This window comes from Micromonospora sp. DT46, assembly GCF_049841735.1.
Lineage (GTDB): Bacteria > Actinomycetota > Actinomycetes > Mycobacteriales > Micromonosporaceae > Micromonospora > Micromonospora reichwaldensis.
Genome location: NZ_JBNCKW010000003.1, coordinates 439,345 through 553,025, shown reverse-complemented (window position 1 = coordinate 553,025; position 113,681 = coordinate 439,345). Strand labels below are relative to the sequence as shown.

At 73.1% G+C, this 113,681-nt stretch carries 102 protein-coding genes, 1 pseudogene and 2 riboswitches (2 of these 105 only partly in view); of the genes and pseudogenes, 46 read left to right on the top strand and 57 right to left on the bottom strand.

Annotated features, from left to right (window positions below; all coding sequences use genetic code 11):
• From ACLQ20_RS10365 to ACLQ20_RS10350, 4 genes are all read right to left on the bottom strand, one after another.
• A protein-coding gene (locus ACLQ20_RS10365; protein WP_151455688.1) for a hypothetical protein crosses the window boundary here: on the bottom strand, window positions 1-44 show its 5' end (the start). It extends 391 nt beyond the left edge of the window; only the first 44 of its 435 coding nucleotides appear in the window; the start codon lies at window positions 42-44; its stop codon lies beyond the left edge, outside the window.
• 100 nt (window positions 45-144) lie between these two features.
• On the bottom strand, window positions 145-1,125 hold the full coding sequence (locus ACLQ20_RS10360) for a helix-turn-helix domain-containing protein (RefSeq protein ID WP_425855168.1): 981 nt from the start codon (window positions 1,123-1,125) through the stop codon (window positions 145-147).
• 137 nt (window positions 1,126-1,262) lie between these two features.
• Window positions 1,263-2,639 (bottom strand): FAD-dependent oxidoreductase, encoded by a 1,377-nt coding sequence (locus ACLQ20_RS10355; RefSeq protein ID WP_425855167.1) that lies wholly within the window; start codon window positions 2,637-2,639, stop codon window positions 1,263-1,265.
• Between the two features lie 158 nt (window positions 2,640-2,797).
• The gene (locus ACLQ20_RS10350) at window positions 2,798-4,123 is read right to left on the bottom strand and encodes a flavin monoamine oxidase family protein (protein WP_425855165.1); all 1,326 of its coding nucleotides are present in this window, start codon (window positions 4,121-4,123) and stop codon (window positions 2,798-2,800) included.
• 267 nt (window positions 4,124-4,390) lie between these two features.
• Between ACLQ20_RS10350 and ACLQ20_RS10345 the strand changes: the two genes are divergently transcribed.
• The gene (locus ACLQ20_RS10345; RefSeq protein ID WP_151454916.1) at window positions 4,391-4,921 is read left to right on the top strand and encodes an SRPBCC family protein; all 531 of its coding nucleotides are present in this window, start codon (window positions 4,391-4,393) and stop codon (window positions 4,919-4,921) included.
• 42 nt (window positions 4,922-4,963) lie between these two features.
• On the opposite strand, the gene ACLQ20_RS10340 is transcribed toward ACLQ20_RS10345, so the two are convergent.
• Together ACLQ20_RS10340 and ACLQ20_RS10335 are read right to left on the bottom strand one after the other, a co-directional pair.
• A complete protein-coding gene (locus tag ACLQ20_RS10340) occupies window positions 4,964-5,800 on the bottom strand; it encodes a TIGR02452 family protein (protein WP_425855164.1) in 837 nt (278 codons plus the stop codon).
• Between the two features lie 92 nt (window positions 5,801-5,892).
• Window positions 5,893-7,116: a multidrug effflux MFS transporter gene (locus ACLQ20_RS10335; RefSeq protein WP_425855375.1), complete on the bottom strand. Its 1,224-nt coding sequence runs from the start codon at window positions 7,114-7,116 to the stop codon at window positions 5,893-5,895.
• 324 nt (window positions 7,117-7,440) lie between these two features.
• Here ACLQ20_RS10335 and ACLQ20_RS10330 point away from each other — a divergent pair, with 324 nt between their 5' ends.
• From ACLQ20_RS10330 to ACLQ20_RS10320, 3 genes are all read left to right on the top strand, one after another.
• Complete coding sequence (locus tag ACLQ20_RS10330; protein ID WP_425855163.1) at window positions 7,441-7,821, top strand: MmcQ/YjbR family DNA-binding protein; 381 nt, start codon at window positions 7,441-7,443, stop codon at window positions 7,819-7,821.
• A gap of 274 nt (window positions 7,822-8,095) precedes the next feature.
• Entirely contained in the window at window positions 8,096-13,558 is a 5,463-nt protein-coding gene (locus tag ACLQ20_RS10325; protein WP_425855161.1) for a carboxyl transferase domain-containing protein, read from the top strand.
• 162 nt (window positions 13,559-13,720) lie between these two features.
• Complete coding sequence (locus ACLQ20_RS10320) at window positions 13,721-14,767, top strand: hypothetical protein (protein ID WP_425855159.1); 1,047 nt, start codon at window positions 13,721-13,723, stop codon at window positions 14,765-14,767.
• A 183-nt stretch (window positions 14,768-14,950) separates the two neighbouring features.
• Here the strand turns inward: ACLQ20_RS10320 and ACLQ20_RS10315 are convergent, their stop codons facing one another.
• On the bottom strand, window positions 14,951-15,595 hold the full coding sequence (locus ACLQ20_RS10315) for a response regulator (protein ID WP_425855157.1): 645 nt from the start codon (window positions 15,593-15,595) through the stop codon (window positions 14,951-14,953).
• Window positions 15,596-15,636: 41 nt separating this feature from the next.
• Complete coding sequence (locus ACLQ20_RS10310) at window positions 15,637-16,743, bottom strand: sensor histidine kinase (RefSeq protein WP_151454910.1); 1,107 nt, start codon at window positions 16,741-16,743, stop codon at window positions 15,637-15,639.
• Between the two features lie 112 nt (window positions 16,744-16,855).
• Here ACLQ20_RS10310 and ACLQ20_RS10305 point away from each other — a divergent pair, with 112 nt between their 5' ends.
• Complete coding sequence (locus ACLQ20_RS10305; protein ID WP_425855155.1) at window positions 16,856-17,587, top strand: ABC transporter ATP-binding protein; 732 nt, start codon at window positions 16,856-16,858, stop codon at window positions 17,585-17,587.
• Window positions 17,584-18,348 (top strand): ABC transporter permease, encoded by a 765-nt coding sequence (locus ACLQ20_RS10300; protein WP_425855153.1) that lies wholly within the window; start codon window positions 17,584-17,586, stop codon window positions 18,346-18,348. The genes ACLQ20_RS10305 and ACLQ20_RS10300 overlap by 4 nt, the downstream gene beginning before the upstream one ends.
• 53 nt (window positions 18,349-18,401) lie before the next feature.
• On the opposite strand, the gene ACLQ20_RS10295 is transcribed toward ACLQ20_RS10300, so the two are convergent.
• The 4 genes from ACLQ20_RS10295 to ACLQ20_RS10280 all read right to left on the bottom strand — a co-directional run bounded on the left by ACLQ20_RS10295 (window position 18,402) and on the right by ACLQ20_RS10280 (window position 23,119).
• Complete coding sequence (locus ACLQ20_RS10295; RefSeq protein ID WP_425855151.1) at window positions 18,402-19,766, bottom strand: PQQ-binding-like beta-propeller repeat protein; 1,365 nt, start codon at window positions 19,764-19,766, stop codon at window positions 18,402-18,404.
• Between the two features lie 130 nt (window positions 19,767-19,896).
• On the bottom strand, window positions 19,897-21,306 hold the full coding sequence (locus ACLQ20_RS10290; RefSeq protein ID WP_311414102.1) for an ABC transporter substrate-binding protein: 1,410 nt from the start codon (window positions 21,304-21,306) through the stop codon (window positions 19,897-19,899).
• A 20-nt stretch (window positions 21,307-21,326) separates the two neighbouring features.
• On the bottom strand, window positions 21,327-22,157 hold the full coding sequence (locus ACLQ20_RS10285; RefSeq protein WP_311414101.1) for a carbohydrate ABC transporter permease: 831 nt from the start codon (window positions 22,155-22,157) through the stop codon (window positions 21,327-21,329).
• Complete coding sequence (locus tag ACLQ20_RS10280) at window positions 22,154-23,119, bottom strand: carbohydrate ABC transporter permease (RefSeq protein ID WP_425855149.1); 966 nt, start codon at window positions 23,117-23,119, stop codon at window positions 22,154-22,156. The genes ACLQ20_RS10285 and ACLQ20_RS10280 overlap by 4 nt, the downstream gene beginning before the upstream one ends.
• Window positions 23,120-23,415: 296 nt before the next feature.
• Here ACLQ20_RS10280 and ACLQ20_RS10275 point away from each other — a divergent pair, with 296 nt between their 5' ends.
• The 3 genes from ACLQ20_RS10275 to ACLQ20_RS10265 are packed head-to-tail and all read left to right on the top strand — an operon-like array spanning window position 23,416 to window position 24,754.
• Window positions 23,416-23,646: a hypothetical protein gene (locus ACLQ20_RS10275; protein WP_425855148.1), complete on the top strand. Its 231-nt coding sequence runs from the start codon at window positions 23,416-23,418 to the stop codon at window positions 23,644-23,646.
• Window positions 23,647-23,658: 12 nt separating this feature from the next.
• A complete protein-coding gene (locus ACLQ20_RS10270) occupies window positions 23,659-24,069 on the top strand; it encodes a hypothetical protein (protein ID WP_425855146.1) in 411 nt (136 codons plus the stop codon).
• Complete coding sequence (locus ACLQ20_RS10265; RefSeq protein WP_327028237.1) at window positions 23,999-24,754, top strand: formylglycine-generating enzyme family protein; 756 nt, start codon at window positions 23,999-24,001, stop codon at window positions 24,752-24,754. The genes ACLQ20_RS10270 and ACLQ20_RS10265 overlap by 71 nt, the downstream gene beginning before the upstream one ends.
• Window positions 24,755-24,924: 170 nt before the next feature.
• Here the strand turns inward: ACLQ20_RS10265 and ACLQ20_RS10260 are convergent, their stop codons facing one another.
• The gene (locus tag ACLQ20_RS10260) at window positions 24,925-25,254 is read right to left on the bottom strand and encodes a hypothetical protein (protein ID WP_327028236.1); all 330 of its coding nucleotides are present in this window, start codon (window positions 25,252-25,254) and stop codon (window positions 24,925-24,927) included.
• A gap of 303 nt (window positions 25,255-25,557) precedes the next feature.
• On the opposite strand from ACLQ20_RS10260, the gene ACLQ20_RS10255 reads away from it, so the two are divergent.
• Genes ACLQ20_RS10255 through ACLQ20_RS10240 form a run of 4 tightly spaced genes read left to right on the top strand, consistent with a single transcriptional unit; the run spans window position 25,558 to window position 27,782 of the window.
• A complete protein-coding gene (locus tag ACLQ20_RS10255) occupies window positions 25,558-25,959 on the top strand; it encodes a YbaB/EbfC family nucleoid-associated protein (protein ID WP_425855144.1) in 402 nt (133 codons plus the stop codon).
• A complete protein-coding gene (locus ACLQ20_RS10250) occupies window positions 25,946-26,266 on the top strand; it encodes a type VII secretion target (RefSeq protein WP_425855142.1) in 321 nt (106 codons plus the stop codon). The genes ACLQ20_RS10255 and ACLQ20_RS10250 overlap by 14 nt, the downstream gene beginning before the upstream one ends.
• Window positions 26,263-27,459: a WXG100 family type VII secretion target gene (locus ACLQ20_RS10245; protein WP_425855140.1), complete on the top strand. Its 1,197-nt coding sequence runs from the start codon at window positions 26,263-26,265 to the stop codon at window positions 27,457-27,459. The genes ACLQ20_RS10250 and ACLQ20_RS10245 overlap by 4 nt, the downstream gene beginning before the upstream one ends.
• Entirely contained in the window at window positions 27,459-27,782 is a 324-nt protein-coding gene (locus ACLQ20_RS10240) for a hypothetical protein (protein WP_151454901.1), read from the top strand. The genes ACLQ20_RS10245 and ACLQ20_RS10240 overlap by 1 nt, the downstream gene beginning before the upstream one ends.
• Window positions 27,783-27,825: 43 nt before the next feature.
• Here ACLQ20_RS10240 and ACLQ20_RS10235 read toward each other — a convergent pair whose 3' ends face one another.
• Window positions 27,826-28,077: a hypothetical protein gene (locus tag ACLQ20_RS10235; RefSeq protein WP_151454900.1), complete on the bottom strand. Its 252-nt coding sequence runs from the start codon at window positions 28,075-28,077 to the stop codon at window positions 27,826-27,828.
• Complete coding sequence (locus ACLQ20_RS10230) at window positions 28,074-28,361, bottom strand: DivIVA domain-containing protein (protein ID WP_151454899.1); 288 nt, start codon at window positions 28,359-28,361, stop codon at window positions 28,074-28,076. The genes ACLQ20_RS10235 and ACLQ20_RS10230 overlap by 4 nt, the downstream gene beginning before the upstream one ends.
• 262 nt (window positions 28,362-28,623) lie before the next feature.
• On the opposite strand from ACLQ20_RS10230, the gene ACLQ20_RS10225 reads away from it, so the two are divergent.
• From ACLQ20_RS10225 to ACLQ20_RS10205, 5 genes are all read left to right on the top strand, one after another.
• Window positions 28,624-29,511, top strand: a complete 888-nt coding sequence (locus ACLQ20_RS10225) for a helix-turn-helix domain-containing protein (RefSeq protein ID WP_151456626.1) — start codon at window positions 28,624-28,626, stop codon at window positions 29,509-29,511.
• Window positions 29,504-29,716 carry a DUF397 domain-containing protein gene (locus ACLQ20_RS10220; protein WP_151456627.1) on the top strand — a complete coding sequence of 71 codons (213 nt, stop codon included), beginning with the start codon at window positions 29,504-29,506 and terminating at the stop codon, window positions 29,714-29,716. The genes ACLQ20_RS10225 and ACLQ20_RS10220 overlap by 8 nt, the downstream gene beginning before the upstream one ends.
• Before the next feature lie 259 nt (window positions 29,717-29,975).
• Window positions 29,976-30,746 carry a DUF4352 domain-containing protein gene (locus tag ACLQ20_RS10215; protein ID WP_358122436.1) on the top strand — a complete coding sequence of 257 codons (771 nt, stop codon included), beginning with the start codon at window positions 29,976-29,978 and terminating at the stop codon, window positions 30,744-30,746.
• A 137-nt stretch (window positions 30,747-30,883) separates the two neighbouring features.
• Window positions 30,884-31,225, top strand: a complete 342-nt coding sequence (locus ACLQ20_RS10210; RefSeq protein WP_151456629.1) for a nucleotide pyrophosphohydrolase — start codon at window positions 30,884-30,886, stop codon at window positions 31,223-31,225.
• Between the two features lie 394 nt (window positions 31,226-31,619).
• Window positions 31,620-33,266 (top strand): DUF2075 domain-containing protein, encoded by a 1,647-nt coding sequence (locus tag ACLQ20_RS10205; RefSeq protein ID WP_225852415.1) that lies wholly within the window; start codon window positions 31,620-31,622, stop codon window positions 33,264-33,266.
• A 47-nt stretch (window positions 33,267-33,313) separates the two neighbouring features.
• On the opposite strand, the gene ACLQ20_RS10200 is transcribed toward ACLQ20_RS10205, so the two are convergent.
• The 12 genes and pseudogenes from ACLQ20_RS10200 to ACLQ20_RS10145 all read right to left on the bottom strand — a co-directional run bounded on the left by ACLQ20_RS10200 (window position 33,314) and on the right by ACLQ20_RS10145 (window position 44,028).
• Window positions 33,314-33,727, bottom strand: a complete 414-nt coding sequence (locus tag ACLQ20_RS10200) for a RidA family protein (RefSeq protein ID WP_425855136.1) — start codon at window positions 33,725-33,727, stop codon at window positions 33,314-33,316.
• Window positions 33,724-34,497: a 2-keto-4-pentenoate hydratase gene (locus ACLQ20_RS10195; protein ID WP_425855135.1), complete on the bottom strand. Its 774-nt coding sequence runs from the start codon at window positions 34,495-34,497 to the stop codon at window positions 33,724-33,726. Before ACLQ20_RS10195 ends, ACLQ20_RS10200 begins: the two co-directional genes overlap by 4 nt.
• 55 nt (window positions 34,498-34,552) lie before the next feature.
• Window positions 34,553-35,623, bottom strand: coding sequence for a 4-hydroxy-2-oxovalerate aldolase (gene dmpG, locus ACLQ20_RS10190; RefSeq protein ID WP_425855133.1), 1,071 nt, complete (start codon window positions 35,621-35,623; stop codon window positions 34,553-34,555).
• Between the two features lie 140 nt (window positions 35,624-35,763).
• Window positions 35,764-36,678: pseudogene (locus ACLQ20_RS10185) on the bottom strand (acetaldehyde dehydrogenase (acetylating)); the annotation flags it as partial.
• A gap of 79 nt (window positions 36,679-36,757) precedes the next feature.
• A complete protein-coding gene (locus ACLQ20_RS10180) occupies window positions 36,758-37,552 on the bottom strand; it encodes a 2-keto-4-pentenoate hydratase (protein ID WP_425855132.1) in 795 nt (264 codons plus the stop codon).
• 175 nt (window positions 37,553-37,727) lie between these two features.
• Window positions 37,728-39,239, bottom strand: a complete 1,512-nt coding sequence (locus ACLQ20_RS10175; RefSeq protein ID WP_425855131.1) for a 2-hydroxymuconic semialdehyde dehydrogenase — start codon at window positions 39,237-39,239, stop codon at window positions 37,728-37,730.
• Window positions 39,240-39,259: 20 nt separating this feature from the next.
• Window positions 39,260-39,523, bottom strand: coding sequence for a EutN/CcmL family microcompartment protein (locus ACLQ20_RS10170; RefSeq protein WP_151454616.1), 264 nt, complete (start codon window positions 39,521-39,523; stop codon window positions 39,260-39,262).
• Window positions 39,510-39,848 carry a BMC domain-containing protein gene (locus ACLQ20_RS10165; RefSeq protein ID WP_089000517.1) on the bottom strand — a complete coding sequence of 113 codons (339 nt, stop codon included), beginning with the start codon at window positions 39,846-39,848 and terminating at the stop codon, window positions 39,510-39,512. The genes ACLQ20_RS10170 and ACLQ20_RS10165 overlap by 14 nt, the downstream gene beginning before the upstream one ends.
• Before the next feature lie 23 nt (window positions 39,849-39,871).
• Entirely contained in the window at window positions 39,872-40,162 is a 291-nt protein-coding gene (locus tag ACLQ20_RS10160) for a BMC domain-containing protein (RefSeq protein WP_151454615.1), read from the bottom strand.
• 35 nt (window positions 40,163-40,197) lie between these two features.
• Complete coding sequence (locus ACLQ20_RS10155; protein WP_151454614.1) at window positions 40,198-41,037, bottom strand: 2-amino-5-chlorophenol 1,6-dioxygenase subunit alpha; 840 nt, start codon at window positions 41,035-41,037, stop codon at window positions 40,198-40,200.
• Window positions 41,030-42,013, bottom strand: coding sequence for a tRNA U-34 5-methylaminomethyl-2-thiouridine biosynthesis protein (locus ACLQ20_RS10150; RefSeq protein ID WP_132239083.1), 984 nt, complete (start codon window positions 42,011-42,013; stop codon window positions 41,030-41,032). The genes ACLQ20_RS10155 and ACLQ20_RS10150 overlap by 8 nt, the downstream gene beginning before the upstream one ends.
• Complete coding sequence (locus ACLQ20_RS10145) at window positions 42,010-44,028, bottom strand: hydantoinase B/oxoprolinase family protein (protein ID WP_425855130.1); 2,019 nt, start codon at window positions 44,026-44,028, stop codon at window positions 42,010-42,012. Before ACLQ20_RS10145 ends, ACLQ20_RS10150 begins: the two co-directional genes overlap by 4 nt.
• Window positions 44,029-44,195: 167 nt before the next feature.
• Between ACLQ20_RS10145 and ACLQ20_RS10140 the strand changes: the two genes are divergently transcribed.
• Complete coding sequence (locus tag ACLQ20_RS10140) at window positions 44,196-45,020, top strand: IclR family transcriptional regulator (RefSeq protein WP_151454612.1); 825 nt, start codon at window positions 44,196-44,198, stop codon at window positions 45,018-45,020.
• A gap of 8 nt (window positions 45,021-45,028) precedes the next feature.
• Here the strand turns inward: ACLQ20_RS10140 and ACLQ20_RS10135 are convergent, their stop codons facing one another.
• Genes ACLQ20_RS10135 through ACLQ20_RS10100 form a run of 8 tightly spaced genes read right to left on the bottom strand, consistent with a single transcriptional unit; the run spans window position 45,029 to window position 55,027 of the window.
• Window positions 45,029-46,648, bottom strand: coding sequence for a thiamine pyrophosphate-binding protein (locus ACLQ20_RS10135; RefSeq protein ID WP_358119499.1), 1,620 nt, complete (start codon window positions 46,646-46,648; stop codon window positions 45,029-45,031).
• Window positions 46,645-47,406 carry an enoyl-CoA hydratase/isomerase family protein gene (locus tag ACLQ20_RS10130; RefSeq protein ID WP_225852186.1) on the bottom strand — a complete coding sequence of 254 codons (762 nt, stop codon included), beginning with the start codon at window positions 47,404-47,406 and terminating at the stop codon, window positions 46,645-46,647. The genes ACLQ20_RS10135 and ACLQ20_RS10130 overlap by 4 nt, the downstream gene beginning before the upstream one ends.
• Window positions 47,403-48,761, bottom strand: a complete 1,359-nt coding sequence (gene purB / locus ACLQ20_RS10125) for an adenylosuccinate lyase (RefSeq protein ID WP_151454610.1) — start codon at window positions 48,759-48,761, stop codon at window positions 47,403-47,405. Before purB ends, ACLQ20_RS10130 begins: the two co-directional genes overlap by 4 nt.
• Window positions 48,761-50,338: a class I adenylate-forming enzyme family protein gene (locus ACLQ20_RS10120; RefSeq protein ID WP_425855128.1), complete on the bottom strand. Its 1,578-nt coding sequence runs from the start codon at window positions 50,336-50,338 to the stop codon at window positions 48,761-48,763. Before ACLQ20_RS10120 ends, purB begins: the two co-directional genes overlap by 1 nt.
• Window positions 50,339-50,341: 3 nt before the next feature.
• Window positions 50,342-52,351, bottom strand: coding sequence for a hydantoinase/oxoprolinase family protein (locus ACLQ20_RS10115; protein WP_425855127.1), 2,010 nt, complete (start codon window positions 52,349-52,351; stop codon window positions 50,342-50,344).
• Between the two features lie 50 nt (window positions 52,352-52,401).
• Window positions 52,402-53,229: an ABC transporter permease gene (locus tag ACLQ20_RS10110; RefSeq protein WP_151454607.1), complete on the bottom strand. Its 828-nt coding sequence runs from the start codon at window positions 53,227-53,229 to the stop codon at window positions 52,402-52,404.
• Complete coding sequence (locus ACLQ20_RS10105) at window positions 53,226-54,110, bottom strand: ABC transporter ATP-binding protein (RefSeq protein ID WP_327028218.1); 885 nt, start codon at window positions 54,108-54,110, stop codon at window positions 53,226-53,228. The genes ACLQ20_RS10110 and ACLQ20_RS10105 overlap by 4 nt, the downstream gene beginning before the upstream one ends.
• Window positions 54,107-55,027, bottom strand: coding sequence for an ABC transporter substrate-binding protein (locus tag ACLQ20_RS10100; RefSeq protein ID WP_225852184.1), 921 nt, complete (start codon window positions 55,025-55,027; stop codon window positions 54,107-54,109). Before ACLQ20_RS10100 ends, ACLQ20_RS10105 begins: the two co-directional genes overlap by 4 nt.
• A 216-nt stretch (window positions 55,028-55,243) precedes the next feature.
• Here ACLQ20_RS10100 and ACLQ20_RS10095 point away from each other — a divergent pair, with 216 nt between their 5' ends.
• Window positions 55,244-56,182: a MaoC/PaaZ C-terminal domain-containing protein gene (locus ACLQ20_RS10095; protein ID WP_425855125.1), complete on the top strand. Its 939-nt coding sequence runs from the start codon at window positions 55,244-55,246 to the stop codon at window positions 56,180-56,182.
• An 87-nt stretch (window positions 56,183-56,269) separates the two neighbouring features.
• On the opposite strand, the gene ACLQ20_RS10090 is transcribed toward ACLQ20_RS10095, so the two are convergent.
• The 3 genes from ACLQ20_RS10090 to ACLQ20_RS10080 all read right to left on the bottom strand — a co-directional run bounded on the left by ACLQ20_RS10090 (window position 56,270) and on the right by ACLQ20_RS10080 (window position 60,031).
• Window positions 56,270-57,559 (bottom strand): RNA polymerase sigma factor, encoded by a 1,290-nt coding sequence (locus ACLQ20_RS10090; protein ID WP_425855122.1) that lies wholly within the window; start codon window positions 57,557-57,559, stop codon window positions 56,270-56,272.
• 5 nt (window positions 57,560-57,564) lie between these two features.
• Window positions 57,565-57,915, bottom strand: a complete 351-nt coding sequence (locus ACLQ20_RS10085; protein ID WP_425855121.1) for a YciI family protein — start codon at window positions 57,913-57,915, stop codon at window positions 57,565-57,567.
• Window positions 57,916-58,039: 124 nt separating this feature from the next.
• Window positions 58,040-60,031 carry a SpoIIE family protein phosphatase gene (locus ACLQ20_RS10080; protein WP_425855119.1) on the bottom strand — a complete coding sequence of 664 codons (1,992 nt, stop codon included), beginning with the start codon at window positions 60,029-60,031 and terminating at the stop codon, window positions 58,040-58,042.
• 309 nt (window positions 60,032-60,340) lie between these two features.
• Here ACLQ20_RS10080 and ACLQ20_RS10075 point away from each other — a divergent pair, with 309 nt between their 5' ends.
• The 4 genes from ACLQ20_RS10075 (at window position 60,341) to ACLQ20_RS10060 (ending at window position 63,953) form a co-directional block, all read left to right on the top strand.
• Window positions 60,341-61,456 carry a DUF4185 domain-containing protein gene (locus tag ACLQ20_RS10075; RefSeq protein ID WP_151454601.1) on the top strand — a complete coding sequence of 372 codons (1,116 nt, stop codon included), beginning with the start codon at window positions 60,341-60,343 and terminating at the stop codon, window positions 61,454-61,456.
• A gap of 99 nt (window positions 61,457-61,555) precedes the next feature.
• Window positions 61,556-62,683, top strand: a complete 1,128-nt coding sequence (locus ACLQ20_RS10070; RefSeq protein ID WP_425855373.1) for an FtsX-like permease family protein — start codon at window positions 61,556-61,558, stop codon at window positions 62,681-62,683.
• Window positions 62,680-63,357, top strand: a complete 678-nt coding sequence (locus tag ACLQ20_RS10065) for an ABC transporter ATP-binding protein (protein ID WP_151454600.1) — start codon at window positions 62,680-62,682, stop codon at window positions 63,355-63,357. The genes ACLQ20_RS10070 and ACLQ20_RS10065 overlap by 4 nt, the downstream gene beginning before the upstream one ends.
• A gap of 14 nt (window positions 63,358-63,371) precedes the next feature.
• Window positions 63,372-63,953, top strand: a complete 582-nt coding sequence (locus tag ACLQ20_RS10060; protein WP_393169557.1) for a TetR/AcrR family transcriptional regulator — start codon at window positions 63,372-63,374, stop codon at window positions 63,951-63,953.
• Window positions 63,954-63,956: 3 nt separating this feature from the next.
• Here ACLQ20_RS10060 and ACLQ20_RS10055 read toward each other — a convergent pair whose 3' ends face one another.
• From ACLQ20_RS10055 to ACLQ20_RS10030, 6 genes are all read right to left on the bottom strand, one after another.
• Entirely contained in the window at window positions 63,957-65,084 is a 1,128-nt protein-coding gene (locus ACLQ20_RS10055) for an FUSC family protein (RefSeq protein ID WP_151454598.1), read from the bottom strand.
• A 34-nt stretch (window positions 65,085-65,118) separates the two neighbouring features.
• A complete protein-coding gene (locus ACLQ20_RS10050) occupies window positions 65,119-65,496 on the bottom strand; it encodes a sensory rhodopsin transducer (RefSeq protein WP_151454597.1) in 378 nt (125 codons plus the stop codon).
• Window positions 65,493-66,710 (bottom strand): D-arabinono-1,4-lactone oxidase, encoded by a 1,218-nt coding sequence (locus ACLQ20_RS10045; RefSeq protein ID WP_425855116.1) that lies wholly within the window; start codon window positions 66,708-66,710, stop codon window positions 65,493-65,495. Before ACLQ20_RS10045 ends, ACLQ20_RS10050 begins: the two co-directional genes overlap by 4 nt.
• Window positions 66,711-66,740: 30 nt before the next feature.
• A complete protein-coding gene (locus ACLQ20_RS10040; protein WP_151454595.1) occupies window positions 66,741-67,007 on the bottom strand; it encodes a potassium transporter TrkA in 267 nt (88 codons plus the stop codon).
• A gap of 124 nt (window positions 67,008-67,131) precedes the next feature.
• Complete coding sequence (locus ACLQ20_RS10035; RefSeq protein WP_425855370.1) at window positions 67,132-67,896, bottom strand: rod shape-determining protein; 765 nt, start codon at window positions 67,894-67,896, stop codon at window positions 67,132-67,134.
• Window positions 67,897-68,040: 144 nt separating this feature from the next.
• Window positions 68,041-68,247: a hypothetical protein gene (locus tag ACLQ20_RS10030; RefSeq protein WP_151455249.1), complete on the bottom strand. Its 207-nt coding sequence runs from the start codon at window positions 68,245-68,247 to the stop codon at window positions 68,041-68,043.
• 555 nt (window positions 68,248-68,802) lie between these two features.
• Between ACLQ20_RS10030 and ACLQ20_RS10025 the strand changes: the two genes are divergently transcribed.
• The 3 genes from ACLQ20_RS10025 (at window position 68,803) to ACLQ20_RS10015 (ending at window position 72,735) form a co-directional block, all read left to right on the top strand.
• Complete coding sequence (locus ACLQ20_RS10025) at window positions 68,803-70,167, top strand: endo-1,4-beta-xylanase (protein WP_151455248.1); 1,365 nt, start codon at window positions 68,803-68,805, stop codon at window positions 70,165-70,167.
• A 164-nt stretch (window positions 70,168-70,331) separates the two neighbouring features.
• The gene (locus ACLQ20_RS10020; protein ID WP_151455247.1) at window positions 70,332-71,228 is read left to right on the top strand and encodes a bifunctional helix-turn-helix transcriptional regulator/GNAT family N-acetyltransferase; all 897 of its coding nucleotides are present in this window, start codon (window positions 70,332-70,334) and stop codon (window positions 71,226-71,228) included.
• Between the two features lie 163 nt (window positions 71,229-71,391).
• Window positions 71,392-72,735, top strand: coding sequence for an extracellular catalytic domain type 1 short-chain-length polyhydroxyalkanoate depolymerase (locus ACLQ20_RS10015; protein ID WP_425855114.1), 1,344 nt, complete (start codon window positions 71,392-71,394; stop codon window positions 72,733-72,735).
• A gap of 61 nt (window positions 72,736-72,796) precedes the next feature.
• On the opposite strand, the gene ACLQ20_RS10010 is transcribed toward ACLQ20_RS10015, so the two are convergent.
• A complete protein-coding gene (locus ACLQ20_RS10010; RefSeq protein WP_151455245.1) occupies window positions 72,797-74,026 on the bottom strand; it encodes an erythromycin esterase family protein in 1,230 nt (409 codons plus the stop codon).
• 58 nt (window positions 74,027-74,084) lie between these two features.
• Between ACLQ20_RS10010 and ACLQ20_RS10005 the strand changes: the two genes are divergently transcribed.
• On the top strand, window positions 74,085-74,876 hold the full coding sequence (locus ACLQ20_RS10005; protein ID WP_425855112.1) for a TioE family transcriptional regulator: 792 nt from the start codon (window positions 74,085-74,087) through the stop codon (window positions 74,874-74,876).
• A gap of 28 nt (window positions 74,877-74,904) precedes the next feature.
• On the opposite strand, the gene ACLQ20_RS10000 is transcribed toward ACLQ20_RS10005, so the two are convergent.
• A complete protein-coding gene (locus tag ACLQ20_RS10000; protein ID WP_151455243.1) occupies window positions 74,905-75,339 on the bottom strand; it encodes a hypothetical protein in 435 nt (144 codons plus the stop codon).
• Between the two features lie 112 nt (window positions 75,340-75,451).
• Here ACLQ20_RS10000 and ACLQ20_RS09995 point away from each other — a divergent pair, with 112 nt between their 5' ends.
• From ACLQ20_RS09995 to ACLQ20_RS09980, 4 genes are all read left to right on the top strand, one after another.
• Window positions 75,452-76,165, top strand: coding sequence for a hypothetical protein (locus tag ACLQ20_RS09995; protein ID WP_425855110.1), 714 nt, complete (start codon window positions 75,452-75,454; stop codon window positions 76,163-76,165).
• A gap of 244 nt (window positions 76,166-76,409) precedes the next feature.
• On the top strand, window positions 76,410-78,845 hold the full coding sequence (locus ACLQ20_RS09990) for a molybdopterin oxidoreductase family protein (protein WP_425855108.1): 2,436 nt from the start codon (window positions 76,410-76,412) through the stop codon (window positions 78,843-78,845).
• A gap of 3 nt (window positions 78,846-78,848) precedes the next feature.
• The gene (locus ACLQ20_RS09985) at window positions 78,849-79,307 is read left to right on the top strand and encodes a hypothetical protein (protein WP_151455240.1); all 459 of its coding nucleotides are present in this window, start codon (window positions 78,849-78,851) and stop codon (window positions 79,305-79,307) included.
• Between the two features lie 169 nt (window positions 79,308-79,476).
• The gene (locus ACLQ20_RS09980; protein WP_225852263.1) at window positions 79,477-79,668 is read left to right on the top strand and encodes a hypothetical protein; all 192 of its coding nucleotides are present in this window, start codon (window positions 79,477-79,479) and stop codon (window positions 79,666-79,668) included.
• 100 nt (window positions 79,669-79,768) lie between these two features.
• Here the strand turns inward: ACLQ20_RS09980 and ACLQ20_RS09975 are convergent, their stop codons facing one another.
• Window positions 79,769-80,662, bottom strand: a complete 894-nt coding sequence (locus ACLQ20_RS09975) for an SGNH/GDSL hydrolase family protein (protein WP_151455239.1) — start codon at window positions 80,660-80,662, stop codon at window positions 79,769-79,771.
• 196 nt (window positions 80,663-80,858) lie between these two features.
• Here ACLQ20_RS09975 and ACLQ20_RS09970 point away from each other — a divergent pair, with 196 nt between their 5' ends.
• The 9 genes from ACLQ20_RS09970 to ACLQ20_RS09930 all read left to right on the top strand — a co-directional run bounded on the left by ACLQ20_RS09970 (window position 80,859) and on the right by ACLQ20_RS09930 (window position 92,810).
• Window positions 80,859-81,572 (top strand): hypothetical protein, encoded by a 714-nt coding sequence (locus ACLQ20_RS09970; RefSeq protein ID WP_151455238.1) that lies wholly within the window; start codon window positions 80,859-80,861, stop codon window positions 81,570-81,572.
• Between the two features lie 213 nt (window positions 81,573-81,785).
• Window positions 81,786-84,383: a rifamycin-inactivating phosphotransferase gene (gene rph / locus ACLQ20_RS09965; RefSeq protein WP_425855106.1), complete on the top strand. Its 2,598-nt coding sequence runs from the start codon at window positions 81,786-81,788 to the stop codon at window positions 84,381-84,383.
• A gap of 83 nt (window positions 84,384-84,466) precedes the next feature.
• Window positions 84,467-84,590, top strand: a riboswitch (cobalamin riboswitch).
• A 101-nt stretch (window positions 84,591-84,691) separates the two neighbouring features.
• The gene (locus tag ACLQ20_RS09960) at window positions 84,692-85,759 is read left to right on the top strand and encodes a prenyltransferase/squalene oxidase repeat-containing protein (protein ID WP_358119545.1); all 1,068 of its coding nucleotides are present in this window, start codon (window positions 84,692-84,694) and stop codon (window positions 85,757-85,759) included.
• Window positions 85,760-85,794: 35 nt separating this feature from the next.
• Complete coding sequence (locus ACLQ20_RS09955; protein WP_151455235.1) at window positions 85,795-86,280, top strand: hypothetical protein; 486 nt, start codon at window positions 85,795-85,797, stop codon at window positions 86,278-86,280.
• Between the two features lie 112 nt (window positions 86,281-86,392).
• A riboswitch (cobalamin riboswitch) is annotated at window positions 86,393-86,509 on the top strand.
• 138 nt (window positions 86,510-86,647) lie between these two features.
• Window positions 86,648-88,114 (top strand): cell wall anchor protein, encoded by a 1,467-nt coding sequence (locus tag ACLQ20_RS09950; RefSeq protein ID WP_425855104.1) that lies wholly within the window; start codon window positions 86,648-86,650, stop codon window positions 88,112-88,114.
• The gene (locus tag ACLQ20_RS09945; RefSeq protein ID WP_425855102.1) at window positions 88,111-89,031 is read left to right on the top strand and encodes a hypothetical protein; all 921 of its coding nucleotides are present in this window, start codon (window positions 88,111-88,113) and stop codon (window positions 89,029-89,031) included. The genes ACLQ20_RS09950 and ACLQ20_RS09945 overlap by 4 nt, the downstream gene beginning before the upstream one ends.
• On the top strand, window positions 89,024-90,286 hold the full coding sequence (locus ACLQ20_RS09940) for a CbiQ family ECF transporter T component (RefSeq protein WP_425855101.1): 1,263 nt from the start codon (window positions 89,024-89,026) through the stop codon (window positions 90,284-90,286). Before ACLQ20_RS09945 ends, ACLQ20_RS09940 begins: the two co-directional genes overlap by 8 nt.
• Window positions 90,283-91,914: an ABC transporter ATP-binding protein gene (locus tag ACLQ20_RS09935; protein ID WP_425855099.1), complete on the top strand. Its 1,632-nt coding sequence runs from the start codon at window positions 90,283-90,285 to the stop codon at window positions 91,912-91,914. The genes ACLQ20_RS09940 and ACLQ20_RS09935 overlap by 4 nt, the downstream gene beginning before the upstream one ends.
• Window positions 91,911-92,810, top strand: a complete 900-nt coding sequence (locus tag ACLQ20_RS09930) for an ECF transporter S component (protein WP_327028190.1) — start codon at window positions 91,911-91,913, stop codon at window positions 92,808-92,810. Before ACLQ20_RS09935 ends, ACLQ20_RS09930 begins: the two co-directional genes overlap by 4 nt.
• 7 nt (window positions 92,811-92,817) lie before the next feature.
• Here ACLQ20_RS09930 and ACLQ20_RS09925 read toward each other — a convergent pair whose 3' ends face one another.
• From ACLQ20_RS09925 to ACLQ20_RS09890, 8 genes are all read right to left on the bottom strand, one after another.
• Window positions 92,818-93,825: a hypothetical protein gene (locus tag ACLQ20_RS09925; RefSeq protein WP_327028189.1), complete on the bottom strand. Its 1,008-nt coding sequence runs from the start codon at window positions 93,823-93,825 to the stop codon at window positions 92,818-92,820.
• A 215-nt stretch (window positions 93,826-94,040) separates the two neighbouring features.
• On the bottom strand, window positions 94,041-94,820 hold the full coding sequence (locus tag ACLQ20_RS09920; protein WP_425855098.1) for an SDR family NAD(P)-dependent oxidoreductase: 780 nt from the start codon (window positions 94,818-94,820) through the stop codon (window positions 94,041-94,043).
• A gap of 253 nt (window positions 94,821-95,073) precedes the next feature.
• A complete protein-coding gene (locus tag ACLQ20_RS09915) occupies window positions 95,074-96,975 on the bottom strand; it encodes a hypothetical protein (protein ID WP_425855097.1) in 1,902 nt (633 codons plus the stop codon).
• Window positions 96,972-100,652: a vWA domain-containing protein gene (locus tag ACLQ20_RS09910; RefSeq protein ID WP_425855096.1), complete on the bottom strand. Its 3,681-nt coding sequence runs from the start codon at window positions 100,650-100,652 to the stop codon at window positions 96,972-96,974. Before ACLQ20_RS09910 ends, ACLQ20_RS09915 begins: the two co-directional genes overlap by 4 nt.
• Window positions 100,649-101,839 (bottom strand): ATP-binding protein, encoded by a 1,191-nt coding sequence (locus ACLQ20_RS09905; RefSeq protein WP_358119571.1) that lies wholly within the window; start codon window positions 101,837-101,839, stop codon window positions 100,649-100,651. The genes ACLQ20_RS09910 and ACLQ20_RS09905 overlap by 4 nt, the downstream gene beginning before the upstream one ends.
• A 49-nt stretch (window positions 101,840-101,888) precedes the next feature.
• A complete protein-coding gene (locus ACLQ20_RS09900) occupies window positions 101,889-106,949 on the bottom strand; it encodes a hypothetical protein (RefSeq protein ID WP_425855095.1) in 5,061 nt (1,686 codons plus the stop codon).
• A gap of 5 nt (window positions 106,950-106,954) precedes the next feature.
• Entirely contained in the window at window positions 106,955-107,812 is an 858-nt protein-coding gene (locus ACLQ20_RS09895; protein WP_151455743.1) for a DUF4132 domain-containing protein, read from the bottom strand.
• 353 nt (window positions 107,813-108,165) lie between these two features.
• A complete protein-coding gene (locus ACLQ20_RS09890) occupies window positions 108,166-108,615 on the bottom strand; it encodes a MarR family winged helix-turn-helix transcriptional regulator (RefSeq protein ID WP_151455742.1) in 450 nt (149 codons plus the stop codon).
• Between the two features lie 79 nt (window positions 108,616-108,694).
• Here ACLQ20_RS09890 and ACLQ20_RS09885 point away from each other — a divergent pair, with 79 nt between their 5' ends.
• Both ACLQ20_RS09885 and ACLQ20_RS09880 read left to right on the top strand, forming a co-directional pair.
• Window positions 108,695-109,096, top strand: a complete 402-nt coding sequence (locus ACLQ20_RS09885) for a nuclear transport factor 2 family protein (RefSeq protein WP_192581466.1) — start codon at window positions 108,695-108,697, stop codon at window positions 109,094-109,096.
• A 176-nt stretch (window positions 109,097-109,272) separates the two neighbouring features.
• Window positions 109,273-109,995 carry a VOC family protein gene (locus ACLQ20_RS09880; protein ID WP_151455740.1) on the top strand — a complete coding sequence of 241 codons (723 nt, stop codon included), beginning with the start codon at window positions 109,273-109,275 and terminating at the stop codon, window positions 109,993-109,995.
• Between the two features lie 128 nt (window positions 109,996-110,123).
• Here ACLQ20_RS09880 and ACLQ20_RS09875 read toward each other — a convergent pair whose 3' ends face one another.
• Together ACLQ20_RS09875 and ACLQ20_RS09870 are read right to left on the bottom strand one after the other, a co-directional pair.
• Window positions 110,124-110,420, bottom strand: coding sequence for a hypothetical protein (locus ACLQ20_RS09875; protein WP_151455739.1), 297 nt, complete (start codon window positions 110,418-110,420; stop codon window positions 110,124-110,126).
• Between the two features lie 110 nt (window positions 110,421-110,530).
• The gene (locus ACLQ20_RS09870) at window positions 110,531-111,865 is read right to left on the bottom strand and encodes a hypothetical protein (RefSeq protein WP_425855094.1); all 1,335 of its coding nucleotides are present in this window, start codon (window positions 111,863-111,865) and stop codon (window positions 110,531-110,533) included.
• Between the two features lie 260 nt (window positions 111,866-112,125).
• Here ACLQ20_RS09870 and ACLQ20_RS09865 point away from each other — a divergent pair, with 260 nt between their 5' ends.
• The 3 genes from ACLQ20_RS09865 to ACLQ20_RS09855 form a co-directional block, all read left to right on the top strand.
• On the top strand, window positions 112,126-112,317 hold the full coding sequence (locus tag ACLQ20_RS09865; protein WP_121399264.1) for a helix-turn-helix transcriptional regulator: 192 nt from the start codon (window positions 112,126-112,128) through the stop codon (window positions 112,315-112,317).
• Window positions 112,307-112,735, top strand: coding sequence for a hypothetical protein (locus tag ACLQ20_RS09860; protein ID WP_327028180.1), 429 nt, complete (start codon window positions 112,307-112,309; stop codon window positions 112,733-112,735). Before ACLQ20_RS09865 ends, ACLQ20_RS09860 begins: the two co-directional genes overlap by 11 nt.
• 172 nt (window positions 112,736-112,907) lie before the next feature.
• A protein-coding gene (locus ACLQ20_RS09855) for a hypothetical protein (protein WP_151455736.1) crosses the window boundary here: on the top strand, window positions 112,908-113,681 show its 5' portion. 270 nt of this gene lie beyond the right edge of the window; 774 of the gene's 1,044 nt are visible here — the first part of the coding sequence; it begins with the start codon at window positions 112,908-112,910; its stop codon lies off the right edge, out of view.

The window sequence follows — 113,681 nt, the reverse complement described above, 5'->3', positions numbered from 1 at the left end:
ACCACGGCGGTGACCCGGCAAAGTTTCCTTGCCCACAAGCGCATGATTTCCCTTCTCAGTGCTGTCGCTTCGGATGAGCCGACTACCTGAGACGAGACTGCCCGCCGCATCCACTCATGTCGCTGTGGCTGGGCGCACAGGTGTTTAGTCTCCGCGCACGGTGCGGAACCGCTGGCGGAACTCGGTGGGCGATTGGCCGTAACGGGCGCGGAACGCCTGACTGAAGTGCGCGGCGCTGGTGAAACCCCACCGGGCGGCGATCGCGTTGATCGTACGGGCGGCGAGCCGGGGTTCGGCGAGGTCGCGTCGGCACCGTTCGAGGCGCTGTTCGCGGATCCAGCCGGCGACGGTGTGCTCCTCCTGCTGGAACAGCTTGTGCAGGTAGCGCACGGAGATGTGGTGCGCTGCGGCGATCATGTCCGGGGTCAGGTCCGGGTCGCCGAGATGGTCCTGGATGAAGGCGCGGATGCGGGCGGTCAGCGCCCGCCGGCGCGTGTCCGCGGGGACGATCCTCCGGGTGTCCAGCGCGTCGGCCAACGCCGCGATCAGCACGTCGAGCGTCAGGGTGGCCAGCCGCGCGGTCTCGGCCGGGGTCAGCTCGTCCATCTGGTCGGCGAGCTGTAGCAGGAAACGCGACGACAGCGCGCCGACGCCACGGGCGCCGGGAATGCGGACGGCGCTCAGTTCACGCAGTTCCCGGGGAGGAAACGGCAGCAGCGCCCGTGGGAAACGCAGGAGCAGCATCCGGCTCGTCGAATCGTCCGGCCGGAGTTCGGCCACGTACGGACGCGAGGTGTCGTAGAGCACGAGATCCCCGGCGCCGAAATCGGCGCGTCTGCCGTCCTGCGTCAGCGTGCCGCTGCCACTGACCATGCAGCTCACCTTGAACACTTCCGGGTCGGCCTGCCGGATCAGCCGGGGCGTGCGGCGCACCGAGTGCGCCATCGTCGTCATCAGGGTCGCCTGCACCGGGCCGAACTCACTGATGCCGACCCGCGCCTCGAAGCCGGTCTCCGCCTGCCGTTGCCGGGCCAGCTCGTACGGCACCCAGAGCTTCGCGCTGACCTCGCGCCAGAAGGCGAACCGGTCACCCGGCGAGACGTCGGCAGTGCTGACAACGTCCATCGACCAACCATAGTGACCGACACGGCCGAGCCCATCCGATGAACCGCCCAGCGGCCACCCCGTACTCGCCGAAGGAACCCCGGCCGGACGCGCAGCCTCGCCCCGGACGCGGGCGGTCGGGGCGGCGGACGGCGTGGTCAGCGGGCCCGTCGGTTGGCGCGCAGCGCGCCCAGGAGCACGCCGGGGGTGGCCAGCGAGCTCGGGTGCGCAAGCATGGAGACGACCTCGTTGAAGCGCCGGGCGGTCGGCACGTCGGTGACGGTCGCCGTGACGATCTGCCTGCTGGCCCAACTGGAGAGCCGGTAGCCGCGCGGGTAGGGCCCGTCGACGTGCGGCAGCGCCAGGTCGGCGGAGGTCGACATCGACCAGGCGACGTCGACCACGACCTTCTGCAGGGCGAAGAACCGGCGCGCGGGCGCGCCCAGGTCCGGGCCCGACCGCAGGTACGCCGACAGGCAGGCCGCGTGCAGCGCCGCCGCCGTCATCCCCTGCCCGTACACCGGATTGAACGACGCAACCGCGTCGCCGACGCTGACGAGCCCGGCCGGCAGGCGCCTCAGCCCGTGGAAGTCGCGTCGCCGGCTGTCGGCGTGGCGGTAGGTCTGCACCTCGCCGAGCATCTCGTTCGCGGCGACCTCGCCGAACTCCGGCGGGAACTGCTCCCGCAGCCGGCGGACGAAGTCGTCCGCCGTGCGCCCTGGGCGGTTGGCGCCGTAGCCGGCCATCATGGCCATCCACCGGCCGTCCTCCACGGCGAAGAACGCGGCGCCGGCCACGTCCGACGACATCCTCGCGGTGTGCAGTGCCAGGACGACCGTGGCCTCCGGTTCCGCCTCCGGACGCCGGAACAGCGCGGTCGCGTAGTTGAGGTCCACGGTCATCCGCCGCAGCGCGGGCCGGTCCCAGCCGGCCTGCTCCAACCACTCGGAGAGCCTGCTCGAACGTCCCATCGCGTCCACCACGAGGTCACCCGACTCGACGCCCGTCGCCCCGCCGGTCTCGCAGTGGACGCCGGTGACCACGCCGCCGTCGCACACCAGACCCGTGGCGCGGGCGGTGACCGTCTTGACGTTGGGCAGCCGCAGCACCTGCTCGCGGATCAGCCCCTCCAGGAGGGGCCGGGTACCCGCCAGGCTGTCGGCGTCGTCGGGTACGACGACCTTCAGCCGGCCGTCGAGGTAGTTCCGCCTGGCCGCCGGTGGCGCCTCGATCGCCCCCCGGGCCACGGCCCGTTCGCGGAATCCCGGAAACAGGCGTTCGAGCTGGAGGAAGCCGCCGGGCAGCAGCGCGTGCAGCTGCGATCCCTGTGGCACGCCCGGCCGACCGCCGGTCACGTGTGGATCGTCGCGGTCGACGATGACGACGCTCTCCGCGTAGTCGGACAACACGCGGGCCGCCAGCAACCCGGCGACGCTGCCGCCGACCACGACGGCCCTGCCGATGACCGGCGACGGCTGGTCGGGTGGCCGCACCGCGTTCAGCGCGGCGAGGACCCGGGCCGGGGACAAGGACATCGTGCTCTCCAAGGGGTACGAGGTGGGGGCCTTCCCGCATGCCTGCCAGAGATCGGTGTGTGGGTGGACCGGCGGGGCGGACCGGACGGCACGACGTCCGACGATCGTCGCACAGACATCGGCCACCTTCGAGCAGGTTCGCGGGGTGTCCGGGCGGGTCAGCCGCCCGTCCGCGCCAGGATCTCCGCAGCCGCCCGCTCGCCGGCCTCGATCGCCCCGTCCAGGTAACCCGCCCACCGGGTGGCGGTCTCCGTGCCGGCCCAGTGCACCCGTCCCACCGGCTGGCGCAGCTCCGGGCCGTAGCCGCACCAGGAGCCGGGGGTCGGCACCCCGCAGAAGCAACCGCGCGTCCACTCGTCGGCCGACCAGTCGTACTCGACGAACTCCTCGGGCCGCCGGGCGGCCGGGCCGGCGACGGCGGCGAGGGCGTCGAGCAGGCGCGCCCTGCGCTCCCGCGGCGGCATCCGGCGCAGCGCGTTCGCCTCCGGGCCGTAGCTGAACGCGGTGAGCACCCCGCGCGGGGAGGCCGGGGTGCTGTTGTCCACCGTCTCGGTCACCGGCCCGGCGAGGCAGAACGCGACGCCGGAACGGCCGTCGGCGCGCCAGAACGGTTCCGGGTAGACCGCGTGGACCTTGATCGCCGAGCCCATCGGCATCCGCTGGGTGAGCGCGTCGCGCAGGGGCGGTAGCGGTGGGTCGTACCGGATGCGCCCGGCCAGCGTCGGCGGCACGGCGACCACCACCGCGTCCGCCTCGAGGCGGTCGGTGCCGGTGTGCACGACCACCCCGGCACGGTCCTGCGCGATGGCCCGCACGGGCGCGGACAGCCGCACCGCGTCCGGGCCGAGGGCGGCGGCCAGCGCCTCGGCCAGCACCGGCGGTCCGCCGACGATCCGGTCCTGCTGCGCGCCGCCGACCATCGCGAGCAGCGCCCGGCTGCCGCCGCCGGAGCGCAGGTAGAACGCCAGTTGGAGCACGGAGATCTCGTCCGGGCCGGCGGCCAGCAGCCCGCCCGCGAGCAGCCGCCCGAGGTACCGGGCGGTGGCCGGGTCCGGCGCGGCCGTGCGCAGCCAGCCGGCCAGCGTCGTACGGTCCCACTCGGTGGCCTCGGCCCCCGCCCACGGCGCGACCGGGTCGACCCGTTCGGCGTACGCGTCGAGCAGATCGAGGACCCGCGCGGCGGCCTCGGGGGCACCGGCGTGCCGGCCGTCGGGGAAGATCACCGGCGACGCGCCGTGCGCGGCGGACGGGAAGGTGGCGATCCCGTAGCGGGCGAGGAGCCCGTTGACCCGGTCCTGAGTGGGGCCGACCCACTGGGCGCCCAGGTCGAGCTGGGTGCCGTCGGCCAGCCACCGGGTGAGCACCCGCCCGCCCACCCGGTCGCGCGCCTCCAGCACCCGCGTCCGCACCCCGGCGCGGGCCAGCGCGAGCGCGGCGGCCAGCCCGGAGAAGCCGGCGCCGACCACGACGACCTCGGTTCCCATGCGGCGGCATACCCGTTTACGCCGCCGCCATGACCGCGACGCCGGATCGCGGCAGCCGGCGGAGCGGCGTGCAGCCCCGGCGATCGGGCGGGTCGACCGCCGGCCGTCGCGATGCGCGTCGATCGTCGGCATCGAGACACGTGAGCGTGCGGGGCTGCGCGGTCGGCCCCGGACGGGCCATCCTTGTCCGGTGCGGTGTCGCCCGTCCTACGACGGTGGGTGCGGCGCGCGGACCGGAAGTCAGTGAAGGACACGAAGGAGGATGCCGTGCGCTACGTCGACGGCCCGGCGGTCGAGTGCGACCTGCACGTGGCAGCCGATCCCGCCCGGGTGTGGGAGCTGGTCACGGACATCGAGCTGCCCGCGCGGTTCAGTCCGGAGCTGCGCCGGGTGCGCTGGCTGGACGGCAGCCAAGGGCCGACGCTCGGCGCCCGGTTCGAGGGGCACAACCACCATCCGGCGCTGGGCGAGTGGCGCACCATCTCGCACGTCGTGCGGTTCGACGCGCCACGGGTCTTCGGCTGGGTGGTGCTCGACCCGGACGACCGCTTCGGCGGCGGCCCCACCGACCTCGACCAACCGGGTGCCACCTGGCAGTACCGCCTCACCGCCGAGGGCGGCGGGTGCCGGCTGTCCCACTCCGTGCGGATCGGCCCCGGCCGCACCGGGCTCAGCCTGGTCATCGACCGGGCCCCGGAGAACGAGGAGCAGGTCATCGCACGCCGGCTGGACGCCCTGCGGGACGCCATGACCGGCACGTTGCAGGGCATCCGGGACCTCGCCGAGCAGCCACGCTGACCACGGCGCCGGCGGGCTGGGCGGCGCCGGCGGGTGAGCCACTCAACCCCGACGGGCGTCGCCTGCCGGCCCCGGCGGGAAGGTGCTGAAGCGTTCCGCGAACGCGCCGTACACGGGTGTGCCCGACCGGTTGTCGCGGATGGCGAACACCACCCGGTCGAACCGGTCCACCATCCGCAGCGCGTCGGCGAAGGCGTCCGCCACCGTGGCGGGGTCGTTGCGGAACACCCCGCACCCCCACGCGCCCAGCACGATCGTCCGATGCCCGTGCGCGGCGGCCACCTCGAGCACCCGCCGCGCACGCCGGCGCAGCACCGCCGGCACGTCGGGGGCGTGCGCGGGCTGGTTGCGCACGATCGCGCCGAGGTTCGGCGCCGCGGCGGTGAGGAAGGACGTCTGGTACGCCACATCGAGCAGCCCGCCCTTGTCCTCGCGGAACACCGGCACGCCCGGGGAGTAGATGATTCGGTCGCTGTACCGCAGGTCGCGTTGGCCGCGGTGGAACGCGTAGAAGTCGGGCGCGGCGAGCAGGCACGGGTAGAGCGCCGACGATCGTGCGACGCTCTCCTCCTGCGCCTTCGCCCCGCCGAGGAACCCGCCGCCCGGGTTCTTGGCCGACGCGAACACCAGACACGCCGCATCCGGACCGAGCCGGCGGGCCGCCTGCAACGTCGACTCGTACGTCACCTCGACGTCGCCGGCCCCGACCCGCGTGTCGCCGATCGTGAGCGTCCCGTCGGGAAGGTGGTGGCGGGTGCCGGCGACCGCGGCCCGCACCTGCGCACCGATGACGACCTCGTCGCCGGCGCCGTTGCGGTACCGGCCCGACTCGGCGATAGCCACCGTCTGTCGGGCGATCTCACGAAGGCGGCTGCTCACCGGCGCACCCGGCGCATCCGCCGGCAGGGGGCGTGCACAGCCAGCAGGCTAGGCCGCCACCCGTTCCGCCGACAACTGCTTTCCGAGCCCGCTCAGTGCGCTGCCACGACCACCCCGTCCGGCTCCAGGCCGGCGAGCCGGGACGGTCGCACGACGACGAACAGGACCGCCGTCGCGGCCAGCATGCCCCCCGCGACGACGACGGACATGGCGACCGCGCCGGTGCCCAGGACGCCCACCAGGGGTGCGGCCAGCGCCCCGACGCCGAACTGCACGGCGCCGAGCAGGGCGGAGGCCGTGCCGGCCGCCTCGCCGTGGCGGGACAGGGCCAGGGCCGGCGCGTTCGGCATCGCGAGGCCCGCCGCCGCGAGCACCACCCACAACGACACCAGCAGGGCCGGCAGCCCGCCGAACCCGGTCACGGCGAAGGCGAGCAGTGCCAGTCCGGCCACGCTCCCCGCGGCCAGGGCGACCACGAGGATCCGCTGCGGCGGGTGGCGGCGCAGCAGCCGTACGTTGAACTGGGTCGCCGCGATCAGCCCGACCGCGCCCGCCCCGAAGGCCAACCCGAACTGCTGCTCGTCCAGGCCGTACTGGTCCTGGAAGACGAACGACGACCCGGCGACATACGCGAACAGGGCGGCCATGGCCAGCCCGGCGACCAGGACCAGGCCCACGAACGTGCGGTCGCGCAGCAGCGCGCCGTACACGCCGATGGTCGCGACCACGCCGCCGCGCCGGCGCCGCTCGGCGGGCAGCGTCTCGCGCAGGCCGAAAGCGGCGACCACCACGAGCAGCACGCCGAAGGCGGCCAGCGCCACGAAGACGCCGCGCCAGTCCGTCCAGCGCAGCAGCCCGCCGCCGAGGGTCGGCGCGAGGATCGGCGCCGCCCCCATGACCAGCAGCAGCCGGGAGAGCAGCTTCGCGAAGGCCGCACCGTCGAACAGGTCGCGGACGACGGCCATCGCGACCACCGAGGCCGCGGCGACGCCGAGGCCCTGCACCACCCGCAACGCGCCGAGAACCGCGATGCTCGGCGCGACGACGCAGAGCAGCGACGCCATGACGTGCAGCGCGATGCCGGCGATCAGCGGCGCGCGCCGGCCGACGGCGTCGGACAGCGGGCCGATCAGCAACTGGCCGAGGGCGAGGCCCGCCAGCGTGCCGGTGAGGGTCAACTGGACCGCCGCCGACGTGGTCTGGAATTCGTCGACGATCGTGGGAAGCGCGGGCAGGTACATGTCGATGGTCAGCGGACCCACCGCGATCAGCGACCCGAGGACGAGGACGAGCCGCAGGCGTTGCCGGGGGCTCATCAGGTCACCGGGCGTCAGCGGGGCTGCCGGCCCCTGCGGGGCGTCGACGGCGGCCGTCATCGGCTCGCCGCCGGCCGGTCGGTGGGCAGCCGGGCTGGGAAGAGTGCAGGAGTCACATCTGGCTCCAAATCCGGATCCGGTGATCTCATTCCCGCCGGGCGGCGAGGTAACGGAGTTCACAGTCGGGCGGCGGCGGCCGAACGGCGATCGGAGCCGCTGCGCGCGGCCGGGTCCCGCCGGTCGGGCCCTCGCGCCAGCACCATGTTGTCACCCGTGGCAGCTAATCTGCGCGGGTGTGGGAAACGATGGTGCGGAGCGACCCCGATGGCTGACGCCGACGACGTCCGGCACCTGGCGCTGGCGCTGCCGCACGTGGTCGAGATCGACAGCGAGGGCTTCGACTTCCGGGTCGCCGACAAGGGGTTCGTCTGGTCCTACCCCGAGCGCAGACCCGGCACGTCGCGCCTGATCCGGACGGACGTCGCGGTGCTCTACGTCGGCGACGAGGCGGAGAAGCAGGCGTTGCTCCTCGGCGAGCCCGAGGTCTTCTTCACCACGCCCTCGTACGAGGGGCTACCCCTGGTCATGTTGCGGCTGGCGCAGGTGGACGTCGACCGCCTGACGGAGCTCGTCACCGACGCGTGGCGGATGCGTGTCCCGGGCCCGCTCCTCGGCGACGTCGACGGTGGCACCGGTCCCGGCTGAGGCTCCGTCGCGACACCGTTCGACACGAACCCGCCAGTAACATAAGCGCGCCCCGGGCGCATCACCCTCCCACGAAGTGGACGGCCGCAACACATGCCGGGAAACGATCACGGTTGTGTCAGGCGTTTTGGCTGGTCAACGCCGCAACGTCGTCCGTTCGCCGAACGGATTCGGACCCCTGACCTTTTGATCCACAGGCACGAGGGTGGACACTGCCGAAGGTGCCGCCGCGTCGCGGCCCGCGCATCATTGGTCTAAAAGGAGGGCTCGATCGGTGTTCAGTCGTGTCGCCATCGTCAACCGTGGTGAGGCCGCCATGCGGCTCATCCACGCCGTACGGGACATCGCCGCGGAGACCGGGACACGGATCGAGACCGTCGCCCTGCACACCGACGTCGACCGTACGGCCACCTTCGTCCGCGAGGCGGACCTGTCCTACGACCTCGGTCCCGCGTCCGCGCGCCCGTACCTCGACCTGAAGGTGCTGGAGCGCGCGCTGGTGGAGAGCGGGGCCGACGCCGCGTGGGTCGGCTGGGGCTTCGTCGCCGAGGACCCGGCGTTCGCGGAGCTGTGCGAGAGGATCGGCGTCACCTTCGTCGGACCGAGCCCGGACGCCATGCGCAAGCTGGGCGACAAGATCGGTGCGAAGCTGATCGCCGAGGAGGTCGGCGTACCGGTCGCGCCGTGGAGCCGCGGCGCGGTCGAGACCCTGGACGCCGCCCTGGCGGCGGCGGCCGGGATCGGCTACCCGCTGATGCTCAAGGCGACCGCGGGCGGCGGCGGGCGCGGCATCCGCGTGATCACCAACGAGGCCGAGCTCGCCGACGCCTACGAGCGCACCAGCCAGGAGGCCGCGCGGGCGTTCGGCAGCGGCGTCGTGTTCCTGGAACGCCTGGTCACCGGCGCCCGGCACGTCGAGGTCCAGGTGATCGCCGACGGCCAGGGCACCGCGTGGGCGCTCGGTGTCCGCGACTGCTCGGTGCAGCGGCGCAACCAGAAGGTCATCGAGGAGTCGGCGTCGCCCGTGCTCGGTCCTGAGCAGACGGCCGAGCTCAAGACGTCGGCCGAACGGCTCGCCGTCGCTGTCGGCTACCGCGGCGCGGCGACCGTTGAGTTCCTCTACCACCCCGGCGACCGGCTGTTCGCGTTCCTGGAGGTCAACACCCGCCTCCAGGTCGAGCACCCGATCACCGAGTCCACCACCGGCTTCGACCTGGTCAGGGCGCAGCTGCACGTGGCGTCGGGCGGGCGGCTCGAGGGCGAGCCGCCGGTGGAGCGCGGGCACGCCATCGAGGCCCGGCTGAACGCCGAGGACCCCGACCGCGACTTCGCGCCCTCCCCCGGCCGCATCGCGCGGCTGGACCTGCCCGCCGGGCCGGGCATCCGCGTGGACACCGGCGTCAGCGAGGGCGACACCATCCCCGCCGACTTCGACTCGATGATCGCGAAGATCATCGCCTACGGCCGCGACCGCGACGAGGCGCTCGGCAGGCTGCGCCGGGCGATGGCGCAGACCACGGTGATCATCGAGGGCGGCGCGACGAACAAGAGCTTCGTGCTCGACCTGCTCGACCAGCCCGAGGTGATCGACGCCAGCGCGGACACCGGCTGGATCGACCGCGTCCGGGGCGAGGGCAGGCTGGTCACGCACCGGCACTCCGCCGTCGCGCTGGCGGCCGCCGCCATCGAGGCGTACGAGGAGGAGGAGCGCGTCGAGCGGCAGCGGCTGCTGTCGACGGCGTTCGGCGGCCGCCCGCAGGTGCAACACGAGAGCGGCCGGCCGCTGGACCTCAAGCTGCGCGGCGTCGACTACCGCGTGCGCGTCGCGCGGGTCGGCGCACACCGGTTCCGCGTCGGCGTCGAAGCGGGCGGCACCGTACGCACCGCCGACGTCGAGCTGGACCGCTTCGACCGGCACACCGGGCAGGTCGTCGTCAACGGCACCCGCTACCGCCTGCTCATCGGCACGCACGGGCCGATCCACCTGGTCGAGGTGGACGGCGTGGCGCACCGGGTCACCCGCGACGAGGGCGGTGTCCTGCGTTCGCCCAGCCCCGCGCTGGTCGTCGCCACGCCGTTGAAGGTCGGCGCCGAGGTCGAGGCGGGCGCGCCGGTGCTGGTGCTGGAGAGCATGAAGATGGAGACGGTGCTGCGGGCGCCGTTCAAGGCGCGGCTGAAGGAATGCGTCGTCTCCGTGGGCACCCAGGTGGAGACCGGCGCGCCGCTGCTGCGGCTGGAGCCGCTCGCCGACGACGCCGAGGCCGGGGAGACCGCGGCGACCGAGTCCGTCGAGCTGGACCTGCCCGAAGCGCCCGCCAGGATCCCGGCGCGGGAGCGCGCCACGCGCGGCCAGGAGGACCTGCGCAGCCTGCTGCTCGGCTTCGACGTCGACCCGCACGACGAGCGCCGGCTGCTCGACGACTACCTCGCCGCGCGCCGGGCCGCCACCGAGGACGGTCACCGGCCGCTGGCCGAGGAACTCGGCCTCATCGACGTGTTCGCCGACCTCACCGAGCTCAGCCGCAACCGGCCGACGGGCGAGGACGGCGGCGGCGCCGGCCACGTGCCGAGCGCCCGCGAGTACTTCCACACCTACCTGCAGTACCTCGACGTGGACCGGGCCGGGCTGCCGGAGACGTTCCAGGCCAAGCTCGCCAAGGCGCTCGGGCACTACGGCGTCACCGAGCTGGAGCGCTGCCCCGAGCTCGAAGCCGCCGTGTTCCGGATCTTCCTCGCCCTGCAACGCGCGTCCGCCGACGCCACGGTCGTCGCGACGCTGCTGCGCGCCTGGCTGCGGGAGCCGCCGCCGGACGAGTCGCTGCGCGAGCCCGCCGGTCTCGCGCTGGAGCGGCTGGTGGCCGCGACGCAGGTCCGCTTCCCGGTGGTCTGCGACCTCGCGCGCGGCGTGGTGTTCGCCTGGTTCGCCCAGCCGCTGCTGCGCCGCAACCGCGCCCGCGTCTACGCCGACGTGCGCCGGCACCTGCGCCACCTCGACGCGCACCCGGACGCGCCGGACCGCGCCGAGCGCGTCGCCGAGATGGTGCGCTCCACCGAGCCGCTGGTGCGGCTGCTCGGCCAGCGGCTGGTCCGCGACGACGTGGACAACGCGGTCATGCTGGAGGTGCTGACCCGGCGCTACTACGGCAACAAGGACCTCAACCGCGTACGCACCAGCGAGGTCGAGGGCTGCACGTTCGTGGTCGCCGAGCGGACGGGCTCGTGCGTGGTCTCCGCCGCCGTGGGCTTCGACGCGCTGGGCAGCGCGCTGCGCGGCCTCGCTGAGCTGGCGAGCGGCCACGACGCCATCGACGTCGACATCTATCTGGCGTGGGAGAACCAGCCGGCGGACTTCGACGCGATGGCGGCGGCGCTGCACGAGGTCGTCAGCGCGCACCCGCTGCCGAACCAGGTCCGCAGGCTCACCACCACCGTCGCGGGTCGCAGCGGCGCGGTGATGCACCACCACTTCACGTTCCGCCCGTCGACCATCGGGATGATGGAGGAGCGGCTGATCCGCGGCCTGCACCCGTACATCGCGCAGCGGATGCAGATGGAGCGGCTGAGCAAGTTCGACCTCACGCGGCTGCCGTCGTCGGACGAGGAGGTCTACCTCTTCCAGTGCGTGGCGCGGGAGAACCCGTCGGACGACCGCCTCGTCGCGTTCGCGCAGGTGCGTGACCTGACCGAGCTGCGCGAGCACGACGGGCGGCTGGTGGCGCTGCCCACCGCCGAGGACGTCCTCGCCACCTGTCTCGACTCGATCCGTCGCGCGCAGTCGCGGCGGCCGTCGAGGAAGCGCTTCAGCACCAACCGGATCGTGGTCTACGTCTGGCCGCCGAGCGACCTCACCCGCGCGGAGCTGGAGATGATCGCCCGGCGGGTGCTGCCCACGACCGCGGGCGCCGGGCTGGAGGAGATCCTGTTCATCGCGCGGCAGCGCGACCGCCGGACCGGCGAGCTGACCAAGATCGCCGTACGCGTCTCGTTCGACGCCACGGGCGGCACCGCGCTGACCGTCGGCGAGCCGTCGGACGAGCCGGTCGAGCCGCTCGACGACTACCGGCAGAAGGTGCTGCGCGCGAGCAGCCGCAACGCGGTCTACCCGTACGAGCTGACCGGCCTGCTCGGCACCTTCGTCGAGCACGACCTCGATGACGACCACGCGCTGGTCCCGGTGGAGCGGCCGAAGGGGCGCAACAGCGCGGCGATCGTGGCGGGCGTGGTGACCACGCCGACCCGGCGGCACCCGCAGGGCGTCACCCGGGTCGTGCTGCTCGGCGACCCGACGAAGGCGCTCGGCGCGCTGTCGGAGCCGGAGTGCCGCCGCGTGATCGCCGCGCTGGACCTGGCCGAGCGGATGCAGGTGCCGCTGGAGTGGTACGCGCTGTCCGCCGGCGCCCGGATCTCCATGCAGTCGGGCACGGAGAACATGGACTGGGTGGCCGCGGCGCTCAAGCGGATCGTCGAGTTCACCCAGGACGGCGGCGAGATCAACATCGTGGTCGCGGGCATCACCGTCGGGGCGCAGCCGTACTGGAACGCCGAGGCGACGATGCTGATGCACACCAAGGGCATTCTGGTGATGACGCCGGACTCGGCGATGGTGCTCACCGGCAAGCAGTCGCTCGACTTCTCCGGTGGCGTGTCGGCCGAGGACAACTTCGGCATCGGCGGCTACGACCGGGTGATGGGCCCGAACGGGCAGGCGCAGTACTGGGCGCCGAACCTGGCCGCGGCGCGGGACGTGCTGATGGCGCACTACGAGCACACGTACGTCGCGCCCGGCGAGCAGGGGCCGCGGCGGGCGCGGACGACCGACCCGGTCGACCGCGACGTCTCCGCCTTCCCGCACGTCGTGGCGGGCAGCGACTTCACCACCGTCGGCGAGATCTTCTCCGCCGAGGCCAACCCGGACCGCAAGAAGCCGTTCGACATCCGGACGGTGATGCGGGCGCTCTCCGACCAGGACCACCCGGTGCTGGAACGGTGGGCGGGCATGGCCGACGCGGAGACCGTGGCGGTGCAGGACGTACACCTCGGTGGCATGCCGGTGTGCCTGATCGGCATCGAGTCACGGTCGGTGCCGCGGCGCGGCTTCCCGCCCACCGACGGCCCGGACACCTACACCGCGGGCACGTTGTTCCCGCGGTCGTCGAAGAAGGCCGCGCGGGCGATCAACGCGGCCAGCGGCAACCGGCCGCTGGTGGTGCTGGCGAACCTGTCGGGCTTCGACGGCTCGCCCGAGTCGATGCGCAATCTCCAACTGGAGTACGGCGCCGAGATCGGCCGCGCGATCGTGAACTTCCGCGGGCCCATCGTGTTCTGCGTGATCTCGCGGTACCACGGTGGCGCGTTCGTGGTGTTCTCGAAGGCGCTGAACCCGAACATGACCGTGCTCGCGCTGGAGGGCTCGTTCGCCTCGGTCCTCGGCGGCGCCCCCGCCGCCGCGGTGGTGTTCTCCGGCGACGTCAACGCCCGTACGGCGGCCGACCCGCGCGTGCGGGAGTTGGAGGCCCGCGTCGCGGCGGCCTCCGGCACCGACCGCGCGGCGTTGACCGCGGAGCTCGACGAGCTGCGCTCGTCGGTGCGCGTGGAGAAGCTGGGCGAGGTGGCCGCCGAGTTCGACCGGGTGCACAACATCCGGCGGGCGGTCGAGGTCGGCTCCGTCGACGCCGTCATCCGCGCGGCGGAACTGCGCCCGCGCATCATCGACGCCATCGAGGGCCGCCTGCGCTGACGCGGCGACGCGCCACGGCGAGGTCCTCGCCGTGGCGCGTCACGCCGTCCGTCGCCACCCGCCCTCCGGGGCCCTGCCGACCGTCGACCGGCAGCGGATATCGAGAAAATATGGCCGACGACGTCAGCCTCACCGCGATGGACCGATCTCGCGGTGAGGCTGATGATCTTCATGATCGATCTTGATGTCGTGGACCGCCTGCTCGGAGCACCGCCGGACCTGCCCACCTGGCGGGTCGCCGACATGGCCAACCGCAAGGGGATCCTCGCCACCTGGCTCTCCTCCGCGGTGGCCCGGGGCGTCGAGCTCAACGAGGCGGAGGGCGCGTACCTGCGCCGGTGGGAGCAGCGCGTCGAGACCCTCCACGCGACCGGCGCCGAGCTGGCCGGCCGGTACGGGGCGACGGTCCTCAAGGGCCCGTGCATCGCCCGGCACTATCCCCGTGGGCTACTGCGGCAGTCGGGAGACGTCGACCTCTTCGCCCCCAACCAGGACGTCCTGTGGTCCTGCGTACGGGATCTGGTCGACCGTTGGGGGGCCGTACCTCAGGCGGTCAGCATCCTGGAGGGGCTCGACGAGCCGCACGTCGGCGTGGCGATGAAGTGGCCCGCGACCGAGCCGCACCTCGACAAGCCGATGGGCGCCGACGTCACCACGTTCACCTTCGCCGGCGACCTTCGTGGCGTCCCGGTGCGCGTCGCGCCGGTGGAACAGGACGACCTGTGCGGGCTCTTCGCCGTGGCCGAGGAGCGGTTCCAGCGCAAGTTCCGGATCAAGGACCTGCTGGACCTGCTGGTCCTGGCCGAGACCCTGGAGCAGCGGCTGGGCGACGACCTGACCGAGGTGATCTGCGAACACGCAGTGCGCCTGGCACTCGCCCCCGAGCTGCGTCAGCTCGTCGTCCGTACGGATGAGTGGGTGAGCGTGTCCGAGCGCTGGCGGCACACCGCCGACGCGCTCCGGCCGCTGGCACGCCGGGAGAAGGACATGCGCCGCCCCGGCCGGCAGGGCGTACACCGGCTCAGTTTCGGATTTCCGCTCGACGAGCGGCCCGGCGCCGCTTCCCGCGTGGACGTCCACCGCAGGGCCGGCAGCAGCCTGGTGACGACGCCGGTCGGCACCTGCCTGCTGACAGAACGGCTGGTCGTGAACGAGGACGAGTTGACGGACGCCCTCGAACACGCCCGGTCTCTGACCACCACCAGTTGAGAGGAGGTGCACAGATGCGTCACATCATCCTGGGTTCGTTCCGCGTCAAGCCGCGGCCGTCCGCCGCCGCCAAGTAGCAGGTAGTTCCGGTGTGGTCCCCGGCCGGTGCAGGCCGGGGACCACAGCGTCGGGTCCCCCGCCGCGCGACGACCGGACGCACCGGCGGACGGGTCCCGGTCGGTCCTACCGCAGGACGCCCTCGTGCAGCGCCCGCAGCACCGCGTTGGTGCGGTCCCGGGCGCCGAGCTTGAGCAGGATGGCCGACACGTGGTTCTTGACCGTGCCCTCCGCGAGGAAGAGCAGGCCGGCGATCTCCCGGTTGGTGTAGCCCTCGGCGACCAGCCGCAGCACGTCCAGCTCCCGCTCGGTGAGGTCCTGCGACGGCGGAGCGCTCACCCCGACCGGGGACGGCGCCGAGCGGATGGCGCGCAGGAGCCGATCGGTGATCGACACGGCGATGAGCGTTCCCCCCGCGGCTAGGGTCTCGACCGCCCGGGTCAGCTGCTCCAGCGTGACGTCCTTGAGCAGGTAGCCCCGCGCTCCGGCGCGCAACGCGTCGAGGACGAGGGTGTCGTCGTCGAAGGTGGTGAGCACCAGCACCGGCACGTCCGCCCCGCGCTCGCGGAGCCGTCGGAGGACCCAGATGCCGTCCCGGCGCGGCATGCGCAGGTCGAGCAGGACGACGTCGGGCCGTGTCGCGTCGATCGCGGCCAGGGCCGCCTCGCCGTCGTCGGCCTCGCCGACCACCTCGATGCCCGCCATGTCGAGCAGGGTGCGGATGCCCTGCCGGACCAGCGTCTGGTCGTCGACCACGACCACCCTGGTCATGTCGTCTCGGCCGCGCGGGCCGGCCGGATCGAGCATGCCGGTCACCGGGCCGGCATCCGAGCGGTCACCCGGAAGCCCGCACTGCCGTCGTACGCGATCTCCCCGCCGAGTGCCGCGAACCGCTCCGCGAGGCCCCGCAGCCCGTTGCCGGGGACCACGCCCCGCGCGCCCTGCCCGTCGTCGACCGCCGTCAGTCGGATCGCCGCACCGTGGCGGACGATCGTGACTCGCAGCTCGCCCGCGCAGGCGTGCCGCAGAGTGTTGGTGATGATCTCCTGTACGGCCCGCACGAGCGCCGCGGTCTGTTCCTCGTTCGGCTCGACGTCCTCGCCCACCTCGACCGTCACGTCGAGCCCGGGGATGTCGCGGCCGACGTCGCGCAGCGCCTCGGCGAGGTCGGCGGCGGACCCGGCGCGCAGCGCGCTGACGGTGTCGCGCACGTCGGCGAGCACCTCCCGGGCCACCCGGCCGGCCCGTTCGACGTGCTCCCGCGCCGGGTCGCCCGCACGGTGCCGGGCCGCCTCCAGCTCCAGGGTGAGGACGGTGAGCTGGTGACCGAGCAGGTCGTGCAGCTCACGGGAGATGCGCAGGCGTTCCGCCGTGCGGGCGGACCCGGCCAACAGCAGGCTGGCCGCCCGCAGCTCCACGTGCGCCCGGGCCAGCTCCCGACGGTGCTGCTGCTCCCGGCGGACCGCGGTCACGCTGAACGTCGTGGCGATCTGGATCAGCCCGTAGAACACCCCGGACACGAGCGGCGCGACCGGGTCGTCGTGGACCCGGCCGACGGTCAGGGCGATCACGGCCGTGTTCAGCGCCACCACCAGCAGGTTGACCGGCAGCCGGAGGGTCTCCGGCCCGAGCGCGGCGATCACCACCAGCAGGATCGGCAGCATGCCGGCGCGGGGGGCCGTCGCGACCACGCCCCAGCCGGCGACCACTGCCGTGCCGTAGGCCGCCCACCTCGTCCGGGGTGCTCCCCATTCGGCCACGGCGCCGAGCGCCGCGCCCAGGGTGACGACGAAGAGCCCCACCCACACCGGCGCCGGGATGTCCGGCTCGACCAGGCCGAGCATCACCGGCGACCCGACGCCCACGCACACGACGAGCATCACCAGGCCGGACCACTCATCGAGCCCGAGCCGCCGCATGCGGCAACCCTAGCCGCCGCGGCCGGCGAGCCACGGGTGCCGAAAGTCATGGGCGGCGGGGCTGACCTCCGGCACAGGCGGCGGGCGGGTGGCGCCGACCAGCATGGAGAGCATGAGCCAACCCGCCATCGAGGTCGAGAACCTTTACAAACGGTACGGCGACGTCGTCGCCGTCGAAGACGTCAGCCTGACGGTGGCTCCCGGCGAGGTGCTGGGCGTCCTGGGCGTCAACGGGGCCGGCAAGACCACGATGATCGAGCTGATCGCCGGCCTGCGGGTCCCCGATCGGGGACGCGTCCGGGTGCTCGGGCGGGACCCGCGCCGGGACCGCGCCGCCGTACGTCAGGTGCTCGGCGTGCAGTTGCAGCAGGCCGAGCTGCACGCGGCCCTGACCGTCGGTGAGCTGCTCGGCCTCTACCGCAGCTTCTACCCCGATCCGCGCCCCGCCGACGAACTGCTCGACCTGGTCGAGCTGCGGGGGCAGGCCCGGACGCGGTTCGAGAAGCTCTCCGGCGGCCAGCAGCAGCGCCTCTCCATAGCCCTCGCCCTGGTCGGCCGACCGCGGGTGGTGATCCTCGACGAACTCACCACCGGGCTGGATCCCCGTGCCCGCCGGCGCATCTGGGCGGGTGTGGAGGGGCTGCGCGACGAGACCGTGCTGCTGGTCAGCCACGCCATGGACGAGGTCCAACGGCTCTGCGACCGGGTCGTGCTGCTCGACGCCGGCCGGATCGTCGCCCTGGACACCCCGGCCGGGCTGGCCGCCAGGGCCGGCACCGCGAACCTGGAGGAGGCGTTCGTCCGCCTCACCGGCAAGGAACTCGTCACGGAGGAGGACGCATGAACGAGGTGACCGTACGACGACCCGGGGCAGGCTCGTGGCTGACCCTGATCGGGTGCGAGGCGAAGATGGTCGTCCGGGACACGGCCGGGCTGGTCGTACCGATAGGGCTGCCGCTGTTGATCCTGGTCATGAACGCCGCTGCCGCCGGTGACCAGGAGGTTGCCGGCGGGCGCTCGGCGCTGGACCTCTTCGTCCTTCCGCTGGTCTTCACCATCGTCCTCGCCACGATCGGCATCGTGAACATGCCGAGTTTCCTGGCCTACTACCGCCGCAGCGGGGTGCTGCGCCGGCTCGCGGTCACTCCGGCGTCGCCGGCGATGGTGCTCGTCGCCCAACTGGTGGTGAGCCTGGCGCAGGTGCTGGTGGGGATCGGGCTGGCGTACGCCGTCGCCGTCGTCGGCTTCGGCGCACGTCCGCCGGCCCACGTCGGCATGGCGCTCGCCGTGGTCGGGCTCTCGGTGGCCGCCATGTACGGGCTGGGCCTGATCGTCGCCTCGGTGGCGCCCACCCCGAACTCGGCGGTCGCCATCGGCCTGATCGCCTTCTTCGCCCTCGGGGCCGTCGGCGGGTTGTTCGGCGGCACCGCCTCCCTGCCGGAACCGGTGGCCCGGGCCGCCTCGTGGCTGCCGTTCGGCGCCACCGTCGAGGCGCTCTCCAGCGCCTGGGCGGGGACCTCGGTCGACGCATCGAACCTGGCGGGTCTGGCGATCACCGCAGTCGTCGGTGCGACCGTCGCCGCGCTCCTGTTCCGCTGGAACTAGGGCGCGGCGGCGGTGAACGCGGCGGGCGGCCCGGGACCGGCCCGCCGCGCCGGTCAGAAGACGTACAGGTCCAGTGCGATCCCGTCCGAGCCTCCGGAGTGGCTCACCGCGACCCAGTCGTCCCCGGCGCCGGCGAGCCAACCGGGGTACCGGCCGAGCTGGCGACCGGTCGACACGTCGTAGACGAGCACGACCGGTCGTTGCTCCACCGCGCCGCTGACCGCCACGAGGCGTCCGGTCACGCTCGACCGCCAGCTCGCCGAGGTGCCGGACAGTCCCGGGTCCGGCGCGCTCCACCGCGTCGCGCCGGTGGCCATGTCGAGCAGGGCCAGCTCGCCCTCGTCGGCGGTGCGCCGCACCAGCACGGACCGGTCGTCCCCGTCGATCGGTACGCCGGGGGCGACACCCTCCCACTGCGCTTTACCGGTCCGCAGGTCGATCATCTGCGGCCGGCCGGCGTCCGTGACCGCGACGAGCCGGGTGCCGGCCCCGATCAGGGTCAGCCCGCTGCGGTCGTGCGCCAGTCGCTTGGCACACTCGCCGTCCTCGCGACGCCCGCTGAAGACCTCGCCGGACCAGCCTCCGGCGCCGGTGGCCGCGTCGACGGTGGCGATGCTGACAGTGCACCGCCGGTCGTCCCGGGGCGGGTCGTGGTCGGTGGTCACCAGCAGGTTGCCGGCCACGAAGCCGTGCCAGGCCCGGCTCGGCAGGCGTCCGGCGCCGGCCTTGCCGGTGGTGGGCGCGACGCTCGTGTAGGTACGCCCGTTCAGCCGCACCGACACGTACCGCTGGGTGGGCGCGGCATACGGCGCGCGGACGCCGAGCGCCTCGTCGCTGACCCGGGCGAACCGGTCGGCGGGCAGTTTCCACAGTTGGCGACCGTCGCGGACGTCCCGGGCGACGACGACGCACTTCGCGGATTGTCCGGTGCCGACGCACTCGCGGTCGTACACGACCTGCTGCTGGACGACGACGTCCTGGGTGTCCTCGGCCCGCCAACGGGTGGCGCCGGTGGCCGCGTCGAGCACCTCCAGCAACCCTCCGTTGCTGGCGCTGACCACGATCAGATCGCCGGCGACCGCGTACTGGTAGGCCATCGGGAACGGGTGACGCCAGCGGTCCTGCCCCGTGGAGCGGTCCACCGCCCGCAGTTCCCGCGCCTCCGGCACGACGACGACCTGGCCGAGCTGCGTCAACGGCTGGTCGAGCCGCCTGGCCGTCACCGACCAGGTGGGCTCCGGGCCCTCCCCCTCCGCTCCGGTCCCGCCGCCGCGCAGGCTCTCCTGGGTCACCGCGATCCCCGGCGCCGGCCGCTCGGGCGGCTCCGCCCGTGGCGCGGTGCAGGCGGCGAGCCCGACGAGCAGGCTCAGGGCCGCCCCTGCGACGCACGAACGGGGCGGGCGGTACGACGGTGACAACGGTCTCTCCCTCGATCGGTGGCAGAGCCCACCATAGGATCCGCCCGCACCCCACGACGTGGGGGCGGCAGCGGAGAAGGGCCAGTCCCGGCGGAACTGGCCCTTCTCGACGATCAGCGCGGTGCGGTGGTCAGCTGACCGACTTGTTGTAGCTGTCGATGGCGCCCTGCACGCTCGCCGCGGCGTCCTTCATGGCCTGCTCGGCCGGCTTGCTGCCGACGATGGCCGCCTCGAGGCCGTCCTCGGAGGCCTTGCGGGCCTGCGGCATCACGCCCAGCAGGCAGCCGGCCGACGCGACCGACGGCGGCAGCGCGTGGAGCTGGTCGACGGCGGTGCGGAACTGGGGGAACTTCGCCATCCAGTCCTTGTCGATCTGCTCGTCGAGCGCCTTGGCGTTGATCGGCACGTACCCGGTGCTGGTGTGCCACTTGGCCTGCTCGACCGGGCCGGAGGCGAACTTCACGAACTCCCAGGCGGCCCGCTTCTCCTTGTCGTCGTGGCCGACGCCGTTGATCCACAGCGACGCGCCACCGATGATCGGTCCGCCCGTGGAGGAGGCGCTCACCTTCGGGTACGGGGCGGTGAGCACGGTGAACTTGCCCTTCGCGGCGTCGACGTAGCCGCGCAGCACGCTGGTGGACTCCAGATGCATGGCGACCGTGCCCGACTTGAAGGCGGCCTGGGCGTCGTCGGTCTTGCGGCCGGTGTTCGTCGCGTAGCCGCCCTTCACCAGGTCCGTCCACCACTGCGCGACGCGCACGGCCGTCTCCTGGTCGAACTGCACCTTCGTGGCCAGGCCGCTGCGCCCGTTGCCCTTGTCGCAGTACTCCTTGCCGTCGGTGGCGAGCAGCTGCTCCACCAACCAGCCGTAGATGGCGGCGTTGAAGCCGTACTGGACGGTCTTGCCGCTGGCGTCCTTGACCGTGAGCTTCTTCGCCAGCTCGCCGATCTCGTCGAGGTTCTTCGGCGGCTTCGTCGGGTCGAGCTTGGCCCGCTCGAACGCCTCCTTGTTGAGGTACAGCAGGGGCGTCGAGGAGTTGAACGGCATCGACCAGAGCTTGCCGTCGACCGAGTAGTAGCTGGCGATGTTCGGCTCGATGTCGCCGGCGTTGAAGCCGTCCTTCTCGATGAACTTGTGCATCGGCACGACCTGCTTCGAGTCGACCATGAAGCGGCTGCCGATGTCGTAGATCTGCACCAGGGCCGGCGTGCTCTTCTGCTGCACCGACGCCTTGTACTTCGCGATCGTCTCGTCGTAGCTTCCCTGGAAGACCGCCTTGACCTCGACCTTGCCGCCGCTCTGGGCGTTGAAGTCGGCCACGAGCTGGTCGACGGCGGTGGCGTTGGCCCCCTTCATCGCGTGCCAGAACTCGATGGTGGTCTTGTCCGTGGCCTTCTCCAGCACCTCGGCGCCGGGCGCGTCGAGCGCGCCGCTGCCGCCGTCGGTGCCGGACCCGGAGTCGCCGCAGGCCGTGAGCGCGGCGGCGGCCACCACGGCGACGAACGCCGCCGCGGTCCGGCGGAGCCGAGGTCTTCTCATTGGTTCTCCTTCTCGATGGTTCAACGCAGCGCCCCGGCGGTCAGCCCGCGGACGATGTAGCGCTGGCCGAAGATCACGACGGCCAGCGTGGGGATCAGGGACAACGCGACGCCGGCGAGAACGAGACCCGGCTGCGCCGCCTCGGCGTCGTTGAGCTGGGAGATGCCGATCTGCAGCGTCTGGAACTCGGTGTCGCGGATCAGGATCAGCGGCCAGAAGTACTGGTTCCACGCCGAGAGGAAGACGTAGACCCCGACCGCCGCGATGGAGGGCTTGGACAGCGGCACGATCACCCGCCACAGCAGCCGCCAGTGGCCACACCCGTCGATCACCGCGGCGTCACGCAGCTCGGTCGGGAACTGCAGGAACGCCTGCCGCAGCAGGAAGGTGCCGAACGCCGAGGCGAGGAAGGGCAGCACCAGACCGAGGTACGTCAGCCCGCCGCGCGTCAGGCCCCAGTCGGAGATGGCCAGGTAGTTGGGGATGATGATCGCTTCCCACGGCACCATGAGGGTGGCGAGGAAGAGGCTGAACGTCGCCGCCTTCGCCGGCAGGCGCAGGAACGCGAAGGCGTACGCGGCGAAGATGCTGGTGACGACCTGCGCCACGGTGATGATCCCGGCCTGCACGGCGGAGTTCGCGTAGAAGCGGCCGAGCGGCACCGAGCGGAACACGTCGGTGATGTTCTGCCAGTGCAGCGCGCTCGGCACCAGCGCGGGCGGATAGGTCGCCAGGTCGCCGGGGCCCATCACGGCGCCGACGAAGCCGTAGTAGACCGGGAACAGCACGGGGATCGCCGCCAGGCCGAGCACGACGTAGACGGCGACCCGGCCGAGGTTGAGCTTTTTCATCGGTAGTGGACCCGCCGTTCGAGGACGCCGAATTGGACGGCCGTGCAGCCGAGCATGATGACCAGCAGCACGACGGCCTGCGCGCTGGCCGCGCCGAAGTCGGAGGAGCCGAAGGCGAACGCCTTCTCGTAGATCGAGTAGACCAACGTCGTCGTGGCCTGGTCCGGCCCGCCCTTGGTCAGGATGTGGATCTGCCCGAAGCTCTGCAGGGCGTGGATCGTGGACACCACGACGAGGAAGAACAACTGCGGGGAGAGCAGCGGCACGGTGATCCGCGTCGCCAGCCGCCACCCGGTCGCGCCGTCCAGCCGCGCCGCCTCGACCACCTCCGGCGAGATCGCCGAGACCCCGGCGGAGAGCACGAGGATGTTGTAGCCGAAGTTCATCCACACCGTAGCGGCGCAGACGGCGGGCAACGCGATCGACGGGTCGGTGAGCCAGTTGACCCGGTCGAAGCCGAGAGAGCCGAGCAGGCCGTTCGCCACCCCGATCGCCGGGTTGTAGATGACGGCGAAGATGACCGACGCGGTCGCCACCGAGAACGCGAACGGCAGCGCGAACGCGGTGCGCAGCGCCCGTACGCCCCGGATGCGCGCCTCCAGCAGCAGCACCACGAAGAGCGCGCCCAGCACGGCCGGCACCACCGAGAAGAGCGTGAACAGCGCCGTCGTGGCCAGCACCTTGCCGAACTCAGCGGACAGCATGTCCCGGTAGTGCGCCGCGCCGACGTACTCCGACGCGGCGCCGAAGATGTCGTTGCCGTGCACCGACAGGTACAGGGTCCGCCCGAGCGGCCAGAACACGAACAGTGCGAAGACCCCCACCGAGGGCAGCAGCATCAGCCACGCGAGACCGGACTCGCTGAAGCGTGCGCGCCGCACCTGTCGGGCGGTGGAGGGCGTGGATTCTGAGGTCAGGGAGCGGTCGCCCGGTGGCGCGCCGACGGTGGCAGGGGGAGGCACCGCAGCACCCTACCAACGACATTGAGGGATAGACATCATTCGGGCGGGATGTGCCGTCAGCGCGGGGGCAGGAGCCGCGAATATCTCGGCTCTTGACGCAAACGGGCAGCCCGGGCGTGGTCGAGCCCCTACGGTCGGTTGTCGACACCGCGTCCCGACACCACCGGCCCGAGGAGCCAGACCATGCAGACGATCGTGACCGGTGACCCGCAACGGTGCAGTGCCCGCTGTCCTCTGGACGCGCCACAGGCGGTCCGGCCCGGTCCCACCGGTGCCGAGACCCGCTCCTGCGGTACGTGACCGTGCCGGCAGGGCATTCCGACGATCACGGCGACCGCCGCCGGACCGAAGGCGGACGTGCAAACGGGGCGCGGAAACGGCGAGAGAAGGAGTCCCGTCTCGACGACCTCACCCACCGGCTCGACAAGCCGATGGGGATCCTCGGCGTGCTGTTCCTGCTGCTGGTGCTCGTACAGTCGTTCACCCACGACGAGGCGCTCAGCAGCGTCCTCACGGTCGCCAGTTAGATCCTGTGGGCCGTGTTCGTGGCAGAGTTCGTCCTGCGTGCCTGGCTGGCCCGGCACCGTGCCCGGCAGTTCTGGAAGCAGAACTGGTGGCAGGTGATCTTCCTCGCCGTGCCCTTCCTGCGGTTCGCCCGCGCGGCCATCGCGCTTCGGGCGGCCCGGGGCGCCGGCGTGGTCGCCGCCGCCGTCCGCGGCTCCCGCTCGGCGGGCCGACTGCTCACCGACCGGCTGGCCTGGCTCGCCGTCGTGACGGTGACGGTCATCGTGACCGCAGGGCAGTTGCTGACAGTGACCGGCGCCTACCGGAACCACGGGCAGGCCCTGCACGACGCCTCGGCTGCTAGCGTTCGGCGCCATGTGGACCGAGGAGATTGTGGCCGGGCGTCCGGCCTGGCGGCACACCGCGTCGGGCGTGGTGTTCCGTGAGGTGCCCGGCGGCACGTTCCGCATGGGTCTGTCCGACGCGGAACTGGAGGCCGTACGTGCCATCGAGCGCGACGGAGGAGTCGAGGACACGCTCGAGCCCTTCTTCGCCGCCGCCAAGGACGCCCAGCCCGTGCGTGAGGTGCGGGTCGAACCGTTCCTGATCGCCCGGCACCCGCTGACGGTCGCGCAGGTCCGGCACTGGCTGCCCGACTACGAGGACGACTACGCCGACGAGGACACCACGACGGCCCGGCTCGAGGACGACCTGGACGACCTGCTCGACGCCCTGCCGTTCCGGCTGCCCAGCGAGGCCGAGTGGGAGTACGCGGCCCGCGCCGGCACCACCACGCTGACGTTCCGCGGCGACGACAAGCCCGACGAGGACCAGATCCTCGACGACTTCAGCGACGAGGAGCGCACGGCCGGCGGGGAGAACGCCTTCGGTCTGGCGGCGATGGGCTCGGCTGGCGAGATCTGCGCCGACGTGTGGATCCCCGGCTTCGTGGACGCGCCGGCGGATGCCCGGCCACGCACCGGCGACGGGCCCCGCGTCGTACGCGGCGGCGCCGCCGACCTCCACCCGTGGCAGGGCTGCGACGAGTGGCTACTGCTGCTCTCTGCCACCCGGTACGAGCACTCCCAGTTCACCGCGGTCCGCCCGGCCGCACCGCTGCCGTCCCGGTAGGCCGCGTCCTGGCTGGCCGACGGATTCGCGAAGAAGCCCACAGCCGTACGCCCGTCGACCGTGGGCCGCGACGGCACCATCCTCGTCGTCCGCGCCGCCGAACGGCGGCGCTGAGCACGCCGCCGGCAACACCCCGAGATGTACGCGGAGCCCGCGCACGCAGCCAGCCGTCACTCCTCGGCGTCGGACGATTCCTCGTCGGGCGGCAGCACCGACACATCCGGGCGCAGCGGGGCGGGCGTGGGCAGGGCACCGAGGCCGACACGTTCCAACTCCTTGTGCAGGCTGCCGCGCAGTTCCTTCACCACGTCCTCCCGGGCCTGCCGATAGGCCAGCTGCGCAGCTGCACGCGCCGCGTGACCTGCATGCCGGTAGCCACCCCACCACTCCAACCGCCGATAGGTCCCGTTCTCATTCCTGATACGTACGACCCAGAAGGTCGAGCCGTGCTTGCGCACCGTCCAGTAGCTGCCGTCGGCGGTGTAGCTCCCGTATGCCATGCCCCCAACCTATCGATCGTCCACACTTCAGGCCTCAGCCGTCTGTCTACAGTGGATTGCTCGCTACGCTGACCAGGATTGCAATTCAGCCAATTCCCGAAAGGAAAGCAAGGCGGCGGTCACCGAAAGGGGCACGGCCGGATCCGCCATGAGTCGGAAGATGCCCCGCCATTGCAGGACCGTCGAGCACCACGGCAGATGCCGCAGCAGGACAACCTCAGCGGAACACCACGCAGCGCCACCGATTGGTAGCGTGACGGCGACACCGACCGGTCGGCGTCGATGCCCTGGGGAGGGTCAGGCATGTGGGCGGACGAAGCCGCGCTGGACGCGGCAACGCGCCGGCTCGACGACTGGGAAGCGTCCATCGCGGACCGGGCGGCCCGGGCCAAGGAGCTGGCTTCGCGGGTTCAGGCAATGCGAGGCACGGCGACCAGCCCCGATCGGACGATCGAGGTCACCGTCGACTCGTCGGGCCTGCTGGTCGACCTGCGGCTGGACGAACGCACCCGGCAGCACTCCGCGGCGCACACCGCCCGGCAGATCCTGGCGACCACCCGAGCCGCTCATGCCGATCTGCTGAGCAGGATCACCGAGGCGACCACGGGCATCCTCGGTGCCGAGGATCCGACAGCGGTGGCGCTTGTCGAGTCGTACCGCCGCCGGCTGGATCCCGACCAGGGCACACCGGATGCCCGGCGCTGACGGCATCCGGGTCGACCCCGACGACCTGACCCGCCACGCCGCGCGCCTCGACCGCCGCGCCGACAGCCTCGACACCGCCCGCCAGGCCGGCCAGCACGTCCGGTTGGGTGCCGAGGCGTACGGGCGGCTCTGCGCGATCATGCCGGCGCTGCTCGACGGCCTCCAGCAGACCCTGGTCCAGGGCATCGGCACCGCGGCCGGCTCGGTGCGCGACACGGCCGACAGACTGCGGACCGGCGCCGACCGCTACCGTGCCGCCGACACTCGGGCCGAGCGGTCGCTACAGCGGACACGGCACAAGGAGTGACCACCAACCCCCTCGTCGCCACGGCCGCCGAGACCCCACCCAGCGCCTGGGCCGGCATCTGGATCTGCGAAGACATCGAGCTGATCGCCCAGGGCGTCCGCAACGGCAGCTGGATCGACGGCACCCTCGGCGTCGTGAGCGCCGGCCTGGACGCCCTCGCCTTCGTCTCCGACCCGGTCGGCGCGCTGCTCCAGTACGGCATCGCCTGGCTGATCGAGCACGTCAAGCCGCTCAGCGAGGCACTGGACTGGCTCGCCGGCGACCCGGCGCAGATCACCGCCCACGCCCGGACCTGGCGCAACGTCGCCGCGTCGCTGCGCAAGGAAGCCGCCGACCTGGGCGCCGCCGTCCGCACCGACGTCGCGAGCTGGGGTGGCGGCGCCGGCCCCGCCTACCGGGCCTGGGCCGCCGAGCAGCAGCAGGCCATCGGCGGGCTGGCCCAGGGCGCCGACACCCTCGCCGCCATCACCGAAGGAGCCGCCGGCCTGGTCGCCGCCGTCCGGCTGCTGGTCCGCGACGCCATCGCCACCTGCGTCTCCCGACTCATCGTGTACGCCGGCGAACTGGTCGTCACCGGCGGGCTCGCCGCGCCGCTGGTGGTGGAGCAGGTGACGACGTTGGTGGCGTCCTGGGCGGCGCGGATCGCGCGGCTGCTGCGAGGGCTGCTGGCGAGCCTGCGACGGCTGATGCCGGAGATCCGGCGGCTCGGTGACCTGATCGAGAAGCTGAAGCAGGCGCTGGGGCGGCTTGCCAGCAGCCGACCAGGCAGATCCGGGGACGACACCTCGACTCCCGGGACGCCTCATGAGCCCCCCGCTCGACACGCCAGCGAGGAAGAACGCGTCCATGCGCTCGGCATGGACCCGGCGACCGGGAAGTTCAGGCCAGGCGAGGCCGAAACCGCGGTACGGCTGGAACAACTCCTCGGCGTTCAACTCAGTCGCGCCCCTGCGGATTCCTCGGCCGACTGGGTCGACGACGCGGGGCGAACATATGATGCCGTCGGTAACTTCCCCGGCCAGTTCTTCGACCGGCAGTGGCCGCAGCTTCAATATCAAATCGAACGACACCTGGACAAGGCTGACCTCGTGCCCGTTGACGTCTCGAAGTTCTCGGTCGAGCAGACAGCTAAGATCGAGCAGTTCATAGCGGACCGTGATCTCGGTCCACGGGTATTCATCGTGGGGAACTGATGGCCGGCCTGATCGTGCTGAAGCCCGGGGTCGACTGGACCGCCACCGGTGGTCTCTTCGACTGGACTCTGGAGTTCTTGGTCGAACGGCTCACCGACCGGGAAGCTGCCGACCACCTACAAGAAATCATCGACAACAACCTCGGGTCTCTCTGGATCGACCAGTTACCCAGAGAGGCTCAGCACGAGATCGTCCGCCACTGGCGAAGCGGGCTCATCAAGGCCGGCGAGCAGCAACTTCCGGAGACGGACCACAAGGCCTCGGTCATCCGACACCTCCAAGAGCTCGTGGACGCGACCTACTCCGCTGGCTATCCCGAGTAGCGAACCTGCTCGACTTAAAATCACCCGGCGTTGGGTCGAATGCTCACCGGGGCAGGCGGCGGGAGCAGGCACCGTCGTGGTCGGCACGGAGCAGGCAGCGCCGGCCGCCGGGCATGCGTAGGTCACAGAAGACCCGGTGGCGTACGTGCTGGTTGTCCTCTTCCGAAACGGTGCTCTCCCCCGGATCGGTCTGCGGCAGCACCAGCAGCCAACGGCTGATCACCCGGGCCAGCCGCTGCGCGGCCGGCAGGTCGGCGGCGGCGACGGGCAGGTGAATGACGTACCGCTGGGTCATGCGTCGTGTCCCCGGTCGGCGCGGGCGCGGGCCTGCTCGGACCGCCAGCGGCGCAGCGCGTCCTTGAGGACGGCGGCCTCCCGGCGGCTGGCGGCCAGGGCGGCGTAGACGTTGGCCATGTCGCCGGCGACGCGGTCGAGGAAGTCGTAGACATCAGCCGGTTCCAGGCCGCGGCGTCCGAGCCCGACCGGCTTGAAGCGGCGCTCGCGCACCTGCCACGGCAGCAAACTGGTGTACGCCGAGGAGCGGTAGGTCGCTCCCGGTCGCTGGTTGCGGACGCTCATCTGCTGCCTGCCTCTCCCTCGTGGACTGGAAGGGGTGGCCCGTCCGCCCTCCCCGCACGCACGGGCCACCCCGCCCTGCCGCCGCAGCTTCGATCAGCGGTACGACGTCAGGACCTGTGGTCATCCTGTGACGGTGCGCAGCATCGAGGCAACGTTCCACACCAGAATTCTTTCCAGAAGTATTGACTTTCTTTGCTGCCACCGATAGCTGTTACATGGAAGGGCGACGCAGCGTTGCGCGACGGAACCAGGGAGTGACCGGGTGACCGAAGATGTCGGATCGACCGTGCCGCGCCGGCAACTCGGCCGGCTGCTACGCCAGTACCGCACCGAGGCGGGCGTGACCCTCGACGCCGCCGCCGAGGCCCTCGAATACAGCCGGCAGAAGATCTGGCGGATCGAATGCGGCATGGGCCCGGTCCGGGTGCTCGACGTTAAGGCGATGTGCGAGCTGTACGGGGTGTCCGCCGAGATGACCGAGGCGATGCGCGGGCTCGCCACCGAGACGAAGTCCAAGGGCTGGTGGCATGCGTACGGGGACGCGGTCCCAAGCTGGTTCGAGCTGTACGTCGGCCTGGAATCCGCCGCCGCGCGGCTCCGGGGATATGACGAGTCACTGATTCCCGGCATTCTGCAGACCAGGGACTATGCCCAGGCGCTCTTCCGTCTTGGGCGAATCCTCAGCGACGAAGAACGCGAGCGGGCTGTCGAAGTACGGTTACAACGGCAGGCGCTTCTCACTCGACGGCTTCCTGCAGCTCCCCGGCTTGAGTCGGTGCTTTCGGAGCCAGTGCTCCGGCGCACCGTCGGCGGGTCGGCTGTCATGACCGCTCAACTCGACCACCTGCTCAGACTCTCCGAACTGCCGAACGTGTCCGTGCGGGTACTGCCGCTGGCGGCGGGCCCACAGCCCGGGGCGGTCGCTGGCACTTTTATGATCCTCGACTTCCCGCCCGCCAAAGGCGGTCGTGCGGCACCGGAACCCTCCGTCGTCTACAGCGAATCGTTGACCGGAGCGCTGTACCTCGACAAGCCCGACGAGCTTTCGGCGTACGAGCGTGTATGGAGAGGGCTGGATGCGCTCGCTCTCGGCGAGACAGACTCAATGGACATGATCAAAACAATCATCGGGGAGATGCGGCATGACTGACCTGACCGGCGCCGTCTGGCACAAGAGCACCCGAAGCGGAGACAACGGCGGCGCCTGCGTCGAGGTGGCGACCAACCTCCGCCACCTCGTCGCCGTGCGCGACTCCAAGGACGAGCGCGGTGCTGTCCTGACGTTCGCACCGGCCGCCTGGGCGAGGTTCGTGACGGTGACGCGCATCGGCTTCGACAAGGAGCAACGAGACTGATCTGACGGAGGGCAACGCCTCCTCACTTTGGCGGCAGCCCGATGCATTCGTCGCGGCGGCCTTCCCCGATCAGAGGGTCGCTACCTCTATTCGGTAGCCGCCCGCCCACCCTGATCGGTCGCCAGTGGGCCAGTCAGCCACTTTGGACCCACGGCGTTGTCGTCGACCCGACAGTGATCGAATTCGTCACGGCTACCTCAGTACCGTTCACAGGACTCGCGCGGTGGGTGCCGCGCGGACTACCTGTGGGGACAGAAGCATGACCGATCCTGGCCACCCGAGCCAGAACCAGCCGTATGCAGGCCAGCCCGACAACGGGCCCCCGCCCTACGGCCCGCCGCCGACTGCGGCGTATCCGGCCGCGCCGGCTCGACGGAAGCGGCCGTCCTGGCTGATTCCCACGCTCATCGGCCTCGGCGCCATGGTTGCGCTGTGCTGCGGCGTCGGCATGGTCGGAGCGATCCTCGGCGACTCCGAGCCGGCAAGCGTGTCGTCGAGCGCGGAGCCGACCGCCGCAGCGGCTGACGCCTCCCCGGCCAAGTCGGCGCCCGCACCGTCGGCCGCCGCGACCCCGCCGGCCGCGGCTCCGGCGAAGCCGAGCCCGGCGAAGCCGACCGGCCCGAAGGTGTACCGCGTTGGTGACAAGGTTCGCGGCGGCGACTTCGAGTTCACCGTCAACAGCGTCAAGTGCGGCATCTCGCAGGTGGGCGACTCCTTCCTCAACCGTAAGGCCCAGGGCACGTACTGTCGCGTGAGCATTTCCGTCAAGAACGTCACCAAGTCGGCTCACCTCTTCCACGCCGACGGCACGGTGACCGTTCAAGATGCCGCTGGCCGCGAGTACGACGCCGACGGCACAGCCGGGATGTACGGCAACGACGATGCCCGCGGTTTTCTCGACGAGATCAACCCTGGCAACTCCGTACGCGCCAACGTCTTCTTCGACGTGCCCAAGGGCACGAAGTTGAAGACCATCACCTTCGATGCGGGACTCTTCACACTCGCCGAGGACGCGGTAGTCAGCCTGTGACAGATCGGTCAGGTCCCGTGGTTTACGGACCTGACCGTTCTGCGTTCGTCGTCGCCGCCGACCTGATCGACTTTCCCATGGGCTGCCCGGCGCCACGACGCATGACGAGTCACGCCTGGCATGGAAGGATCACGCGAATGGATCTCCTGACGGCACGCTTACGCGCGTTCGCGGACGAGCGCGATTGGCAACAGTTCCACACGCCCAAGAACCTGGCCATGGCGCTTGCCGGCGAGGTGGGTGAACTGCTCGCCGAGTTCCAGTGGCTGACGCCCGAGCAGGCCGCTGAGGTCATGTCCGAACCGGAGGCCGGTGCCCGGGTCAAGGCCGAGATCGGCGACGTCATGGTCTATCTGACACGACTGGCCGACGTGCTCGATATCGACCTCGTCGAAGCTGCCATGACCAAGCTCGACGAGGTGGCTGTCCGCTATCCGGTGGAGCGGGCGAAGGGCTCGGTCGCGAAGCCTCAGTCCTGATTGTGGCGATGAGTTGATCTCTTCGCTACAGTCCCCTCATACAGGCGCGTAACGACGGGCTTCCGGCTGTGGCCAGACACGCCCCCCATGCGCACGATCATTTCGTGCTGCCCGGGGGCAAGTGTTGTCAGCGTTCCGTACCTCCGCCGATGGTCTGCTCCGACTGGCCACCAACGGCACTTTGGCCGACCGGATCGCCGAGAGCCTCCGTCACCACGTGAGCCCGAGTGAACGGCGCTCCTGGTCGCGCAGCCTCCTGGTGCTCGGTCAGGATCTCGCCGACGCGGGGTTGGGGCAGGTCGAGGTCCTGGTCGAGTACCAGCTTCCGCTGACGAGCAAGCGTGTGGACGTCGTACTCGCCGGCGTCGATCCGGGGACCGCCGAGGACTCCTACGTGGTGGTGGAGCTGAAGCAGTGGTCCCAGGCCGAGTCCTACGAGGGCTCGGACCGACTCGTCCTGGTCGAGCACGCCCGAGGCCCGCGCCTACACCCGGGCGTGCAGGTCGGCGACTACTGCGAGTACCTCACGGACTTTCTCGGTGTCCTCGCCGACCGGCGCAATCCTGTGCGGGGTGCCGCGTACCTGCACAACGCCGTCGACCGCGACGTCAACGATCTGTTCGCGCGCCGTCCCACAGAGCAGAGCCGGATCTTCACCAAACAACGTCGCGGCCAGTTCCTCGACTACCTCCGCATGCACCTCGCACCCGCTCCGGGCGCGGCCGCAGCGGACCGTTTCCTCACCAGCTCCGTCCGACCCAGCAGGCACCTTCTGTCGTACGCGGCCCAGGAGCTGAAGGAACGGTCGCACTTCACGTTGTTGGACCGCCAGCGCTTGGCGTACGAGTTGGTCCTGCACGCGGTGGAGCGGGCCCGGTCGGCGGAGCGCAAGTCGGTCGTGGTCGTCGCCGGGGGGCCGGGCAGCGGCAAGAGCGTGATCGCCCTGTCGGTGCTCGGCGAACTGGCCCGACAGAACCGATCAGTCATGCACGCCACCGGCTCACGGTCGTTCACCCAGACGCTGCGCCGGTACGCCGGCAAGGGATCAACCCGAATCAAGAATCTGTTCGCCTACTTCAACAGCTTCATGACAGCGGAACGCAATGGGTTCGACGTGCTGATCTGCGACGAGGCGCACCGGATCCGGGAGACGTCGGTCAACAGGTTCACGCCCAAGGCAAAGCGCGACAAGGCCCGTCCGCAGGTCGACGAACTGATCGCCGCCGCACGGGTGCCGGTGTTCCTGCTCGATGAGCACCAGGTCGTGAAGCCAGGAGAACTCGGCAGCGTCGACGTCATCTCCCGATATGCCGAGCAACTTGGCTTGGAGGTCGAGGTGGTCTCGCTTCACGACCAGTTCCGCTGCGGCGGCAGCGAGGCGTACGAGAAGTGGGTGCTTGACCTCCTGGGCCTCGAGGGTGGCGAGCCGACGGTCTGGACCGGCGACGGCCGCTTCGACCTTCGGCTCGCTGACTCGCCGGAGGAGTTGGAGGCGTTCCTCGCCGGGAAACAGGCCGCCGGGGAAACGGCACGAATGTCGGCGGGATACTGCTGGCCGTGGAGCGATCCGCGACCGGATGACACCCTCGTTCCTGATGTGCAGGTGGGAAGTTGGGCCCGGCCGTGGAACGTCAAGAGCGACCGCAGCGTCGGCGAGGCGCCGGGCAGCGCGTTCTGGGCCACCGACCCCCATGGATTCGGCCAGGTGGGCTGCGTCTACACCGCCCAGGGCTTCGAGTACGAGTGGTCGGGCGTCATCATCGGCCCGGATTTGGTCGCCCGCGACGGAAAGTTGGTCACCCGACGCTCCGAGTCGAAGGACCCGGCGTTCCGCAGCCGCAAGACGCTCAGTGATGTCGAGGCGGACCGGCTGATCCGCAACACCTACAAGGTGCTGATGACCCGGGGCATGCGTGGCACGCTGCTCTATTCGACCGACCCGGAGACGCGGGAGTGGCTGACTTCGTTGGTCCGCGTGAAACGGGGTTTGGAGACGGTCTACGAAGCCACGTCGTCCGCCGGAGGCTTCGGATCGCACTGAAGCGCTGCTCGCGGCGGTCGCACGTGAGGCCCCTTGTCCACCCTCCGTCAGGGCAGTACGGCCACGGCCTGAATCTCGATGAGCAGGTGCGGGTGGGGTAACTGGTGGACGGCGACGGTGGTGCGGGTGGGGCCGGTGGCGTCGAAGTACTCGGCCCAGACCTGGTTGTAGCCGCCGAAGTCGTTCATGTTGACGAGGTAGGTGGTGACCTGCACGAGGTCGCTCAGGTCGGCGCCGACCGTCTTCAGCAGATCTTGGATGTTGTCGATGACGGCGCGGGTCTGCGCGCGGATGTCCAGGTTCGTGGTGCCCAGCTCGTCAACCTCGACGCCGGCGAAGGTGTTGTCGGGGCGGCGGCTGGAGGTGCCGGAGACGAACACGAACCCGCCGGCGACCTTGACGTGCGGAAACGCGCCTCGGGGTACGGCCTTGCCGGCCACGACATGCGCCTGCCCGTTCATGCTGCTGCTCTCAGGGAGGTGGTGCCGAGGTGTTCGACGACGGCGCGGACGTGGGCGCCGGGTTTCAGGGGCACGGCGGCGGTGGCGGCGCCGGCGAGGAACACCCAGCCCTCGCGCAGCCGTACGCCGTGGCGTCCGGCGAGGCGGATGCCTTCGTCGAGGGCGCGGCGGGGGTCGCCGAGGATCGCGGCGGTCGAGCCGACCTGCGCGACGCGTCCGTCGATCTCCAGCAGCACCCCGAGGTTGTCGAGGCCGTCGGGGACCGGGGACCAGGCGCCGATGGTGAAGGCGGCGGCGGAGGTGTTGTCGGCGACCACGTCCGGCAGGGAGAACGTGAAGTTGGCGTACCGCGAGTCGATGACCTCGATGGCGGGGGCGACCGCGCGTACGGCGTCGGTGAAGTCCCCGACCGGCTCGCCCGGCTCGGGCAGACGGTCGAGCAGGAACGCCACTTCGGGTTCGACGCGGGGGTGGATGAACCTGGTGGGGTCGAGGGTGCCGCCGTCGGGAATGCGCATGGTGTCGGTGAGGCGGCCCCAGATGACCTCGTCCACGCCGACCTGCGCCATCTTCGCCTTGCTGGTCAGGCCCATCTTCAACCCGATCAGACGCTCGCCCCGGTCGAGGCGACGCTGGATCAACGCGGTCTGCACCCCGTACGCCGCATCCACGTCCAAGCCCGTCTCCGCAGCCAACTGGGCGATGGCGGTGGCGGTGTCGGCCGCCTCGCCGAGGCGCTCGGCGATACCCGCGGTGTCCGGCCCGATCATGGCAGCTCCCTCGTTCGCGACTGCGCGGCTCGCACGCCCGGCTCAATCCTCGCGCTCACTGTGCCGCACCCGTCTGCGCGCGACCGTCGGCGAGGTCCAGTGCCACGTCCACGATCATGTCTTCCTGCCCGCCGACCATGCGGCGGCGGCCCAACTCGACCAGGATCGAGCGCACGTCCACCCCGTACTTGTCCGACGCCCGCTCCGCGTGCCGCAGAAAACTCGAATACACCCCCGCATAGCCCAGCGACAGGGTTTCCCGGTCGACCTGCACGGGCCGGTCCTGCAACGGGCGCACGATGTCGTCGGCGGCGTCCATCAGGGCGAACACGTCGCAGCCGTGCTCCCACCCGTGCAACTCGGCGACGGCCACGAACACCTCCAACGGCGCGTTACCCGCCCCCGCGCCCTGCCCGGCCAGCGACGCGTCGACCCGCACCGTCCGACCGTGGGCCGAACCGAGCGGCCCGTCGCCGAGAATGCGGCCGTGTTCCACGGCGACGACGCTGTTGGCGACGCCGAGGGACAGGTTGTGGTGGGCGTGGATACCGATCTGCGTATCCGGTGCCAACACCTGCCGATACGCGTCCACCCGCTCGGCGACGTCGGACATGAGGAGTCGGCCGCCGGAGTCGGTGACGTAGACGCAGTGCGCCCCGTACGACTCCATCAACTTCGCCTGCCCCGCCAGACCGGCCGCATCGTTCATGTGCGACATCATCAGGAACCCGGACACGTCCATGCCGTTCTCCCGCGCCCACGCAATGTGCTGCGCCGAAATGTCGGCCTCCGTGCAGTGCGTGGCGATGCGGACACTGGTCACCCCGAGCGCCTTCGCCGCCTTCAAATCGGCGATGGTGCCGATCCCCGGCAGCAGCAACGTCGTCAGCTTCGCGTTCGTCATCACCTCCGCCGCCGCCGAAATCCAGTCGGCGTCACTGGCCGCACCATGGCCATAGTTGACACTCGACCCGGCCAGCCCGTCACCGTGAGCGACCTCGATCGCGGCCACCCCGGCAGCGTCCAACGCCGCCGCGATCGTGCGGACCTGCTCCACCGTGTACCGATGGGCCACGGCGTGCATGCCGTCGCGCAACGTCACGTCCTGGATGTACAGATCAGTCACCGGGTCACCTCCACGACGTTCCGACCCACGCCATCGCCACCAGCGCCGTCATGGCCCGCGCTGTCGCCATCAGTGCTGCGGTGGTCCGCGCTGTCGCCATCAGCGCCGTCGCGGCCCGCGCTGTCATGGCCGGTCGCTGCCGATCGCAGCCCGACCAGCCGCTCCGCCGTACGCAGCGCCGCCGACGTCATGATGTCCAGGTTCCCCGCGTACGCCGGCAGATAATGTCCCGCGCCGGAGACCTCCAGGAACACCGACACCTGCAACCCGCGCAGATGCCGACCCAACGACGGCACATAGGTGTCGACCCGGTCGAACTGGACGTCCTGCTTCAGGCGATACCCCGGCACGTACTCCTGCACCGCCGCCACCATCTCCGCCACCGACCCGGCGATCGCCGCACGGTCGGCGTCGGCGTCCTCGCACAGGCAGTACACCGTGTCGCGCATCAACAGCGGCGGATCAGCCGGATTCAACACGATGATCGCCTTACCACGACCAGCACCACCGACCACCTCGATCGCCCGCGCCGTCGTCTCCGTGAACTCGTCGATGTTCGCCCGTGTCCCCGGCCCCGCCGACTTGGAAGCGATGGAGGCGACGATCTCCCCGTACACCACCGGCGTCACCCGACCGACGGCGGCGACGATCGGCACCGTCGCCTGCCCACCACACGTCACCATGTTCACGTTGCGCTCACCCAGGTGCTCATCCAGATTCACCGGCGGCACCACATACGGACCCACCGCCGCCGGCGTCAGATCCACTACGAGCCGACCGTGCGCGGCCAGCACCGCGTCGTTGCGCCGGTGCGCGCCCGCCGAGGTGGCATCGAACACCAGCTCCACATCCGCGAACTCCGGCATCGCCACCAGGCCGTCGACACCCTCGGCGGTCGTCGCCACACCCAGCCTGCGCGCCCGCGCCAGGCCGTCGGAATCGGGGTCGATGCCCACCATCGCCACCATCCGCAGCGACTCCGAGAGCCGCAGCACCTTGATCATCAAGTCGGTGCCGATATTGCCCGACCCGATCACCGCCACACCAACGCTCACGACGCCTCCCCCTCACCGAAGACCGCGACGGTCGCCAGGCCATTCCACGCACGCACCACCGCGAAGACCGCCATCGCGCTCACGACGCCTCCCCCGAGAAACAGGTACGCACCGAACCCAGCCCCGAGATGCGAGCCTCGTACGCCGCACCGGGCGTCACCGGCACCATCGGGCCGAGCGCCCCGGACAGCACCACATCCCCAGCACGCAGCGGATCACCCGAGCGGGCCATCGTCTGCGCCAACCACTGCACCGCATGCAACGGATTACCCAGACACGCCGCCCCCGCCCCCACCGACACCGGCTCACCGGCCTGCTCAAGCACCATCCCGCACAACCGCAGGTCCACGTCGGCCAGCCGACGCGGCGTCGTGCCCAGCACGAACAGGCCGCTGGAGGCGTTGTCCGCCACCGTGTCCACGATCGAGATGTCCCACCCCGCCACCCGCGAGTCCACGATCTCGATCGCCGGCAACACGTGGTCCACCGCCCGGATCACGTCCGCGCCGGTGATCCGCTCGTCGGGCAGGTCCGCACCCAGGACGAACGCGACCTCCGCCTCGACCCGTGGCTGGAGCAGCCGGCCCATCGGCACCTCAGCCCCGTCGGGCACCGCCATGTCGTCGGTCAGCACCCCGAAATCGGGCTGGAAGACACCGAAGCTCTCCTGCACCGCCCGCGACGTCAGCCCGATCTTCGCGCCCACCCGCCGCTGGCCGCGCTGCAACCACTGCCGCACCTGAAGCTGCTGCACCAGGTACGCCGACGTGACGTCCCCCTCCGGCAGCAGCCGCCCCCGCAGCGGCGCACACGGCTTGCCGTTCTCCCGCGCGTCGACCAGTTCCCGGGCCGCCGCCTCGAAATCCACGCTCATGTCAGCTCCCCACTCCACTCGGAGCCGCTATCGACAGCCGCGGGTCGACCGGAAGCCGGACGGACACCCCGCGACACTGATGCCGACGTCCAACCCCATACCGGCCCGGTGCGCCCGACCCACGATGTGCTCGCCACATCCACCGCACCCGCGACGCCGATGCGAACGCCGCCGCTCATGTCAGGTCCACGCAGACGTTGGTCAACTCGGAATAGAAATCAAGGGAGTGCACGCCACCCTCGCGCCCGATCCCGGACGCCTTCACCCCACCGAACGGAGTCCGCAGATCCCGCAGGAACCACGTGTTCACCCACACGATCCCCGCGTCCAACCGCATACCGGCCCGGTGCGCCCGACCCACGTCCCGGGTCCAGACCGCCGCCGCCAGCCCGTACTCCGTGCCGTTCGCCAACGCGAACGCCTCATCCTCGTCATCGAACGGCGCCACATGCACCACCGGCCCGAAGACTTCCTCGCGGTTGGTCCGCGCATCCGCACCCAACCCCGTCAACACCGTCGGCTGCACGTACGCACCACCATCACGCGCATCACCGAAGGCCGGCACGCCGCCCCCGGCCAACACCTGCGCACCCTCGCGGCGGGCAAGGTCGTAGTAGCCGAGCACCTTGTCCCGGTGCTGATGCGAAATCAGCGGCATGTTCACCGTCGCCTCGTCCGCCGGCCACCCAAACCGCAGCTCGGCGGCCCGCTCCGCGAGCCGGGCCGTGAACTCCTCGAACACCGGCCGCTGCACGTAGATCCGCTCCGTGCAGAGGCAGACCTGACCACCGTTGGTGAAACTGGACCGCACCGAACCCGCCACCGCCGCGTCCAGATCCGCGTCCGCGAACACCAACCCGGCGTTCTTGCCACCCAACTCGAACGACACCGGCCGCACCCCATCAGCAGCCGCCCGCATGATGGCGCTGCCGGTCGACGACTCGCCGGTGAAGGTGATCGCGTCGACGTCCGGATGGCGGGTCAAAAACTCCCCCGCCGAATCCGGACCGAAGCCGTGCACCAGGTTGAACACCCCATCCGGCACGCCGGCGGCGGCCATCACCTCCGCCAACAACGTCGCCGACGCCGGCGTCTCCTCACTGGGCTTGACGATCACGGCATTACCGCAGGCAAGGGCCGGAGCGACCTTCCACGTGAGCAGCAGCAGCGGCAGGTTCCACGGCACGATCACCGCCACCACACCCACCGGCTTACGCACCGCATAATTCAGCGCCCGGCCGCCGGTCGGGGTGACCGTCGTGAAGGACTCCGTCGGCGCGGTCGCCACGATCTCCGCGAAGGCGCGGAAGTTCGCCGCGCCGCGCGGGATGTCCAACGTCCGCGCCTGCGAGATCGACTTGCCGGTGTCGGCAACCTCAGCGGTCACCAGATCGTCGAAACGACGCTCCAACTCGTCGGCGACCCGGCGCAACACCTCCGCGCGCTCGCGCTCCCCCATCCGGCCCCACGGCCCCCGCAACGCCGCCCGCGCGGCGGCGACCGCGTCGTCCACGCACGCCCGATCGGCCTCGGCGACCTCGAAGACCGGCTCACCCGTCACCGGGCTGCGCTTGACGAACCGCCGCCCACCCTCGACGAACTCACCGCCCACGAAGTTGCGCAGGGTCGGCGGGTCGGCGCCCGGGTGGCCGTCACGCAGACTCACCGGCCAGGATGACTCGGCCATCGTCAGGTGTCCCTTCCGGTTCAGGTGCTGGGTTCGGTCCGCTCGCTGCCGAGGTCGGCGACGAGCGCGACCACGGCGGCGTCCACGGTGGGTTGGCCGGTCACGGCCGCCGCGGCCTCGTCGGTGACGACCAGGACGGTGGTGCCGACGCCGACGTTCAGGGGGTCGACGGCGACGAGGTCGGGCCCGTCGCCGTGCGGGCGGACCAGGACGAGCCGCCTGCCCTGCAACGCCGGCAGGATGCGGTCGGCCCACACCTTGCCGACGACGTCACCGAGCACCATCGGTTTCTCCCCGTAGGCCGGCGATGACCTCGCGGATGCGGGCCGGTTCGGGCGCGTCCAGCAGGGCCGCCGTGGTCGGGTGGGGCTTCGGGTAGACCTGGGAGCTGCGCAGCTCGCCGTGGGCGCGGATGGCGGCCTCGCCGGCGGAGACTGCCTGGCGTACGGCGGCGAGGGTGCCCCGGACGGCGACCGCGAGGTAGCCGCTGGTGACCCGTTCCACGGCCACGCACCGGACGTCGGCGGTCTTGATCATGGCTTCGATACCCGCCGAGAGCGCCACCAGGCCGCGTGTCTCGACGATTCCGATCGCGATGTCGGAGGACATGGCTGATTCTCCTTACCCGGTTGTCAGTTGCCGACGAGGTCAGGCTCGACGGCCAACGCGCTCACCGCGTCGCAGGGGCTGGCGAAGACGATCGAGCGCACCGAGCGGCTGCGCGCCCGGGCGGTCTCCTCGCCGATGTCCACCGCCTCCTCGACGGTGGCGAGGTCGCCGCGCACGGCGACCGCGACGATGCCGCCGCCGAGGCGTACGACCTTCGTCACCTCGACCTCGGTGGCCTTCACCATCGCGTCGACGGCGTCGAAGATGGGGGTGAAACCCTCGGCTTCGACGAAGCCCACGGCCACGTTTCGCATGTCTGCTCCTTGCTCTGGTTGCGGGTCGGCTTCGGTCAGGGACGCTCGGGCAGGTTCCAGGACAGGACGGCGGCGCCGGTGCCCCAGATCGGGCCGTACGAGTGCAGCTGCGCCGGGCCGCTGGCGGCGCCGGTGCCGGCGGCGAACGCGAGGGCCCGGAACTGGCTGTCCGCCTGGGCCTGCCGGGCGTAGTCCTCGCGGATCGCGAGCGCCTCGTCGACCTTGCCGGCGGTGAGCAGGTCGAGTACGCGGGTGTTCCACTGGTCGTGCGCGGGTGTGCCGATGTGGTCCTGGCCCGGTTCGATCCACTGCTGGATCAGTCCGGAGGACAGTCCGCTCACCACGACGACGGCGGCGCGTACTCCGGCGTCACGGGCGGCGGCGGCACCGGCCCGGCCGACGTCGGCGAGGGTGTCGGCGTCGGCGTACAGGTTGCAGGAGACCTGCGCCCAGCGCAGCTTGCGCTCCGGGTCGAGCAGCGCGGAGGTGACGATGGTCCCGGCGTCGATCGGGAAGCCCTCGTAGCGGGTGCGGCGCGCCTGCTTGCCGTCGGCCTGCACCCGGTCGGCCCACCGCTCGCTGAACTCCACGTCGAAGCGCAGGTCATAGCGGAGCAGGCCGTAGTCGTAGGCGTACCAGTTCTCGTCGACGTGTTCGCCGCGCGGGTTGGGGTCGCACTGGAACTGGTGGCCGAGGACGGTGAACCACTGGGTGGACAGCAGCAGGACGACGTCGGGCTCCAGCCGGCGCAGCCGCTCGCCCACGTCGCGGGCGGCCGAGGCCAGTGCCGCCCAGCTCGGTGCGGGTTCCTTCGCGAGCAGGTGGGGCATGCCGGGCACGAGTGCGCCGGCGACGATTCCGGTCCGGTCAGCCATGGGGGCTCCCCTCGGGCAGCCACTCGACGACGGCGTTTCCGGTGCCGATGATCGTGCCGTAGCCGAGCACGTCACCGGCGACCTTGGGCCAGCCCATCGCGGCGAGCAGCCAGGTGAGGCTGCCGGCCTTCGTCTCCGACGCGGTCGCCTCGATGTGTTCGGTGATGAGTTCCCGCAGCGGGGCGGTCGGTCCCCGGCGGATCGCTTCGAGCAGTTTCATGTCCCACCGGTACTGGTGGTTGTTGTACGGGTGTTCGCGTTCCATGTCCTCCGGCAGCGCCGGCTCCTCGTGCCAGTGCAGGTGCGACAGGGAGTTGGAGGCGAGCAGCACGGCTCGGCGGCCGGTGGCCTCGACGGCGCGGCGGGTGGCCTCGCCGAGCACCTCCATCTCCTCCAGCGCCGCGTCGGAGTAGAAGTACGGGTTGTTGTTCGCCGACAGGGACACCACGGGGATGTCCCAGGCGGGGTTGGCCAGGTGCAGGGCGCCGATGGTGGCGTAGTCGACGCGTACCCGGGGGTCGCGCATCGCGCGGGTGACGAGGCCGAGGCCGCTGGCCTCCTCGACGATGGCCTCGCCGAGTTCGACGTCGGTGCGGAAGTCGTAGCGGTACCGGAAGAGGTGCGGGAAGATCGGCTCCACGGAGATGCCGCGCGGGTTGGGCGCGCAGTTGACGTGGTGGCCGACCATCGTGATCCAGTGCGGGGCGTGCACGATCAGCACGTCGGGGCGGTGCACCTCCTGGATGCGCTTGCGCAGCCGCTCGTAGGCCCAGCGCAGCGTCTCCCAGCCGCCGGTGGAGCGGGGCTCGTTCTGCGGCGGGTTCTCCGCGTAGATCAGGTGGGGCGGATGTGGGCTGAGGCAGCCGGCGACGATGCCGGCGCGGGCCGGGGCGGCCTGCGGGGCCGGGGCGTTGCCGGCGCCGCCACCGGTGCGGGGCCTGGTGGTCGCCACCGGCACCCGGAAGACCCTGCTCATGACCGCCCCTCCCCGGTGAGGACGCGCACGTACGCGCGATGCTCGGCGGTGCCGCCGAGGATCTGCATCCCGTCGTCGTCGAGGGCTATCTCGTCGGCGCCGAGCGCGGCGTCGTGGCGCAGCCAGGCCCGCAGTGGTGCCGGGTGCACGCCGTGCAGTTCGACGAGGCTCTCCTCGGCGAGGCCGCTGCCGGGCGCGACGTAGGCCAGCCGGCGCTGGCCGCGCCGGCCGGTGTAGGCGGGCCGGTCGGTGGTGGTGAGGCGCAGCCAGCTCCGCTCGTCGCGCAGCCGCTGCCGCAGGTCGGCGGTGGCGGCGCGGTCGGCCTCGCCGTCGCCGTCGAGGACGACGCCGTAGCGCTGGCGGGCCTCCTCGCCGGTCAGGTAGTCCTGCCGGACGTCCTCCGCGACGGCGTCGGGCGCGCGGTCCAGCGGGTCGCCCCAGCCGCCGCCGCCGGCGGACTCCATGACCAGTACGTCCCCGGCGCGCATGGGGAAGCCGGCGATCTTGCCGGGGGTGTCGAAGTCGACCCGTCGGCCGTCGGCGCGGCGCAGGTGGGTGACCGTCGGGGCGCCCGGGCCGCCGTGGCGCAGCCCGTACGGGGGGACGGTGGTGCGGTCGGTCTGCACCGAGTACGCCCCGCCGCTGGCCAGCAGCCGGGTCTCCCGCCGGCTGCCCAGGCCGCCCCGGTGCGTACCGTCTCCGCAGGAGCCGGCGCGCAGCTCGCAGGCCTCGACCAGGATCGGGATCTCGGTCTCCAGTCGCTCGACGGACTGGATGGTGGAGATGTCGCCGAGGTCGACCGGGTTCATCGCGCTGGGACCGTCGGATTCGAGGAATCCGCCGTTGCCGCCGGCCGGGTAGTCGTAGTAGAGGTAGGGCTGGCCGGTGTGCTCGTCCACGCCGCCGATGAGGTTCTGGAAGGTGGTGCCGAACTGGTCGGCGGCGATGAGGTCGGGCGCCACCTGGCTCAACGCGGCCATCACGGCGGAGATGACCCGCTTGCGGACCTCGCTGTGGGCGTTGGCCGGGGCGGGGTAGCTGACGTGGACCACCGTGCCGGGCTCGGTGAGGACCCGCAGGGGCCGGAACGCGCCGTGGTTGACCAGCCCGCCGGGATCGAGGGCGGACTTGACGGCGATGAACACCCCGGCCACGGTCATCGCCCGCGACGAGTTGACCACGGCGGCGACCTGGGTGGAGGAACCCCGGAAGTCGGCTTCGATCTCGTCGCCGTCGACGGTCAGCCGGCAGCGGACGATCGCGGCGTCGTAGTCGCCGTCGGTGTAGAGGTCGAGGTAGTCCTCGTAGCGGTAGGTGCCGTCGGGCAGCGACCGGATCATGTCGCGCAGCCGCTGCTCGGTGCGGTCCATGTTGGCCGCGACGCAGTCGAGGATCAGCCCGGTGCCCCAGCGGTCGACGAGTTCCTTCAGCCGTCGTTGCGCGGTGTGGCAGGCGGCGATGCTGGATTCGAGGTCGCCGCGGCGTTCCTCGGCCATCCGGACGTTGGCGAAGAGGATGTCGAAGGCGGCCCGGTTGGGACGGCCCGCCTCGATCAGCTTGATCGGCGGGATCCGCAGCCCCTCCTGGAGGATCTCGGTGGCCTGGCCGGAGACGCTGCCGGGGGTCATGCCGCCGATGTCGGCCCAGTGCATCCGGACGCAGGGGAACAGGAACAGTTCCCCGTCGACGAAGACCGGGCTGATCAGGGTGACGTCGTTGAGGTGGCTGCCGCCCCGGTACGGGTCGTTGACGATGTAGAGGTCTCCGGGGCGCATCTCGGCGGCGAAGTCGGCGAAGATCTCGGCCACCGAGGCGGGCATGGCGATGACGTGTCCCGGCATGTCCCGGCCCTGGGCGACCATCTGCCCCGAGGGGTCGAAGAGTGCGCAGGAGAAGTCCTGGGCGTCGGCGATCACCGGCGAGTGCGCGGTACGGAAGATCGTCTGTCGCATCTCGCGGACGATCGAGATGAGACTTTCGGTGACGACTTCCAGGTCGATCGGATTCACAGTCATGCGGATGCCTCACTGATTTCCGGTGTCGGTCCGTATCTGCCGCCGGAGTGGACCTGGACTGGTCAGGGCGAGTGGACCACCGTGGGTTGAACCACCGTAGAGTGGACCATCATGTGGTCCTAGAGTTATATTATGAAACCTAGCAGCCGGAAAGGCAGGGAAGCAAGATGTCGTACGCCACTGACCCGACGCCCGACGAGGGCGTCGCCCCACGCGAGTCGGGCACCCAGGCGCTGGACCGCGCCCTGGGCGTCCTGCTGGCCTTCCGGGGTGACGCCGTCGAGCGCAAGGTCAGCGACGTCAGCCGCGAACTGGGCCTGCACAAGTCCACGGCCAGCCGGCTGTTCCGCGCGCTGGCCGACGCCGGCTTCCTGCAACGCAACGAGGAGAACGGCACCTACCGCCTCGGCGTCGCCGTCTTCGAGCTGGGCGCCCGCTTCCTCGCCGGCATCGACCTGCACGCGCTGGCCCGGCCCCTGCTGCACCAGCTCGCCGAGCACGAGGGCGAGAGCGTCAACCTCGCCGTCCTGGAGGGCTCCGACGCCATCTCGCTCTACGTCGTACAGGGCACCCGCAACGTGCAGCTCGTCAGCCGCCTCGGCCGGCGCATCCCGCTGTGGTGCAGCGCGGCCGGCAAGGCGCTGCTCGTCGACCACGACGACGACGCCCTGCGCGCCCTGCTCGCCACCGTGCCGCTCCGGGCGCTGACCAGCAACACCATCACCGACCTGGACACCTTCGTGGCGCACATGGCCGCCGTGCGGCAGCAGGGCTGGGCCCTGAACGACCAGGAGAGCGAGCACGGGCTGCGGGTGGTGGCCGCCCCCGTACGCGACCGGCACGACCGGGTCACCGCCGCGATCAGCATCTCCGGGCCGATCTTCCGCCTGGACGACACCCGTACCCGCGAACTCGCCGACGCCGCCTGCCGTACCGCCGCCGAGCTGTCCCGGCAGCTCGGCCACGGCTTCGGCGACCGGTGGGGCGACTGACCGCACCGTCAGAAACGCTCCTGGGTGACCTCGGGCAGGACCCGCACGTGCAGCAACCCCGGCCCGGTCACCGGCAGCACCTCGTCGAACGCCGCCTCCGCGCCGGCCTGGTCGGTGACCGTCCAGGCCGGTACGCCCAGGGAGCGCGCCACGGCGGCCAGGTCCCGGGCCGGGAACCGAGCCAGCGCCGGGTCGACCCCGCGCGGGCCGAACTTGCGCACCTCCGCGCCGTAGCCGCCGTCGTCGAGGACCACCAGCAGCACGGGCGCCCCGACCCGGGCCAGGGTGTCCAGCTCCCCAAGGCCGGTGAGCAGGCTGCCGTCGCCCTCGAAGGCGACCACCGGCCGGTCCGGTCGGCCCACGCCGGCCCCGACGGCGTACGGCAGGCCGACGCCGATGCTGCCGAACTCCCAGGGTGCGATGAACGCGCGGTCCACGGCGGACGAGTCGAGCAGCAGGTTGGGCCAGCCGCCGAACTGTCCCACCCCGACCACGGTGGTGCGCCGGGCCGGGAGCCGGCGGGCGCAGATCCGGATGAACGCCCGGGGGTCGATCCCCGCCGCCCCCTCGACGAACTCGATGCCATCGAACGGGTCGGCCGCAGCGACCTGCGCGGCCAGGGCGGGGCTGCGCCACTCCGGGCGCTCGACCGGGTCGAGCCGGGCCGTCACGGCCCGCGCGGTGACCGCCGCGTCCCCGACGATCCCCAGGTCGACGGGCCAGCGCGCCCCCAACGCCCGCGCGTCGGCGTCGACGGCGACCACCCGCGCCCCGGGGAAGAGCGCGCCGTGGTCGGCCGTCCACCGGTTGAGTCCGGCGCCGAAGGTGACCACCAGGTCCGCGTCGGCCAGCACCCGCCGGGTCAGCGGGCGGGCCAGTCCCCCGGCCACCCCCAGGTGGTACGGGTGCCCGGCGAAGAGCCCGGCGGCCAGCACGGTGGTGGCGAGCACCGCGCCGCAACGGTCGGCGAGGCGGCGTACGTCCTCCGCTGCCGCCTCGGCGCCCCGCCCGGCCAGCAGCACCGGGCGGTGGGCGGCGGCCAGCAGGCCGACCAGCTCGGCGACGGCCTCGTCGGTCGGTGCCGGCGCGGCGGGCCGGTACGCGGCGACGGCCGGCGCGGGCACGGCCTCGGCCGGCACCGGCTCGTCCTGGAGGTCGATGGGAACGTCGAGGACGACGGGGCCGGGCCGTTCGGCGGCGGCCCGGAACGCCAGGCCGACGTCGCGGGCGGCGGTGGCCGGCGCCGTCACGGGCACGAACGCCCCGGCGGTAGCCAGCGCGAACGGCTGTTGCGGGAAGCTCTGCACGTGCAGCGGGTCGCCGGGCGGGGTGTCGCCGGCGATCAGGACCAGCGGCGTGCCGGCCTGCCGGGCGATGGTCAGCGCGGCGCCGGCGACGGCCAGGCCGGGGCCCTGGGTCACGGTGACGACCCCGCACCGGCCGGTGGCGCGGGCCCAGCCGTCGGCCATCATCACCGCGGCGTTCTCGTTGCGGGCGGCCACGAACCGGACGCCGTGGCGCTGCACCAGGTCCGCGACCAGGAACATGTTGGCGTCGCCTAGCAGCCCGAAGATCGTGTCGACCCCGTGCGCCACGATGGCGTCGGCGATCGCCTCGCCGGCCCTCACCGGGGGTCCCGGGCGAGGTAGTCGCCGGCGGGGCGCAGCGCCACGCTCAGCGCGCCGAGGTAGGAGTCGTTGGCGGCCGCCTCGAAGCGGGGCCCGGCCAGGCGGGCGGCCCGCTTGGTCATTGACCGGCCGACCGCGGAGGTGGCCAGCAGCCGCTCGGCGATCCCGGTCGCGGCGTCGGCGAGCCGCCCCGGCTCCACCACCTCGGTCACCAGCCGCAGGTCGCGCAGCTCGTCGGCGGGGATCCGGTCGCCGAGCAGCAGCCACCGCTTGGCCAGGTCGGCGCCGACGAGGTCGGCGAGGATCGCCATGCCGCTCCAGGTCAGCGGGATGCCGAAGCCGACCTCCGGGAAGGTCGCGAAGCAGGTGTCGGCGGCCACCCGCAGGTCGCTGGCGAGACCGAGCACCGCGCCGGAGCCGATGGCCGGGCCGTTGAACGCCGTGACGGTGGTCTGTTCCAGCCGGTACCAGCGTTCGACCAGCTCGGCGGTGCGGCGCTGCACCGACATCGTGGCCCGGGCGTCGAGGGTGGCCAGCTCGTGCAGGTCGGTGCCGGCGCAGAACGCGGTGCCGGAGCCGGTCAGCACGACCACCTCGGTCCGGTCGTCGCGGGACAGCTCGTGCAGCACGTCCTCGAAGCGGGCGAGCATCGCCAGGTCGAAGCTGTTGCGCCGGGCGGGCCGGTTCAGCGTCACCCGGGCCAGCCGGCCGTCGCGGTGCAGCAGCACGGATTCCTCGGCACGGTGTGCGGCGGTCATGGCGACTCCGAGTTCAGTAGGGCGCGGTCGACCAGCGCGGCGGCGTGGCCGACGTACGACAGCGGGTCCAGCAGGCCGGCGAGTTCCGCCGCGGGCAGGGCGGCGGTCACCTGCGGGTCGGCGCGCAACGTCTCCGCGAACGGGCGGCCCGCATCGAGGCTGTCGCGGACGATCCGCATGACCAGGTGGTGGGCCTGCTCCCGGCCGAGCGGACCGGCCAGGCGCAGCATCACCGCCTCGGAGAGCACGAGCCCGCCGGTGAGGTCGAGGTTGGCGCGCATCCGGTCGGGGTTGACGCCGAGGTCACCGAAGACGTCGACCAGTCGCTGCATCGCGCCGCCGAGCAGGATGAAGCACTCCGGCAGCAGCTTCCACAGCGTCATCCCGACGCCCATGTCCCGGTCGTCCTGGGCGACCATGGTCTGCAACGCCAGGGGCACCTGGGCCCGCAGGGTGCCGGCGGCGGCGATCACCGCCTCGCAGCGGATCGGGTTGCGCTTGTGGGGCATCGTGCTGCTGCCAACCTGGGTGGAGCGCTGCGACTCGTACGCCTCGCCGACCTCGGTGCGGCCGAGGAAGTAGACCTCCCGGGCCAGCTTCTCGGCGCTGGCCGCGACGAGGCCGAAGACCATCAGGCACTCGGCGAAGCGGTCCTGGGTGGCGTGCCAGGGGGTGTCGGCGACGCCGAGCCCCAGGTCGGCGGCGACCGCCTGCTCCAGCGCGAACGCCTGCGCGCCGTAGCCGGCCATCGTGCCGGCCGCGCCGCCCATGCTGGTCACCAGCAGCCGCTGGCGCAGTTGCCGCAGCCGGACGCGGTGGCGTTGCAGCTCGTCCTGCCACACCGCGCAGCGCAGGCCGAACGTCGTCGGCAGCGCCTGCTGCCCGTGGGTGCGGGCGGCCATCGGGGTGGCGCGGTGGCGCAGCGCGAGCCGCCGCAGCGCGCGGACCAGCTCGTCGACCTGCCGTTGCACGATGTCCAGGCCGTCGCGGGCCCGCAGGACGAACCCGGTGTCCATCACGTCCTGGGTGGTGGCGCCGAGGTGGACGTAGCGACCGGCGTCGCCGGGGCAGGCGGCGGTGAGCGCCCGCACCAGCGGCACCAGAGGGTGCACGGTGTCGGCGGCGTCGGCGGCGAGCACCGCCGTGTCGAGCCGCTCGACGCGGGCCGCCTCGGTGATCGCCTGCGCGGCGGCGGACGGGATGATGCCCAGCTTCGCCTGGCCCCGGGCGAGGGCGGCCTCGACGTCGAGCCAGGACTGCATGAGCTGCCGGTCGTTGAAGACCCCCCGCATCTCGGCGTTGCCGAAGAAGCTGGTGACGGTCAGCGAGTCCAGGAAGCACGATCCGAGCTGCATCAGCGTTCCCCCTCCGCGACGAGCAGTTCCCGGGCGGCCCGCCGGTCGACCTTCCCGGACGGCAGCAGCGGCAGGTCGGCGACGGTACGGATCAAGGTCGGCACCTTGTGCCGGGCCAGCCGTTCGGTGGCGGTGCGGGTGAGCCGGTCGACGTCGCAGTGCCCACCGGGGACGGTCACGACCAGGGCCGCGATCTCCTCCCCCCAGCGGGCTGATGGCACGCCGAGGACGCACACCCGGGCCACGGCCGGGTCGTCGGCGAGCACCGCCTCGACCTCGGCGGGGTGGACGTTCTCGCCGCCGCGGATGATCAGTTCCTTGATCCGACCGGCCAGGGTGAGGACCCGCTCGTCGGTCAGCGCGCCCAGGTCGCCGGTGCGCAGCCAGCCGTCGCTGGTGATCGTGGCGGCGGTGGTGAACGGGTCGTCGGCGTAGCCGCGGGTGACCGAGCTGCCGCGTACCAGCAGCTCCCCGACCTGCCCGGCGGGCAGCGGGGCGCGGGTGGCGGGGTCGACCACGGTGGCCTGAAGAGCCGGCAGGACGCGGCCGACGGTGTCACCGGGCGTGCCGCAGGTCCCGTCGCCGGGGTCCAGGCTGATCGTCGGGCCGGCCTCGGTCTGGCCGTAGACGACCGCCACCCGGTCCAGGCCGAGCACCCGTCGGGTGCGGGTGAGCAGCGCCGGGGTGCACGTGGCGCCGCCGAGGAAGCCGACCCGCAGCGACGACAGGTCCCAGCGTCCGGGGTCCCGCTCGACGCGGTCGGTGAGCATCGACGCCATGGTGGGCACGGCCTGCACCACCGTGCACGCGTGCTGCTGGATCTGGTCGAGGACCGGCTCGGTGCGGAACCGGCGGGTGGAGACCCACAGCGCGCCCGTCACCAGCGCCAGCATCGCCCCGCTGCCGAGCCCCGCCGCGTGGGCCAGGGGCAGCGGCGAGGCGATCCGGTCGTCGGCGCGCAGCCCCGCGGCCTCGGCCGTCCAGGCCGCGTTGGCCAGCAGGTTGCCGGCGCTCAGCGACACCATCTTGGCCGGGCCGGTGGAGCCCGAGGTGAACTGGATGTTGCAGGCGGCGTCGGGATCACCCACGGGTGCGGGAACCGGGCCGTCCCAGCCGGGCAGCCGTGCCAGGGCGCCCGCTCCCAGGTCCGCGTCGAGGACGTGCCAGCCGTCCGGCCGCTCGCCGGGCGGCAGCGCCGCCAGGACCCGCGTGACGGTGGACGGGCCGTGCCGGTCGCGGACCCGCTCGGCGGCGTAGAGGCGTCGGGGGCGGCTGCGGGCCAGCGCCGAGGTCAGCTCGGGCCCGGTGAGGCCGGGGTGCAGGGTGGTCAGGGCGGCGCCCCGCCAGGCCGCGGCGGCCAGCAGCACCAGCCAGGCCAGCCCGTTCTCGGCCCAGACCGCGATCCGGTCGCCGCGGCCGACGCCCTGGGCCGCCAGGACGGCGGCGGCCCGGCCGGCGAGGTCGGCGAACTCCCCCGTGGTCACCGGCCGGGCCGGATCGTCGAAGACGTACAGGGCGCGGTCCGGCTGCCGCGCGGCGCGCTCCAGCACGGTGAGGTCGAGGGCTGGCGGAATCACGGATCACTCCTTGGTCAGCAGCAGGTTTCCGTGGTCGTCGACCGTGGCGGCCCATCCGCCGCCGACGACGGTGGTGCTGCCGTTCTCGCGTACGACGGCGGGACCGACGACGGCACAGCCCGGCCCCAGGTCGGCGCGCCGCCACACGGTCGCCTCGACCCAGCCGCCCGGGCGGTAGAGACGGGTCCTGCCGGACTGCGCCGGGCCGCCGGTCGGGGCGGCGAAGCGGACGGCCGGGCGGGGCCCGAACGCGGTGAGCCGACAGTTGACGATCTCGGCGGGGTGGTCGGAGCGGGTGTAGGCGTACCGCTCGGCGTAGGCGGCGTGGAAGGCCGCCACCAGCTCGTCGGCGGTGGCCGGCAGCTCGGGCAGGGCGACGGCGAGGTCGAAGCTCTGGCCCCGGAACCGCATGCCGACCGACAGGCCGAAGCTGACCTGGTCGGGCTCCACGTCGTCCTCGGCCTTGAGCTGGGCCAGGGCGGCGTCGCGCAGGTCGGCCAGGGCCGCCCGGACGGCCGCCAGGCCGTCGTCGTCGGCCGGCACCAGCACGGTACGGACGTAGTCGTGGCGGGCCTGGGCGGTGACGAAGCCGAGCGCGGAGAAGTTGCCCGGCACCGGCGGAACCAGGACCCGACGGATGCCGAGTTCGTCGGCGAGGTCGGTGGCGTGCATCGGGCCGGCGCCGCCGAAGGGCATCAGCACGAAGTCGCGCGGGTCGTGCCCGCAGGCGACGGAGATCTCCTTGATCGCGCTGGTCATCTTGACCGTGGCGAGGGTGAGGATGCCGTGCGCCAGGTCCAGTTCGTCGAGACCGAACGTGCCGGCCAGCCCGGCCAGGGCGGTGCGGGCCGCGTCGGGGTCGAGCGGCACCTCCCCGCCCAGGCTCTCCTGCGGGTCGAGGTGGCCGACGAGCAGGTGCGCGTCGGTGGTGGTCGGCTCGGTGCCGCCCCGGCCGTACGCGGCCGGGCCGGGGGTCGAGCCGGCGCTGCGCGGCCCGACCCGCAGTTCCCCGCCCCGGTCGCGCCAGGCGATCGAGCCGCCGCCGGCGCCGATCGTGTTGATCTCGACCTGGAAGGTGCGGTTCGGGTAGCCGGCGATCTTCCCGTCGTTGGTCATCAACGGCGCGCCGTTCTTGATCAGGCAGACGTCCGTGCTGGTGCCGCCGATGTCGCAGGTGATGACGTTGGGATAGCCGGCGAGCGAGGCGAGGTGCACGGTGGCCGCGACCCCGCCGGCGGGCCCCGAGAGGGCGAGGTTGATCGGCAGCCGCCCGGCCTCCTCGGTGGAGACGACACCGCCGCTGCTCGTCATGATCGACAGCGGGTGGGCGTACCCGCCGTCGGCGAGGGCGCCGCCGAGCCCGCGCAGGTAGTCGGCGACGGTCGCCCGCACGCTGGCGTTGAGCACGGTGGTGGCGAACCGCTCGTACTCGCCCTGCTCCGGCACCACGTCGGAGGAGACGGTGCAGACCAGGTCGGGGTACCGCTCGGCCAGCCGCCGCGCCGCGGCCCGCTCGTGGGCGGGATTGCGGTACGAGTGCAGCAGGCAGACCGCCACCGCCCGGGGACCGGCGGCGGCCACCCGGTCGAGGGCCTCGTCCAGTTCGTCGGTGTCCAGCGGCCGGACGACGCTGCCGTCGGCGCCGATGCGTTCGCGCAGCACGTGCCGGTGCCGGCGCGCGACGAGCGGCGGCCGGCCGCTCTCCTTGACGCTGTAGAGGCGGGGCCGGTGCCCGAGGCCCATCTCCAGCACGTCCCGGAAGCCCTCGGTGGCCAGGACCGACACCGGCTCGCCGGAGCCTTCGAGCAACGCGTTGGTCACCCGGGTGGTGCCGTGCACGAAGCGGTCGACCGTGTCCAGGCTGACACCGAGCTTGGCGAGGCCCTCGAAGATCGCCGCCGCCGGATCGTGCGGGGTGGAGAGGGTCTTGGCCTCGGCGAGCCGGGCGGTGGCCGGCTCGTAGACGATGACGTCGGTGAAGGTGCCACCGATGTCGACGCCGATGCAGAGCATGGCGAGCCTTTCGGATAGGGGGTGGATGGCGTCGGCGACGGGTCGGGCCGCTAGAAGTTCACGCCGTAGCGGCGCAGGGTCCGTCCCGTGACCAGACGCAGGATCCAGTCGAAGAGGTAGCCGAGCAGGCCCAGGGCGATGATGCCCACGAAGACCCATTCCGTCTTGGCGTAGTTCCGTGCCGTCCAGATCAGCGATCCCAGGCCGCTCTGGGCGGCGACGATCTCGGCGGAGACGATCGTCAGGAACGAGTTGCCCATCGCCAGCCGGGCCCCGGTGACCACGTGCGGCACCGTCGACGGCAGCACGACCGAGACGAGGCTGCGTACGGGGCCGGCGCCGAGCGCGCGGGCCGCCCGCATCCGGATCTCGTTGACCGACAGCACCCCGGCCAGGGTGTTGAGGGCGACGATGAAGACGGTGGTGTAGAAGATCAGCGCCACCTTCGACGCCTCCCCCGGCCCGAGCCAGATGATGGCCAGGGTGACGAAGGCGATCGGCGGCACGAAGCGGAAGAACTGGATGTACGGGTCGAGCATCAGCCGCAGCCAGGGGATGCAGCCCATCAGCAGACCCATCGGCACGCCGACGAGCACGCCGAGCAGCCAGCCGGTGAGGATGCGGGTCGAGGACGCGCTGACCGAGTCCCACAGGGTCCCGTCGCGGACGAGTTCGACCGCGCCGTCGAGGGTGAGCCGCGGCGAGGGCAGGAAGAAGGCCGTGTAGTTGCGGCTGACCAGGTCCCAGATCAGGACGCCGAGCAGCACCGACAGGACCGACAGCCCGATGCGGGTCAGCCGGGGCCAGCGGTTGCGGCGGGGGCCGGCCGACGCCGACGCCCTGGTGCGGTCGGGAACGGTGGGTGCCTCGACTGTCATCGCCCCTCCGTCCGGTCGTCGCCCGCGCCGGGCCGCCCGTCGTGGCCGTCGTCGAGCCCCTGGGCGCGCAGCGTCCGGGCCACCTCGGCGCCGATGTCCTCGCGCAGCTCCCGGAAGAGCGCCGCGCAGGCCGGGTCGGTCAGGTCGCGGGGGCGGGGCAGGTCGCAGCGGTAGTCCTTCTTGATGGCCGCCGACGGTCCCGCGGTCATCGTGACGATCCGGTCGCCGAGCAGGATCGCCTCGCCGATGTCGTGGGTGACGAAGATGATCGTGGCGCCGGTCTCGCGCCAGATCCGGTCGAGTTCGACCTGCATCACGAGCCGGGTCTGGGCGTCCAGCGCCCCGAACGGCTCGTCCATCAGCACGACCGAGGGGTCGTTGGCCAGGACCCGGGCGAGCTGGGCCCGCTGGCGCATGCCGCCGGAGAGCTGCTCGGGGAACCGCTCGGCGCTGTGCGCGAGGCCGACCATCGCCAGGTACCGCTCGACGACCGCCTCGCGCTGGGCCTTCGGCACGCCGCGCATCTGCGGCCCGAAGGCGACGTTCTGGCGTACGGTCAGCCAGGGGAACAGCGCCTCGGCGCTCTGGAAGACCACGCCCCGCGACACGTCGGGCCCGGTCACGGGCTCGCCGCCGCAGGTCACCTCGCCGGCCGCCGGCCGGACGAAGCCGGCGACCGCGTTGAGCAGCGTGGACTTGCCGCAGCCACTCGGGCCGAGTAGGCAGACGAGTTCACCGGCGGCGATGTCGAGGCTCGCGCCGCTGACGGCGACGAACTCGCCGAAGCGGATGTCGACGTCGCTGATACGGATCGGGGAGCCGGCGCGGCTGGCGGGTCGGCCGGCGAAGGTCGTGGCGGGTGCGGTGCCGTCGACTGTCACGCCACCCCCTTGACCATGACGGTCGCCGGGTCCGCCTTCTGGGTGACGATCTTGCTGTCCTGCTGGAACTGGGCGATCTCGCCGTAGCGCTTGAGGTCGTCGTCGGTGAAGTCGCGGACCTGGCACTGGACGCCCTCCAGCAGCGTCTGGGCCTCCTTCGCCGGCACCTTGATGGCCTTCTCGGTGACCGTGCCCGCCTTGGCCGGGTCCTTCGTGAGCTGCTCGCACGCCTGGCCGATGGTCTGGACGACCTTCTTGGCGGTCTCCTTGTTGGCCTCGTACCAGGCGCCGTCGACCCCGATCACCAGGTTGTAGACGTAGCCGATGTCGCCGCTGGTCAGCAGGACCTTGCCGCCGTTGGCGACGCCGCGCGACGGCCACGGCTCCCACATGATGTAGCCGTCCACGTCGCCGCGTTGCAGCAGGGCCGGCATCTCGGCGGGCGAGGCGTTGACGAACTCGACGGACTCCCGGCTGATGCCGCGCGCCGCGAGGACCTTGTTGGTGGCGTACTCGTTGACGGTGCCGGGGACGACGCCGTACTTCTTGATGCCCGACACGTCGTTGACGCCGGAGCGCGCCACGAGCTTGATGAAGCTGGGCGACTGCGAGAAGACGGCCAGACCCTTGATGTCACCCCGGGTGGCACGGTTCAGCAGGCTCGACTCGGTGCTGGCCGTGAACTGGCCCTGCTTGGCCAGGATCGCGTCGAGGCCGCCGGTGCCCTCCTGGAACTGGGTGACGGTGACGTTCAGGCCGTTGGCCCCGAACAACTTCTCCTGGTCGGCGAGGTAGATCGGGGAGTACGCCGGGTCGACGCCGACGCCGAAGTTGACCGCCGCCGACGGGGCCGCCTCGCCGCCACCGGACTCGGTCGGGGTCTGGTTCTCCGCGCATGCCGCAACGGCGGCGGTCACCAGCAGGGCTGCTACCGCAGCTCGCAATGCTCGCATTCTCATGGCTACCCCAGATACCTAGCGGCTCATATTATGGTTACCGTTGCTTAATATGGGACGCTACTGCCGGACGGTGGGCGCAGTCAAGAGATTCGGCCTCACCTTCCTGCAACAGACAGTAGCCGTCGATCATCGCCAGCCGACGGGTCGAACCCGCGACCACAGACCGGGAGTCCGATGAACACGCAGGACAAACGGGCCCATGCCGCCCGGACGCAGCCGCCGCCCACCGCCGAAGCGACCGAGTTGACCACTCTGCGTAGCCAAGGATCCGCTGGCGGCGGCCGGCTTGTCGCGCCGGCGCTCGTCGGACTGCGCACCTCGCTGGAGCGGGCGTGGACCCCGACCGAGACGATCCTCTACGCCCTCGGGGTCGGCGCGGGACAACGCGACCCGGCGGCGGAGCTCCGCTTCACCACCGAAAACTCCACCGGCCACCCGCAGCGGGTGCTGCCGACCTTCGCCAGCGTGCTGGCCGCCGACCCGCCGCCCCTGGGCGAACTCACCGCGATCCGGCACGCGGAGGAGGCGCTGACCCTGTTCCGCCCGCTGTCACCGGGCGGGCAGGTGCACACCACCGCCGCCGTGACCGCCCTGCACGACCAGGGCAGCGGTGCCCTGGTCGAGCACGTCTCCCGGCTCCACGACCCGGCGGGCACGCTCGTCGGCACCGTACGCCGGGCCATGTACGTCATCGGGGCCGGCGGATTCGGCGGGCGTCGCGCCCGGCCCGCCCGCTGGCAGCCGCCGGCCGACCCACCCGAGCACCGGATCGTCGCCACCGTCCGCCCGGACCAGGCGCTGCTCTACCGGCTCAGCGGGGACCGCAACCCGCTGCACTCCGATCCGGCGGTCGCCGGTCGGGCCGGGCTGCCCCGTCCGATCCTGCACGGCCTGTGCACCTTCGGCTTCGCCGGCCGGCTCCTGCTGCCCCTCGTCGGTGACGACCCGATCCGCGTCCGGCACGTCCGCGTCCGCTTCGCCGCCCCGCTGCACCCGGGCGACACCCTGACGGTGCACGCCTGGCGGCGCCCGTACGGCGTGGTCTTCCGCGCCACCGACGGGACCGGACGGGTCGTCCTGGACCGGGGCGTGCTGGCGGTCTCCGCCCGGTGACCACCCGCCTGTCCGTCCTCCGGTAGCGCCCCGACAGGGCGGAGCGGGTCCTACGGGGCCGCCCGGCCGCGGTCGGCGGTCACGCCGTCACGTGCCCGGCGCGCGGAGCCGCTCGATCGCGTCCAGCCTGCGGCGCAGCAGGGCGCGTTCGGGTTCGGTGCCCGCCAGGCCGAGTGCCTCCCGGTACGCCTCGGCGGCGTCGGCGTGCCGGCCGAGGCGGTGCAGCAGGTCGGCCCGGGCGGCCGGGTAGGGGTGGTGGCCCCGCAGCAGCGGCTCGTCGGCCAGCTCGTCCAGCAGCGCCAGTCCCGCCTCCGGGCCGTCGCGCATCGCCACCGCCGCCGCCCGGTTCAGCGCGACGACCGGGGACGGCGCGAGGGCGAGCAGCACGTCGTAGAGCGCGACGATCTGCGGCCAGTCGGTGGTGGCGAGGTCCGCCGCCTCGACGTGCAGGGCGGCGATCGCGGCCTGCACGCCGTACGGGCCGGGCGGGCCGCCGGCCAGCGCGACGGGCACCAGGTCGAGGCCCTCGGCGATCATGCGGCGGTCCCAGCGACCACGGTCCTGCTCGTCGAGCAGCACCAGCTCGTCGTCCGGGCCGGTGCGGGCGTCGCGGCGGGCGTGGATCAGCAGTATGAGCGCGAGCAGCCCGGCGACCTCCCGGCCGGCGGGCAGCAGCCGGCGCAGGATCCGGGCCAGCCGGATGGCCTCCTCGGCGAGGTCGAGCCGCTGCAGGCGCGGGCCCTCGCTGGCCGCGTACCCCTCCGTGAAGATCGAATACACCGCCTGGAGCACGCCCGGCAGCCGCTGCGGCAGCTCCTGCGCGCCGGGCACGCGGAACGGGATCCGGGCCTCGTGGATCTTCTTCTTCGCCCGGGTGATCCGCTTGGCCATCGTCGCCGTCGGCACCAGGAAGGCGCGGGCCACCTCGGGTGTGGTCAGGCCCGCCAGGTAGCGCAGGGTCAGCGCCCCATGGTCCTCGGCCGCCAGCGCCGGGTGCGTGCAGGTGAAGAAGAGTTGCAGCCGCTCGTCCGGCAGCTCACCGCCCGGCATCGGGGCGGGGGCGGGCTCCGCCCGGTCCGCCTCCGCCTGGAGGATGGCCAGCCGCGCGGCAAGCGCCTGGTCCCGGCGCAGCCGGTCGACCGCCCGGCGGCGCGCGGTGGTCATCAGCCAGGCGCCGGGCCTGGGCGGAACGCCGTCGACCGGCCACCGGGTCAGCGCCGCCTCGACGGCCTCGGAGGTGACCTCCTCGGCCAGGTCCAGGTCGCCGAAGCGGCGGACGAGGGCTGCCAGCAGCCGGCCGCGTTCCTCACGGAACACGGCCTCCACGACCGCCGGCGCCTCGTCCGTCCCCCCGGTGTCGGCGGGCGCTCCGCCCACCGCGCTCAGCCCCCGAACTCGGCGACCGGCCGGACCACGACGGCGCCGCTCCCGCGCGCGCCGGGGCAGCGCGCCGCCCAGTCGAGCGCGACGTCGAGGTCCGGCACGTCGATCACGTAGAAGCCGCCGAGGATCTCGCGGGTCTCGGCGAACGGCCCGTCCGTGACGGTCCGCCTGCCGTCCTCGCCGACCCGCACGGTGGTGGCGGTGACCAGGTCCGCCAGCGACTCGCCGGAGACCAGGATCCCCGCCTCGCGCACCTGCTTGTCGTACGCCATCCAGTCGCTGACGTCGCAGCCGGCGGCCCCGCCGTCCTCGTCGACCGCACTCGCGTTGATGAGCAACATGTACTTCATGATCCGACTCCCCTCAGTGTCGCGTCGCCGCTGCCGTACCGGGCGACGCCGTACGACATCACTACGGACGGGGGACGGCCGATTGGACAGCCGGCCCGAAGATTCTTTCCCGGTTCGGCTCCGGCTACCGGTGGAACCCGTCGTCCCTGCCGTTCGCGGAGGGCTCCGGCAGGAGGTGACCCAGCCCGGTCAGTTCCAGCACGGCGTGGGCGGGGCTCTGCGGGGTGGCGGTGACGCGCAGATGCGCGACGATCCGGGCGACCTCGTGCAGCACCCGTACGCCGGTGCTGCTCAGGTGGGTGACGGGGGTGAGGTCGATGGTCAGCGGCAAGCTGCCGCCGCGGCTGGCCTGCATGATCGCGGCGCGCAGCCGGGGGCCGGTGACCAGGTCCACCGGCCCCTGCACGCGCAGCACCCGGCCCGTCGGCGCCTCGATGACGGCGGCCGTGAACTCCTCGACGACGGCGGCCTGCTTGTGGGGGCCGGCCGCCTGGGCGGCGGCCACGGTGGTGACGTTGGTGGCCTGGCCGATGTGGTGGTGCATGCTGACGGTGGTGCCGGCCTCGGTGTGGCTGACCTCCGCGCGGTCGACGAGCCCGCGGATCATCGTCAGCCCACGGCCGCGACCGCCCGGGTCGGCGACCGGTGGGCGCCACCGCCCCTGGTCGGCGCAGGTGACGTGCACGACGCCCTGGTGGTCCAGCGTGCCGTGCAGCGTGAACGTCCCCGGCGTACCGCTCGGATAGGCGTGGTCGACGGCGTTGGTGACGGCCTCCCCCGCGGCGTGGACGAGGTCGCTCGCGTCGAGTTCGCCGGCCCCGATCCGGACGAGCCAGTCGCTCAGGTGCCGGCGCATCGGGCGCAGCGCCGTCCTGTCGGCGGGCAGGGTCACGTGCAGCGGTGCGAGGGGCTGCGGCAGGAGGTGGGCGGCGAGGAGCGTGGTGTCGTCGCCGAAGCCGCCGCCGGCGAGGGCGAGCCGTTCCGTGACCAGGGTGCAGATCCGGTCGGGCAGCCGCTGCGGGACGGTCGTGGCCGCGTCGAGTATCGCCCGCCGGGCGGCCGCCGCGGCGTCGGCCAGGATGCGGGCGCCGTCGTGCAGGCTCTGCCGGGGGCGTTCGATCAGGCCGTCGGTGTAGAGCAGCAGGACGTCGTCGGCCCGTAGCTGGTGGGTCTGCACCGGGGCGGGGTCCGCTCCGGTGCCCAGTGGTCCCGTGGGCGTCAGGGGCAGGTACCGGGCCTCGCCGGTGGCGCCGATCACCAGCGGCGCGGGGTGTCCGTGGCTGGCCGCTTCGAGCGTCCCCGTGTCGGGATCGAGTACCGCGAGGCAGGTGGTGGCCGCCCGGGTCACGTCGGCGCGGCCCGCGAAGTCGTCCAGGACCGCCAGCACCTGCGGCAGGCCGCCGCCCGACTGCAACGCCTGCCGGGCGACCGTACGGAGCTGACCCATGGCCGCCGCCGCCGTGGCGCCGTGCCCGACGACGTCGCCGACGGTCAGCGCGAGCCGCCCGTCGGGCAGGGGAACCACGTCGAACCAGTCCCCGCCGGCGACGAGGTCGCTGCTCGCGACCAGGTAGTGGGCGGCGACCTGCACGTGCGGCAGGACGGGCAGCACGTCGGGCAGGAGGCTGCGTTGCAGTTCCAGGACCAGACCGGCGGCCTGACGGTAGCGCCGCTCCGCGGTGGCGGCGGCGGTCTCGGCGGCCTGCCGGGCGGCCACCACGGGGGTGGCGTCGACGGCCTGCACGATCACCCCGCGCACCGAGCCGTCCGGGTTGCGCCACGGCGCCATGTCGAACGTGTAGAAGGCCTCGGTCAGCGTGCCGTCGCCGTTGCGGTCGGTCAGGACGCGCTGCTCGTAGCCGTGCGAGCGGATGCCGTGCAGGGCCTGGTCGAGCAGTTCGAAGATGTGCTGGCCGGCGAGTTCCGGCACCGCCCGACGGAAGGGCTCACCGATCAGGCCGCTGCGGTTGCCGACGGCGGCGCGCACCGCCGGGTTCGCGGCCACCACCCGCAGCTCGGGCCCCTCGAAGATCCACACGAATCCGGGCAGCTGCTCGAACCCGTCGAGCACCGCCTGCGGGTCACCGGAGGACCAGCGTGCATGCGGAGCGGTCACCGACGCCCACCCTCACCCGTGCCCACCAGCAGCACCCTGTCATGCCCGCGCCCGCCCGTCCAATCCGTCGCGTGCGTCCACGCCGTCGAGGATCCGGGGGCGGCCCGCCGCGGTGAGCGCGTCGGCGAGCCGGGTACCGGGCCCCGCCGCCGACCCGCGAGGTGACCTCGGGGCGCGCACCGACGGTCCTTGACCACGCCGGCCGGTTGGCCGTAGGTTCCAGCCCTACATCGACATCGGTAGTTCGATGTGGCCGGCACGGCCGGTCCGTTCCCCCACGTCCGCAACCCCCTCGCGACAAGGACGGTCATGACGATCACCCGCCGCTCGCTGCTCGGCACGGTCGCCGCGGCCGGCCTGGCCACGGCCGTCGCGCCGGTCCTCGCCCCCGGCACGGCCCGGGCCGCCGCCTGGAAGAAGCGCCTGACCGGCGCCGACCTGGACACCAACCACCGGTGGCGCGTCGCGGGCACGGACCTGGGCATACCGTACGTGCTGGAGAACGGCTCGATCGGCTACCTGTTCGGCGACACGTTCGACACCCCGTGGCCCGAGGGTCCGCCGGTGCCGAACGACTGGCGCTCGCCGGTGATGCTGCGCTCCGCCGTGCACCCGGGCGCCGCCGGCGGGATCGTCTTCGACAGCGCCGCCCGGGTGGCGGGCAACGGCCGGGCCCCGGAGCTGATGCACAACGGCCACCACGGCATCGGCATCGACGGGCTGCGGGAGGTGACCGTCATCCCGAACGACGGCATCGCCTTCCCCGAGACCGGCCGGCAGCTCGTGTCGTACATGAGCATCGAGAACTGGAACTCCGCCGGCCCGGCCGGGCCGCACTGGCGCTCGCGCTACGCCGGGCTGGCCTACAGCGACAACGGCAACGACTTCATCCGTACGCCCCTGAAGTGGTGGAACGACGCCACCAACACCGACCCGTTCCAGATGTGGACGATGCAGCGCGACGGGGACTGGGTGTACGTCTTCTCGGTGCGCGCCGGGCGCCAGCACGGGCCGATGATGCTGCGCCGGGTCCGCTGGGACCGCCTGTTCTCCCCCGAGTCGTACGAGGGCTGGGGTTGGAACGGCAGCAACTGGGGCTGGGGCCGCCCGTGCACGCCCATCCTCACCGGCCGCTTCGGCGAGCCCTCGGTGCGGCGGCTGGCCGACGGCACCTGGGTGATGTCGTACCTGAACTGCGCCACCGGGTGCATCGTCACGCGCACGGCGGACGGGCCGGACCGGGTCTGGACGGCCGAGCGGATCCAGGTCACCTCCTGGCAGGAACCGGGCCTCTACGGCGGCTTCATCCACCCGTGGTCCAGCCGACGCGCCAACGACCTGCACCTCATGGTCTCGAAGTGGACCAGGACGCCCGACAACCGCAGCACCGCCTACCACGTCAGCCAGTTCGTCGGATCGGCGTAGCCAGACGCCGCCCCGACCGACGGCGCCGGGAAGGATACCGACAGCGTGTTGGTACGATGCCAACATGCAGTCGGTAAAATTGCGCCCCCGGTGGTGGGCATGTTCCTAGCGGTACGCGAACTGCGGTTCGCCAAGGCCCGGTTCGGCCTGATGGGGGCCGTCGTCGCGCTCATCGCGGTGCTGGTGGTGCTACTGTCCGGGCTCTCCACGGGCCTGGTGAACGACGGCGTGTCGGGGCTCCAGCGCATCCCGGCGACCTCCTTCGCCTTCGCCGACGGGGTGCAGCACGATTCGGCGTTCTCCCGCAGCGTCATCGACGTCTCCGCGGTGGACACGTGGCGGGCGCAACCACGCGTCGCCGACGCGGTGCCCTTCGGCAACGCGCTGGTCAACGCCCGCAGCGACTCGGGCGTGGAGATCGACCTCGCGTTGTTCGGCGTGCCCACCGACTCGTTCCTCGCCCCGCCCGTGGCCGAGGGCGCCCGGCTGGACGCCGCGAACGGCATCGTGGTGAGCCGGACCGCCATCGAGGCCGGGCTGCGGGTGGGCGACACGGTCACCGTCGACCGGATCGGCACCCGGCTCACGGTGGTGGGCGCCATGGCCGAGCAGCACACGTTCGGTCACGTCGACGTGGCCTACCTACCGCTGCGGATCTGGCAGGAGATCAAGGCCGGCGTCCGCCCCGGCGAACCCGTACCGGGCGGCACCTACGAGGAGATCACCGCCGTGGCGGTGCGGGCCGCCAACGGTGCCGAGGTCGACCTGGCGGCTGGTGACCGGGCCGCCGGCACCGAGAGCCTGTCCCGCACCCAGTCGTACGGCGCCTCGCCCGGCTACACCGCCGAGACGTCGACCCTGCGGCTGATCGAGTGGTTCCTCTACGCCATCTCGGCGCTGGTGGTCGGCGCCTTCTTCACGGTGTGGACCATCCAGCGCCGTGCGGAGATCGCCGTGCTGCGGGCCATGGGCGCTCCGACGGCGTACCTGCTGCGCGACGGGCTGGTCCAGGCCCTCGCGTTGTTGCTGCTCGCCGTCGGCGCGGGCGTCACGGTCGGCACAGCGGCCGGCAGCCTGGTCGGCAGCGGCATCCCGTTCGCGCTCAGCGCGCCGGCGATCGCGGTGGCCGCCCTCCTCCTGCTCGTCCTCGGCCTGCTCGGAGCGGCCGTGGCCATCGTCCGGATCGCCGCAGTGGATCCGCTGACCGCACTGGGAGCGAACCGATGACCGACACCGGCCTGGTCATGCGCGGTGTGAGCCTGCGCTTCGGCGATGGCGACGACACCGTACCGGCCTTGGACGGCGTCGACCTGACCGTTGCCCCCGGGCAGTTCGTCGCGGTCGTCGGCCCCTCGGGCGCCGGCAAGTCCAGCCTGCTCGCGGTGGCCGGCGGGCTGACCGTCCCGACGTCGGGTTCGGTCACCCTCGGCGGGCGGGACATGACCGTGCCGAGCGCACGGGCGCGGGCCGCACTGCGCCGGGAGTTCGTCGGCTTCGTGTTCCAGTCCGGCAACCTCATTCCCGCGTTGACCGCCGTGGACCAGCTGCGGCTGCCGGCCCGCTTCGGCGGTCACGGCTCCCGGGCGCGCGAGGCGACGGCCCTGCTCGACGAGGTCGGGATGGCCCACAAGGCGAACCGCCGACCGCACCAGCTCTCGGGTGGCGAACGGCAACGTGTCGGCATCGCCCGTGCCCTGGTCAACCGGCCGCGACTACTCTTGGTGGACGAGCCGACCGCCGCCCTCGACCGTGCCCGCAGTCACGAGGTGGTGGAGCTGCTCGCCCGCGAGACCAAGGAGAACGACGTCGCCACCGTCATGGTCACCCACGACCACGACGTGCTGCGCCACTGCACGACGGTGTACGAGATGATCGACGGGCGACTGATGCCCGTGCCGTGACGATGGGGGTTCCCGTGCCGAAGATCCAGGCGCCCACGGTGGCCGAGCACCGGGCCCGCCAGCGGCGGGCGATCCTGGCGGCGGCCCGGGAGATCCTCGCGGAGAGCGGGGCGCAGGCGCCGAGCCTGGCCGAGGTGGGCAAGCGGACAGGCCTGGCGCGCCCCAGCGTCTACCAGTACTTCAAGTCGCGGGAGGACCTGCTCAACGCCGTCATCGCCGACATGTTCCCGGAGTGGTCGGCATACGTCACGCAGCAGATGGACCGGGCCACCGACCCCGGCGGGCGGGTGCTGGCCTACGTCGAGGCCAACCTGCGCCTCGTCGCCCAGGGGGAGCACGCGGTCATGCGTGGGCTCGCCGCCAGCGTGCCGGGCGCCGTCCTCGCCGAGGAGAGCCGCGTCCTGCACGACCAGTTGCGTACGCCGCTGGTGGCGGCCCTGGCCGAGCACGGCGCGAGCGACCCGGCCGCCGCGGCGGAGCTGATCCAGGCGGTGGTCTACGCGTCCTCACAGATGATCGAGAACGGCACCTCGGAAGCCGCCGTGCTCGCCCTCACCCGGGATCTCCTGGGCCCCTACCTGCGACAGCAGGGCTGAGCGTCACGGATGTCCGGCGGCGGCCCGGCGCACCAGCCGACGCGCCTCGTCGCGGGGGACGCCCGTGGCGCGCAGCAGGTCGTTGGCGATGGTCCGCAGCTGGGACACGACGATGGTGCCCGAGAACCCCATGTCCTGACGGCACGCCTCACCGGCCTCCCGCACCGCCGCCAGCACCCGCTCGCGCGCACCGACGGGTTCCCGGGCGGCCAGGAACTCGCGGTGCAACATCCGGACGGCCTCGCCGTAGCGCTCGACGGCGGCGGGCAGGCCGGGCGGCACCGGCTCGTCGTCGCGCAGGGCGGTGCCGATCCGGCGCACGAGGGTGCGGCTGTTGCGGAAGGCCCGTTCCATGTGCTCCACGCCGTGCCGGTACGCCCGCAGCGCCCGGCGGCGGCGCCAGCGCAGCGGCGAGAACCTGGTGACCTCCTCGGCGGCCTCGACGGCTTCGCTGAGCCGGTCGAGTTCGGGCTCTGCGGCGCGCATCCGGTCGAGCACCTCTTCCGCCGCGCGGGCGTCGCCGCGGGCCAGCGCCTCCGCCGACGCGGTCAGCTGGCGGGCGAAGAGGTCCAGCGCGGAGTCCGCCACGCGACGCACGGTCCGCAGCGGATGCAGCGGGACGATGACGAGCACGACCAGCAGGCCGACCAGCCCGCCGACCAGCGCGTTGACGGTCCGGGGCAGCTCCAGGTCGGGATTGTTCGGGGTGAGGGTGGCCACCAGCACGCCCGTACCGCCGGCCTGGGTCATGAGGGCTCCGCCGCCGCGGACCAGCACCGCCACGGCGATCGCCAGGAAGACGATGACGCCGGTCTGCCACGGCCCGGTGCCCAGCAGGCCGATCAGCACGTCGCCGACGGCGATGCCGAGCACCACCCCGGCGATCAGCTCGACGGTGCGGCGGGTGCGGTTGCCGATGGCCGCGGCGATCACACCGACCGCGGCGGCCGGCGCGAAGGTCGGGTCCTGGTTGCCCAGCACCTCGCGGGCCGTCACCCAGGCCAGGGCCGCGGCCAGACCGGCCTGCACCGCGAGGAGGAGGTACGACTGCAGGCGCCGGTAGGTCTCCCGGCCGGTGCGGCGCAGCCGGGAGTCCGACTCCGCCGCCGCCGCGTCCCCCACGATGCGCATGGCCGGGGTTACCCTGCCCGCCCGGCCCCGAACGTCAGGCGGGGTGGGCCATGACGCCGGTCAGCGCGACGACCCCGGGCAGCCGGGTGTCCTGGCGCAGGAACTGCACCACCACCGGCACCGGCGAGCGCAGCAGGCAGCCGTAGGGACGGTCGAGGCGGACCGCCTCCGGATCGATCAGGTCGTTGACCCGCACGTGCCGGATCCGTCGCGCCCCGACCAGGATCCGGTACGGCCCGACGGGCTCGGCGTCCTCGTAGTAGACGTCCAGGCTGACCTCGGTGTCCTGGTCGGTGGCGTTGAGCACGCAGAGCTGGTCGAAGCTGGTGAACTGCGGTTCGGGACCGTGGCCGGGGAACGGCACGTGCCCGCCGGGAACGACCCACGTGCGGGCACCGAGCTGTGCCGTCACGCCTCCTCCAGCAGCCGGGCCAGGTCCGGGGTGAGGAACACCCCGTCCGGGTCCAGTCGGCGCCGCAACGCCTGGAAGTCGTCCCAGCGGGGATAGAGCGGACGCAGCTCGCGGGCGGTCAGCCAGTGCTTCTTGCCCCAGTGCGGCCGGCCGCCGTACTGCCGGAAGACCGCCTCCATGTCCCGGAAGTACTCCTCGTACGGCAGGGTGGTGTTCTGCAGGCAGGCGATGGTCGCGGTCGGCCGGCCGTAGGCGTTGCTCAGCCAGATGTCGTCGGCGGCGATGCTGCGCACCAGCACCCGCCAGCCGGCGACCCGGCGGTGCCGCTGCCTGATGCGCCGCCGCACCTCCGCGAAGCAGGCCGGCAACGCCTCCACCGGCAGCATGTACTCGATCTCCTCGAACCGCAGTTCCCGGTGGCGGGGGATGGCCCGGTGGGTGGGGGCCACGTGGACCTCGCGGGGCTCGTCCACGGCCGCCGAGCCCGGTACCCGCGGCGCGTGCCACACCCGCTCGTCCGGCGTCTGGTCGACCCGGTTCATGACCCGGACCTGGGTCAGGTCGTTGCGGGGATACCAGTAGAAGTCCATGTTGCGGTTGGTGTGCTGCAACTCGGCCAGGTGGTCCAGGGTCCAGGCGACGGGCGCGCACCAGGACCGGCGGTGCAGCTGGTAGCGGGGTTGCACGGCCAGCGTGACCCGGGTGAGTACGCCGAGGGCGCCCAGGGAGAGCCGGGCCGCCGGCAGGAGCTCCGGGTGGTGGTCCGCGCTGACGTCCACCGTGTCGCCGGTTCCGGTGACCAGCCGGACGCCGGCGACCTGGGTGGAGAGGTTGCCGAAGCCCAGGCCGGTGCCGTGGGTGCCGGTGGCGGTCGCGCCGGCGATCGACTGGTAGTCCACGTCCCCGAGGTTGTCCATCGCCAGCCCCGCGTCGTACAGGCCCTCCCCGAGGGCCTTGAGTTTGGTGCCGGCGCGGACCGTGGCGAGCCCGTCGTCGTCGGCGATCACCCCGGCGAGCCGGTCGAGGCTGGCGAGGATCCCGTCGGTGCGCACCAGCGGGCTGGACGAGTGCCCGGAGCCCACCGGCCGCAGCGTCGTGCCGGTTTCCCGGGCCCGCCGCACCAGCGCCCGCACCTCGTCCTCGTCGGCGGGCTCGGCGTACTCGGCGGGGGTGAACGACAGGCTGCCGGACCAGTTCACGAACTCTCGTCCCACGTCCCCTCCCCCCGCGTCCGGTCAGGCGGCTTACCCGCCGCCGGGTGGGGTAGTCGTGAGCGCGCCGGGCCCGGTGACGTCGAGGACGTCGAGCAGGCCCAGCAGTCCGGCGAGCACGACGGCCTCGTCGTGGGTGAGGGTGATGCTGCGGGTGGCGTCGGGGTCGTCGCCGTCCGGGTAGACCAGCTCACGCCGGCCGCCGACGTGGTGGGTCACCACCCCGACGCGCACTCCCGCGTCGGTGGTGAACATGCGGCGCAGCCCGATACCGGGCAGGGGGGTCAGCTCGACGTCCATCGAAGGCTCCAGGTGTGCGGGGAAGGTCGGTCCCGGCCCGGTGGGCGGCCGGCGGGCGGCGGGCGGCGGGCGGCGGGCGGCCGCACGGCACCGTCGTCACGACGCCGTGCGGCACCGCCTGTGGTCAGCCGGTGAGCAGCAGGCGCAGGCCGGCGAGCGTGGCCAGGTGCGGATCGGCGGGCATCGTGACGACCCGGCCGGTCAGCGCGGCCAGCCGGGCCCCGAGTTCGGGGTGTACCGCCCCGCCGCCGGTGATCAGCAGCCGGCGTCGCCCCGGGAACGCCGGCCGGGCGCCCACGCGTCGGACCGCGTCGGCGATCAGCGACACCCGGTCGAGAGGGTCGGGCGCGTCGACGCGCTCGACCGCCTCGACCGCGCGATCGGCGATGTGCGCGATCTCGGTCCGGCCGTGTCCGATGTCGACGGCGACCACGTCGTCGCGGTCGAGGTCGGCCCGGCAGGCCAGGGCGGCGGCCAGCGGCTCCTCCACCGTGGCGACCCGCCCGCCGAACGCGTGGCGGACCGCCGCGACCAGGAGGTCCTTCTGCCGCAGGGTGGCGGTGGCCGGCACGCCGACCACGACCGGGGAGACGTCGTCACCCGGCCGTCCGCTCGCCGCGGCCAGCACCCGCAACAGGTGTACGCAGCCGAAGAAGTCGGCCACCACGCCGTGGCGTACCGGCCACAGCAGCTTCGCGTCACCGGTGTCCCGCAGGGCGATGGCGGCACGTCCGACGGCCTGGGCGCCGGACGACGTGCACGCGACGACGGCGGGCTCGGTGACCACCGTGCCGGAGACCGGCGTCCACAGTCGCACCGTGGAGGTGCCCAGGTCGAGGGCGACGGGATGCCGCAGACCGAGGCGGGCGTATGCGCCGGGGGCCAGCATGCTCACCGCCCCTGTCGTGGGGCGGGCGTGACCCGGGGTCCGTCGCCGACGGGCCGGGGCAGGGTGGATCGATCGTGATGCGGGGTCGGCATGGTGCTCCAAGCCACGGGCCCGCGTCGCGGGACGCGGGGAGGCGGACGGGCTTCAGACGGCGAACGTCAGCCCGGGCGGAGCGCGGTCGGCCGACCAGGCGGGCACGCAGCCGGGAATGGCCCGCCGCGCGCTCCGGAAGACGATGCACAGCCCGACGGACCGGGCCGCGGAGAGCACCATGAGCAGCACGGTCAGCATCAGCAGCGCCGGCAGCGAGACCCGCTTGCCGGCGCGGCGGAGGCCGTGCCGATCCTGCATGTCCCCACCATAGCCGGGCGTCGTGCGGACCGGGTGGCCGCCTGCGCGCGGTGGTCGGCGCCGCCCACGGGCTCGGCAACCTCGTCCCGCCGCTGATGACGGGCTGGGCGTACGGCGTGCGGGGCCGTACGCGATCGGTCTGATGCGGTTCGCCGACGTCGCGCCGGCCGCGGCGGGTGCACGCCGGTGCAGATGGGCGGCCTGGCCAGGCGCGACCTCTGACGCGTTACGGAGGCGTACCGGAAAATCCGACCGGCGGACACTCATCCCGGCAGCATGGAGATCAACAGCAGCGCCCGCCTCCCTTTCCGGCCGATCGCTGACCTGCCGTGTGCCACCAATCGACCGACGCGACAGGCTCGGAGACTACCGAAACTTTTCCGGAAATTCTTGCTCGGCCGCGCGCCGCGCTGCCATACTCCACATCCATCAGGGTCGATGACGGCGGGTCCGCGGCCCGTGCGCCGCAGCCCGCCGGGCGGCCCTGATCCGGCACACCCCCACCACACCGGTCCGTCCCCCCGACGGTGCGGACCGGCCCCGGAAGGAGCAGGAATGACCGAGAGGCACCCCCGGGACACCCGGTCGAGATCGCGTTCGCGGGCGCGCGCGGCCATCGTCGTCGCCGCCGTGGGACTGCTCGCGGCGACCGGCGCCACGGTCCTGCCCGGCGCGGCGAGCGCCGGGACCACGCTGGGCGCGTCGGCGGCGGAGCGCGGTCGCTACTTCGGCGCCGCCGTCGCCGCCAACAAGCTCAGCGACAACACCTACGTCACGATCCTGAACCGCGAGTTCAACTCGGTGACGCCCGAGAACGAGATGAAGATCGACGCCACCGAGCCGCAGCAGGGGCAGTTCACCTTCGGCAACGCGGACCGGATCGTCAGCCACGCCCGCAGCCGGGGCATGAGCGTGCGGGGCCACACCCTGGCCTGGCACTCGCAGCAACCCGGCTGGATGCAGAACATGAGCGGCAGCGCGCTGCGCCAGGCGATGCTCAACCACGTCACCCAGGTGGCCACCCACTTCCGGGGTCAGGTCGTGGCCTGGGACGTGGTCAACGAGGCGTTCGCCGACGGCAGCAGCGGGGCCCGGCGCGACTCGAACCTCCAGCGCACCGGCAACGACTGGATCGAGGCGGCGTTCCGGGCCGCCCGGGCCGCCGACCCCGGCGCCAAGCTCTGCTACAACGACTACAACACCGACGACTGGAGCCACGCGAAGACCCAGGCCGTCTACGCGATGGTCCGCGACTTCAAGCAGCGCGGCGTGCCGATCGACTGCGTGGGCCTCCAGTCGCACTTCAACAGCGGCTCGCCCTACCCGGGCAACTACCGCACGACCCTGTCCAGCTTCGCCGCGCTCGGCGTCGACGTGCAGATCACCGAGCTGGACATCGCCGGGGCCTCGCCCACCACGTACCGCAACGTGGTCAACGACTGCCTCGCGGTCTCCCGGTGCACCGGCATCACCGTGTGGGGCATCCGGGACAGCGACTCCTGGCGGGCCTCCGACACGCCGCTGCTGTTCGACAACAACGGCAACCGCAAGCCCGCGTACGACGCGGTCCTCGCCGCCCTCAACAACGGCACGCCCCCGCCGACCTCGCCGCCGCCGACGACCGGCCCGACCACCCCGCCGCCTGGCGGCAGCTGCACCGCCACCCTGCGCGACGGCACCCGGTGGGGCGACCGGTTCAACAGCGACGTCACGGTCAGCGGCGCCACCAACTGGACCGTCGTCGTCGCGGTGACGCCCCCGCAGAAGGTCTCCGCCACCTGGAACGGCACCCCGAGCTGGGACGGCAACGGGAACGTCATGACGATGCGCTCCAACGGCAGCGGCAACGTCTTCGGGTTCACCACGATGGCCAACGGCAACTGGACGCGCCCCCAGGTGCGCTCCTGCACCGCCTCCTGACCGTCGGGCGACCGGACGGCCCCGGGGACGGCGCCCACCGCGCCGCCCCGGGGCCGCCGGGTGGCGGCCCGGGCCGGGTCGCCGGCGGTACGCGCGACGCGACCGCACCCGCCGCCGGGGCGGTGCTGGCGCGGACCGGGCATCGCTGACTAAGGTCAGGTTTCATGGAAGCGGAGTCGATCGCCGCCGTGCGGCGGTTCAACCGGACGGTGACCCAGCGGGTGGGGGCGCTCGACGACGAGTACATGGCGCGCGCCCGCCCCCTCGCCCAGGCCCGCCTGCTGTGGGAGATCGGCCCCGGTGGCGCCGAGGTCGCGGCGCTGCGGTCCCGGCTCGGGCTGGACTCGGGGCACCTCAGCCGCCTCCTGCGCGCCCTGGAGGGCGACGGGCTCGTCACCGTCGGGCCGTCCGACCAGGTGGGCGGGGACAGACGGGTCCGGGTCGCCACGCTCACCGCCGCCGGCCGTGCCGAGTGGACCGAGCTCGACGAGCGCTCCGACGACTTCGCCCGGTCGATCCTCGCCCCGCTGACCGGGCGACGCCGCGAGCGGCTCGTCGCGGCGATGGCCGAGGTGGAACGGCTGCTCGTCGCGTCGATGGTGCTGATCGCGCCCTGCCCGCCCGGCGACCCGCGGGCCCGCGCCTGCGTACGGGCCTACGCCCGGGAGGTGGCGCGGCGCTTCGACGGCGGGTTCGACCCGGCCCGGAGCAACCCGGTCCACGACGAGGAACTCGTTCCCCCGGCCGGAGTGTTCCTGCTCGCCACCCTCAACGCCGAGCCGGTCGGCTGCGGCGCGGTGAAGCTCCACCGGGACGCGCCCGCCGAGATCAAGCGGGTCTGGGTGGCGGACGCCGTACGCGGGCTCGGGCTCGGGCGGCGGATGCTGAGCGAGCTGGAACGCCACGCCGCCGAGCGGGGCTGGAGCGCCGTCCGGCTGGACACGAACCGCAACCTCACCGAGGCGATCGCGATGTACCGGGCGGCCGGCTACCGCGAGATCGAGGCGTACAACGCCGAGCCGTACGCCCACCACTGGTTCGAGAAGCGCCTGGCACGGTGACGGCGCGAGGGACAGCACGGCAGGTCGCGCCCGGCCGGCACTTGCCGGACTCTCCATATTAATAGATACTTGTCGATGTTCCTGAGCCGGACGTGATCGGGCAGCCGGGCAGCCCTCGATCGGAACCCCGCCCTGTCCACCGTCTGCGGAAGAGGAACCATCCATGAGGACCAGACTCCGAGTGCTGGGCGCCGCCCTGGCCGCCGCCGCGCTGACCGCCCTGGCGGCGGTGGCGGTCGCCCCGCCGGCGTCCGCCGCGACCCTGACCGAGGTGACGAGCTTCGGCCCCAACCCGAGCAACCTGCGCATGTACCTGTACGTGCCGGACTCCGTCGCGCCCCGGCCGGGGCTGCTGGTCGCGGTGCACTACTGCACCGGCACCGGCCCTGCCATGTACGCCAACACCCAGTACGCGGCGCTCGCCGACCGGTACGGCTACATCGTCGTCTACCCGTCGGTGACCCGCAGCAGCCAGTGCTTCGACGTCTCCTCCCCGCAGGCGCTGCGCCGCGACGGCGGCAGCGACCCGGTGGGCATCAAGTCGATGGTCGACCACGTCCGGCAGCGCTACGCCGTCGACCCCGACCGGATCTTCGCCACCGGCATCTCGTCGGGCGCGATGATGACCAACGTCCTGCTCGGGCTCTACCCCGACGTGTTCAGCGCCGGGGCGGCGTTCTCCGGGGTCCCCTTCGGTTGCTTCGCCACCACCAACGGCTCCGAGTGGAACAGCGAGTGCGCCAACGGCCAGGTCACCAGGACCGCGCAGGAGTGGGGGAACCTGGTCCGCAACGCCTATCCGGGCTACACCGGACGCCGGCCCCGGATGCAGACGTGGCACGGGACGAACGACGAGGTGCTGCGCTACCCGAACTTCGGCGAGCAGGTCAAGCAGTGGACCGACGTGCACGGGCTGAGCCAGACGCCGACGTACACCGACAGCCCGCAGGCCGGCTACACCCGCACCCGCTACGGCGGCAGCGGCGACCGGGCGCCGGTCGAGGCGATCAGCATGCAGGGGGTGTCGCACAACCTGCCGGTCGACGCCGCGCAGGCGATCCGCTTCTTCGGGCTCGACACCGCCGCGCCCCCCACCACGCCGCCGCCCACCACCCCGCCCCCCACCACACCGCCGCCGACGAGCCCGCCGCCCAGCACTCCCCCGCCCAGCACTCCCCCGCCCGCGCCGGGCGCCTGCCGGGTGGGCTACACCGTCAACGCCTGGAACGCCGGCCTGACCGCCTCGGTCACCGTCACCAACACCGGCACCACGACGGTGGACGGCTGGTCGCTGGCCTTCACGCTGCCCGCCGGCCAGAGCATCACCAACGGCTGGAACGCGACGTACGCCCCGACCAGCGGCGCGGTCACCGCCCGCAACGTCTCCTACAACGCCACCATCGCGCCCGGCACGTCGGTCAGCGTCGGCTTCCAGGCCACCCACACCGGCGACACGGGACGGCCCGCCTCGTTCACCCTCAACGGCGCCACCTGCGCGATCGCCTGAACCGGCCGGGGCGGCGCCGGCCCCCGGCGCCGCCCCGGCGGCAGGCGCGGACCAGTGCCGGTCAGTCGTTGCCGGACGCTGGCGGGGCCTGGCCCCGCCCGGCGTCCCTGACGAACAGGATCCCGTCGGTGTCGGCCACGTGGGCCGGGTCGAGCGGGGCGTAGCCGAACCAGGGCGACACCCGGGCGGCGGGCGTCATGCCGGCGAGGGCGGCGGCCAGTCGGCGGGCGTCGACGAGGTGACGCTCCGCAGGCAGCGCGTACAGCAGCCCTTCGACGGTGTCCGGCGGCGGGGCGTCGACTCCCTGGTGGCGGATCGTGCCGACGGCCGTGGCGAGGAAGGCGTACTCCTCCCCCAGGTGGGCGCCGACGATCGCGCCGGCGCTCCACCACTGCACCGGCAGTCCGCCCATCCGCATGCTGCTCTTGTGCCGCTGGAGGTGGCCGTTGTGGGCGTTCACCAGTGCCGGCCCTCGTCCGGCGATGGCGAGCAGGTTGGCGGCCATCATCGAATCCCGCACGGCGAGCAACCGCGCCATGCGGCTCGGCGACGGGTCGGCCATCGCGTGGTGGTAGCGCAGCAGGCCGACGGCCGTACGCCCGTACAGGCGTGCCCGGTGCCAGTCCTCCGGTGTGGACGCCCCGATCAGGTGTGGCGTCTGCGCGTCGAGCAGGGCCACCAGGTCGTCGGCGAGCAGCCGCAGCCGGCCGGCGTCGGGCGTGCGCCCCGCGGACCGGGAGGGGTCCATCATGGCGGCGGGACTGGTCCACCGCTCGTCGGCGCCGAGCAGGTGGTCGAGCGTCTCCGCCGTGCAGGGAAGCAGGTCGGCGTCGACCCGGGCGGCGAGGTAGGCGTGGAGTGCGGTGAGGGCCTGCCGGGGGCTCGCGGCGCCGGTGATCTCCAGCGGGCCGTCGAACCCGGCGAACCGCACCTGCTCCGCCGGGGGCCGCCCGTCGTTGTACGCGCGCATCCAGCGCACCAGCTCGCGGTTGGCGGCGAAGGCGCCCCACCCGTGGCTGAACCCGCGCTCCATGACGTCGTCGAGGACGCCGGTGCCCGAGGTGACGTGGTCGTCCACGACCAGCCCCATCATGCAGTCGCTCTCGATCGCGATCGTCCGGTAGTGCTCCTGCTCGACGAGTTGACGGAAGAGCTCGTTGCGCAGGTCGAGCAGTGCGTCCTCGCCGTGGGTGGGCTCGCCCAGGGCGAGCAGCCGCGGCCTGCCCGGGAGCAACCCCATGACGGCAGCGGGGTCGACGGCACGGGCGGCGTCTGCGATACCAGCAGTCATGCCCTCAACGGTATCGTTGAACCGACGGTGCAAACTTTTCCCCGATGTCGGCAGGAGCATGACGCCAAACCCTCAAAGCAGTGGCAGGCTCAGGCCGGTCGATCTGGCGCGCGCGCACGGCCTGTCGACGCAGGCGGTCAGGAACTACGAGGCGGCCGGCATCCTTCCGGCCGCGGACCGCACCCCGCACGGCTACCGCACCTACACGGCGCTACACGCGCAGGCACTGCGCGCGTTCCTCGCCCTCGTGCCCGGACACGGGCATGCGACGGCCACGTCGATCATGCAGGCGGTCAACCGGGGCGCGACCGAGGACGCCCTCCGGCTCGTCGACGAGAGTCACGCGCAGCTCCTCGACGACCGCCGCACCCTCCAGGCCGCCGAAGCCGCTGTCGGTGACCTCGATCCGGTGCCGCAGGGACGGAGCAACACGTTCGTCGGTCCCCTGTCGAGAAGGTTCGGCATCCGCCCGGCCACCCTTCGGAAGTGGGAACGCGCGGGCTTGCTCCAGCCGCGCCGCGACCCGCAGACGGGCTACCGGGTCTACAGCGCCGCCGACGTGCGCGACGCCCGGCTGGCCCACCAGCTCAGGCGGGGTGGCTACCTGCTGGCGCAGATCGCCCCGCTGATCGCCCAGGTCCGCTCCGCCGGGGGCGTCGCGCCGCTCGGGTCGATGCTGCGCGACTGGCGCGCCCGCCTCGCTGCCCGCAGCCGTGCCATGCTGACCGGCGCCGCCGCCCTGGACGCCTACCTCAACTGCCGACCGGTCCCGCCCGGCGACAGGCCGAGCGCCCCCGGCACCGCCTCACCGGCCACGGATCCGATCCAGCCACCGGGTGGCTCCCGCTGATCGTCACCCGAGCGGGCGTCGCCGCCACTCAGACGGGGTCACCCGCTGCCCGGTCACCTGGCCGTACGAGCAGTTGCCAGTAGTCGCCCGCTCGGTCGTGAGCCGTGAGCCATCGCCGGAGCGCTTCGAGCGACGCCCGGTGGGACGCCGAACTGACCTCGTACCACCTGTGCAGCAGCAGCTCGTGGATCCGGACAGCCTGTGCGGCGTGCTCGAGCACCAGGCCGTCCACGGCGCGGACGACGGCCACCTCCTCGGCCCGTCCCCGCAGCACCGCGGTGCAGTCGATGTCCGTGGCGACCTGGATCCCGTCGCCGGCGGCGAGGACGGAGAACTCGACGGTCCGGTCCCGCCCGCCCACCTCGACCGTTTGGGCGAAGACGAGGACGTCGTCGCCCGGGGGCACGAGCATGCCCCCGGCGGCCACCCCGGGTGGGACCACGTAGTGCACCCAGAACGTCATGCGCAGATGCTAGCCACCCTCGTGGCCCTGCCCAGACCCCTGCGGCGGTACGACTTCTGCGCGGTGCGCGGGGGCGGATTAGGCTCGTGGAGATCGACTTGAGGAGTTGGCCATGCCGAACCTGTCGTCCCCTGCCACGGTCGTCCGTCGGGCCGCCGTCGCGGCCACGCTTGCCGTCGGTGTCGCCGCGTCCATGCCTGCCTGCGCCTCGACGGCTCCCACGACCGGGGAGCCCACCGCCTCGCCGGTGACCCCCGCACCCGACGGCGGGACCGCGGGCACGCCCTCGCCCGCCGGCTCCGGCCCTGCGGGCGGCGCGCAGACGACCGGCCCCGGGGCGCCCGACGACGCGGACCCGATCATGCGGGGTGAGCGGCAGATCGTCCTGCGGCCGGTCGGGTCGTTCGAGTCGATCCTGGCGGTCGACGCCAAGGGCCGGCTGAACCTGACCGACGGCGACACGGACAAGAGCCTGTTCGTGCTGCTTCCCGCCAGCGACAACCGCTACCAGATCCGGACCGCGAAGGCACACAGCGGCGGCGAGCCCGACTGCATGGGTCTGCGCGACAACGGCAGCGCCCCGGCGACGGTCGTGGCCGCCGCCTGCGACGCCGGCCGGGCCGGCCAGCTGTTCACCATCGAGAAGACGCGGGAGAAGAGCCAGGGCCGCCCGACCTACACCATCAGCGGCGAGGGCGAGGTCCGCCTCCGCGCGACCGACAGGCAGGGCCTGGTGGCTCAACGGGTGGGCGAGGGGGCCGCCGGCGAGGGCCTGAGCTTCGACTTCGTCGACAACGGCGCCGCGCCCGCGGGCCCGGGCGACTGAGCGCCACCGGCCCCCGTCACGGCCTCCGGCCGGCACGGACACCCGAACCGGTGCTCTCGGTCCGGTTCGGCGTGCTGGTCCAGGGGTATCGCCACATGCTCATAGGGGCGAGGCGAGGAGGCGGGCGCGACGGTGCCGGATCCGGTGGTGGGCGGTCGGCGGCCCGGGACGTGGGCCGGATGCGGTGCGCCTGCTGACGGCGGGACGGATGTGACGACCGAGGCCCGGGAGAAGGGAGCGCGTCATGGTGGACCGGATCGCCGACCCGTGGGGTGAACGGACCCCGTACGGGCCGGGGCAGGAGTGGCCGGTGCGGGTGGACCGCTATCTGGCCGACGGGCGTACCGAGGCGGACGTGGACCGGTGGGTGCAGTCGGCGTCGGTGCTGCACTCCAACGGCGACGCGCTGGACATCGCGGTCGCCGACGGCCGGATCGTCGGGGTACGGGGCCGGGCGGTGGACCGGATCAACCGGGGCCGGCTCGACCCCAAGGACCTGTACGGGTGGCAGGCCAACCACAGCCCCGACCGGCTGACCCGGCCGCTGGTGCGCGAGGGCGGCCGGCTGGTCGAGACGGACTGGGACACCGCGATGGGCCGAATCGTGGCCCGGTCGAAGGAACTCCTCGACGGTCCGGGCGGGTGGGGGCACTTCGGCTTCTACACCACCGGCCAGCTGTTCCTGGAGGAGTACTACACGCTGGGCGTGATCGGCAAGGCCGGGCTGGGCACGCCACACATGGACGGCAACACCCGGCTCTGCACCGCCACCGCCGCCGCCGCTCTGAAGGCGAGCTTCGGCACCGACGGGCAGCCCGGCTCGTACACCGACGTGGATCACTGCGACGCGATCGCCCTGTGGGGCCACAACGTCGCCGAGACCCAGACGGTGCTCTGGATGCGGATGCTGGACCGGCGGCGCGGCCCCAACCCGCCGGCGATGCTGGCGGTCGACCCGCGCGCCACCCCGGTGGCGCGGGAGGCCGACCTGCACCTCGCCGTGCGCAGCGGCACGAACATGGCCCTGATGAACGGCCTGCTCCGGGAGATCATCCGGCGCGGCTGGTACGACCGCGACTACGTCGACGCGCACACCCTCGGCTTCGAGGAGCTGCGCCGCATCGTCGACGGCTACCCGCCCCGGCGGGTCGCCGACATCTGCGACGTGCCGGCCGCCGACGTGGAACGCGCCGCCGAGCTGCTCGGCACCTCGCAGCGGCTGCTGTCGACGGTGCTACAGGGCTTCTACCAGTCAAACCAGGCCACCGCCGCCGCCTGCGGCGTCAACAACCTGCACCTGATCCGGGGCATGATCGGCCGCCCCGGCGCCGGGATCTACCAGATGAACGGCCAGCCCACCGCGCAGAACACCCGGGAGACCGGCGCCGACGGTGACCTGCCGGGCCTGCGCAACTGGGAGAACACCGCGCACATCGAGGAACTGGCCCGGCTCTGGAACGTCGACGTCGACGTCATCCCGCACTGGGCGCCCCCGACGCACGCCATGCAGATCTTCCGGTACGCCGAGCAGGGCTCGATCAAGCTGCTGTGGATCAGCGCCACCAACCCGGCGGTGTCCCTGCCCGACCTGTCGCGCATCCGGCGCGTCCTGGCGAAGCCGGAACTGTTCGTGGTGGTGCAGGACCTGTTCCTGACCGAGACCGCCGAGCTGGCCGACGTGGTGCTGCCCGGTGCCACCTGGGGCGAGAAGACCGGCACGTTCACCAGCGTCGACCGCACCGTGCACATCTCCGACAAGGCCGTCGACCCACCGGGCGAGGCCCGTCCCGACCTGGACATCTTCCTCGACTACGCCCGGCGGATGGACTTCCGGGACCGCGACGGGCAACCGCTGATCCGGTGGACCGGACCGGAGGAGGTGTTCGAGGCGTGGAAGGAGTGCTCGCGGGGGCGGCCGTGCGACTACACCGGCATCACCTACGCCAAGCTGCGCGGCGGCTCCGGCGTCCAGTGGCCCTGCACCGACGAGCGCCCCGACGGCACCGAGCGTCTCTACACCGACGGGCGCTTCCCCACCGACCCCGACCACTGCGAGACGTACGGCCACGACCTCGCCACCGGCGCCGAGTTCACCGAGCCGGAGTACCGCGCCAAGGAGCCGGGCGGGCGGGCGTTCCTGCACACCGTCGACTACCAGCCCTCCCCCGAGGTGCCCGACGACGAACACCCCATGCTGCTGACCACCGGCCGCACCGTCTACCAGTTCCACACCCGCACCAAGACCGGCCGGGCCCCACAGCTCGACCGGGCCGCGCCGGACGTGTGGGTGGAGCTCAACCCGGCCGACGCGGCCCGGCTCGGCATCGCCGAGGGCGACCTGGTCGGCGTCGCCTCGGCCCGTGGCGGCATCCAGGCCCGCGCCCGCCTCTGCGGCATCCGCCCCGGCGTGGTGTTCCTGCCGTTCCACTACGGCTACTTCGACCAGGACCCGCACGACCGCACACCCCGCGCCGCCAACGAGCTGACCGTCACCGCCTGGGACCCGGTCTCCAAGCAGCCCCTCTTCAAGGTGGCCGCCGTCGCGGTCGAGAAGCTCGCCGACGGCCGCGGCGTACCCTCACCGGCGCCGACGGTCGGCGGCAGCGCGCCGCCCCCGGACGCCGGCATCCCCCCGACCGCGGGTGGACCGGCGGCGCAGGCCACCAGCGGGAAGGAGTGACCCGTGCACCTCGCCCACTACCTCGGCCTGCTGCACCGCGCCCAGGTCAACCTCGCCGGCGCGTTCCGGCAGGTCGCCGACGCGCACGCCGAGGAACCCGACATCCGCCACCTGTGTGAGCGACAGGCGAAGCGCTGCGACGCGCACGCCGAAGGCCTGCGCCCGTTCGCCGCCCGCTACGCCGAGGACGCCCCGACCGAACCCGACCGGCTGCACTCGCAGCTGTTCACCGGCACCCGCACCGGCGGCATCGGCCTGCTGCGTGACCTGCAGGACCTCTACCTGATGGCCGCCGAGTGCGACATCGCCTGGACCGTCGTCGGCCAGGCCGCCTACGGCGCGCGCGACGAGGACCTGCTCGCGCTCGTACGACGCTGCGAGGGTGAGACGGCCATCCAGCTCAAGTGGCTGCGCACCCGGATGAAGGCCGCCGCGCCCCAGGCGCTCGTCGTCGCCGACTGACCGCCGCCGACCCGCCCCCAGATCGCGACCCTGCGCCCGATTGGCGGGGCCGTCGCGGGGCAGTAGGTGGCGATGGATGAACAGGTGATGGTGTTCGCCCCGGCACCGGCCGGCCAACGGGGTCGCCGGACTGCGCCAGGCTGCCCTCGCCCCGTTCGGTCAGGTGCAGGTGGCCGTCGCCGAGAGGGGTCACGGCTACGTCCGTACGGCCCTCGAGGAGAACGGCGCCCGCCGCGTTCCCGGCACCGACCTGGCCTGGCTCGCCGACGGGTACGCCGCCGTCACCGCGGTCCGGGCCCTGGGCGACCTGCCCGACCTGGTGGTGCCGACGGCGGGAGCCGGGGACCCTGCCGTCGGCTGATTCGCCCGGCACCGGCCACCCGCCCCGCCGCCGAATGGGCGGTGGGGCGGGTGGCCGGTGTCTCGTCGGGTCAGGTCGCGCCGGCGATGGGAATCGTCGGTCAGCTGTTCAGCCTGGCCAGCAGCGCGTTGGCCATGCCCTGCTCGCCCCTGGCGTTGGGGTGGAAGGGGGCGGCGGCGTTCTGCGGGACCAGCCCCTCGACCCAACGGGTGCCGCTGCTCTTGCACGTGTCGCGGCCGACCGACGGGGCGTAGACGTCGGCGTAGGTGGCGTTGTTCGCGGCGGCGGTGCTGGCGAGCATCCCGTTCAGGGACTTCTGGACGCCGCGCAGGTACGGCACGTCCTGGTAGGCGATCGGGACCACCGGCCAGCAGCCGTAGCCGCTGTCCGGCACGATCGCCGGGTAGCCGAGCACCACGACCCGGGCGCCCGGCGCGGCACGGTGGACGGCCTGCAGCACGGCGGTCACCTTCGGCGCCGTGGCGGCGATCCTGGCCTGCAACTGGTCGACGCCACCGGCGGTGTACCGGTTCTTGCACGGAGACCCGAGGGGGCTGCTCAGGCTCGCCTCGGCGCAGTCGGTGATGATGCCGGAGAAGCCGATGTCGTTGCCGCCGATCTGCACGGTGACCAGTGTCGTGTCCGGGGTGACCGCGCTGAGCTGCGGCGGCAACGAGATGCCCAGTGCGCCGCTGCCGCCGACGAGGATGTCCTCGGTGGTGGCGCCGGAGCAGCTCACGTCGGCGAGCGCCGACGAGCCGACGGAGGCGGCGACCAGCGACGGGTAGTTGCGGTTGGAGCGCAGGCAGTTCAGGTCGACCTGGGTGGGGATCAGCGGGCCGGAGGTGTACGAGTCACCCAACGCGACGTAGCGCCCGGTGGGCGCGGCGGCGTTGGCCGGTGCGGCGAGGGTGAGCAGCACACCGGCGGTGGCCGCGGCGAACGCGGCCAGCCGGCTGGCGGCCCGGAGGAACGGCAGGCGGGGACGGGTCATGGCATCTCCCAGCGGGGATCATGGTGGGTGCCGTGATTCTGTCCGCGCCGTCGTCGCACGTCAATATCGACGGCCATTGTTGCCACGGGCCGTCGGGCGGAACGCGACGGCGGCTCGGCCACCCCTTCCGCGCGCGGGAAGGTCCGACGCACTAGCATTGCCGCAGTCCGGGACGGCTCTGCTGAAACGAGGCGAAATGCGTTGGCTCCAGCGACTGCTGGGCGGCGGGCGGGTCCAGCTCGATCCGGAACGGCAGCAGGCTCTGCTACGCGACGTCCAGCACCGGTACGGCGCCCACGCGCAGCTCCGGTTCCCCGAGCAGGTCGAGGCCGTCGCCGGCATGCTGAACGACGACGACGGCGTGGTGGTGGCGGCCCGGATCGTGAGCCAGGTCGCCGACGAGGCCTACGTGGACCTACAGGCCCAGGCCCAGGACGTCCACCGACGAACGGGCCGGCGGCTCCTGGTGCACCGCCGCAACTACCGGCCGCTGTGGATGGAGGCAGGCCGGGCCCTGCGCTGGCCGCTGTTCGCGTTGCCGAGCGGCTTGCACCCGTACGCGCAGGTGGCCGCCGCCGTCGCGGTGCTCGGCGGCCAGGCGGCCCGGCTCGACCGGGTGACCGACCCGAGTCCTCTCGTGACCCGCGTGTTCGAGGTGCTCGACCTCACCACCGCCGGCTGGGAGTACGGCCGGGTGCGGGTGGACACCGACGCCGCCGCCCTCGCCGACAGGCTGATCACGAGCGCCGGACAGATCCTCGCAGCCATGGACGACCCGCCCCGGCTGCCACCTCCGGTCCGTGAGCTCATGCGCCGCAACAACACCCTCGACGTGCACGATCCGGCCAGCCCTCGGGTGGTGGGTGGGTTCAACCCGGGCGCCAGGATGCGCGAGCAACTGCTGGCCTGAGGACATCGCGGCGGGTGATCGCGCCACTTCGGTCGCAGCGGACAACCGCGAAGAGAACTGTCCCGCTTCAACGTATATCGGGCTGGAGGGCTTGCCGCAAGACCCGTGTCCTGCCGCAGAATCGTCCGCTGAACCGGAAACCGGCGAAGAAGCGGGGCACGACGTGCGAGTGTCGTTGTCGCGACGGATGCCGGCTGCCTCGGAGGGGTCGCGATGATCGAGCAGTACGTGTGCGACCTCCACGAGGTCGACGACGCGCAGGTCGCTTCCGTCGGCGGCAAGGGCGCGCACCTGGGGGCTCTGTCGCGGGCCGACGGCATCCGCGTGCCGGCTGGCTTCTGCGTGACGACGGACGCCTTCCGGCGGATCATGGCCGAAGCGCCGTCGATCGACGATCGGCTGGACCGGCTGTCGCGCCTCGACCCGGACGACCGGGAGACGATCCGCGCGCTCAGTGCGGAGATCCGACGGGCCATCGAAGCGGTCGTCCTCCCGGACGACGTGGCGGCGGCGATCGTCCGGGCCCTCGCCCGGCTCGGCGAGCGGGCTGCCTGTGCCGTCCGGTCCAGCGCGACGGCGGAGGACCTGCCGACGGCCTCCTTCGCGGGCCAGCAGGACACGTACCTGAACGTGGTGGGGCAGGAAGCGGTCCTCCAGCACGTCAGCCGGTGCTGGGCCTCGCTCTTCACCGAGCGGGCCGTGACCTACCGTCGACGCAACGGCATCGACCACCGCACGGTCCACATGGCCGTGGTCGTGCAGAAGATGGTCTTCCCGCATGCGGCCGGCGTCCTGTTCACGGCCGACCCCGTCACGCACCACCGGAAGGTCGCTGTCGTGGAGGCGAGCTTCGGCCTCGGCGAGGCCCTCGTCTCGGGGTTGGTGAACGCCGACGCCTACCGGGTGCGGGACGGTCAGATCATCGAAAAGGCGATCGCCGCCAAGCGACTGGCCATCCACGCCCTGCCGGCCGGCGGGACGAGGCAACAGGCGATCGACTCGGAGCGGCAGGAGCAGCCGGCCCTGACGGATGCGCAGGTCGTACGGCTGGTGCGGCTGGGCCGGCGGATCGAAGCCCACTTCGGCCACCCCCAGGACATCGAGTGGTGCCTGGTCGACGACGACTTCCAGATCGTCCAGAGCCGGCCGATCACCACGCTGTTCCCCATCCCCGAAACCGGCGACGGCGCGAACCACGTCTACGTCTCCGTCGGTCACCAGCAGATGATGACGGACCCCATGAAGCCCCTGGGGATCTCCATGTGGCAGCTGACGGCCATGGCGCCGATGCACGAGGCCGGCGGGAGGCTGTTCGTCGACGTGACCGGGCGCCTGGCCGCGCCCGCGAGCCGCGCCGGCCTTCTGGAGATGGTGGGGCGGTCCGATCCGTTGATCAGGGACGCGCTGGAGACCGTCCTCGGCCGCGGCGACTTCGTCCCGTCGCTCCCCGACCAAGGGCCGGCAGGGCCGCCCGCCGGCGGCGCGCCCGCCCCGATCGAGACCGATCCGGCCATCGTCGCCGAGCTGGTCGAACGCAGCCAGGCGGCCCTCGCCACCCTGCGGCGCGACATCCGGACGAAGTCCGGGCCGGCGCTGTTCGACTTCCTGCTGGAGGCCTTCCAGGAGCACAAGCGGGGCCTCGGCGATCCGCTGAGCATGCAGGCGATCATGGCGGGGATGGAGGCCACGTGGTGGCTCAACGACAGGCTGTACGAGTGGCTGGGTGAGAAGAACGCGGCCGACACGCTCACGCTCTCCGCGCCCGACAACGTCACGTCGGAGATGGGACTGGCGCTGCTGGACGTCGCCGACGTCATCCGCCCGTACCCGGAGGTGGTGGCCTTCCTGCGGGAGGTCGAGGACGAGGGCTTCGTGGACGAGCTGCCCCGGCTCCCGGGCGGCCGGGAAGCGCGCGACGCCATCCGGGCCTACCTCGACAGGTACGGCATGCGCTGCGCGGGCGAGATCGACATCACGAGGCCGCGCTGGAACGAGCGCCCCAGCACGCTCGTGCCCCTCATCCTCGACAACGTCAGGAACCTCGAGCCGGGCGCCCGCGAGCGGCGCTTCGCGCAGGGGCGCCAGCGGGCGGCGCGGAAGGAACAGGAGGTCCTGGAGCGCCTGCGGGCCCTGCCGGACGGGGAGCGCAAGGCGGCGGAGACGAAGCGGATGATCGACCGGGTCCGGACCTTCATCGGGTACCGGGAGTATCCGAAGTACGTCATCGTCAGCCGCTACCTCAGCTACAAGCAGGCCCTGCTGAGAGAGGCCGGGCGCCTCGTGCGGGCCCACGTGCTCCCGGAGCCGGAGGACATCTTCTACCTCACGTTCCAGGAGCTCCACGACGTCGTGCGTACGCACGAGGTGGACGACCAGCTCATCCAGCGGCGCAAGGACGCGTTCAGGTCGTACCAGGCGCTCACCCCGCCCCGGGTGCTCACGTCGGAAGGCGAGGGCATCGCCGGCGCGTACCGGCGCGAGGACGTGCCGACCGGCGCGCTGGTCGGCCTCCCGGTTTCCGGCGGGACCGTCGAGGGGCGGGCCCGCGTCGTCCTGGACCTGGCCGAGGCCGACCTCGAACCGGGCGACATCCTGGTCACCGCCTACACCGACCCGAGCTGGTCACCCCTGTTCGTCGCGATCGCGGGACTGGTGACGGAGGTGGGCGGCCTCATGACCCACGGGGCGGTGGTCGCAAGGGAGTACGGCCTGCCCGCCCTCGTCGGGGTGGCGCAGGCGACCCGGCTGATCCGGGACGGACAGCGGATCCGCGTGCACGCCACCGACGGCTACGTCGAGATCCTGTCCTGACCGGCCACGGGGCTGCGACCGGACGCGCGCGGGCGATCACGCATTGACATCGGGCGTCCCTCCACTCCAGACTGGCGCCACAACTCAACCAACGCGCGTGCGTGCGGGGGAAGTCCGGTCGAAGTCCGGCGCTGGCCCGCAACGGTAGGCCGTCGAGATGCATCTCCGACGGCGAGCCCGAATACCCGACGTACGCGCAGAATCCGCTCCCCACCCGTCGTGGCCCACGGGTCGGAGTCCCGGTCGACCCCCGCGCTGCGGCGGGTGGCCGGGCTTCTGACGACCGCCGGGCCGGAAAGGCGCTTCCGATGGTCGTCCGCCTGAGCCGGCACCGCCTGCTCACCCTGTTCCGCGGCGTGCTCGCCGCCCTCACCCTCGCCACCCTCACCCTCGCCGCGCCGGCATCCGCCCACGTCTCCCCCACCTCGCCTGCCGGGGTCGGCCGGTCGGGGGCCGCGGCCGGCTGGCTGGCCCGGCAACTCGTCGCCGGCGAGCGCCTCGAGGTCGTCTTCGACGGCGTCACCTACCCCGACCAGGGCCTCACCCTCGACGCGGTGTTCGCCTTCGCCGCCGCCGGCGTCGCCGACGACCCGGGAGCCCGGGCGCTGGCCTGGGTCACCCGGCCGGACATCCGCGACGCCTACCTCGGCGACGGCGCGACCGAGGCGTACGCGGGCGCGACCGCCAAGCTCGCCCTCGCCGTCCAGGTACGCGGCGGCGACCCCACCGACGTCGGCGGCGTGGACCTGATCACCCGGCTGCGCTCGCTGCAGGCCCCCACCGGCCGGTTCACCGACCGGTCGGCGTACGGGGACTACAGCAACACGTTCAGCCAGTCCTTCGCCCTGCTCGCCCTGGGCCGCACCTCGCAGGGCACGCCCCCGGCGGCCGCCGCCTGGCTGGCCGCCACCCGCTGCCCGGACGGCGGCTACCCGCTGCTGCCCGCGCAACCGGTCTGTGCCTCCGACGTGGACGCCACCGCGCTCGCGGTGCAGGCGCTGCGGTCCACCGGCCGCCCGTCCGACGCCGCCGCCGGGCTGCGCTGGCTGCTGTCGGTGCAGCGCGCCGACGGCGGTTTCGCCAACGCCGCCGGCATCCCGAACGCCAACAGCACCGGCCTCGCCGCGCAGGCGCTGAGCGACGGCAACCGGCCGCTGGCCTGGGCCCGCGCGCGGGTGTTCCTCGCCGGACTACAGGTCGGCTGCGCCGGGGCGCCGGCCGACCGGGGCGCGGTCGACTTCGACGGCGGCGCCTTCGACCCCGGCACCGCCGCCCGGGCCACCGGCCAGGCTGTCCTCGGCCTGACCGGCACCGGGTACGCCCGGCTGTCCGCGGCCGGCGCCGCCCCGGGCGCACCGGTCCCCGCCTGCCCGTGACCCGTCCCGTCGCTCCACCGATTCCAGGAGGAACCGTGTTCCGTCACCGATCCACCGTCCGCACCCGGCTCGCCGGCCTGTTGGCAGCCGCCGTCGCCGCCGTCGCCCTCACCGCCGTCGAACCCGCCCCCCGGGCCGGGTACGCCGCGGCCTGCACCGGCACCTCCGGTGTCACCGTCGTGGTCGACTTCGCCGCGCTCGGCGGTGGCGTCCAGGTCGCCTGTGCTCCGGGCGACCCGGCCTCCGGGCTGGCCGCCCTCCAGGGCGCCGGCTTCACGGTGACCGGCACCCAGCGCTGGGGGCTGGCGTTCGTCTGCCGGATCAACGGCAAGCCGACCGCCGCGGCCGATCCGTGCGTCAACACCCCGCCCGCCACGGCGTACTGGTCGTACTGGCATGCCCCCAGCGGCGGCGCCTGGTCCTACAGCACGTCCGGCGCGAGCAGCTACAACCCGGCCCCGGGCACCGTCGAGGGCTGGTCGTTCGGCGCGGGTGCCCCGCCGAGCATCGCCGCGCCCTGACCGTGGCCGCACACCGGGTGTGACCGCAGTGGTGCACCGGGTGCCGGCCACCTCCCCTGGCGTCGCGCGACGTGCGGGCGGTACGGTGTCGGCACCCGGTGCATGCCGGTCCACAACTGCATACGTCCCGAGTGGGGGGAAGCCGGTTCGAAGCCGGCGCTGACCCGCAACCGTGAGCGAGGCCCCGGCCTCGCGAGCCGGAATGCCTCGCCCGGGACGAGCGGCTTCCACTGTCGAGGTTTACAGGGTGAAGTCCGGGCCACCCGAGGTCCGTTCCACCCCGCTCATCGCATCACGCGAGCGGGGTGTCGCTGTCCCCGGGTGCTTTCCGGAGCTTCCACCGACCGCTCCGCGAAAGGCACCCCTCATGTCCCGGTCCCGTTCCCGGCGTCTCGGCGCCGGCGTCGTCGCCGCCACTGCGGCGACGATCGCCGCGCTCACCGCCGTACCCCTGACCGTCGTGGCCGCGCCCGCCCCGGCCCACGCCGCCGCCGCGCGCGACGCCGCCTCCTGGCTGGCCGGCGAGTTCGCCGACGGGGTGCTGCCCGGCCCGTTCGGCGGTCCGGACTGGGGTCTGACCATCGACGGGCTCCTCGCCCTCTCCGCCACCGGGGTGGACGCGCCGGTCCGTCAGGCCGCGACGGCGCAGGTCGCGGCGCACGTGCGGTCATACAACAGCCTCGACGACTGGGGCATCCCCGGCTTCACCGACGGCGGGTCGACCGCGAAGCTGCTGTACGCCGCCTCCGCCGCCGGCGCCGATCCCACCGACTTCGGCGGCTTCGACCTGCGGACGGAGACCCTGTCGCTGGTCGCCGGGGCGGACGCGGGACACCAGCGGGGGCGGATCACCAGCCGCACCACCGCCGACACCGGTCCGGACGCCAGCAACGCCTTCGACCAGTCCTTCGCCGTGCTGGGCCTGGCTCGCAGCGGCGACGTACCGCAGGACGCCGTCGACTTCCTCATCCGTCAGCAGTGCGTGGCCGGTGGGTTCCGGCTCTACCCCGACACCGCCGACGGCCCGTCCCCGTCCTGCGACGAGCAGGCCGGCGCCACCCTCGACGTCGACTCGACCGCGATGGCCGTGCAGGCGCTGCTCGCCGCCGCCGCCGACGGCGCCGCCGGCGCCACCGCGGCGGCCGCCAGGGGCGTGGCCTGGCTGGTGGATCAGCAGCGCGCCGACGGTTCGTTCGGCGGCTCCGGCCCGACCACCGGCGCGAACTCCAACAGCACCGGCCTGGCCGGACAGGCCCTCGCCGCCGCCGGCCGCGACGCCGAGGCCGCGCGGGCCGCCGGCGCGTTGGCCGCACTACAGCTGACCGCAGCGAACGGCGGCGCGGCCGCCGCCGACGCGGGCGCCGTCGCCTACAACACCGACAGCCTGACGACGGCCGTCGCGTCCGGGATCACCGACACCGACCGGGACCAGTGGCGTCGAGGCACCGCACAGGCCGTGCTCGGCCTCGTCCGGGTGCCGCTGGGAGGCATCGGCCTCGACCCGCCGCCGTCGTCGCCCGGGCCGACCCCGACCGGCACGGCCCCGCCCACCGCCACCGCCTCCCCCAGCGCCACCACCTCCCCCACGCCCACCGGGTCACCGACGCCCACCGGGACGGCCGTCCCGACACCGAGCCCGTCCGCGACCACCGTGCCGTCGACCCCGTCCGCCACGGCGTCGACGACCGTCGCCCCGGGCGCGACCCCGACCACCCCGGGCCTGGGCGGGCTGCCGACGACCGGCGCGGCGATCACCAGCTACGTGCTGATCGCGTTCCTGCTGGTCGGCGGCGGGGTGCTGCTCGTCGTACTCGGCCGTCGGCGGGCGGCATGACCGTCCGGGCCGCCCGCGCCGGACTGGTCGTCGCCCTCACCGCCGCCGGCACGATGGTCGGATCGGGCACCCCCGCGAGGGCCGCCGGATCGGCCGGCTACTGCCCGGACGCCTCCGGTGTGACCGTGGTGGTCGACTTCAACGAACTCGGCGGCGGGACCGTGGTGCGGTGCGCCCGGGGCGAACAGTCCACCGGGCTGGCGGCGCTCAAGAACGCCGGGTTCCAGATGACCGGCACGCTGCGCTGGGGCGAGGGGTTCGTCTGCCGGATCGAGGGCAAGCCGTCGACGGCGTCCGAGAAGTGCGTCGACACGCCTCCCGCCAGCGCCTACTGGTCGTACTGGCATGCGACCAGCGGCGGCAGCTGGACGTACAGCGACAAGGGTGTGCTCAACCGCAAGCCGCCGGCCGGCAGCTTCGAGGGCTGGTCGTTCTCCCTCAACCGCAACGCCAACGACGCGCCCCGGCCGGGCGCCGCACCGAGGCGTCCCGCGCCACCGCCGCCACCACCGAGCCCTCCGCCCCCGGCACCGCCCACCCGGGGCGGCCCGGTCGCCCCACCGCCGGCAGGAGACGGTCGGCCGGTCGCGCCACCACCTGCCACCGCGGGCCGACCCGGCACGGCAGGACCGGTGCCGGGCTCCGCCGGGCCCGCGCCGCTCCCCACCGGTACGCCGACCGCCGGCGGCCCGGTCCCGACACCGAGCGCGGGCGTCGCGACGCCACCCGCGAGCGCTGCCGTCAGCCCACCGGCGGGCAGTTCCGTCGACCAGCCGGCGGTGACCGAGGTGGCCGCCCCCCGTGACGCTCGCGGGATCCCGCTGGGGACGGCGGCCGGCGTGCTGCTGCTGGTCGCGCTCGGCGCGGGCGGTCTGCTGGCCGCACGGCGGCGGCGGACCGTCGAGCCGGATGACTGACCGGAGCACCCGCCGGGTGGAGAGGCCCGCCGGAGCGGACCGGGCAGGTTCGGTGGGACGGGCGACGCGCCTGCCCCGGGCGCTGCACCCCGGCGCGTGGTGGCTGTGGGCGCTCGGCCTGGCCACCGCGGCCAGCCACACCACCAACCCGTTGCCGCTGGGCCTGCTCGTCGCCGTCGCCGCGCTGGTGGTCGTCCGGCGGCGGGGAGACGCGCCGTGGGCGCTGGCGTTCCGGATGTACCTGGTGCTCGGCGCGGTGATCGTGGCGATGCGGGTGCTGTTCCGGATCGTGTTCGGCGGCGGGCAGGGCGACCACGTGCTCGTCCGGCTTCCCGAGATCCCCCTGCCCGCGTGGGCGGCGGGAATCCGCCTGTTCGGGCCGGTCGCCGCCGAGCAGCTCCTCGGCGGGTTCTACGACGGGCTACGGCTGGCCACGATGCTGGTCTGCCTCGGCGCGGCGAACGCCCTGGCCAACCCGAAGCGGCTGCTCAAAGCCGTGCCCGGGGCCCTGTACGCGGTGGGCACCGCCGTGGTGGTGGCCCTGTCGGTCGCCCCGCAACTGGTCGAGAGCGTGCTGCGGGTCCGCCGGGCGCGGCGGCTGCGGGGTGCCTCCGGCCGGGGAGTACGGGCGTTGCGGGGCATCGCGCTGCCGGTGCTGGCCGACGCGCTGGACCGGTCGCTGGCACTGGCCGCGGCGATGGACTCCCGGGGTTACGGCCGCACCCCGGCGGTGCCGGCCGGGCAGCGCGCCGTCACCGGTGCGCTGGTGCTCGGCGGGCTGGTCGGCGTCTGCGCCGGCACGTACGGGCTGCTCGACGCCACCGGCCCCGCTTACCTGGGTCTGCCGATGCTCCTCGTCGGCCTGTCGACCGCCGTGGCCGGCATGCTGCTGGCCGGCCGTCGGGTGCGGCGCAGCCGCTACCGGCCGGACCACTGGCGGGGCGCGGAACTGCTCGTGGCCGGCTGCGGGGTGGGTGCCGCCGCGCTGACGGTACTGGCCGGTTCGGTCGATCCGGAGCTTCTCTATCCGCCGGTGAGCCCACTCACCTGGCCCGAGCTGACGCCGCTGACGCTGCTCGCCGTCGTGGTCGCGGCGGCACCGGCCTGGCTGGCGCCGCCTCCCGTGCTCGCAAGGACGTCCGCCGCGCGCGACGCCGGCCCCGCGACCACACCCCGCGGTCCGGTCGACGCCGCGCCGGCGGACGGAGCGGGTCGGCTGGCGTCGTCGTCCCCCACGCAGGGAGGCCCTTCGTGATCGACTTCGACCGGGTGACCGTCCGTTACGCCGAGAGCGACCGCCCGACCCTGCGGGACGTGACGCTGCGCATCGACGAGGGCGAGCTCTGCCTGGTCGTCGGTCGCACCGGCACGGGCAAGTCCACGCTGCTGCGGGCGATCAACGGGCTGGTGCCGCACTTCACCGGCGGCACCCTGCACGGCAGCGTGACGGTCGACGGCCGGGACACCCGCCGTCATCCGCCGCGTGACCTCGCCGACGTCGTCGGCGTGGTCGGGCAGGATCCGCTGTCCGGGTTCGTCACCGACACCGTCGAGGAGGAGCTCGCCTACGGGATGGAGCAGCTCGCCCTGCCGGCGACGGTGATGCGCAAACGGGTCGAGGAGACCCTCGACCTGCTGGGCATCGCCGAGCTTCGCGACCGGCCGCTGCGGACGCTGTCCGGCGGGCAGCAGCAGCGCGTCGCCATCGGGTCGGTCCTCACCGCCCACCCGCGGGTGCTGGTGCTCGACGAGCCCACCTCCGCGCTGGACCCCACCGCGGCGGAGGACGTGCTCGCCGTGGTGACCCGGCTGGTGCACGACCTCGGCGTGACGGTGGTGCTGGCCGAGCACCGGCTGGAACGGGTCGTCCAGTACGCCGACCGGCTGCTCTACCTGCCCGGCGACGGTCGGGTGGTGGACGGGGAACCGGCCGCCGTGCTCGCCGACGTCGACATCGCACCACCGCTGGTCGAGCTGGGCCGTCTCGCCGGCTGGACGCCGCTGCCGCTGTCCGTACGCGATGCCCGCCGGCGGGCGGCCGCCCTGCGCCACCGGCTCGCCGACGCCGCCGTGCCGGCCGCGGCGACGGTCCCGGACGCGCCCCCCGTCCTGACGGCCCGCGACGTCGTCGTGCGCTACCCGGGGACGGTCGCCGTGGCCGGCGTCGACATGGAGCTGTCTCCCGGCCGGATCGTGGCGTTGATGGGGCGCAACGGCTCCGGCAAGTCGAGCCTGCTCTGGGCGGTGCAGGGCAGCGGCCCCCGCCAGGGCGGGACCGTCGCCGTCGTCGGCGCGCAGGGCACCGTCGACCCGAAGGCCCTGCCGCCGGGCCGGGCCCGCCGGCATGTCGGTCTGGTCCCGCAGACCCCCGGTGACCTGCTGTACCTGGAGACGGTGGAGGCCGAGTGCGATCAGGCCGACCGGGAGACCGGAGCACCGGCCGGCACCTGTCGGACGATGCTCGACCAGCTCACCCCGGGGCTACCCGCCGACCGGCACCCCCGCGACCTCTCCGAGGGGCAGCGGCTCGCGCTCGCGCTCGCCGTACAGCTCACCGCCGCCCCGCCGGTGGTCCTGCTCGACGAGCCGACCCGCGGCCTGGACTACCGCGCCAAGCGGCAGTTCACCGCCGTCGTCCGACGGCTGGCCGCCGACGGCCGGGCGGTGCTGATCGCGACGCACGACGTCGAGCTCGTCGCGGCCCTCGCCGACCAGGTCGTGGTGATGGCCGAGGGGGAGATCGTCGCCGCCGGCACCACGGCGGAGGTCATGCTCGCCTCGCCGGCGTTCGCCCCGCAGGTGGCCAAGGTCCTCGCCCCCGCGCCGTGGCTGACCGTGGAGCAGGTCGCGGCCGCACTGGCCACGACCGGGGAGCCGGGGTGAGCGTGCTGCGGGTCGCCCCGCGTACCGCTGTCGTGCTGGTCCTGGCCTCGGCCGCCGCACTGGCGACCTTCACCTGGCCGTTCTTCGTCCCCGCCCATCCCGAGAGCACCGCCCGCACGGGCGAGGCGCCGCTGGTGTTCCTCGTGGTGCTGCCGGTGCTCGTCGCGCTGGTGCTGGCCGAACTCAGCTCCGGCGGCATCGACAGCAAGGCGTTGGCGATGCTCGGGGTGCTCGCGGCCGTCAACGCCGCGCTGCGCCCGCTCGGCGCCGGCACCGCAGGCATCGAGACGGTGTTCTTCCTTCTCGTACTCGCCGGCCGGGTGTTCGGGCCCGGCTTCGGCTTCCTGCTCGGCTCGACGTCGCTGTTCGCCTCCGCGCTGCTCACCGCGGGGGTCGGGCCGTGGCTGCCGTTCCAGATGCTGGCCGCGTCCTGGATCGGTCTCGGCGCCGGCCTGCTACCGGCGAGGCTGCGGGGCCGGGCCGAGATCGCTGCCCTGGCCGGCTACGGCGTCCTCGCGGCCTACGGCTACGGACTGCTGATGAACCTGTGGTTCTGGCCGTTCAGCATCGGCGCGGACACCCAACTCTCCTACGTCGCCGGAGCGCCACTGCTGGAGAACCTGCACCGCTTCGCCGTCTTCACGGCGGTCACCTCCACCTTCGGCTGGGACACCGGACGCGCGATCACCACCGCCGTGGCGATCGTCCTCGCCGGCCCCGCGGTGCTCGCCGCGCTGCGCCGCGCCGCACGGCGGGCCGCGTTCGACGCTCCGGTCACCTTCGCCGCGCCCGAACCACAGCCGGACCCACCTCGCACGGGTGGGGACGACCGGGCGGGTTCGTCCCGGCCGGTGGCCGGGGCCGCGACCACCGACCGACCGGGCGACGTCCCCTGATGTGGTCCTAGACCGCGCGGGCCACGCAGATCCTGGCGTCGAGGCGGGGCCCCGCCTCGTAGAGCATGTACTCCACGCCGCCGTCGGTGCCGAACGTCGGCGAGGCCACCCGGCCGTTGTCCGACGCGATCGGCCGGTGGAACACGCCGAGGTGGACCTCCCGGTCGAAGTTGTTGCCGACCTCGGTCAGGTACATGTTGCCGCTGCTGCCGTGGTACGCGATGTACGCGGTGCCGTTTCGCTTCAACAGGTGCGGCGCGGAGATGTCGGTGAGCCCGTCGCCCGACGGCGACACCAGCGGGTTCGGGGAGAACTGCCAGCCGCTCCAGCCGTTCGGCGACCAGCCCCAGAAGATCTTCCGGGTGCCCGGCCGGATCGTGTGTGCGCCCATGAACACCATCACGTAGCGGTTTCCCTTGCCGGCCACCGAGTGCTCGAAGACCCGCGCGTACGAGGTCTCGGTCGTGTTGGGCACCAGGTTCGTCGACAGGATCGGCGTCTCGTTGGTGAAGCGGACGCCGTCGCTCGAGCGGGCGACCCGGGTCGTGTGGTTCTCGCCGTGGAAGTACAGGTAGAACTGCCGGGTCGGCGCATCCCACACGACGTGCGGCGACGACACGTGGCTCACCGTCGTGGACGGCAGCACCCGGTCGACGACGGGATTGTTGGCGTACTCGGTGTAGGGGCCCTCGAGCCGGTTGGCGTAGGCGAGGCAGATCCCGCCGGGCGCGTCGTGTGGCGCGTAGTAGAGGTAGTAGCGGCCGAGGGCACCGCTGATCTTGTCGTAGACCCCGCGCACGCACGGGAAGATGAACTCGCCGGTCGGGTTGTAACGCAACGGCCTGTCGAACGCGTCGCGCACGTACCGGTAGTTGGGGAAGCCGGCCGGTGCGGCGAGCGCCGGCGTGGGGGTCGCGGCAAGGCCGGCGCCGGTGGTCGCGGTCGCGACACCGGCGGCTGCCGCGCCACGCAGCAGCGTGCGTCGGGAGAAGGAGCCTTCCGGGGTACGCGTCATCGCGTTCCCTCCGTTCGTGGGGCGCGCCGACTGGGGGGGTGGGGGGTGCGGGCAGGCGTCACTCGACCCCGCGCTGAGCGACCGGACGGTGTGGACGCTCGGCGCGGAACGGGTTCGTTGGTCGATGAGTCTGCGCGCGCCGTCTCGGCGGCGTCAAGATGCTAATACGAATTAGCAAACGCTCCGGCGGGCCTTGACCACGCCGGCAGGCTCGGTCACCTGACGGGAGACCCACCGTCGACCGGGATGGTGTGGCCGTGGATGAAGGAGGCGTCGTCGCTCGCGAGGAAACAGACCGTCCGGGCCACCTCGTGGGGTTCGCCGTACCGGCCCGCGGGGGCCTGCATGGTCAGGTCGTAGAACGGGAAGTCGCTGGTGATCTCCGCGCCCTCGAACGCTGCGGTCTTGATGACGCCGGGCCCGATGCCCACGGCGCGGATGCCGCGGTGGCCGTAGTCGTAGGCGATCTGCTTGGTCAGCCCGATGACACCGTGCTTGGCCGTGGTGTATTCGGCCCCGACCTCGCTGGCGACCAGACCGGAGGCCGACGAAACGTTGATCACGACGCCGCTGCCGCGCTCCAGCATGTGGGGAAGCACGGCCTTCGTCGCGAGGAAGACGCCCTTCAGGTCGACGGCCATGACGCGCTCCCACTGACTGGTCTCGATCTCGAGCAGCGGGAGGTAGGCGCCGAACACACCGGCGTTGTTCACCAGCACGTCGACGTGGCCGTACGCGTCGACGGCGGCGCTCACCATGGCGTCGACCGAAGCCTCGTCGGTGACGTCCGCCGCCACCCCGGTCGCGTCTCCCCCGGCGTCGCGAATCCGCTCCACCGTCGCGTTGGCGCGTTCCAGGGAGAGGTCGGACACGACGATCTTCGCGCCCTCCTGGGCGAGCTCCACGCACATGGACTGGCCGAGACCGGAACCGACCTGCTCGGGGCTGTATCCGCCCCCCGTCACGAGCACGACCTTGTCGGTGAGTCCACGCACGATCCATCTCCCGTCCGTTTTCGACCACGCGGATTCAATCTAGTCCCGCGTCACCGACGGCCACCGGGTTTCCCCCGATGTCCCTTGGGATCGCCCGGCGGGCGGGTCGTGACGCACACGGTCGCCAGGTGTGCGTTCCCTCGCCCGACGGCCCCGGCACCCGCCCGCGTTCGGACGGGTGCCGGAGCCTCGGTGGCGATCGCCTGGCCCGCGGTCACCGGCCCGGAGCGCGATCGCCCCGGGTCCCCGCAGGTCAGCCGAGCGGCGGGGCGGTCCAGGAGGATCGGATCAGCTCCCGCTCGGCGGCGGCGAGATGCGCGGTCGCGGCGAGCCAGGCCCACGCGTACCGGTCCGGGTCGGGATCGGTACGCCGGCCGAACGCGTCCCGGCCGCGCCGGTCGGACTCGTCGGCCAACGCGGTGGTGAGCGCGGCGGCGGTGGTGAAGCCGGCGCGGCGCAGCGGGCCGGCCAGGCCGGTGCCGTCGCCGCGGGCCGCCTCGGCGACGGCGCGGCGACCGCCCGAGACGGCCAACTCCACCAGCCGGCGGACCCGCCACAGCGGGGACTCCGCAACCGCGTCGGCGCCGACGGCCAGGACGGGTCCGGTCGTCTCCGCCGGGTCGCGCGGCGGCAGGTGGCCGCCCTGGAGCTCGTCGTAGCCGAGGTCCGCCCGGCCGTGCCAGTCCGCCGGCAGCCGCAACGTGGCGGCGGCACCGGGCACCGGGCCGACCGCGAGCGGTCGCAGCGTGCTGGCCCGGTCCGGGTCCAGCCGGCCGACCACCCGGACCCGCAGGCCGGGCCGGGAGGCGAGCCGCCGCAGGTTGGCCACGTGGGCCAGCATCGGGTGGGAGTCGACCGGCACCAGCCGGATCAGCGGCCCGTCCGGCACCGGCGCCCGCTCGCCTCCTGGGTCGGTGGCGGGGGCCAGCTCGCGGGCCAGCACCTGGTCACCGACGGCGCCCACCACCATCAGGTCACCGCCGAACAGCGCGGTCCCCGCCCGGGCCGGGTCCTCCGGGTCCTCGGTGGCGAGTTGCGCGGTCACCACCTCGGCGAGCGGGCGGGCGAACAGTCGCGCCAGCGGCCCGGTGGACCAGTCGGCCCCGGTGAGCGGGATGGCCCGGACCCCCTTACCGGCGCCGAGCCGGCCGTCCGGAGAGACGGTGGTGCCGGTGATCCGCAGGCCGCCACGGGCCAGTACCGCGTGGTTGACCGCGACCGCGCCCATCTCGGTGACCGCCCGGGCGCAGTCGCGTGCCCGGTCCGGACCGCCCGGTTTCACGTCGCCGAAGGAGAGCTGGCGCCCGTCGGCGGCGACCAGGTGGGTGACCACCCCGGCGTACCCGGTCGCGCTGATCACCGGTTCCCGGCAGACGCCGTACACCTCCAGGGTGCCGTCCGGCTGGTAGGCCCGCCGCAGGACGCCGACCAGCGCCGGGTCGGCGTCGCCGGCGGCCAGTCGGCCGGTGACGTACAGCAGGTCGTGCAGCACCTCGACCAGCTCGGCCAACCGGTGGCCGTTCTGCCGTCCCCGGTGTGCGCGCAGCCCACGTACCGTGCGCAGCGCGGCGCTCTCGGCCCGCGGTAGGCCGGCCAGCCGGGCGCCGTGGGCGGCCCGCAGCAGTTCGGCCTGGGGCACCGCCCCGGCCGCCGGCACGCCGGCCGCGAGCACCGCGGCGGCCGCCCGCCACAGCGCGCCGGCCGCGGCCCGCTGCGCCTTCGTCGGTGCCGCGCCGGCCGACTTCCTGGTACGCCCGGTCCGGCCGGACGCCGCGGCGGCGCTGTCCGACGCCGGGGACGCCGCGGCGGTGAACGCCGGATCGGGGTGGGCGGCCGGGTCGGCGACGGGGCAGGCGAGCAGGACGGCGGTGCGGTGCAGACAGCGGGGCGCCAGCAGGCAGCTGCACCGCGCCTGGTGCGGGTCGGTGACCGCGCCCGTCGCTCCGGGCGTCAGGGTGACCAGCGACTCCGGACCGCAGTCGACCGACACGCCGCCGTCGACCGGGCCGACCGGTACGCCGGCCAGCCGTTCGACGGCGGCGTCGAGCCGCCTGTGCAGCCGGGGTGGCAGGGCCGCCACCGCCGCGGCGGCGACCGCCGGCAGCACCGGCGGCAACCGGTCGGTGTCCACGGCGGTGGCTGTGCGGTCCGTCAACGTGATCCTCCGCGGATGCGGTCGCCCACCCAGCGGGCGAGTTCGAGCGGGCTGAGAGCGGCGACCGGCATCCCGGCCGCGACGAGCTGCTCGGCGACCGGCACCGAGTAGCAGGGCACTCCCCTGTCGTTCAGCGCGGCGCAGCCGAGCAGGTGCACGCCGGAACCGACCAGCGTGCGGACCTCTCCGAGCAGCCCGGCCAGCGCATAACCCTCCTCGAAGTCGCTGACCACCGCGACGATGGTGCGGCTCGGCACGGTCACCAGCGAGCGGGCGGCGGCCAGCCCGGCGGCGATGTGCGTACCGCCGCCGACGCACACCTCCAGCAGCAGCGACAGCGGGTCGTCGACCCGGTCGGTCAGGTCGACCACCTCGGTGGAGAAGGCGAGGAAGTGGGTGGACAGGGTGGGCACCCCGGCCAGTACGGCGGCGGTCAACGCCGACCACACCACCGACGCCTCCATCGAGCCGGACACGTCGACCACCAGCACCAGCCGCCAGTCGGCCTCCTTGCGGGTGCGGCTGTTGAAGACCGGGCGTTGCGGCACCACCACCGTCCGGCCGTCGCCGAGCCGCTGGGTGTGCGCCAGGTTCGCCCGCAGCGTACGGGCCAGGTTGATCCGGCCACCGGGACGGCTGGTCGGACGCGGGTTGGTCAGCCCGGTCAGCGCCGGACGCACCTGGGTGGCGAGCTGCCTGGTCAGCTCCTCGACCAGCCGCCGTACCAGTGGCCGCAGCTTGGCCAACTGCCCCTCGGGCAGGCCACCGGCCAGCGACAGCACCGAGGTCAGCAGTTCCATCGAGGGGCGTACGGCGGCCGGGTCGAGTTCGGTGAGCACGTCGGTACGGCCGCTCTCGGCCGCCCGGGCGATGACCTCCTCGCGTACGGCGGTGCCGAACAGCGCCTCGAGTTCGTCGGCCCACTCGCGGGCGGTCGGGAAGGAGGCCTCCTGGCCGCCGCCGGCCGCCTGCCCGAGGTCGGTGGCGCCCTCGCCCTGGCCCGCCCCGTACAGCTCGTCCAGGGCGCGGGCGTAGCGGCGGGCGTCGGCCGGCAACCGGTCGGGCTGGCGGCCGAGCAGCAGCCGCCACCGGTCGCTGGCGGTGAGCCGGGCGTCCGGGGTGTCCGGCCCGGGCGTGACGTCGGCATCGGCGTCGACCTCGGTGGGGCCGGTCGGCGTGCCCGGGACGGGGAGGTGGCGGGCGAGCAGGGCGGCCCGACCGGCCGCGTCGGCGGCGGCCCAGCGGGCCAGCAGCTCCGGCGGGGCGGACAGGCTCAGGTCGAGCCGGTCACCCAGCCGTTCGGTGACGGTGTGCAGCAGCCGGTCCCGGGCCGCCGGGGTGAGCACGTCGAACCCCCCGCGCAGCGCGGGCAGCCGGTCCAGGAAGTCGGCGTCGGGGAGCCGCTCGATCCGTTCCAGCAGCGGGTCCAGCGCGGCCGGGGCGGACTGCAACAGCGGGTGTGCCCCGGTGAGCAGGCCGCCGAGCAGCCGGTGCAGGTGCCGTCGGGTGTCCGGTCCGGTCGCCGCGTCGATCCAGCCGGCCACCCGGGTGCCCAGGGTCTCCAGGTCGGTCAGGTCGAGCAGCACCCGGGCGGCCAGGGCGGCGCCCTGGATCAGCGGCGAACCGGCGCGGGCCAGGTGGTCGAGGGCCTCGTCCAGGCGCAGCCCGATGCGGTCCTCGCCGGCCCGTACCGCGAGGTCGACCAGCGCGGCGGCGTCGGCCGGGGTGTCGCTGCCGGCCAGGCCGGGCAGCCCGCGCACCGCCGCGTCCAGCAGCACGACGGCCAGCTCAGCCGCCCGGGCCCGGCCGTCGGCGGTGGTGCCGGGCAGGTGCTCGCGGCGCAGCGCCTCCAGCAGGTCCAGTGCGGCCAGCAGCTCCGGCAGCGTGCCGGTGCCCGGCAGCACCGTGGCGGCCAGGTCGAGCCGGTCGGTGACCAGCTCCGGCAGGTCGCACCGGGCGGCGTCGCGCAGCCCGGTGAGCAGCTGCGCGGCGGTGGGGCCACCGTCGGCGGCCTCCCGGCGGAACCGCTCCCGCAGGGTGCCGGCGGCGGCCAGCGCGGCGGTCACCCCGCGTACGCCGACCAGGTCCAGCCGGGCCGCCACGGACGGCGTCCAGGCCAGCTGCCAGCGGGTGGTCAGGGCGGCGCCGTCGCCGGTGCCGGACACCGCGACGGGCTCGCCGTAGCCGACGCCGCAGATCTGGAGGCGTTGCAGCAGGATCTCCCGCCGCCCGTCCAGGTCGGTGCGCAGCGGGTCCAGCCGCACCTCGCGGGCCTTGGGGCTGCCCGGGTCGGGCAGCCGCAGCGTGGCGAGTTCCGCCTCGACCGCCGGGCCGAGCCCGGAGCGCGGCGTGCCGGGGGCGATGCGGCCCCGTTCGGCGCCGACCAGCACGTTCTCCAGGGCCCTGGCCAGCGCCCGGCCGCGGCCGAGCAGTTCACCCTGGCCGAGCACGGTGGTCACCGCCTCCAGCACCTCGCCCCGGCCGGGGGCGGGCAGGTTCCGCAGCCGGGCCAGGTCGTCGGCGAGCCGTACCGTCTCGGTGGCCTCGCCGGTGCCGGCGGTGTGGCCGGCCGCGCGGAGTTCCCGGCACAGGTCGGTGACCGCCCGGGCGGCGGCGGCCCGGATCCGTTCCGGGTCGCCGGCGGCGGTGAAGACGGACTGCTGCCAGCGCGGGTCGCGGATCCCGGCCGGGTAGCCGGACCGGGAGTCGAGCAGGTCGAACGCGTACGGCACCAGCGAGGTGACCGCCGTGCGGTCGCCGTCGGTGGCGGCCGGTCCGGGCGGGGTCGTCACGGACCGGACCGGATCGGCCGGGGCGGTGCCGGGCCGGGTGGACGCGACGTCGACGGCGGCGGTCGACGGGGCGGGGACAAGGGCCGGGGCGTGGAAGGCGCCGACGACGGCGGCGACCCGCCGGCCGTCGACGCCGGCCTCGGCCAGTACCCGGCGCATGTGCCGCTCGCGGGCCAGGTCCCGGCCCGGTACGCCGTCGCGGTTGGCGCTGTCGGTACGCATCGCCCAGCCGACGCCGAGCGCGGCCCGGCGGACAGCCTCGGGCGGGCAGCCCGGGGCGCGCACCTCGACCACCCGGTCCCACAGGTCGTCGCCGTCGCGGCCGGTGCCGCTGGCGCTGAGCGCGGCGGCGTAGGACCGGCGCAGGCCGGGCACCGGCTCCCCCGCGTCCGGTGCGGGCTCGTCACCGGCGGCCGGCTCGGCACCGGCAGTCGGGTCGGGGTCGGCGGCGCCGGCGCTCCAGCCGGGGTCGGCCAGCGGCAGGTCGCAGCAGACCACCTCCACGCCGTGCTGCCGGGCCCAGCGGATCGCGGCCAGTTCCGGGGAGAAGTCGGCGAACGGGTAGAAGCCCATCGGCCCGTCCGCGCCGTGGCTGCCGACCAGGGCCAGCGGGGCCCGGGCGGCCGGATCGGACAGGTACGGCAGCCAGCGCTGGAAGTCGGCCGGCAGCTCGATGCAGACCACCTCGGCCCCGGCGGCGTCCAGCAGCGCCGGCACCACCGCCGCCAGCGCCGGGCTGTGGTGCCGCACCCCGATCAGGTACGGCCGCACCGAACCGGCGAGCGCGTCGACCACGGCGCGCGGATCGGCCGACGTCGCATCGGCCCTCGCCGGGTCGGCGGCCGGCGGGGCCGCACCGGGCGTCGTACTGGAGAGGGTCGTCACCGCAGGCTCTCCCGCAGGTCCCAGAGCCGGCGCCACATCGCCGAGCCGTCCTCGGCGCGGCGACGGACCGGGCCGTCCCAGTAGCCGAGCAGCCGGGCGTGGTCGTTCTGGTCGTCCTTGCGGACCACGCCGAGCAGGTGCCCGGGCACCAGGTCGAGCGCGTCCCCACCGGGCAGGTACGCGGCGGCCAGGCCGAGCGACACCGCCACCTGCACCGCCTCGGCGGTGGACATCACCGTGCCGGGCCGTTCCACGTCCCAGCCCTCGCCCGACCGGCCGGAACGCAGGTCGCGGAACACGGTGACCAGGGCGTCCAGCACCGCGTCGTCCACCGTGTACGCCGCGCCGGCGCGCTGCACGGCGGCGGTGGCCTGCTGGCGGACCAGGTCGGTCTCGACGTCCGCGTCGGAGATCGGGTGGATGGTCTCGAAGTTGAACCGGCGCTTGAGGGCCGAGGACATCTCCGACACGCCCCGGTCCCGCAGGTTGGCGGTGGCGATCACGGTGAACCCGGGCGTGGCGCGGATCAGCCCGTCCTCGGTGCCGGACAGCTCCGGCACGTTCATCCGCCGGTCGGACAGGATGGACACCAGCGCGTCCTGCACCTCGGGCAGGCAGCGGGTGACCTCCTCGATCCGGACCACCCGGCCGGTGCGCATCGCGGTCAGCACCGGCGAGTCGACAAGCGCCTGCGGGGTCGGACCCTGGGCGAGCAGCAGGGCGTAGTTCCAGCCGTACCGGAAGGCGTCCTCGGTGGTGCCGGCGGTGCCCTGCACGGTCAGCGCGCTGGTGCCGCAGACGGCGGCGGCCAGCAGCTCGGACAGCATGGACTTGGCGGTGCCGGGCTCGCCGACCAGCAGCAGGCCCCGTTCACCGGCCAGGGTGACCACGCACCGCTCGACCAGGCTCCGCTCGCCGACGAACTTCGCCGGGATGGTCATGCTGGCCGGCAGTCCGGTGCCGTCCGCGCCGGTGCGCCGCTCGGCGGGCAGCTTCAACGCCTCGCCGTCGCTGCCCTGGATGAAGGTGACCACGGCGCGCGGGGTCAGCGCCCAGCCCGGCGGCCGGGCCCCGTCGTCGTACGCGGCCAGGAAGGCCAGCTCGTCGGCGTACCGCTGCTCGGCGGAGAGGACCTGGGCGGCGGTCTCCGGCGCCACGGTGGGGCGGACGTGTTCCGTCACGGTCACGGGCGTTCCTCGATCTCTTTCGGTTCGGATGGGGGTGGTGTGGGGTGGGTCAGCGGGAGGTGGGCAGGTGGTCGAAGCGGGGCCGGTCACCGTCGCGCAGGCGTTGCCAGGCGCGCCGGTGGAGCTCGGCGGCCGGTGCGAACGGCACCGTCACGCCGAGCGCGGCCGTGCCGTCGGGTGCGAGGTCGAACAGGGCGGCCTTCCAGCCCTCGATCGGTGCCTGCCCGCTGCCGCGCTCCAGCCACGGGCCGGGCAGGAACAGCGACCGGCCGGCCCGGGACCGGCTGGCCTCGACGACCAGGTCGGTGCCGGCCAGTTCGGCGCGGGCCGCCTTCAGCCGCGCCGGCTTCCAGCCGGTCCACTTCGCCGTGTTGCGGTCGGTCGGGTCCGGCATGGCCAGCAGCATCAGGTACACCGCCGCCGCGTCGGCGCCCAGGCCGTGCGCCCCGGCCACCTCGGCGACCAGGTCCGGCACCGACCGGGTCGGGTCCTGCGGCCACCAGGTGCCGTCCACCGCCCGCGCACCGCCGGCCGGCTCCCCCGGATCGCCGAGCAGCGCCACGAAGAGTGGGTCACGGACCAGGCGCAGCGCCACCTCGACCGGGTACGGCTTCGCGGCGTCCCCGCGCAGCGCCGGCAGGTACGGGTCCGTCCCGTCGGCGTCGAGCAGGTCCGGCCGCAGCGCGGGCGACGGCTGGCTGTCGTAGGTGGACAGGACGATGGCGCCGTACCGTTCCCAACCGGGGCCGGTCTCCGACGGGGTGCCCGCCACCTGCCGGAACGCGGGCAGGGACACGTACTGGTCGAGGTCGAGCAGCAGGCCGGGGCTGGCCAGCCGGTTCCGGATCGCGGCCAGCGCGCCGGGCAGCGCGGCCCGGCACGCGTCCCCGGCCGGCGTGTGGTGGGCGACCCAGGCCGCCAAAGCGACCGTGGAGCGCAGCACGTGACCGGTGAAGCCCGCCGCCTTTGCGTCGGCCGGCCGGGCCCGGTCGCCCCTGACCTCGAAGGCCAGGTCGGTGCTCAGCTCGGCCGAACGGGCCGGGTCGAGCAGCGCCGGCAACGCCTTCGCCGGCGCCCAGCCGGTGCGGACCGCGCGCGTCGCCTCGGCGAGCAGGTGTTCGGGCACCACCACCCGGCGCCCCAGGGCGGCGTTCCACACCGCCGCGGCGGCGGCCACGTCCGGGCCCTCGGTCCACAGCCGGGCCGGTTCCTCGGGCAGCAGCGCCGAGACCACGGCCCGCCGCAGCGTCGCCCGGGCCTCCCGCAGCACCCCGAACGCCAGCTTGACCTCCCCGACCTGCCTGATCCCGAGCGCCTTGCGCAGCTCGGCCGGCATCGTGTTCGCCGAGTCCGCGTACGGCAGGCCGGCCAGCACCAGCTTCGCGGCGGTGGGGGTGACGCCGGTCAGCTCGGCGAACTGTTCGGCCGCCTCCGGCCGCCAGGGCAGCGGGCCGCGCGCGGCCGACTCGGCGAGGAACCCGGCCAGCCAGCCGGCCGGCCGGCCGTCACCGACTGGCTCCGAGGAGTGCACCGTGTACGGCTCGGGCACGGCGAACACACCGGCCGGATCGTGGTGCAGCGCGTCGAAGAAGTAGCCGGTGGCCGTACCGCTGGAGTTGAGGACGGCGACGAACGCCCCGTCGGGCAACGGCAGGATGCCGGGCCTGGGGTAGCGGCGCGAGCCGTCCGGGTTCTTCAGCTCGTCGTCGAGCAGGTGCAGCCTGCACCGGCGCCACCGCCCCGGCTCCGCCGCCGTGCTCAGGTCGAGCCCGTCCAGCTCCGTGAGCAGGGCCCGCAGCGTCTCCCGGTGCTCGTCCGGGGTGACCGCCGCGACGGCCCGGTAGGCGACCGCGGCGACGCCCCCGAGCAGGGACCACCAGTCCGGCGTGGACGGCAGCGACGGCCCGTCGAGGTGCAGCCGCACGGCGGAGCCGTTCCCGCCCGTGGCGGAGCCGTTTCCGCCCGTGGCGGAGCGCCGGATGGTGAACGCCTGGAACTGGGTGAAGACGCCGGTCGCGGTGCCCGCCCCGTGGGTCGAGCCGCGCAGGCCGTCCAGCGCCTCGCTGAGCTGCCGGTCGGTGGGTCCGGTCACGGTGGCCGTCGGCACCACCGCGACCGGGGCGGACAGCGACCTGGTGAGCCGCTCCGTCACCGCCTCCAGGTCGGTGCGTACCCGGGCGGCCAGCCGCAGCGCCCCGACCACCCCGGCCAGCAGGGCGTCGTGACTGAGCGCCGGCACCGTCGAGCGGACCAGCTCCACCAGCGCGTCCGTGTCGTCCTCGACGGCGGTGGTGGCGGGGCCGGAGCCGGCGCCGACCGTGGACGCGGGAACGGCGACGGGAAGGCCGGTGATGGCCTGGGTGGCCACGGTCAGCCCGGACCGCGCCGCCGCGCGGGCCGCGGCCCGTGCCGCCTCTTCGGCCAGGACGGCGCGGCGCTCGTCGAGGGCGACCTTCAGCAGCGCGGCGGCGGTCTCCCGGTCCATCCGGCGCAGGGCGGTGGAGCCGGCCGGGTCGCGAGGCAGCAGGTTGCCGAGAAACTGCCGGGCCGGCAGCGGGACCGTGCCGGGGCTGTAGTCCCGGTTGGACGGCGGTCCGGCGGCGGCCGACACCACCCCGTCCGGGTCGACCAGGACGAGGCCCTTGAGCACGGCCCGGGGCCGGTCGTCGCCGGGCAGCACCAGCGCCGCGACCGGCTCCTGGCCCGCGGCGACGGTGACGGTACGACCGGCCAGGTCCGTACCGCGTACCGAACCGTCCGGCAGCGTGACCACCCGCCAGCCGAGCAGCCCGTCCACGGGGACGGCGGCCGGGGTGGCCCGGTCGGACAGGGCCGGCCGCAGCCAGCTGGCCGATTCCTGGAGGCGGCTCCCGTCGACCGGGAGGTCGGCCAGGAACCCGGGCAGGCCGCGCCGGCCATGGGTGTTGGCGACCGGGTCGTACTCGCGCCAGCCGTGGGTGTCGTCGTCCTCGCCGTGCCGGTACACCCAGTGCGAGGTGCCGTCGGTGATGACCGGCAGCTCCGACGGGACAGCGGTGTCACCGGCGTGCAGCACGCCGTCGCCGGTGGTCCGGCCGCCGCCGGCCAGCGGCAGGGTGATCTGCTTCCCGCGCGGCTGGCTGCCGTGGTGACGGCCCTGGATGAGCTGCGGTTCGCCGGGCGACGAGTGCCAGTAGCCACGCAGGTCGTAGTTGAGCGCCTTGGAACGCCAGTAGACCAGCAGTTGGCCGTCGACGTAGTGGTAGCCGGGCTGGCCCCACATGTCGCCGGCCGGGATGCGCAGGTCGTGGCGAAGCACGATGCCCTCGGCGCCGATCACGCGCACCGTGGTCGGCCCGCCCAGGATCGCGTACGGCCAGGCCTCCTGCCGGATCACCTCGACCTGCCGGTCGCCGCCGGTGACCTCCTGCCAGGCCAGCTCCCAGTCCGGCCAGCCCAGCTCGGCGAGGAGTCCGCCGCGCAGGCTGCGGGCGACGCGCTCGGCGAGGTCGACGCCGAGGGCCTGCCCGAGGCCGCCGCCCCGGCCGGGCTCGCCCGCTCCGTCGAGCTCGTCGGAGACCAGGCGCAGCGCCTCGACCGGGAGCCGGCCCAGCCAGTCCACCGACGCCGGCAGGTACGGCAGCCCGGCGGCGAACCGGTCGCGGATCCGGGCCCGCAGCCAGTCGATCAGCATCGGCCGGACGCCCGGCGTCTCGACCATCCGGCGCAGGGCGGCCTGCTGGTCGTCGAGCTGGTCGAGGCCCCGGCGCAGGGCGCCGGTGAACCGGTCGTCGCCCGCCACGGCGAGCAGATCGCGCTCTCCCCCGCGCTTGACCCAGTTCGCCAGGTCCAGGGCCTCGTGCTCCTTCGGCGCGGCCACCGGCAGGTCGAGGGCGAGCAGCAGGTCGAGCAGTTCCAGGTCCCCGTCCGCGCCGAGGGTCTCGCCGCTGTCGGCCAGCTCGACGCGCAGCCGGTCCGCCATCCGCTCGACGAGCGGGTACAGCTGCGGCAGCCGACGGCGGTGGTGGCCGGAGTTGACCCGGCCCACGAAGCGGCGCAGCCAGCCGACGGAGCCGTCCTGCGGGCGGGCCGGGTCCGGCACGTCCGCGTCGGACAGCCCGGCGAGCGCACCGGTGTCGGTCAGCAGGGCCAGCCACGTGACCAGGTCGTCCCGGTCGGCGGGCATCAGGTCGAGCAGGCTGCCGCGGATCGCCGGGTCACGGCCGGCCAGCGCCGTCACCGCCGGCAGGTGCGCCTTCCACCAGCCGGCCGGCGCCTCGGCGGCCACCGGCAACCGGAGCAGCTCGGTCAGGTAGGCCGCCTCGCGCTCGGCGACGGCGGCCGCGCCGGCCTTACCGGCGGCCTTGGTGGCGGCCCGGACCAGCCGGTTCACCACGCCGGCCGACTGGGTGGACGGGACCACGCCGGCGGTCGCGGCCCGCAGCGCCAGCCGGCAGAACCGCTCCAGCGCCTCGCCTGCCGGCAACTGGGCGGACAGCTCCTTGGCGTAGCCCGCCAACGCGGTCGCGGACACGACCTTGGCCGAGGCGAACTCCACGTAGACCTCGTCCAGCCGGTTCAGGTCGACCGGCAGGCCGTGCTGCGCCTCCGCCTTACGCGCCTTGTTGAACAGCTGCGTCGCGTACGCGTCCTGCCCGGCGGCCAGGAACACCCGCGCCGCCTGCTCGAAGAACGTCGGCAGGAAGTGCGGCAGCGTGCGGGCGAGCCGGTCGGCGATGCTCTGGTGCCCGTCCAGGGCGGCCTTCGGCCGCGACCGCACCTGCTTGGCCAGCTTCTGCAACTCCGGCACCACCGCCAACGCGTGCCGGCCGTCCGCCGGGTGGTGCACCAGCACCCACTCGGGGAACGCCAGCGGCCGGCGGGGGCCCAGCCCGACGACGACCGGCTCGGCGCCCGGCTTCAGGCCGAGGAACTCGACGGCGATGTCCTCGCCCTCGCCGAGTGCGGCGTCGACCAGGCGGACCACCGGTCGGTCGCCGAGGACCGGGTGCCGGTAGGTGCGGGCGGTGAGGGGCACCGCCCGGTCGCCGGCCCCGGCGGTGTCGGCCGGCAGCACCGCGCCGGCGGTCAGCAGGCTCTCGACCGAGCCGTCGCCGGTGGTCGTCGTCATCCCGGTCACGCCTTCTTCCCCGTTCCGGTCACGGCACCGGACAGGGCCGTCGCCATTCGCATTCCTTCCGACCAGGCCACCGGCCCGACCTCGGTCAACCGCAACGTCGGGCCGTCCACCGCCGACCAGGAGAGGTTGCCCAGGGTCGCCTCGGAGTCCCAGTAGTCCTCGTCGAACCGCATGGCGGCCTCGACCGTGCGGCCTGCCTCCCAGATCCGGCACCTGACCTGCGAGCCGGAGACCCGGAAGCCGAGCGTGGCGGCCCGGGCGGCGAGCCGGTTGGGGACCGTGGTGCCGCGGAAGTCGGTGATGGCCGTGTCGCGCTGCTTCAGCACGTCGGGCTTGCCCCAAGTGCCCCGGTGCAGTTGCTCGATCCGCTGGGTGACGTCCAGTTCGTCGGCGAACTCGCGCAGGTCGGGCAGGTCGGGCAGGCGCACCGGGTGCGGCAGCGTGGCGGTCGCCGGCGAGAGCCGGACGGTGTCCCCGTCGAGGTTGACCACGCGGAGGTCGCCGGTGTCGGTGACGTCGCGCAGGAAGCCCGGCTCGGCCGGGTCGTCCCCGAGGACCACGAGGTCGCGCAGCGCGTCCTGCCAGGCCGGGTCCGGCCAGACCCGGGCCAGCAGCCCCGTCGGCACCGGCAGCGAGGACACCACCCAGGCGTCGACCCGGGCCAGGCATTCGGCGGCGTGCCGGTCCAGCCACTGGGCGAGCTGGCGCAGCCGGTCCACCTCGGGGTCGTCACGCAGCGCCTTCGGCAACGTCTTCAGGGGACGGCCACCGGCGCGCGGGCCGGTGGACCGGGCCGCCACCTTTCCGTCCACGAGGGAGATCTCGTACGAGTCTCCCACCGGTAGCCAGGCCATCAGGAATACCCTCCGCAGTGGCAGAACAGCCAGATTTCGTGAGGAATCGGCCGTGATCGACAACGAGGGCACGCTAACAGTAGTGACCGACACGACAGCGACCCATCGGCCGAGCAGCCGAGGCCCGGTCAGCGGGACGAGCGGACGCGATCCGCGGAAGCCGCAGGTCCGGGCGGTCCGAGCGCACCGCGAACGGTCAGTCGCGGCCCCGACGGGAGAAGATGTGATGACCTAGGTCACACCAGCCGGCCGGCGGCCGGCGGTCGGCGGCCGGCGTCTGCGTCCGCATCGACACGTCGGCTGATCGGTAGCGCGAGCGCCGGTGGGTGCGGCCCGGTGGCGCTCAGGCCGGATCACGATGTCGGCGCGCCGCCGTGGTGGTCGAGCACCTTGCCGAGCAACGCGACCAGGGCCTGCCGTTCGGCGGCCGACAGTGGGGCGAGCAACTCGTCCTGCACGTCGTCGAGCGCGCGGTCCAGCCGCCGCAGCTGTCGCACGCCCGCCTCGGTGCTGCTGACGATGTTGCGTCGGCGGTCCGCCGGGTCGGCGCTGCGCTCGACGAAGCCCTCCCCCTCCAGCTCGGTCACGGCCGCGACGACGTCGCTGCGGTCCATGCGGCAGCGCCGCCCCAGCTCCGCCTGGCTCGCGGGACCGAACTCCTGCAACGCCGCGAGCACCCGATAGTGGTAGCCCCGTGCGCCCGCGGTGGCGAACCCCTGGGCGACGAGCCGCCGCGCGTGCACCGCGGTCTGCGTGATCAGCCAGCTCGCCTTCGTGGCGAGACGATCCGGTGTCGGTTCCACGGGTGACCACGCTAACAGGCCGTTGGCCGCGCCAACGATCTGCCATATCGTTGGCGTCACCAACGATATGGAGAATGAGATGTCACCCGTGACCGACCGCACCGAGATCGCCGAACTCGTCGCCCGGCTCGCCCAGGCACTGGACGAGCGGCGCTTCGAGGACCTGCGGGGCGTCTATGCCCCGGACGCCGAGACCAGCAGCCCGCGCGGGGCCCTGCACGGCATCGACGACATCGTCGACGTCCTACGGCGGACCAGCCCCGAGGAGGAGTCGACCCAGCACCTCAACACCGACGTGGTGGTGGATCTCGACGGCGACCACGCCGAGGTCGGCACCCATCAGCTCGTGTACTTCTTCCGCCGGGGCGAGGCGCCGCACCGGGTCGCCGGTGTCCAGGCCCGCTACACCGCCACGCGTACGCCGACCGGCTGGCGCTTCGCGCGGGCCCGGATCTCCCCACTCTGGCAGCACGTCTCGTAGCCGCCATGAACGGAGCCACCTCGCCGCCGGCGGCGAGGTGGCCGGCGGCCCGGCGGCCCGGCGGCCGTCGAATACTCGGCTGCGCACGACGCGGCCCGCCCCTAGGCTCCCGAGCTACGCGCCGGCGAGGCGTGCTGTCGACAGCGGTCACACCGCCGATCGGAGATGCGCAGGAGATGACGAGTCAACTGTTCGCGCTCAGCTTCGACGCGAACCAACCCCTGCGGCTCGCCCGGTTCTGGTCCGGGGTCCTGGGCTGGGACGTGGCCGACGACCCACACGACGGTGTCGCGCTGCTGCCCGGTGACGACACCGGGTTCCGGATCCGTTTCCTTCCGACCGGGAGACCGAAGGTCGGCCCGAACCCGATGCACTTCGACCTGACGAGCACATCCCTCGAAGACCAGCGGCAGACGGTGGCCCGGGCGCTGGAACTCGGCGCGGAGCACATCGACGTCGGCCAACGGCCCGAAGAGGGTCACATCGTGCTCGCCGATCCCGACGGCAACGAGTTCTGCGTCATCGCGCCGGGCAACAACTTCCTCGCCGACTGCGGATTCGTCGGGGCGCTGGCCTGCGACGGCTCGCAGGAGGTCGGCTACTTCTGGAGCGAGGCGCTGGGGTGGCCGCTGGTCTGGGACCAGGACCAGGAGACCGCGATCCGTTCACCGCTCGGCGGCCCGAAGATCACGTGGGGTGGTCCACCCCTGAATCCGAAGACAGGCAAGCAACGACTGCACTTCGACCTCGCTCCGCCTGCGGACGGCGACCAGCAGACGGAGGTCGACCGGCTGCTCTCCCTCGGGGCCACCCGGATCGACATCGGCCAGGGCGAGGTCAGCTGGGTGGTCATGGCCGACCCCGACGGCAACGAGTTCTGCGTGCTGACGCCCCGTTAGCCACCCCCGGGCGCCCGTCGCCGGGTCGGCTGCACGGACGACCGGGGACCGGCATGGTCAGCGACTTTCGGCTGCCACGGTGCGCCGGGACGGCAGCGGTCGGCGGCCGTCCCGGCGGAACTACCGGTTCAGCAGGTGGTGTTGCGGGCCGGGACCCAGCCGTCCACGGACGGGTTCTCAGCGCCGTGACCGTAGATCCAGGCGTCGTCGTCGACCGCCGAGACCTGACCGTGCCAGCGGAACCCGCGGCCGGCAGTCAGGGTGAGCAGCACGTGGCTGTGCGGCGCGGCGCGCAGCCAGGTGTTCTCCCGGAGGTTGCAGACGATGCCCCACGCGTCGCTCGCCGAGGCCGGCGCGGCCACCACAGCCGTACCGGAGAAGACGACGGTCGCGACCGTCAGGATGTGCAGAAGGCGGCGTTTCACTCGCGTCCCTTCGACTGTGGATGATGACGGCCTCCGATTGTGGTCGATGGGTACGCCGCCGACGCCACGGGGGGCAGCATCACGTCGGCGCACCGCTCGGCAGCCGCCGCTCAGTGGAAGGAGTCGTAGAAGTCGTTCAGCACGTCGTGCACGTTGTCCCGGTCGAACTTCTCGATGCCCAGGATCAGGGCCAGCAGTTGCGCCGTGTCCTTGGGGATCTGGCACTTCGCCTCGGCGACGAGTTCGTCGAGCATCCAGTGCAGGAGCTGGGCGACGGGCGTCCGGGCGGCGAGGTCGGAGTTGATGGTGAACCGGATGGTGCCGTCCGCGTTGATGACCGTCGAGTGGTTCAGCATCTTCGGCTCGACCCGCACCACCAGCCGCCCCTCCGCCCGCATCAGCGCCAACATGGCCGCGTGCAGCGCCTCCATGTACGCCCCGATCAACGGCGCGTACGCCCGGTCCTGCGGCAGGTCGGTGAGCACGAGAGCGACCGGCTTGGGCAGGTCGGTCCTGGTGAAGTCGAGGCGGGTGAAGTCGTAGGTGCGCACCCACGCGCGGGTGATGCGGGACGCGAGCACGGTGTGCAGCGAGTCCATCCGGGGCGCGGCGCGTCCCCGCATGGCGGCCACCTGCGCGTCGGTGGGGAACGGGCCACCCTGGCCCAACGCCTCGCAGACGGTCTGCTCGAAGTTGGCGGCGTTCTGCAGGGCGATCTGGCCCTGCAGGTAGTAGGCGGCGTTGCGGTGGCGGTAGACGATGTCGACCGTCGGATTGTCCGCCAGGATGTGCGTGCCCTCGTGAGCGAGCGTGGCGGCGAGCTCCCACAGGTGCATCGTGCCGTCGAGCGCGGAGCGCCCCACGTTGATGATGGCGGTGTCACCCTGACCGCTGGCCAGTGCGCCCATCCCGTCGGGCAACGACAGGTTGCACACGAATCCCGACCGGCGGCCGTCGGTGCGCTCGAGCACTGCCCGCAGGGCCGTGACCGTCTGCGCGAAACGCGCCTTGGCCACCGACGAGGTGGACCCGAACAGACGCGCGAACGCGGTGTTGACGGCGACGTGCGTGGGGCTCTTGTCGTCGTTCATGACGTCGACGATCCTGGTCTTCAGTTCGTCCACAGCGGCGACGAGATACGGGTTGCCGACGGCGGAGGGCACGACCCCGTCGAGCGAGTCCTGCACCTCCTTGAACAGCGTGGCCGCCTGGTGCATCGTCGCGCCGCGTTCCGAGATCTGTTGCAGCCAGGTCCCGACGGCCAGGGCGGCGACCTTGTCAAGCCGGGCGGTCAACTGCTCGCGGCGCAGCCCTGCCGGCAGTGCCCCGACGACGGGGCGCAGCCGCTGCAGTTCGCACGCCATCAGCACCCGGTAGGTCTGGAACACCTCGCGCCGGCCGAGATCGAGTGCCTTCCTGGTCGCTTCGTCGGGAAACGGGAACATGTGGAGGGCTCCTTCGCTCGCCGGCCCGGCCCGGTCGGCCGAACGCCCGCAGAGAGGTAGCACCCGAAAGGCCGTGGCAGTCAGTAGCGCGTCGGTCATCGGACAGTGAGTGATCCGTCGCCCGCGCTCCCGGCCGGCATGTCGCCACCGGGGTGCCGATCGGGCCGGCGAGCCCTCGCCGGAGACAAGCGTGCTTGACAATTCCGGAGGGTGTCAAGCACGCTTGTCACGACAAGGTCACTTGACATCAGGGGGTGTTCATGAAGAACGACCTCTGCGCGCTCCGGCTGGCCACCGGGCTGTCCCAGCGCGAGCTGGCCCAGGCGCTGGGCGTCTCGCGACAGACGATCAACTCGATCGAGAACGGCCGCTACGACCCCTCCCTGCCGTTGGCCATCGCCATCGCGCGCCACTTCCACCGCACCGTCGAGGAGATCTTCCATGTCGACTGATCGACACACGGACAAGCGCAGGGCCCTGGCTCTCGGCGTCGGCATGGCGATCGTGGCGCTGCTGATCGCCGTGGGCCTGCTGCTGCGCGAGCACGCTCCCGGAAACATGGGAGTGGGCTTCCTCCTGGGCGCGGCGGTCGGGCTGATCGGTGCCGCGGTGATGGCGTGGCGGCTCAGCAGGCGACCGGACCGTACGACGGCCTTCGAGCGGGCGTGGTCCCAGTCGGGCGACGAGCGGGACGACGCCGTCCTCACCCGCGCCCTGGCCGTGCTCGGGCTGCTCGCGCTACCGCTCACCGGTGCGGCGGGGATCGCGATCGGGCTCGGCGCCGCGGTCGAGATGATGCTGGCGCTGCTGATCCTGACGGAGGTCCTGGTCGGGGCGACCGCCTTCGCGGTCATCAACCGACGCAGTTGAGCGCATCCGAGCGCTCCGCGGCTTTCGCCGGCTTGACGGCAAGTCACGCCATCTGACATCACCCGCCAGCGCCAGATGTATCTACTCGCATCGATCGGACTCCGTAAGGGTGTCCACCCGCCCACGCCACCACCTCGGGGCGAACGGCGATCCCCCATCATCGGGAGGAAATGTGTCTACCAGACTCGCAGGAAGAGCGCGCCGTTCGACGCTCGCCCTGCTCACCGGCGCGGCACTGGCGACGCTGTTGTCCGTCACCGCGGCCGGTGCCGCACCACTGGCCGGGCCGGCGGACGGCCCCGCCACCGCCGCCGCGGTCGACGTGTACATGAAGGACACCGCCGCCGACGTGGGCCTCGAACCGCACGCGTTGAACCCGCTCTGGCAGAGCCCGGACATCAAGGTCTGCCACACCGCCATCGAGTGCGCGACCAGCCAGAACCCGATCGTCGGCCAGCGCAACTACATCTTCATCAAGCTGCGTAACCCCGGCCCGTACGGCGACAGCGTCATGGAGGAGGGCACGATCTGGGTCTACCGGACCACGCCCGGCGGCGGGGCGGGCTGGCCGGGCGCGTGGACGCAGATCGGGGCGATGGCGGTGCCGGTCTACCCGGGCGTCACCACGGTCACCATCCCGTGGGACAACGTGCCCGGCCCGGGTCACTTCTGCCTGCTGGCCCGCTGGGTCTCCGCCAACGACCCGATGACCTTCGAGGGACCGGACATCGGCGTCAACACCCGCAACAACAACAACATCGCCTGGCGCAACGTGGACTCGGTGGCGGTGACCGCCGGCGGCCTGGCGCAGATCCGGCCGTTCGCCATCGGCAACACGCTGACCCGGCCGGCCCGCAGCAGCGTGGTCTTCAGCCAGACCGGGGCACCGTTCCAGGCCGCCGGTGGCCGGCTCGTCGCCGACCTCGGACCGACCCTGTTCGAGCGC

Coding starts and splice junctions, on each gene's coding strand:
- ACLQ20_RS10230 (WP_151454899.1), bottom strand. CDS start 28,361: ATGAGCGTCCGCAACCAGCGACCGGGAGCGACCTACCGCTCCTCGGCG.
- ACLQ20_RS10075 (WP_151454601.1), top strand. CDS start 60,341: ATGACGATCACCCGCCGCTCGCTGCTCGGCACGGTCGCCGCGGCCGGC.
- ACLQ20_RS10160 (WP_151454615.1), bottom strand. CDS start 40,162: ATGCGAAACGTGGCCGTGGGCTTCGTCGAAGCCGAGGGTTTCACCCCC.
- ACLQ20_RS10035 (WP_425855370.1), bottom strand. CDS start 67,896: ATGCTGGCCCCCGGCGCATACGCCCGCCTCGGTCTGCGGCATCCCGTC.
- ACLQ20_RS10040 (WP_151454595.1), bottom strand. CDS start 67,007: ATGGACGTCGAGCTGACCCCCCTGCCCGGTATCGGGCTGCGCCGCATG.
- ACLQ20_RS10330 (WP_425855163.1), top strand. CDS start 7,441: ATGGCTGACGCCGACGACGTCCGGCACCTGGCGCTGGCGCTGCCGCAC.
- ACLQ20_RS10005 (WP_425855112.1), top strand. CDS start 74,085: ATGACGCCAAACCCTCAAAGCAGTGGCAGGCTCAGGCCGGTCGATCTG.
- ACLQ20_RS10200 (WP_425855136.1), bottom strand. CDS start 33,727: ATGAACGGGCAGGCGCATGTCGTGGCCGGCAAGGCCGTACCCCGAGGC.
- ACLQ20_RS10265 (WP_327028237.1), top strand. CDS start 23,999: ATGTGGACCGAGGAGATTGTGGCCGGGCGTCCGGCCTGGCGGCACACC.
- ACLQ20_RS10310 (WP_151454910.1), bottom strand. CDS start 16,743: ATGCGGCGGCTCGGGCTCGATGAGTGGTCCGGCCTGGTGATGCTCGTC.
- ACLQ20_RS10095 (WP_425855125.1), top strand. CDS start 55,244: ATGAACACGCAGGACAAACGGGCCCATGCCGCCCGGACGCAGCCGCCG.
- rph (WP_425855106.1), top strand. CDS start 81,786: ATGATCGAGCAGTACGTGTGCGACCTCCACGAGGTCGACGACGCGCAG.
- ACLQ20_RS10195 (WP_425855135.1), bottom strand. CDS start 34,497: ATGATCGGGCCGGACACCGCGGGTATCGCCGAGCGCCTCGGCGAGGCG.
- ACLQ20_RS10115 (WP_425855127.1), bottom strand. CDS start 52,351: ATGCTCTGCATCGGCGTCGACATCGGTGGCACCTTCACCGACGTCATC.
- ACLQ20_RS10150 (WP_132239083.1), bottom strand. CDS start 42,013: ATGAGCAGGGTCTTCCGGGTGCCGGTGGCGACCACCAGGCCCCGCACC.
- ACLQ20_RS10355 (WP_425855167.1), bottom strand. CDS start 2,639: ATGTCCTTGTCCCCGGCCCGGGTCCTCGCCGCGCTGAACGCGGTGCGG.
- ACLQ20_RS10000 (WP_151455243.1), bottom strand. CDS start 75,339: ATGACGTTCTGGGTGCACTACGTGGTCCCACCCGGGGTGGCCGCCGGG.
- ACLQ20_RS09870 (WP_425855094.1), bottom strand. CDS start 111,865: ATGTTCCCGTTTCCCGACGAAGCGACCAGGAAGGCACTCGATCTCGGC.
- ACLQ20_RS10015 (WP_425855114.1), top strand. CDS start 71,392: ATGAGGACCAGACTCCGAGTGCTGGGCGCCGCCCTGGCCGCCGCCGCG.
- ACLQ20_RS10175 (WP_425855131.1), bottom strand. CDS start 39,239: ATGGCCGAGTCATCCTGGCCGGTGAGTCTGCGTGACGGCCACCCGGGC.
- ACLQ20_RS10335 (WP_425855375.1), bottom strand. CDS start 7,116: ATGAGCCCCCGGCAACGCCTGCGGCTCGTCCTCGTCCTCGGGTCGCTG.
- ACLQ20_RS10155 (WP_151454614.1), bottom strand. CDS start 41,037: ATGGCTGACCGGACCGGAATCGTCGCCGGCGCACTCGTGCCCGGCATG.
- ACLQ20_RS10140 (WP_151454612.1), top strand. CDS start 44,196: ATGTCGTACGCCACTGACCCGACGCCCGACGAGGGCGTCGCCCCACGC.
- ACLQ20_RS10290 (WP_311414102.1), bottom strand. CDS start 21,306: ATGAGAAGACCTCGGCTCCGCCGGACCGCGGCGGCGTTCGTCGCCGTG.
- ACLQ20_RS10305 (WP_425855155.1), top strand. CDS start 16,856: ATGAGCCAACCCGCCATCGAGGTCGAGAACCTTTACAAACGGTACGGC.
- ACLQ20_RS10165 (WP_089000517.1), bottom strand. CDS start 39,848: ATGTCCTCCGACATCGCGATCGGAATCGTCGAGACACGCGGCCTGGTG.
- ACLQ20_RS10070 (WP_425855373.1), top strand. CDS start 61,556: ATGTTCCTAGCGGTACGCGAACTGCGGTTCGCCAAGGCCCGGTTCGGC.
- ACLQ20_RS09990 (WP_425855108.1), top strand. CDS start 76,410: ATGGTGGACCGGATCGCCGACCCGTGGGGTGAACGGACCCCGTACGGG.
- ACLQ20_RS10130 (WP_225852186.1), bottom strand. CDS start 47,406: ATGACCGCCGCACACCGTGCCGAGGAATCCGTGCTGCTGCACCGCGAC.
- ACLQ20_RS10210 (WP_151456629.1), top strand. CDS start 30,884: ATGGATCTCCTGACGGCACGCTTACGCGCGTTCGCGGACGAGCGCGAT.
- ACLQ20_RS09860 (WP_327028180.1), top strand. CDS start 112,307: ATGTCGACTGATCGACACACGGACAAGCGCAGGGCCCTGGCTCTCGGC.
- ACLQ20_RS09975 (WP_151455239.1), bottom strand. CDS start 80,662: ATGACCCGTCCCCGCCTGCCGTTCCTCCGGGCCGCCAGCCGGCTGGCC.
- ACLQ20_RS10240 (WP_151454901.1), top strand. CDS start 27,459: ATGGCCGGCCTGATCGTGCTGAAGCCCGGGGTCGACTGGACCGCCACC.
- ACLQ20_RS10055 (WP_151454598.1), bottom strand. CDS start 65,084: ATGCGCATCGTGGGGGACGCGGCGGCGGCGGAGTCGGACTCCCGGCTG.
- ACLQ20_RS09895 (WP_151455743.1), bottom strand. CDS start 107,812: ATGGCCTGGCTACCGGTGGGAGACTCGTACGAGATCTCCCTCGTGGAC.
- ACLQ20_RS10170 (WP_151454616.1), bottom strand. CDS start 39,523: ATGGTGCTCGGTGACGTCGTCGGCAAGGTGTGGGCCGACCGCATCCTG.
- ACLQ20_RS10300 (WP_425855153.1), top strand. CDS start 17,584: ATGAACGAGGTGACCGTACGACGACCCGGGGCAGGCTCGTGGCTGACC.
- ACLQ20_RS09970 (WP_151455238.1), top strand. CDS start 80,859: ATGCGTTGGCTCCAGCGACTGCTGGGCGGCGGGCGGGTCCAGCTCGAT.
- ACLQ20_RS10360 (WP_425855168.1), bottom strand. CDS start 1,125: ATGGACGTTGTCAGCACTGCCGACGTCTCGCCGGGTGACCGGTTCGCC.
- ACLQ20_RS09900 (WP_425855095.1), bottom strand. CDS start 106,949: ATGACGACGACCACCGGCGACGGCTCGGTCGAGAGCCTGCTGACCGCC.
- ACLQ20_RS09940 (WP_425855101.1), top strand. CDS start 89,024: ATGACTGACCGGAGCACCCGCCGGGTGGAGAGGCCCGCCGGAGCGGAC.
- ACLQ20_RS10145 (WP_425855130.1), bottom strand. CDS start 44,028: ATGACTGTGAATCCGATCGACCTGGAAGTCGTCACCGAAAGTCTCATC.
- ACLQ20_RS10010 (WP_151455245.1), bottom strand. CDS start 74,026: ATGACTGCTGGTATCGCAGACGCCGCCCGTGCCGTCGACCCCGCTGCC.
- ACLQ20_RS09960 (WP_358119545.1), top strand. CDS start 84,692: ATGGTCGTCCGCCTGAGCCGGCACCGCCTGCTCACCCTGTTCCGCGGC.
- ACLQ20_RS10350 (WP_425855165.1), bottom strand. CDS start 4,123: ATGGGAACCGAGGTCGTCGTGGTCGGCGCCGGCTTCTCCGGGCTGGCC.
- ACLQ20_RS10020 (WP_151455247.1), top strand. CDS start 70,332: ATGGAAGCGGAGTCGATCGCCGCCGTGCGGCGGTTCAACCGGACGGTG.
- ACLQ20_RS10065 (WP_151454600.1), top strand. CDS start 62,680: ATGACCGACACCGGCCTGGTCATGCGCGGTGTGAGCCTGCGCTTCGGC.
- ACLQ20_RS09950 (WP_425855104.1), top strand. CDS start 86,648: ATGTCCCGGTCCCGTTCCCGGCGTCTCGGCGCCGGCGTCGTCGCCGCC.
- ACLQ20_RS10285 (WP_311414101.1), bottom strand. CDS start 22,157: ATGAAAAAGCTCAACCTCGGCCGGGTCGCCGTCTACGTCGTGCTCGGC.
- ACLQ20_RS10255 (WP_425855144.1), top strand. CDS start 25,558: ATGTGGGCGGACGAAGCCGCGCTGGACGCGGCAACGCGCCGGCTCGAC.
- ACLQ20_RS09865 (WP_121399264.1), top strand. CDS start 112,126: ATGAAGAACGACCTCTGCGCGCTCCGGCTGGCCACCGGGCTGTCCCAG.
- ACLQ20_RS10320 (WP_425855159.1), top strand. CDS start 13,721: ATGATCTTCATGATCGATCTTGATGTCGTGGACCGCCTGCTCGGAGCA.
- ACLQ20_RS10235 (WP_151454900.1), bottom strand. CDS start 28,077: ATGACCCAGCGGTACGTCATTCACCTGCCCGTCGCCGCCGCCGACCTG.
- ACLQ20_RS10180 (WP_425855132.1), bottom strand. CDS start 37,552: ATGAGCGTGGATTTCGAGGCGGCGGCCCGGGAACTGGTCGACGCGCGG.
- ACLQ20_RS09945 (WP_425855102.1), top strand. CDS start 88,111: ATGACCGTCCGGGCCGCCCGCGCCGGACTGGTCGTCGCCCTCACCGCC.
- purB (WP_151454610.1), bottom strand. CDS start 48,761: ATGCAGCTCGGATCGTGCTTCCTGGACTCGCTGACCGTCACCAGCTTC.
- ACLQ20_RS10110 (WP_151454607.1), bottom strand. CDS start 53,229: ATGACAGTCGAGGCACCCACCGTTCCCGACCGCACCAGGGCGTCGGCG.
- ACLQ20_RS10315 (WP_425855157.1), bottom strand. CDS start 15,595: ATGACCAGGGTGGTCGTGGTCGACGACCAGACGCTGGTCCGGCAGGGC.
- ACLQ20_RS10025 (WP_151455248.1), top strand. CDS start 68,803: ATGACCGAGAGGCACCCCCGGGACACCCGGTCGAGATCGCGTTCGCGG.
- ACLQ20_RS10030 (WP_151455249.1), bottom strand. CDS start 68,247: ATGCAGGATCGGCACGGCCTCCGCCGCGCCGGCAAGCGGGTCTCGCTG.
- ACLQ20_RS09925 (WP_327028189.1), bottom strand. CDS start 93,825: ATGACGCGTACCCCGGAAGGCTCCTTCTCCCGACGCACGCTGCTGCGT.
- ACLQ20_RS10215 (WP_358122436.1), top strand. CDS start 29,976: ATGACCGATCCTGGCCACCCGAGCCAGAACCAGCCGTATGCAGGCCAG.
- ACLQ20_RS10220 (WP_151456627.1), top strand. CDS start 29,504: ATGACTGACCTGACCGGCGCCGTCTGGCACAAGAGCACCCGAAGCGGA.
- ACLQ20_RS09885 (WP_192581466.1), top strand. CDS start 108,695: ATGTCACCCGTGACCGACCGCACCGAGATCGCCGAACTCGTCGCCCGG.
- ACLQ20_RS10085 (WP_425855121.1), bottom strand. CDS start 57,915: ATGAAGTACATGTTGCTCATCAACGCGAGTGCGGTCGACGAGGACGGC.
- ACLQ20_RS09880 (WP_151455740.1), top strand. CDS start 109,273: ATGACGAGTCAACTGTTCGCGCTCAGCTTCGACGCGAACCAACCCCTG.
- ACLQ20_RS10250 (WP_425855142.1), top strand. CDS start 25,946: ATGCCCGGCGCTGACGGCATCCGGGTCGACCCCGACGACCTGACCCGC.
- ACLQ20_RS09995 (WP_425855110.1), top strand. CDS start 75,452: ATGCCGAACCTGTCGTCCCCTGCCACGGTCGTCCGTCGGGCCGCCGTC.
- ACLQ20_RS10260 (WP_327028236.1), bottom strand. CDS start 25,254: ATGGCATACGGGAGCTACACCGCCGACGGCAGCTACTGGACGGTGCGC.